We start from the raw sequence: 115343 nt of genomic DNA on the forward strand, positions 1-115343 counted from the left end.
GCTTACGTGCTTTTGAAGTCTGTTTTTCTGGAACATTCTGTTGTAATTTTCTAATTTGATCTTCATAGAAACGATCAAGATTAACTATTACAAAAAAACTGTACCATAATTTCAATATATCATTTTTTACTGAAAACATATTTTCAGAATCATCAACAAAATAATCCAAACCATCATCAAAAACATACTCTTCATTTAAATACTTATTAATCGTTTTAGGAGAAAAAATTATATTGTTTTTAACAGTATTTTTCCAATTATAATTCTTGTTTAAATGACCACCAGTGTATTCCTTATAAGAAAAATGATCTTTCACTTTTAACAAGTTTTTCTTTCGTTTTTTTAAACAATATTTTATTTTTTTATCATTCTCAAAATGAGCATTTAAATAGTGTTTTTCAATTTCTATCTCATTTTCAACACCCCATTCAACTGATAAATTGTTATTTTTTTCCATTATTGGATATTCTAAAACTTCAACTTCTCTTTTAAGAATATTATAAATATCTTCAAAAATGATATCATTAAATTTATATTCTTTTCTATTGAAGTAAATGCTTCTACCAAATACTTTGTTTTCAAAATCATAGTCAAAATCTTCAATTAAAAGTTGAATTACATTAGCTTTTAATAAAGCCTCAACTAACTCATTATTTAAAATAGTTATGTCTATACCATTCATTATACCTCTAAACATTGTGATATCTTTCATTCGTACTCTTTTTTCCAATTATTGTTTATAACCTCTATGTGTTGTTCTTGAGTTGCTTTAACGTATTGCGAAAACTGTTTTTCAGATTTATGTCCAGTTGCAGCCATAATTAGCCTTATTTGCACACCATCTAAATATAAATTAGTAGCCATGCTTCTTCTCCCTGTATGACTGGTTATAAGCTCCCACTTTTCGTAAATACCTTCCTTTTTTCGTTTTGTTTTTTCGTCTATTTTAGAGCCAAAAACCCTTTTTTTAATCCCCACATCTTTAACCACATCCTTTATGTATTTATTAAATTTTTGATCTGAAATAGTTTTTGGCAATTCTCCAGATCGTTTAGCTAAAATTTTAGTAATATTTTCATGTATTGGGATATGTAAATTTTGATTGGTCTTAGTAGTGGTAATATTAATCGATTTCTCTAAAAAGTTTTCTTTTGATAATTTAGAAATATCTGAAACTCTTAATCCAGTTCTTAGAGCTATTATAAATAAATCCCTAACGTTATTTAGTTTTTCATTGTCGCTAAAATCGTGTTTCAATATTTTCTCTATTTCTATGTTACTTAGATAAACATCATGAGTTTCATTTTTAGGCGCACTAAATCTCTTGTGCTTGTAAATTGGATTTATTGGTAAATTTTCAAATTCAATATTTTTACAAAATGTTTTAATCCTAGAGATCAAGACACCTGTAGAATTATTATTTAAATTTTCAACCGTTTTACAATAGTGAATAAAATCACGATGAAAGTCTAAATTAATATCCTCATGTCTATATCTTAACTTTTGATGTTTTTCAAATGCTTCAATCTTATTTTCAGCAGATTTGTAATTTTTAATCGTATTTTTTGATAGAGGAGATCCGTTATGCAATTGTTTATGCAACTGCTTTACATATTGTTTTATCCAGTCTAAAAAATAAGTTTTATGAGTTTCCTCAATAGTAGCTCTATTAAAAAAGGAATTAACAGCCTCTTTAAGCCACTTATCGTTTATTGAAGTGTTACTATTATAATCTCTATTATATCTATCAATAATATACAACTCTAGCTTTTCTAGCTTGTTATTAATAAAATCAACGTTGTTTGTTGTTGCTGTAATTTTTAAGCGTTGTTTAGCTTTAGACCAATCACTAAATACCACAGAAAAACCTGTTGTAGTTTTTTGATCTATACGTTTACTATCCCAAAAACGGACATAAATACTTGAGTGCTTTTTCTTACCTTTGATTATAAAGTATTTAACGTTCATATATTTTGCCGATATTTTGCCGAAAACAGTTAATTATTGTTAATTTATCTTAATCAAAATTAACTAAATTATTTTAATAATTAGCTTTAAAGCATTAAAAACAAAGGGATAGAGCCTATTTTAGTGATTTAACTGAAAAGCACAAATTAAGGCAAGCTACTTCCACTTTGAGTACCACAGAAAAGCATCAACTTAAAAGTTGATGCTTTTCTCTTTTTATTATATATTTACGTCTCCCTAAATATCATTTACAATGCTTCAAGAATTATGGTTTAACATACAGTACGGAATCAATCACGTACTAGACATTAATGCTTACGATCACGTATTATTTTTAATCGTTTTAACCGTGCCTTATTTATTTAAAGATTGGAAACGCATTTTCATGCTAGTCACAATTTTTACAATAGGCCATACTTTATCACTTATTCTGTCTACTTACGGAGCAGTTAAGATCTCTGGAAACCTTGTAGAATTTTTAATTCCTATTACTATATTAATTGTAGCTCTTTTTAATGTCTTCACTTCTGGTAAAGGTGCTCAGAAAGAAAAAATTGGCATACTTTTTATTTCAACGTTGTTTTTTGGGCTTGTACATGGATTAGGCTTTGCTAGAGAGTTTAAATTACTAGTTGGCGGAGAAGACAACAAGCTCCTAACGCTTCTTGAATTTGCTTTAGGCATAGAAATAGCCCAAGTAATAATAGTATTTATTATTCTATTTTTAGGCTACATTACGCAAACAGTTTTCAGATTTAACAAACGCGATTGGATAATGGTTGTTTCGGCAATTGTTGTTGGTTTAGTAATACCGATGTTATTAAATAGCCCTTATATAAAGTAGGATACGATAAAGTTTTCATAAATCTTCATTAATTGAATTGTAATTAAAATACTAACACGCTATCTTCGTTGTTATTAGTGAAATATGCACTATAAATTCTCAATATTTAAGATTTACTCAAATAATTTTTGGGTGCTTTGATATACGTAAGACAAGAAAGACATAAAGTTAATATGCCAGAAAACAAACAGTATAAATACGATAAAGCTTATTTAAGAATTGCAAAAGAGTGGGGAAAACTATCTCATTGCGAGCGCAAACAAGTTGGAGCTGTAATTGTAAAAGGACGCATGATTATTAGCGATGGTTTTAATGGAACTCCTACAGGATTTGAAAACTATTGCGAAGACGACGAAGGTTACACAAAATGGTATGTTTTACATGCAGAAGCAAATGCTATTTTAAAAGTTGCATCATCTACACAATCTTGCAAAGGAGCCACATTATACATAACACTATCACCTTGTAAGGAATGTAGTAAACTAATACACCAAGCAGGTATAGTTCGTGTAGTTTATCAAGATGGATATAAAGACGATTCTGGTCTTCGTTTTTTAGAAAAAGCAGGCATTGAAATTGTTCAAATTGAAAATCTAACAGCTTAAAAAATTTTATACAAATGAAATTGAAAAGAAAATACCTACCTCTACTTCTAGGCGCTGCTATTGCGGTTGGTATTTTTATAGGCGGTTCTCTAGATTTTAATGATAAATCTGATAGTCTTTTTACATCAAATAGCAAAAAGGACAAACTTAACAGACTTATAGATTATATAGACCATGATTATGTTGAAGATGTAAATACCGATAGCATTGTAGACGTTACTGTTAATGGTATTTTAGAAAATCTAGATCCACATTCTGTATACATTCCAAAAGAAGACATGCAAAGTGTTACCGAAAATATGAAAGGTGATTTTGTAGGCATAGGCATTAGTTTTTATACACACCACGACACTATTACAGTAATTAAAACTATAGAAAACGGACCTAGTGAACGTGCAGGACTAAGAGGTGGAGACAGAATAATTACCGCAGATGGCGATTCTATATTTGGACGAGACTTAACAAATGGCGACTTAGCCAAAAAGCTGAAAGGTAAAAAAAACACAGATGTCACTTTAAAAGTTATTAGAAAAGGAGAAGAAAACCCATTAGAGTTTAAAATAACTAGAGATAACATTCCAATTGTAAGTGTTGATGCCGCTTACATGCTATCCGAAAATTTAGGCTATATAAAAATTAATCGTTTTGCAGAATCTACTTATAAAGAATTTAAAAAAGCATTAACAAAACTTGAAAAGGAAGGAGCCACAGAAATGGTTTTAGACCTTAGAGGAAATCCTGGTGGCTTTTTAGGTATAGCAGAACGTATTGTTGATGAGTTTCTTGAAGATGACAAACTCATCCTTTTTACAAAAAACAAAAGAGGTAAGATTGAAAAAAACTTTGCAACCGGAAAAGGCTCTTTTGAAGATGGACATGTTTATGTTTTAATAGACGAAAACTCAGCATCGGCAAGTGAAATTGTTGCAGGAGCACTACAAGACAATGACAAAGGAACCATTGTTGGTCGTCGTTCTTACGGAAAAGGACTTGTACAACGCGAAATGCAATTGGGAGATGGAAGCGCAGTAAGACTTACGGTTTCTCGTTATTACACTCCAACTGGTCGCTCTATCCAGCGCGCTTACGATAAAGGAAACAGAGATTATTTTGACGATTACTACTCTAGAATAGATAGTGGCGAATTATTAGATCCTGAAAAGATTGAAATAGCAGATTCTTTAAAATTTACTACTCCAAAAGGAAAAGTGGTTTATGGTGGTGGTGGCATAATACCAGATGTTTTTGTACCACTAGACGAAGGCATGCAAAATGAGACTATAACATTTTTAGACCGCAGAGGTTTTATAAGAAGTTTCGTTTTCGAACAGTTAGAAAAAGACCGAACCATCTACAAAGACATCTCTAAAGAAGACTTTTTAATTAATTTTGAAATTACAGATGAAGTGGTTGAAGATTTTCAAGATTATTTAAATGAAAAACGAAACACTAACATTGTTTTTATTGTTTACAAGGCAGAAATGAAACAATATCTTAAAGCAGCATTTGCAGATCAACTTTTTGGAAATGGCACATACGAAGAAGTCATTAACCAAAAGGATATTATGATAAACGAAGTTATAAACTTGAGTTTAAATAAAGATTTTACAGAAGATTAGTTTTATTCCTTTGTAAGCACACAAGAATACTTAGTGCTTATCGTGAACTTTAGTCTGTTTACCGTTATTCCAAAGTGTTAGAATATCTGTAGCAACATGCGCTCCACTACCAGAAGCTATTGCAAATTGACTACGCCAACCAGCCAAAGTACCAGCTACATATAAATTATCATCAATTAAATGATCTGTATTTTCTAACCAAATTCTATCCTTTTCTATTGCTGCTCTTGGGTGTGGTTTTATATAATCTTCTAAACCATCAATATTAAGTAAATTAGTGTAACCAACCGCAACAACAACACGCTTAGTATTGTATACTTTTTTATTAGTCGTAACTAAAAAACCTTCTGTTGTTTTAGAAATCCCATTTACTTTTTCATTTTCAATTTGAAGTACTTCAGGATACAATTGTGTTAATTGCTGTACACCTTCAATTAAAATGTCCTTACCCAATGTACCAGGTTTTAATCCTAACACATTATTAAACAAAGCATTTTGTAAATGAGAGCTTTTTTGATGCGTAATAATAGCTACCTTCCTACCTTCAGCAAATGGCTTTTTTAAACCAGAACCCAAAACTAAAGCACAAGACAAACCTGCCGCACCACCACCAATAATGAGAGTATCTAGCATTAGCCTTTGCTTTTTTCTTCAATTTTTTTAGAAATTCTTAAAACCTGAAGCAATAAGATTGCACAAAGTGCAGCTACAATAGTAATTACAGCAATCATGCTTTCATCTTTAAAAAACCCTTGAAAATCTAGTTTTGTAGCATTGTAAATTATTAATCCTACTGCAACAATATTAAGTATAAGTGTAAATATTTTCATAATACAAATCTAAGCAAAAAGAATCTTAACGTTATGAGCAAATAGCTTAATTGAAATAGCCAATAATATAACTCCAAATACTTTTCTAATAATACTTATTCCGTTTTGTCCTATAAAACGCTCTATTCTACTAGATGTTTTTAAAACAATATAAATTAAAAGAACATTCAATAATACTGCAATAATAATATTACTTATTTCGTATTCTGCTCTAAGCGATAATAGCGTTGTTAAACTTCCAGGACCGGCAATTAATGGAAAAGCTAACGGAAATACAGAGGCCGTCATTGGGTTAGTATCTTCTTCCTTATATAAGGTAATACCTAAAATCATTTCTAAGGCAATAAAAAACAAAATAAAAGATCCAGCAACCGCAAAAGAGCTAACATCTATACCAATTAAATTTAATATGCTTTTTCCTAAAAATAAAAATGCAATTAATATTACTCCAGCAATAATTGAAGCCTTTTCACTTTGTATGTGACCCGCTTTTTTACGTAAGTCTATAATAATAGGAATGTTACCTACAACATCTATTACAGCAAACAGTACCATAAATACTGTAAATATTTCTTTAAAATCCAAACTCATAACTAAATTTCTTAAATTTTCGGCAAAAGTACTCCTTAATAAAAGAATTTCAAGATTAAATTAATGTTAAATTATAGTTGGAATTTAATATCTTAAAATTGAAGAATTTCGTCTTATCTTTGTATTCCATTCGAGTTTAAATTAAGTATGTTTCAAATAGGAAAAACAATAGTATCAGAGTCTATTATAGAAAACGATTTTGTTTGTAATTTATCAGCATGTAAAGGTGCTTGTTGTATTGATGGCGACGCTGGAGCGCCTTTAACAGAAGAAGAAGCGGGAATTCTTGAAGATATCTACCCAAAAGTAAAACCATTTTTAAGACAAGAAGGAATTGATGCTATCGAAGCACAAGGCACTTCTATTGTAGCCGATTTTGGAGAACTAGAAACGCCCTTAATTAACGGAGCAGATTGTGCATACGTTATTTTCGATGAGAAAAAGACTGCATTATGTGCTATAGAAGAAGCCTACAATCAAGGAGAAATAACATGGAAAAAACCCGTCTCTTGCCACTTATACCCTATTAGAATAAAAGAATACACAGAGTTTTCTGCTGTTAATTACGATAAATGGGAAATCTGCGACGACGCTTGCAGCCTAGGTAAAGAACTTCAAGTACCAGTTTACAAATTTGTAAAAGAAGCATTGGTTAGAAAATTTGGTGAAGATTGGTACACCGAATTAGAAAAAGTTGCAGAAACAATGAAATAGTTACTTTACTATTTTAATACTACACTAACCTTTAGTTGTTCTTTTTAATAACGCCTTAATCAATTACCTCCTTTTATTAAAATTTCTGAAGCATTAAACTAAAGATTCCTGATTTACTCTCGACTTTTTAGTTTATAAATAATCTTGTTATATATACTTTTTCTAATATTCAAAATAGACTTGTATTATCCAATTCTATAACTAAAATAAATACTTTATTCTTTAAGTAATTAAAATTTAAATCTTAAATAAGATAGTAAAGATTTGCTTAGTGAATTTTAAAATAAAATCAATAAATAATCTCACTTTTTTTCAAAAAATTAAAACATTTTACATCACTATTTTTTTTATTAAAAACAGGCGTTTTATTTATTTTTGTTTTTTCAAAAAACCCTTATTTCATTGCTTGTAGGCCGATATTCGTGTTTTTAAATTTCTATTAATCAGTTAATTATGTAAGCGATCTGTAATTCGCTGAAAAACAAGGCAGACACTACGTTGTTAAAAACTTGTTGACAACGTTTACAAGATAGTCTTTCATTTTCGGGTACAATTGTCAATCTTTGTTGAGTACAAAATGAAGTCGATTTTTTGTTGTCTTAAACTCTTTAAAAAGAGAAACAATAAATCCTTTTTTTTTTAAAACACAAGTCCTTTTTGTTACCTAAATATAAGAGGAGAAAAATATAACACGTTTTTACAGTTTTACTAAATATTTTTTGGATGATGTACATCCAATAAACAACTAGCTATTTGATTGAAATTTATGGAAATTACACAAATTATAAAAAGAGATTACGAAACAACTCCTTTTGTTTTAAATAAAATCTCTAACGCTATAGAAAAAGCAATGCTTTCTGTAGGCAATGGAACTAAAGAAGATGCTCATGAGATTTCTTCTAACGTTTTAAAAGCATTAATAAGCAGAAAGGAAGAGGATAGTAAATACTTGCCAACTGTAGAACAGGTACAAGATCTTGTTGAAGATAAATTAATGGAGAGCGCATTTCACGATGTGGCTAAAGCCTATATTTTATATAGAGATGAGCAAACAAGAAATAGAAAGACAAATATTTTTGAAAAAAGAATAAACTTAAAGCCTTACGAATATCCAGCTCTTAACGAGTATGTAGATGCTATTAGACACTCTTACTGGATTCATTCTGAATTTAACTTTACAAGTGATATTCAAGATTTTAAAACAAAACTTACTATAGTAGAACAAAACGCTATTAAAAACACAATGCTTGCAATTTCTCAAATAGAAGTTGCAGTAAAAAGTTTTTGGGGCGACTTGTATAACAAAATGCCTAAACCAGAAATAGGATCTGTAGGTGCTACTTTCGCCGAAAGTGAAGTTAGGCATCATGATGCTTATTCGCATTTGTTAGAGATTTTAGGACTAAACAACGAATTTAAAAACCTAAAAAAGAAACCGGTAATAATGCGTCGTGTTCAATATTTAGAAACAGCATTAAAAAACGCGAAAAGCGAAGACAATAAAGAATTTTCAGAATCTATTTTGTTATTCTCTCTATTTATAGAGCACGTGTCTTTATTTTCTCAGTTTTTAATAATCATGGCTTTCAACAAGCATAAAAACATGCTTAAAGGTGTATCTAATGTTGTTGAGGCAACATCTAAAGAAGAACAGATTCACGGTGATTTTGGAATCGATATTCTTAAAATAATAAAAGAAGAAAACCCAACATGGTTTGATGCAGAACATGCAGCTCAAGTACAAGAACTATGTAAAGAAGCATTCGAATCTGAAAGTAATATTGTAGACTGGATTTTCGAAGCTGGAGAATTAGATTTCTTACCAAAAGATGTTATTAACGAGTTCCTTAAAAATCGTTTTAATAATTCTTTAGAAAGTATTGGAATTGGAAAAGTATTTGAAGTAGATGAAACATTAATTGCAAAAACCGAATGGTTTGATGACGAGATAATTGGAACTAAACATGGAGATTTCTTTGTTAAGCGATCAATAAACTATAGTAAAAGAACAAAAAGTATAACTAGCGACGACCTATTTTAATATGAGCAACGAAACGAAACAAAATACAGAGGCAAATTTAGGCCAAGACACAAAATCATCAAATTATGATGAATTAATTAACGCTAGAAAAGAAACTATAAAAGAAGCTACTAAACAACCTGAGATTAAATGGTTGACAGAAAATAGCCGTAAATTCCTAGCTTCAGGATATTTAACAGGTGACACAACACCAGAAGAACGTATTAGAGAAATTGCAGAAAATGCAGAGTCTATTTTAAAAATAGATGGTTTTGCCGATAAGTTTTATGGCTATATGGCAGAAGGCTATTACTCATTAGCATCACCAGTTTGGTCTAACTTTGGAAAAAGAAGAGGTTTACCAATTAGTTGCTTTGGTTCGCATATAGACGATGACATGGGAGATATTCTATACACACAGTCTGAAGTAGGTATGATGTCTAAATTAGGAGGTGGTACTTCTGGTTACTTTGGTAAATTACGTCATAGAGGTGCTCCTGTAAAAAATAACGGAGAATCTTCTGGAGCTGTACATATTATGCAACTGTTTGAAAAAATGGTAGATGTGGTAAGCCAAGGTTCTGTAAGAAGAGGTCGTTTTTCACCATACTTACCAATAGAACATGCAGATATTCACGAGTTTTTAGAAATAGGAACAGAAGGAAACCCAATACAAGAGTTAACACATGGTGTAACTGTTGGAAACGATTGGATGCAAGAAATGATCGATGGTGATCAAGATAAAAGAGCCATTTGGGCAAAAGTATTACAACGTAGAGGAGAGATAGGTTATCCTTATATTTTCTTTAGAGATAATGCTAACAATACAGCACCAGATGTGTATCAAGATAAGAATCATGAAATCTACGCAAGTAATTTATGTTCGGAAATCATGTTACCAACAAACGACAGATGGTCTTTTGTATGTGTATTATCTTCAATAAACGTATTACACTACGATAAGTGGAAAGATACAGATGCAGTAGAAACTATGGTACAGTTTTTAGATGCCGTTTTAGAAGAGTTTATTACTAAGTTAGAAGATTATAGAGATTCGGATAGTAGAGACGATAGGCAAACATTCATGTTCATGGAAAAAGCTTATAACTTCTCTAAAGAAAATAGAGCTTTAGGTTTAGGTGCTTTAGGATGGCACTCTCTATTACAGTCTAAAATGTTGCCTTTTGACAGTCAAGAAGCATTTAATTTAAATAGTGAAATATTTAAAACCATTGAAGAGAAATCTAACAAAGCATCTCAAGAGTTAGCTAAGTTATTTGGTGAGCCAGAAGTATTAAAAGGATACGGAAGACGTAATACTACATTAAATGCTGTAGCACCAACAACATCTTCTGCTTTTATTTTAGGACAAGTATCTCAAGGTATCGAGCCAATTTGGTCTAACTGTTATGTAAAAGATATTGCAAAAATTAAAACGACTATTAAAAATCCATTTTTAGTAGAGCTTTTAAAAGAAAAAGGATTAAATACTGTAGATACTTGGAAGAGTATTCGTGATTATGATGGTTCTGTACAGCATTTAGAAGGACTTACAGATCAAGAAAAAGATGTATTTAAAACCTATTCTGAAATAGATCAAATGACATTAATCTATCAAGCTGCAAATAGACAAAACCATATAGATCAAGGACAATCCTTAAACATAATGGTACATCCAGATATGCCAGTTAAAGAGATTAACAATATTTATGTTACAGCATGGAAATTAGGAGTTAAATCTCTGTATTATCAACACAGTATGAATGCAGCTCAGAAATTCAAGCAAAAGAAAGAGTGTGCTAGTTGTGAAGGATAATTAGTAAGATTTTTATTGAAATTAAATATAGAAGTGCCTTGATAAAGATTTTTCAAGGCACTTTTTTTTGCGTTTAAACTGAATTAAAAAAGCATCCTAATAAGGGTGCTTTTTTATATGTAATAACAACAAGACTACAAACCATAATCCAACGGTAAAACATCTCCAATTCTTTGGTTAGCCATAAAACCGCCAAACAATACTTTTTCTATTGGCGAGTGATTGCCATATGCATCTACAAAAAAGTGCCTTATTTCGCTTTTAATAGCAGATTGCCTGCCTTTGCATAGAATGTTAAGCTCTTTAGAGATAGTAACCTCAGTAAGCTTTAAACTGTCGTTTTTATAAGCTTTAATGTGCAATGAAGGTACAACCTGATAGCTACCTTTAAATATTTTAAATTTTTCTTCCTTAAGCCTATCATTTACGATAGCTCTCATAAAATGCAATGCAGAACCTATATATGCTTTTTGCCTATTTTTTAATGCGCGTTTATGTTTTTTTGAGTCAATATTTTCGAAAAAAGTAGTTCCGGAGTAAGCGACAGAAGCCACGGTTTTAAACGCTCTTTCTAAGTCTAGATTCGACTCCAAATCTATATTGTAGTTAATATAGAAGTCTTTAATATCGTATTTAACAATATAATCTAAAGCTTCATTTTTTACTATTATTGGAGCTTTAGCAGAAGCAACTAATTGTTTAGTATCTCTTTCAAAAATTAAAACAAGAGCATCTTCATTTAAAATAGTACATTTATCTGCAAATTCAGATCTTCCTAAAAACTCTCTTCTAAATTGCTTAAGCTTAAATTCTCGAGACCACTCGTCTTTACTGTCTAAAAGAACTTCCTCTAGAGTATTTACATCTTCTTTTAACTTGAATGTTTTTTTAGTTTCGAAATTTTCTATTGAGACAATCTTTGTTTCATATCCAACAAAAGACACTACTAATGGCGCATTTATAGGCTGTTTTAAATCAATAAAAAACTCACCATCGAAGTTTGTAATAGTACCTATAGAAGTATTATCGAAATAAACAGAAGCTCCAATTATTGGATCGTTGGTTTTTTCGCTTAAAACTACACCGCTTAATTCTTGTGCAAATGAAGATAAGAAAGACAGAAAAAATATTAAAAAGGAAATATTTTTCATAGACATAAAGTTATTAATCCTCTACAATAGTACCAGTAAATTTACTTTCCAACTCCGCTTGAAACTCTTCCATTACTGGTCGTACGGTACTCTCTGGTAAATCGGATATTTTAATATACATTAAACCATCTACCGCATTGTTAAATAACGGATCGACATTAAAACCTATAAGCCTACAGTTTTGTTTAATATACTTTTTTAGAAGTACAGGCAGCCTTAAAGCTCCTGGTTCTATTTCGTCTATTATTTTATCGAATTTATTCAAATCTGCTTCTGTAGCATCGAAAACAAAATCTTTATCTGCATCATTAAGTTTTACCTTAAATTCCTTTTTAGGATGAACGTATTGCGCCACATATGGATCGTAATAATGAGATTTCATAAACTCAATCATTAACGATTTAGAGAAATTTGAAAACTGATTACTAATACTAACTCCACCTATTAGGTATTTATGCTCTGGATAACGTAATGTGGTATGCACAATACCTTTCCAAAGTAAAAATAAAGGCATTGGTTTTTGTTGGTATTCTTTTATAATAAAAGCACGTCCTAACTCTAAAGACTCGCTCATCATTTTATACAACTCTGGCTCAAAACGGAATAAATCTTGAAGATAAAAACCATCGATACCATGCGCTTTAAAAATCTGAGAACCTAAGCCCATTCTATAGGCACCAGCTAATACTTTAGCTTCATTATCCCATAAAAACATGTGGTGATAGTAAGTATCAAAATCGTCTAAATCTATAGCCTCATTTGTTCCTTCTCCTACTGCTCTAAATGTAATTTCCCTAAGCCTTCCTATTTCTCTAAGTATGTTAGGAATATCTTGAGCTGGCGCTAAATACACCTCATAATTTTTACTTACAAGTAGGCGTTTATCATTATTAAGTAAATTCTCTACCTCCTTAATCATTGTAGCAGAATCGACAGGAGTTACAATCTTTTTAGGTGTTTTTGGCACTTTTAAACTAGACGAAATACTACTTATTCTATTTTCTTTTGGCTCGAAAGCATTAGACAACATGTAAGTTTTACGTCTAATAAAATCTGTAAATTCTCCTAGTGTTTTATGTTCGTCTTGAGCTTTAACAGTAATTGGTTTTCCTACTCTTACTTTTATTGTACGGTGCTTTTGTGTTAGTAACTCCGAAGGCAGTTTTGCTGTTCTAAAGATGTCACTAATTTTAGATAACTTATAAAATAACTTACTATTTTGAGCATGAAAATAAATAGGAACAATAGGAACATTAGCTTTTTGGGCTAATTTCATGGCCGCTTCTTCCCATGGCTTATCTACCATTAATTTTCCATCTTTATAAGTAGAAACTTCTCCAGCAGGAAATATTCCTAATGGATGACCTTCTCTTAAATGCATGATTGCATTTTTAAAACCAGCAATGCTTGACTTTACATCCTTACGATCCTCAAAAGGATTAACGGGCATTATATATGGCTTCATCGGCTCTATACGATGTAATAAAAAGTTCGCTATTATTTTAAAATCGGCTCTTTGTTCTAGCATTAATTTTAATAATAATATACCATCTATTCCTCCTAGCGGGTGATTAGAAACTGTAATGTATGCACCATCTTTTGGAAGTCTTTTTAAATCTTCTTCAGGAATTTCAAATTTAATTTGAAACTCACCTAAAATAGCATCTAAAAACTTTATACCGCTTAAATGCTTGTTACGATTGTAGATTCTATTAAGTGTAGATATTTTTAAAACTTTCATCAATAGCCAGCCTATAAACGTTCCAAATACTCCGTATTTTTCTAAGTTTATAGCTTTTGAAACTTCTTTTGCAGAGACTAAAGACATAGTTGTTTTTTCTGTTTTTTTAGCTTACAAATGTAAGCAATAGATTATTGAGTTACAATTTGTACTGTTTCTTGAAACAACTGCTTCAATAACACGGTTTTATCTTGCTCTAAATTTTTTATTGCTGCTTCGTTGTAATGCCTAATGGTATATAATGAAACATTTTCATGACACTCGACCTTAAATTTAGCTTTTAAGTGTAACAGCAGTTTTTCTAAATTATCGTAAGTGTTTTCAAAACACACCGAAAAACTAATTGCCGAATTCTGAATCACATCTACCTTCATTTTATAAAGCGCTAGTAAGTTAAAAATCTCGCTTATATTTTCTTCAACTACATAAGAGAAATCTAAAGTAGATAAAGATAATAATACTTGTTTTTGTTTTAAAATAAAACACGGCACTTTAGGCTCAATACCTTGAGATTTATTAACCGTTGTTCCAGCATTTTCTGGATTTAAAAAAGATTTTACATGTAAAGGAATCTCCTTACGCTGCAATGGCTGTAATGTTTTTGGATGAATAACAGATGCGCCATAAAAAGCAAGTTCTATAGCCTCTGTATATGAGATAGTATTTAATAATTGTGTATTATTAAAATGACGTGGATCTCCATTTAAAACTCCAGGAACGTCTTTCCATATTGTAACACTTTGTGCATTTAAACAATATGCAAAAATAGCGGCCGTATAATCACTACCTTCTCTACCTAATGTGGTTGTAAAGTTATTACTATCGCTAGCTATAAAACCTTGGGTAATATATAAAGTAGACTCTTTAACTTTACTAATAATATTATGTTGTGTGGTTTCCCAATTTACATTTGCACGACGATAATAATCGTCTGTTTTAATACATTGCCTAACATCTAGCCATGTATTATTTAGGTGTAAACTATTTAAATAATGACTAATAATAGTTGTAGAAACTAATTCGCCATAACCAATAACTTGATCGTATATAAAATTATAATTTGGAGACTTATTACTTTTAAAAAACTGTATTAATTCATTAAAAAGGGCATCAACCGTAACAAAAACTTGATGTTGTTGGTTGTTAAACAAATCCATCATAATAGTTTGATGGTAGTTTTTTACGGTATCTAATTCTGCTATAAAAGTATTTTTTTCGTTTAAATATTTATCTATTACAACTTCTAGAGCGTTTGTAGTTTTGCCCATTGCAGAAACTACAATAAGCGTGTTTTCATGACCTACTTTTTCAAGTACTTTTACTACATTTTTTACGCCATTAGCATCTTTTACAGAAGCTCCACCAAACTTAAATACTTGCACTATATATTGATTAAATAATTTTTAATTCCATTTTCATTTAAATGTACAACATCCCAATCTCTCATAACATTTGCTCCCTTTTTTTCGTAGAAAGTAATTGCAGGTTCGTTCCAATCTATAACTTCCCAACTTATGCGCTTAACACCCATTGCATTACCATGTTTTACAACCTCATTTAAAAGTTCGGTTCCTAAACCACTACCTCTCATGCTTTTTCTTACAATTAAATCTTCAAGATGTAAAACTTCTCCTTTCCAAGTAGAATAACGCTTATAAACTAGTGCCGCGCCAACTATTTCATTCTCGTTTTCGGCAACAAAACAAGTAAATTTTGGCTCTTTCCCATAACCATCTTCTTCAAGATTACCTACTGTAACTTCAACAGCATCAGGTTCTTTTTCAAAAATAGCGAGTTCTACGATTAGGTCGTGAACATTTTTCATATCATTTTTAGTTGCTAGACGTATTGAGCTCTTCATATTAAAACAATTTGGAAACCAAATATAGTTTAAAGTTAAATAAGGTAAGATATTAAGTTTTACGAAAACGCAATAGTTTGCTAAAAAAAACGATATTTGCAAAAGCGAAAGTCTAAAACTATGTCTAGAAAAAACCAAACGTTAGGAGAATTTATTATCGAAAACCAATCGTCTTTTAAATACACTTCTGGTGAATTATCAAGATTAATAAACTCTATTCGTCTAGCTGCGAAAGTGGTAAACCACGAAGTAAATAAAGCTGGTTTAGTAGACATAATTGGAGCTGCCGGAGACACTAACATTCAAGGTGAGGACCAACAAAAATTAGACGTATACGCTAACGAGAAATTTATTCAAACCTTAACAAATAGAAATATCGTTTGTGGTATTGCTAGTGAGGAAGAAGATGATTTTATCTCAATAAATAGTCAAGACGAAAATAACCAAAACAAATATGTAGTATTAATAGATCCTTTAGATGGTTCTAGTAATATTGATGTTAATGTTTCTGTAGGTACTATTTTCTCAATTTATAGGCGTGTTACACCTGTTGGAACACCTGTAACTATAGAGGATTTTCTTCAAAAAGGAAATCAGCAAGTAGCAGCTGGTTATGTTGTTTATGGAACTTCTACAATGTTAGTTTATACAACTGGAGATGGCGTAAACGGATTTACATTAAATCCAGCTTTAGGAACACTTTATTTATCGCATCCAAACATGCAATTCCCAGAAGATGGAAACATCTACTCTATTAACGAAGGTAATTACAACCATTTTCCACAAGGCGTTAAAGATTATTTAAAGTATTGCCAAAAAGAAGAAGATAACAGACCATACACCTCAAGATATATTGGTTCTTTAGTTTCAGATTTTCATAGAAATATGATAAAAGGTGGTATCTACATCTACCCAAAAAGTTCTAAAAATGCAGCTGGTAAACTACGTTTACTTTACGAATGTAACCCTATGGCTTACATTGCAGAACAAGCTAATGGTAAAGCTAGTGATGGTTTTACAAGAATTCTAGATATAGAGCCAACAGAGCTGCACCAACGAGTTCCTTTTTTCTGCGGAAGTAAAAATATGGTAGAAAAAGCCGAGGACTTTATGCAAAATGCTCAAGAAGCATAGTATTCTAATAAATTTTGCTATTTTTACCGTAGTTTATTAAACTAAATGGCAATGGCAAAGAACGACAATAGCACAAATAACAACGTAAACGATTCTACTTCTAAAATTGATGCGATAAAGCAGCTTATTTTTGGTGAAAACATCCAAGAATATAATCATGAATTTGAAGCTGTAAAACTAGACATCCTTAAAAAGAAAAAAGAACTAGAAAGCTTACTTGATGATGTTAAGGCGGAATTACTTCAAAATATTGATAACTTAAGTACAGATATTAATATAAGAATTACCGAATTAGAAAACACCTTAGAAGACAAGGCAGATGCTCTTGAAGAGAAAAAATTAGACCGCAAACTTTTTGGCGATTTACTAATTAAACTTGGCGAGAAAATAAGTAACTAATTTGATTCTCACGCCATGAATCAAGACGAAAAACTTTCTATTTTAAAAGACATCTTACTAACAGATGAGCGTGAGTATGCAAAAAAAGTAGAAGAAAAGCTTAAAGTTGTTGAAGACATTATAAACAAACAGAAGCAATTGTCTGAGCGTGTAGATCCAATAATAGATCAAAAACTCGATGATTTTGTTTCACAAATACCAAAAACTTTAGGACCTGTAATTACAGAAGCATTAAAAAGTGAAATTAAAAACTCTCAAGATGCTGTTGTAGAAGCTTTATTTCCAATTATTGGGAAAATGATAAAAAAGTATGTACAGCAGGAGATGCAAATTCTATCTGAACAGATAAACGCAAAAATGAATAGTGCGTTTTCTTTTGAAGGTTTAAAACGTAAGTTTAAATCTAAAAGAACGGGCGTAAGCGAAGCAGATTTAATGTTACAAGAACTAGCTCAACCTGTTATAGAACAAATTATGGTTATTGAGAAAGGTTCTGGAATAATCATTTCAGAATATTCTAAAACACAAGCTATAGACGAAGACATGGTCTCTGGTATGCTTACTGCAATTAAAAGTTTTGCAGAAGATGCATTTGAGAAAGAAAACCAAGAATTAAACTATATAGAATACGACAGTTTCCATATACACCTTCAAAATTTCTCAGAATATTACATTGCAGTAATTATTTCTGGCCCTTATAATGTTGTTTTTAAAAGTAAACTTGAAGACAAATTATTAGATTTTGCGCAAAATTATATTAATAAAGAGGATATTAATGATCACGATTTATTTTCTAAAAAATTGAAATCGTTTTTCGAGTAACTATTTCTATATATAAGTAATTATACTATATCCTTTTCTTATTTTTGCCCAGCTATATCTATAGCACTTTTTTAATTAAAAAATTAAAGTTATATTTCTAAAATGAAAATTTCTAAAAAAATAGTTTTATTAGGTCATTTTGGTGTTGGTAAATCTTCACTTATTAGACGTTTTGTAGAAAACACATTTTCTGAAGATTATAAAGTAACTATTGGTGTACACATTTTTAAGAAAAATGTAACTATTCCAGAAAAAGGAACAGACGTTTCTTTAGTTATTTGGGATTTAGAAGGAAACGATGATATAAGTAACACTAGGCTATCTTATCTTTTAGGTACACATGCCTTTATTTATGTGTACGATGTAACAAGACCTGCAACATACGAGAAGTTAGAAAGCGAACTAAATTTCCTTAAAGAAAAGCAAAAAAACACACCTATTACTGTTGTTGGTAACAAAGAAGATTTGGTTACCAAAGCATATATAAAGCAGAACAGCGATAATTTTGGTCGTTTAACAGATTTTTATGTCAGTGCAAAGACAGGAGATAAAGTTGACTTTCTTTTTTCTAATTTAGCTGAATCGCTTATTAAATAAGCAAAAAACAGCTTTACAATGTTAGAAGTTTACAAGAAAAAGTATATAAAACCAGTTCTACAATATTCAATATTAGATTTCGAAGGAAACATAATAGAATCTGATAACGCACTATTTTTAAATTTTAAGAATCAGTACGTAGGAGATATTCATCCTTTTTTTGAAACAATAACCTCTCTTTTAACTGCAGAGGAAAATGAAACTGTTTTTTCTTGTATTCATTTAAATATTGAAGGCAAAGCAATTACTGCAGATATAATTTTACAAACCTTTGGTGATGCTAAAAACCCGTTATTAATCATTCACGATTTAACGTCTCACTATAATAACTATCAAACTACTGCACAGGTTAGAAATGAGTCTGTTATCAACTCTCAAATTTTAGAGTTAAAAAACACATATTTAAAAGAAAAAGAAGTTTTTAAAAACAGTTTTATCGCAAACTTTAGTCATGAGTTGCGAGATCCACTAACTGGTATTTTAACGTTTACAGATATATTAAGCAAAACCAATTTAGACTTAAAGCAGAAAGATTATATTCAAATATTAAACTCTTCATCAAATTTTTTAAAGAAAATGATTGATGATATTCTAGACATTTCTAAAATTGAATCTGGAAACTTAGAACTCTCTATAGAACCTTTTTATCTTTTAGATTTATTAAATGAAATTAAGTTTAATTATAAGCTTAAAGCTGAACAAAAAGGATTAGAGTTTAGCTTTAATTTTGATGATAAATTACCAGAGATTGTAGGTGGCGATGCTAAAAGATTACAACAAGTTTTAACAAACTTATTAGATAACGCATTAAAATTCACAGATAGTGGTAGCATAAGCTTTAACGCATCTTTAAACCAGCTTAGAGCGCAAAAAGCAAGTATTCACTTTGAAATAGTTGATACTGGGATAGGTATAAAAGAGGAAAACTTTGAAACTATTTTTTCAAGTTTCTCTCAAGTAAGCAACAACCACTCGTACAAAGGCACAGGACTTGGACTTGCTATTGTAAAGTATTTAGTAGAATTAACCAATAGTAAAATAAGTGTTTCTTCTAACTATGGAAAAGGCTCTATTTTTTCTACAAATATTAATTTTGTAGCAAACTCAACGTTAGTTGTTAATAAGCCAAAAAATAAAAAAGAAATAAAATTTGACGTTTCAAGAAAATACAACATTTTACTAGTTGAAGATTCTGAAATCACACAACTCTCTGTTTTAAAAATCTTAGCATCACAAGGTCATTTTTTCCTAGATATTGTTACTAAACCAGACGATGTACTTGCAAGAATATCGAATATAGACAGTGAGATTGATTTGGTACTAATGGATATAAAGTTGAAAGAATTTCGTGGAGACGAAATTGCAAAACAAATAAGAAAACTTCCAGAACGTCACCAGAAAAAAGTGCCAATTGTAGCTATGACGGCTAAAATTTTTAAAGAAGACTTAAAACGTTATAAAAAAGCGGGAATAAACGATGTTTTAAAAAAACCGTTTAACGAAAGTCAGCTATTAGAAATAATTGCAAATAACCTGAAATAAGCAAAAGAACTCCGCTTATTCGTGTTTTAAAATACTGTATCTTTATATTTAATAAAATTATTGCCAATAATTATACATGCTCGAGAATTACACTATTCCTTATAACGAAACCACAAATCAAATATTACTTATTAGTGATGATGGAGTTATTATAGATGCTGAATCTATACTTTTTAAAAATTGTATCGGTAAATCTATAGACAAACTACATCCTTTTTTCTATAGTATATTCGCTTTATTAACTCAAAATAATAAAACCTTCAATTTTGAATGTGTCAATCTAGATTTAGATGGCACTAACTATACTATTGATGCGACTTTACACATTAACAACGAAAACGAACCTTCTGTTTTTGTATTTCAAGAACTAACAAAACAATATGTTTTGCTACAAAAAGCGGCTCAAAAAAGAAATGTTGCCGAAATAAAATCTCAGCTATTAAGTTTCAACAATACTATTCTACAGGAAAAAGAAGCATTTAAAAATACATTTATAGCAAATTTTAGCAACGAAATAAAAACACCTGTTAATACTATAAATGGTTTTGTTTCTCTTCTAGAAAATACAAATCTAGAACAAAGTCAGCGTTATAATCTTGATGTTATTAAAAACACTAACGACAAGTTAAAAACAATGATTAGCGATATTATAGATATTTCTAAAATTGAGGCAGACTATTTCCCAATACGCCCAATACGTTATAACCTTCTCGAAGAATTAAACCTAATTACTCAAATATTTACTCAAAAATGTAAAGAGAAAGGCTTAACATTAAAATATAGTATTGATCCAGAATGTCCTAAATATGTTATTGCAGACAAGTACAGGTTAGCACAAATTGTAAACAATATTATTGGTAATGCTATTAAATTTACTCCATCTGGAAGCATCGAATTAACAACCGAATGCGTTAAAAAAACCGAAGATTCTGCTACATTATTATTTAAAGTAAAAGATACTGGAGTTGGTATTGAAAAAAAGGAAATCGATTCTATTTTTAATAGTTTTCATCAAATCACAAATAGCTTAGTTAATAATGGTGTTGGATTAGGACTTTCCATAACAAAAAAGCTTATTCATGCTTTAAAAGGTACAATAACATTAAAAAGTGAAGTTGGAGTAGGCTCTACCTTTTGCATAGCATTAGATTTTAAAATAGCTCCAGACCAAAAGGACGACGTTATTATAACTAAAACCTCGAAAACGACTTCTAAAAACGATTTTAAAATTTTACTTGCAGATCCTTTACGCGATAATCAAGAAAAACTTTTAAATATTATTAGTAAACTAAAAAACTGTGATGTTGTTGTTATAGAAGATGGAGACCAAGTTATAGAGGAGCTTTACAAGACTACTTTCGATCTTGTAATACTAAACCTTAAACTACCAACTACAGATGGCTTAGATACTACGCGCTATATAAGGCACTCAGAATATAAAGACATTAATAAAATTCCTATTGTTGTAATAAGCGAAAATCCTTCTAAAGAAGAAGAGGCCTATTGCAAACAAAGAAGAGTAAATAGTTATATTGGGAAACCTTTTGTTAAGGCCGAAATACTAAGAAAACTAAAATATATTATACAAAAAAAGCAAGCTTAATAGCTTGCTTTTTTAATCATGTAAAAGAAGGAATTATCTATTCATTCCTTTTATTTCTTCTGTAAAAGTATCTAAATCCACACCATTACTTACTAAAGTTAATGCTTTATCTATTACGTACTTTACGTTCTCTGGATTAAAACCTAAACCAACAGCAATTTTACGTAATAAAACCTCTTCGTGATCTCCCTTAATATGATCTACATAAACCATACGAGATAAATCGAATAAACGCTCTAAACGACTATCGTAAGATGTTGGAGGATTAATTGGGTGCGATTGGTAATCCTTTAATATAGTTTTATAATCGTTTTCACCAATGTCTAAATTACGAGCTAAACGATCTAAGAATGTTTTTTCTTCATCGCTAATAATTCCGTCGTCCATTGCCACTCTTACAATAGATGCAAAATGGTCTTCGTTACGCTTCTTAAATCCGCTATCAAATAAATCTGAAAATGACATATATTTTATATTTTTTAGAGCGTCAAAGATAGTTAAACTTCAAATCTTTTGAAATGAAATCTTTCTTTTTTTAGACTTTCATTTTACGCTTTTTAACTTAAAGTAAAATACCATACTTCAACGATTAGTTTACATCTTAAAAACGTTATAAAACAAAACGTTTATTGATAATTATAATTTCATAATTACCAATTCAAAAATCTATCTCTTATATTTGTTGTCCAATACTTTTATACGTGAGCAAATCTCTAATCTCGCAAACTTATGCACAGTCTTTGCAAATGCAAAAACTGAACTCTGCTATTGCCAAAACTCAAGAAAAAACAAATAAAACGCATATAAAAGGCCTTATTGGCTCTGCACTTTCATTTGTTATAAACGAAAGCTTTAAAACAGCCGAAAAACCTTTTCTTTTAATTTTTAACGACAAGGAAGAAGCCGCTTTTTATCTTAACGATTTAGAACAACTTATAAATGGTAAAGATGTTTTATTCTATCCTGGAAGCTATAGGAGACCTTATCAAATTGAAGAAACAGACAATGCAAATATACTTTTACGTGCAGAGGTTTTAAACCGAATTAATTCACGTAAAAAACCTGCTATAATTGTTACTTATCCAGATGCCCTTTTCGAAAAAGTAGTAACTAGAAAAGAACTAGATCGAAATACTTTAAAAATTAATGTAGGAGACGATCTTAATATCGACTTTGTAAATGAAGTACTTTTTGAATACAAATTTAAACGTGTAGATTTCGTTACAGAACCTGGCGAATTTTCTGTTAGAGGTGGTATTGTAGATGTATTCTCGTTTTCACACGATGAACCATACAGGATTGAGTTTTTTGGAGACGAAGTAGATAGTATTAGAACCTTCGATGTAGAGACACAACTCTCTAATCAACAGATTAAAAAAATTGGCATTATTCCAAATGTCGAAAAAAAGTTTTTAAACGAGACTCGTGAGAGTTTCTTAAAATACATAGCCTCTAAAACAGTTGTTTTTACTAAAAACGTAGAGGTTCTTTTTTCAAGAATAGACGAATTTTATACAAAGGCTGAAGATGCTTTTAAAACCCTTTCAACCGAAGTACAACATTCTGAACCCGAAGAACTCTTTTGTAATTCTTCATTATTAAAACGTCAACTATTAGATTTCAATGTCGTAGAATTTGGTACAGATTCTTGGTTAAAACCTCAAGAAGAAATAGTATTTAATACTACGCCACAACCTGCGTTTAATAAACAGTTCGATTTACTTATCGATAACTTAAACAAAAGCCATAACAATGGTTTTACAAATTATATTGCTTGTGTTAGCGAACAACAAGCAAAGCGTTTTCACGACATTTTTAACGATGTAGAGCAAGATGTAAAATACCAAACCATTACATTATCGCTTTTTCAAGGTTTTGTAGACCATGAAAACAAAATGGTGGTTTACACAGATCATCAAATTTTTGAACGTTACCATAAGTTTCATCTTAAAAATGGTTACGCCAAAAAGCAAGCCATTACCTTAAAAGAGATTACTAATCTTGATATTGGAGATTATGTAACACATATAGATCACGGTATTGGAAAATTTGGTGGCCTTAAAAAAATAGATGTCGAAGGTAAATTGCAAGAAGCTATAAAATTAGTTTATGGCGAACGCGATATTTTATATTTAAGTATCCATTCTTTACATAAAATTACCAAATTTAATGGTAAAGATGGTAAACCGCCAAAGGTTTACAAATTAGGTAGCAAAGCATGGAAAGTACTTAAAGAGAAAACCAAATCTAGAGTTAAACATGTTGCCTTTAATTTAATAAAACTATACGCTAAACGTAAACTTGAAAAAGGTTACCAATACAAACAGGATAGTTATTTACAACACGAACTAGAAGCGTCTTTTATTTACGAAGACACGCCAGACCAAATTACTGCAACTGCAGATATTAAAGCAGATATGGAAAGCGAGCGACCAATGGATCGTTTAATTTGTGGAGATGTAGGTTTTGGTAAAACAGAGGTTGCTATACGTGCCGCTTTTAAGGCCGTAGATAATGGCAAACAAGTAGCCGTTTTAGTACCAACAACTATATTAGCATTCCAACACCATAAAACCTTTACAGAACGTTTAAAGGAGTTTCCTGTAACTGTAGATTATGTTAATCGTTTTCGTACTGCAAAACAAAAACGCGAGACTTTAGAGAGGTTAGAAAAAGGGCATGTAGATATTATTATTGGCACACACCAGCTAGTAAATAAAAAGGTGAAATTTAAAGATTTAGGTCTATTAATTGTAGATGAAGAACAAAAATTTGGTGTTGCTGTAAAAGAAAAATTAAAAACCTTAAAAGACAATGTAGATGTCTTGACTTTAACTGCCACTCCTATTCCAAGGACGCTTCAGTTTAGTTTAATGGCTGCACGAGATTTATCGGTAATTACCACTGCTCCACCTAATCGTTATCCTATAGAAAGTAATGTTATTCGCTTTAGCGAAGATGCTATTAGAGATGCGGTGAGTTATGAGATACAACGTGGCGGACAAATATTTTTTATCCACAATCGTATAGAGAATATTAAAGAAGTTGCCGGTATGATTCAACGTTTAGTCCCAGACGCAAAAGTTGGTATTGGACATGGACAAATGGATGGTAAAAAGCTAGAAGAGCTTATGCTTGCCTTTATGGATGGTGCTTTCGATGTTCTGGTAAGTACAACCATTATAGAAAGCGGACTAGATGTACCAAATGCAAACACCATATTTATTAATAACGCTAATAATTTTGGATTAAGCGATTTACACCAAATGCGTGGTCGTGTAGGACGTAGCAATAAGAAAGCATTCTGTTATTTTATTACACCAGAGTATTCTGCAATGACAGACGATGCCAGAAAACGTATTCAAGCCTTAGAGCAATTTACCGCTTTAGGAAGTGGTTTTAATATTGCTATGAAGGATTTAGAAATTAGAGGTGCAGGAGATTTATTGGGTGGTGAGCAAAGTGGTTTTATAAATGAAATTGGCTTCGACACCTACCAGAAAATACTTAATGAAGCTATTGAAGAGCTTAAAGAAAATGAATTCAAGGATTTATATGACGAAGATCCCGAAGGCAAAGAATACGTAAAAGACATGACTATTGATAGTGATTTAGAGTTACTATTTCCAGATGATTATATTAATAATATAGCCGAAAGACTAAGCCTTTACACACAGCTTAATAATTTTAAAACTGAAGAAGAATTAGCCAAATTTGAAACTGAACTAATAGATAGATTTGGAGAACTGCCAACACAAGTAGTAGATTTATTAGACAGTGTAAGATTAAAATGGATTGCTATTAAATTAGGAATCGAAAAGGTTATTATGAAAAATGGTAAACTTACAGGTTACTTTATTAACGATCAACAAAGTCGCTTTTACCAAAGTACAAACTTTAATAAATTATTAAAATATGTACAACAAAACCCTAGAGCTGGAAAAATGAAAGAAAAACAAACCAGAAAAGGATTGCGTTTATTACTTACCTTTGAAAATATTAAAACGGTAGAACAAGCGTTAGCAGTACTTAAACCCATATTAAATTAAAAAATTATCTTTGGCAAAGTTTTTGCCTTACATGATATAAAACCATTAACAATGACTAGAAAAATACTTTTTTTACTCGCTATATTACCTTCGGTATTATTCGCACAACATACCATTAAAGGCACTTTTACTCCTGCCGAAGATTTTAAATTTGCATTCCTATATCGTGTTACAGCAGAAACTTCATTATTTGTTGCAAATGCAGATGTGGCAGAAGATGGTACTTTCGAAATAGCACTAGATAAAGCGACTATTCCAGGAACTTATCGTTTGGTTTATTCGCAACCTCAAGATCAATTTAATTTCGATTTTATTGTAAACAACAAAGAAGATATTGTTTTAAAGTTTGACTTACAAGAAGGTTTATCTTTCGATAAATCTACAGAAAACAAACTATACAACTCTTATAATAGAAGCATGGCTTTGGTAAACAAAAGCATCCGTAACTATTATGGAGCTGGAAAAGAAGACAAAAGTGGTTATTCTAAGATTTTTAATATTCTAAAAAATACGCAAGAAGAGTTTGAAAAAGCTTCAAAAGGTATGATTGCTAATAACTTTATAAAAGCTTGTAGTCCATACATACCAAACGAATTAGAAGATGTTTCTACATTTTCTAAAAACATAAAAACTAATTATTTTTCAAATATCGATTTTGGAAATAAAATGCTTCAAGACTCTAACTTCTTAATTAAAACTACAATAGATTATGTTATTGGTTTTATAAACAGAAAAAATCCTGATGCTTCATATATAGAAAACATAGATACGGTTGTAAAAGCGATTGGAGACAATCCGAAAATTAAAGGAATTCTTTTAGAGATATTATGGAATCAGTTTTCAGTAGAAAATAACGAAGTAGTGGCCAACTACATTGGTTCTAAATATTTATTAGACATCGCTCGCGCTAATAACGATAACGAATTAGCTAATAGTATTATCTATTTTAAAAACGCATCTATAGGAAATATAGGTCCAGATTTTAATATTGAAATAAAAGGTGAAAACGATAAAACAGAAGTTTCAAAACTTAGCAAATTAGAAGGCTCTAGCAACTATTTATTATTCTTTTGGAGTACAACATGTTCTCATTGTTTAGACGAAATACCAGTGCTAAAAGAGTACATACAATCTAAAACAAAAGAAAATATAAAGGTTGTTGCCATAGCTTTAGACAACGATCTATACCGTTGGAAAGATATGACTTACGAATATCCAGATTTTTTACACGTTTTTGGAGAAGGCAAATGGGAGAACCCAATTGGAGACCAATACAATGTAACAGGAACACCTAGTTATTTTGTACTAGATAAAGACAAAAAAATTATTGCTAAGCCTGATGACATTAACGCTTTTAAGAAATACTTTGATGGTTTAATTAAAGCTAAAAAAGAGTAGTTTCTATAACTAAAATATATAACATAAAAAATGCGAAGCAGGTGCTTCGCATTTTTTATTTAAAGTATACTCTATAATTTAATTACAATACTATTGCTTTAACCAAGAGTCTCTGTTTTTTAAAAGCTCTTTGTTTTTATCTTCCGAAATACTAATAGTATATCTTGGATTAGCAACTAAAGTTAACGTTGTTGTTTTTGTTTCCTTATTTCTAATAAACTCAATAGTTATTGTTTTCTTTTCTGAAGTATTAATTATTGACTCAACCGTATTTGTTTCAGCTATTTTAAGACCATTTACACTTACTAGCTCATCTCCTTTCTCTAATCCTGAAAGATAAGCTGGAGAGCCAATTTTAGCACTCCTAGACACTATATTATTATTTAACGAAAGACCAGAGAAATTACTTTTAGAATCCTGTTCAATTTTTAATCCTACCGTTTTAAATAATGCATTATAATCTGGCATGTTACTCTTATAAATATAATTATTGAAGAAGTTGTTTCCAAAATCTTCACCAGCGTAAGCATTTAATAAGTCGTTAAGATTTTGAATAGTATATGGTGTTTCAGTTTTTCCGTACGTACTCCAAACCATCTTCATATAATCATCTAAATTCAAGTATTTTTCGCGTAAAGACAAGTCTAAAGCCAAGCCTAAAACACTTCCGTAAGAATAATAAGAGATAAATGTATTGTCTCTATTTACAGGATCTATTGACGATGCAGCATCTACAAATGGTGCTTGATAGCTCATTTCAATAGGATTAAAGAACTGTCTTGCAGGAGAGTTCCATACGTAATTAAAAGTACCGTTTAATCCATTTACATAATCTTCTGGAGTAATAACTCCTGCCCTACACAAAATAAGATTGGTGTAGTAACTTGTAAAACCTTCTGCAAACCAAAGTTCTCCACTCATGTTTGCTTCTTCAAAATTAAAAGGCTCTAAAGATTGTGGACGAATACGCTCTACATTCCATGCATGGAAAAACTCATGAGAAACAGTACCTATGTTTCCTTTCATTCCGCCTTCGGCTAAACCTTCTTTATCTGTTAAAATAGTAGAGTTTCTATGTTCCATACCATCTCCACTTACATTACCAATATAGCAAGCTAAAAACGTGTATTTTCCATAATCGAAACTTGGCAATTCGCCATAAACAGCTTCTTCGGCTAAAACAACTTTCTTAACTTTTTCGAAGTAAGTGTCTAAATCTTCTTCCGATCCTTTGTGGTGTAATACAAATTCAATGTCTTGATTCTTAACTTTAAAACTCCTTTTACTATAATTACTTATCTCTGTTGGACTATCCATAAAATACTGCAAGTTTGGCGCAGTATAAGTTGTTCCAATTTTTAAAGGTAATTGCGTAGCCACTTTCCAGTTTAAATCTGTTCTTGGCTTAAAGGTAATTTCTATTGGGTTATCACTTAAACTTGGCGCATACATAAATGTAGCAGGAATATTAAGGTGTGCATGCGTCTCGTCTACTTGACTGTAAGTTCCATCTGCTCTATTGGCAAATAAAGTATAAGAAATATGTACGGTTTTATCATGATTTAAAACTTCCCAAGCTTGTGGGCTTAATCGTTTTATTTCTAAAACTTCACCTTTACTATTAAATGCTTTTACATTATACACATTTTTAGCAAAATCATGAATAGCATAACGTCCTGGCGAAGTACGACTCATTTGTACTAAAAGAGAATTTCCTTTTAAGTTTTTATATGAAATATCAATACTCGCTTCGTGATGCACTGCATTCTCGAAACCTATGGAGTAGCTTATATTTTGAGCGAAAATTACTGTTGTAAAAAAAAGGGCAAGAATAGAAAAAACTGATTTCATTTTTAAAGTAATATAGACGTTAGAATAGTAATTAAGTTATACCTTTTTAATTACATTAGTTACAATACCCCAAATTAGGAAGTTGTTATCTTCGGTAATATTTATAATAGGATAATCTGGATTTTCTGGCTGTAACCAAACCTCATCTTTAGAAACTCTTAGACGTTTTACAGTAAACTCGCCATCTAGAAAGCAAACAGCAATTTTGTTGTTTTGTGGCTCTAAGCTTCTATCTATTACCAATAAATCGTTATCATCTAGTCCAGCACCAATCATAGATTGTCCGCTTACTCTAGCATAAAAGGTTGCTTCTTTATTTTTTACAAGCTCTTCATCTAAAGACAAACGGTGTTCTTTAAAATCTTCTGCTGGCGATGGAAATCCTGCCGAAATACCTGTATCGAAAAACTGACCTGCAGTTCCGTCTATTGTTTCTGGTGTAAAGAAGGTTAAGCTTCCTTGTTTGTGCGCTATCATAGGCTGTATATTTATTATTTCCGCGGAAGCGAAAAAACCTTTAGTTTTATTTCTTTATAAATTTAGTGCTTTTCGCGAGATTTTTCACGGTACACTAAGTAACATTTATTTAACCACTATAATATCGTTAATATTCGTGGTGTATTTTGGCGATAAACGCTCTTGACGCATTTTCCAAGTGCGTTTTAAATCTTGACTTCCTAATTTTATTTTATTGCCTTTAAACTTAGCATTTAAAAAATCTATAGACTGCATTAATGGTTGATGTTTTGGGTTTTGCGTATCGAATAAATTTAGCTGAAAACTATCCTCTGAAACCAAACCTGTAACCACAACTCCTGCGCGTTTGTATTTTATACCTTCCTTAAAAATTGACTTAACAGCACTAACTGCGCAGCTACTTATAATTAAAGATGAATTTGTTGGACTCGATAAATTAACACTCACACTTGCACTATGTTGCTCCACACCTGCTTTGTGCCTGTCGCTACTTATACTTACAACAATAACATGGCAACTGGAGCCTTGTTTGCGCAATTTTTCGGCACAACTGGTTGCAAAAGTCGATACGCGCTCTTTTATATTATCGATATCGGAATACGTATACTCGAAACTTCGTGTGGTAGCAATTGCTTTTTTTACGGTATCGTACTCGTCTAACTTAAGTGTTGGAATACCTTCTAAATCTCGTTTTAATCGGGATTCTATAATAGAAAAATTACTTTTCACCCAAGCATCTGGTAATTGAGTAAAATCGTAAGCAGTATTACAGCCTTTTGCTTTTAAACGTTTGCTTAAACGACGTCCAATACCCCAAACAGCATCTATTTTAATCCATTTAAGCGCTTTAATTCTTTTCTCGTCAGAATCTATAACATAAACGCCATTGGTCTCTTTTGGGAATTTTCTAGCAACCTTATTTGCTACTTTACAAAGCGCTTTTGTTGGCGCAACACCAACACAGGTTGGAATACCTGTCCATTTTAAAATGCGCTTTCGCATTTGGTTTCCGTAATCGTTAAAATCGTAATTATCGAAGCCTTTAAATTCTAAAAAAGATTCGTCTATACTATACACCTCGATGTCTGGCGTAAACTGTTTTAATATCTCCATAACACGACTGCTCATGTCTCCATACAAGGGATAATTTGAGGATAAAACATGGACACCATTAGCCTTACAAAAGCTTTCCCATTTAAAAATAGGTGCTCCCATTGGCAGGTTTAAGTCTTTGGCTTCGTCACTTCGTGCGATAACACAACCGTCGTTATTACTTAAAATAGCAACTGGTTTACCTTGTAAATTAGGGTTAAAAACACGTTCGCAAGAAGCATAGAAATTATTACAATCTACAAGTGCAAACATAGACTGCAAAGGTATAGCAAAAGTGATTTGTGTTTTGGTTGGAAAAAAAATCTTATTAACTAAAAGCTTTTTACCACTTACAATATGGATTTTTACTTAATTGTGAATTATAATATTTAGTATCTCCTGTTACTTCTTCTCCTAACCATTGTGGCTTGGTAAAGGTTTCTGTTTCATTGTTTAATTCTACCTCAGCAACAATTAATCCTACGTTTTTACCAAAAAATTCATCGACTTCGAACATATGCTTATCGACTTTAACCTCATATCGTATTTTATCGATCATGCCTTTTTTACATAGCTTTAAAAGTGATTCTGCTTCGGTTTTAGGAATTTCTTTTTCCCATTCAAAACGAGACAATCCGTTTTTAGAAGATTCGCCTTTTATTGTTAAAAAACCTATGTCACCTTTTAGTCTTACACGAACTGTTCGTTTTTTATCTGTGCTTAAAAAACCTTGCACAATTCTAGTTTGTTTAAACGCTTCACTTTTAAAAGCATTAGATTGGACTAAAAATTTACGTTCTATTTCTATCATATTTATTTAAACTCATTAGGTATTAGAGATTCCTGCGTGCTCAGGAATTAGTAAATTTACAGCATGCTAAACGATTTACCAATAAGAAAGATAATTCATGTAGATATGGATGCGTTTTACGCATCTGTAGAGCAATTGGATAATCCAGAACTTATAGGCAAACCATTGGCTGTTGGTGGTAGTGGAACACGAGGTGTTGTTAGTGCTGCTAGTTACGAAGCTCGAAAATTTGGAGTACGCAGTGCAATAAGTGGTGTAAAAGCAAGGCGTTTATGCCCAGAATTAATATTTGTACCACCAAGATTTGATCGTTACAAAGAAATTTCTAAAAAAATTAGAGCCATCTTTTTAGACTATACCGATCTTGTAGAACCTTTATCGCTTGATGAAGCTTATTTAGATGTTACCGAAAACAAAAAAGGAAATCCTAGTGCTTCGCTTATTGCCGAAGAAATAAGAACTCGTATTTTTAATGAGGTTGGTTTAACTGCATCTGCGGGAATTTCTGTAAATAAATTTGTTGCCAAAATTGCTAGTGATTACAATAAACCTAATGGACAAAAAACAGTAAATCCCGAAGAAGTTCTAGACTTTTTAGAAGCACTCGATATTAGAAAATTTTATGGTATTGGTAAAGTTACTGCAGAAAAAATGTACCAAAAAGGTGTGTATACAGGTCTCGATTTAAAGAATAAATCTTTAGAGTTTCTAGAGAAAAACTTCGGAAAATCTGGCACACACTATTATTACATTGTTCGTGGTATACATAATAGCGAGGTTAGACCAAATAGAATAAGAAAGAGCTTAGCTGCCGAGCGTACTTTTAATAAAAATTTATCTTCGGAAGTATTTATGCTCGAAAAACTAGAGCATATTGCCGAAGAAGTTTCTAAGCGTTTAACTAGAAGTAAAGTTGCTGGAAAAACAGTAACACTAAAAATTAAATACAGTGATTTTACATTACAAACACGTAGTAAAACATTGCCTTACTTTATTAGCGATAAAAGTGTGGTTTTAGAAACTGCTAAAGAATTACTCTATCAAGAAAAACTAAACAACTCTGTTCGGCTTTTGGGTATTTCGTTATCGAATTTAAATACCGAGAAAAAGACTAAAAAGGTGGAACAAAAAAGTATTAGTGCTCAGTTAAAGATTAACTTTTAGAATATTCTAAAATATCACTTGGCTGGCATTCTAAAGCTTCGCAAATGGCTTCTAAAGTAGAAAATCTTACCGCTTTTGCCTTACCCGATTTTAATATGGATAGATTCGCTGTTGTTATACCTATAATGGCTGCCAAGTCCTTGCTTTTCATCTTGCGTTTAGCAAGCATAACGTCTAAGTTTACTATTATTGGCATAGTTATATAGTTAAGTCGTTTTCTTGTTGGATTTGTCTGCCTTTATTTAGAGCTTTCGAAAAGATAATTAAAAATAGTCCTAAAATCATAAGTAAAATATATAAAGGTTTTGAATCTATATTTAAATAGTCTTGACCATAAACGTCTTTTAAAATCACAAAATTAATTAACTCAAAAATTGATGTAATAAATCCAATTATCCCTGATATTAAAAAAACCCTTCCCGATTGTAGGAAACAATTAATTAGTTTAAGATTGAAAAAATCTCTTTTTATTAAAAGTCCTAGTTTTCTTATTAAAATAAAAATAGCAGAAATAAAAATTAATAATGCAATTGCTTTAAAAATAAATAATAATTTAATGTTTAAAGATACTCCAACTGCAGAAGGCAGCATTGCGCTAGAAACATCTTGATTAAAGAATAAACCAAGTGTACACAAAATAATGTCACCAATATTAAATATTGCAAGAGATATAAAAAGTACTGTTATTATTGTTCTAGTTGTTTTCATAATTATATAGTTAAGTCGTTTTCTTGTTTTGCAGTCTTTGCTATTTTAAATATCTCACTTAACACCATAAAGAATAAACCCAAACACACAATAAATACATAAGGAGTCAAGCCTAAATGGATTTCGAATCTTGATTCGAATATTAATTTAATTACAAAAAACAAAACTGTAGCTACAATACCAGTTGCTACTAATAAGTTTCCCATTTTATGATACGTAGCAATTACATAATCGTGAAAAGGTTTTCGTTGTTGAAAATAACGCAGTGTTTTTCTAAAAAGATAAAAACAGTAAATACCTATTAATAATACAGTCGCCAAAACAAGAGTAGTTATAATTACTGAAGCACTAGAATTTGCAACTTCAGATGTATCCACATTTAAAACAGCTTCTGTAATTGACGAGTCTATAAACACAAATACTGAAACAAATAAGAGTAATAGAATTAAAGGAATACAAGTAAAAATCCAGATAAAATCTACCAATGATTTTAGAATATTTAGTTTTTTCATTTTTATATAATTATTGTTTAACGATAACAAATATATAAAAATTATTGATAAACAATAATAAATTATTAAAAAACATAAAATCCTTATTACAAAAGCTTTATTTATATTTGAACAATGGACAAAAAACACATTATCGTTTCTGAAAGTCCTAGACCTTTTTGGAAACTAATAATTGCATCTTTAATATTTACTGCCGCAATTGGAATAATTATTTATTTAACTATTAATAATTTGTGGAAAGTTGAATTAACAAAAGGTAACAAATCAGGAATAATTAATATCATTTATTTAATAGGGATTGGTATTCTTTTATGTCTTCATAAAAAAGTACATATAGATTTAGAACTTTCAAGATTTAAACCAACAATAGAAGTTGGTTCTATTAAAATAGGGAAATGGAAAAAAATTAACAACTACGAATATGTTTCTGTTTTTTTCGACCCTTCTAAAAGCAAAGCAGAAATTTTTGAAGTGAATTTATGGTACGATAGGAACAAGCATTTCGAATTATACACAAGAAATAATTTTGAAGATGCTGTTTCTGTTGGGTTTGATATTTCTGAAGCATTAAACATCGACTTATTAGATGCAACAATTCCAAATGATTTTAAATGGATAGATAAAGAAAACCTAAAACAAAACAAATCTGAAATAAAAAAAAGACTAACTTTAATTAAACATAAGCTTCCTGTTTTCAAGACAACCAAAATGAGCGATACTTTTAAAACCATAGCAAGATTTCAATATTCTACTGAAGCTCAAATAATAAAAGGTCGTTTGGAAGCCGATGGTATTCAAGTATTTTTAAGCGATAATTTCACTATAGATACAGATCCATTAGTTAGTAATGCGATAGGTGGTGTAAAATTAAAAGTATTAGCAAAGGATGCTATGGAAGCGCAACATATATTGGAATCTATTTCTAAGTACTCTATAGACGACGATGGCAATACCATACATTGTCCAAACTGTAATGGCGAGAAAATAGAATTATTCTCAACCATAAAAGACTTTAAATCTTTCTTCGGCTTTATTTTTGGAGTACTATTTGGCACCTTACCAATAAGCGCAAAACACAAGTACAAATGTGAAACCTGTAAAACTGAATTTGAAATTAAATAGTATATTATTAATTCATATTTAAAATCGCATTTTTGCAATACTATTAATTATCGTATAATTCCGGATAAACTGGATCTAGTAAATTAATAATCTCTGTACTTGAATCTTCTAAAAAATAAAGTTGACTATACTGCCATTCTTCATCTACTTTTTCTGCATTAACAACAATTACACCTTCTCCATTAGGTCCTTTAATAGGTATATTTAATTCTGCAATGCTATATCCGTTTTTATAGCTGTAATTTGTACTTCCCATACCATCACTCTCGATTGGTTCACCTAAAAAGCCAATAACTTCTTCGTTTTCTATAGCTTGAGAAAAGGCATAAGTATAAGGTTCAGATCCTGAAATAGAATCTGATATTTTATAAAACGCTCCAACAATTACTAATATTACAACAACAATTATAGATAAGCAACCACCACCAAGTAACCATCCCCAATTTCTACTAAACCAACTTCTTTGTTCTGTATTTTCCATATTAATTTCTATTAAAAGTGCTTCCGAATGTATCAGAATTAATAATTACAATCTTCAATATAAGTATTCATTTTTAAGATTTTGTTACAGGAATAAGAATAAATTTCTAAACACTGGGAAACATATTTTGTTATAGCCTATTAATCATTCCTAATAAAGGGAAAAATCTAGAATCTGTAAAAAGTAGATTCAAGCCTTCGCAGGAATGATAGAAAATATTTTGTAACAAAACACCTACATTAACTACATATAAATAGAGTGCGGATAAAACGCTCTTTACTTTTCAAAAAGTAGTATATTTCATTTTTTAACTAACAACGCTTTATTATGACAGATTGGTTCTTTAGCCTAGAATTATTTCCAAAAATATATTGGAGTATAGCATTATTAGGTTCAGTTATTTTCATTTTTACAACAATTTCTACTTTTATTGGTGGTGATGCAGAAGATTTTGGTGATGTAGATTCAGACATTGAAGCAGATACTGGTATTGGTTTTCAGTTTATAACTTTTAGAAACTTGGTTGGCTTTTTTACGCTTTTTGGATGGAGTGGTATTGCTTGTATAGACGCTGGTTTCTCAAAACCATTAACAATAATTATCTCTTTAATTTGCGGATTAATTATGATGACTATAATGGCTGCCATGTTTTTTTACATGAACAAACTTAGCGATAGTGGAACCATGAAATTTAAAAATGCTATAAATGAAGTTGGCGAAGTATATTTAACTGTTGGAGCAAAACGCTCTTCTATAGGAAAAGCACACGTTAAAATTCAAGGTGCACTAAGAGAATTAGAAGCCTTAACAGATGCTGAAACCGATTTAAAATCTGGCACAGTAATTAAAGTAAAAAGCATTACCGATAACGGAATACTAATAATAGAAAAACTTAACTAAAAACCATAAACCTATGTTTCTAATCACTCAAGATGCCTTTAATTTTGGCTTCCCAATTGCAATTATTTTTGCAATATTATTTGTTTTTGTCTTTTTAATTGTACTTGTTAAACGCTACAAACGTTGTCCATCGGACAGAATTCTAGTTGTTTATGGTAAAGTAGGTGGCGGACAATCTGCCAAATGTATCCATGGTGGAGCAGCCTTTATTTATCCTGTAATTCAAGATTACCAATTTCTAGATTTAACGCCAATTTCTATTGAGGTAAATTTAGTAAATGCCTTATCTAAGCAAAACATTCGTGTTAATGTACCATCGCGTTTTACTATTGGTGTCTCTACAGAACCTGGTATTATGCAAAATGCTGCCGAAAGACTTTTAGGTCTTAACCAAAGCGACATTCAAGAATTAGCACAAGAAATTATTTTTGGTCAGTTACGTTTGGTTGTTGCTTCTATGGATATTGAAGAAATTAACAACGATAGAGATAAGTTTTTAACTAACATCTCTCAAAGTGTAGAATCTGAACTTAAAAAAGTAGGTTTAAAACTAATTAACGTAAACATTACAGATATTGTAGATGAGTCTGGATACATTGAAGCTTTAGGTAAGGAAGCAGCAGCACATGCAATAAATGCGGCTCGTAAATCGGTTGCCGAAAAAACTAGAGATGGATCTATTGGTGAAGCAAACGCTGTTCAAGATGAAAGAACCCAAGTTGCCGCAGCAAATGCACAAGCAGTAGAAGGAGAAAATGCCGCTAAAATTTCGGTAGCAAATTCAGATTCTTTACGTCGTCAACGTGAAGCTGAAGCGGAACGTGTAGCAATAGCATCAGAAAAAGTACAAACAGCAAAAGCTTTACAAGAGTCTTATGCTGCAGAAAAAGAAGCAGAAACGGCAAGAGCAGATAGAGAACGTTCTTCTCAAGAAGCAGATATTATTGTACCTGCAGAAATTGATAAACGAAAAGTAGAAATTGATGCTGAAGCTGAAGCTGAACAAATAAGAAGACGTGCAAAAGGTGAAGCAGATGCAATATTATTTAAAGCGCAAGCCGAAGCACAAGGTCAGTTTGAAATTTTAACTAAGCAAGCAGCTGGTATGGAACAAATTGTTAAAGCAGCTGGTAACAACTCTAAAGATGCGGTGTTATTATTAATTGCAGATAAATTACCAGAGTTAGTAAAAATGCAATCTGATGCCATTAAAAATATTAAAATCGATAAAGTTACTGTTTGGGAAAATGGTGGTGGAAAAGACGGAAAATCGTCTACTGCCAACTTCCTTTCTGGAATGTACAAATCGGTTCCACCTTTACAAGAAATGTTTAACATGGCAGGAATGGAATTGCCAGAATATTTAAAAGGTAAAAATGTAAAAAGTGATGCAGAAGCAGAGGTTATAGAAGATAACAAGCCTAATGCATAACATATAGTGAGTAAACACTTTGTTTACCCATTAATTAAAATAAAAAATGCTTCGATTTTCATCGAAGCATTTTTTTTATGAAACAGGATAAACTTATTTACAGTTTCCTGACATTTCTAATTTTTAAAATCCTACAATAAAAGCAGTTGCAGATACTGTAGTAGTAATATTTGTTACACCATTAGTACATTTACCGTTTAATTCTGTCATAGCAGTTTTTGCCTCTTGTTGAGTATCCATTGGCGTCAAACCAAAAATGTTAGTTGATTTTTTCACAACTTTTACTTCTTTTCCTGCAGACACATACTCTGAAGGTGTTGAAACTAAACCTGCAACTCCACAACTTGACATCATAACTGCAATGGCCATTAATCCTAATACTTTTTTTATTTTAAAAATTTTGATTTGTTAATATTGATGATCAACATAATTCTTTTCTGTTAAATAAATGAGTAAAAATAAATGTTATTAATTGGTTTATTTTCACACTAAATAACAAACCGACTACACTACCTCATCAAAAGCCATTTTTAGAATTTTAACAACACTTTCTATTTCATCTTCATTTAAATGTCCAAATCCTAACCTAATAGCACACAAATCTTTATTTTGATACAGTATGGTTTTAGGTAAAAACAAATCGTGTGCTTTAGCCTTTTCTGCTAATTTTATAAGCGATATTCTAGGTTCAAAATTTAACCAAACTGCTAAACCTCCTGTTGGTACTTGCCAAGTGGCATAGTCTTTAAAATAAACACTTAAACAAGCGCATAAATAATCGCGTCTTTGCTTATAAATAGTAATGTTCTTTTTAATTAATCGGTGTATTTCACCTTCACTAATAAGTTCGGTTAGTATTTGCTTCTGAATTAAATCGCCTTGCTTATCTAATATTTGCAAATAGTTTTTGGCTTCATTAATAATGTTTTCTGGAGCGACTACAAATCCTATTTGAAAACTAGGAAAAAACGACTGCCCTAATCGTCCTAAATAAATAACCACACCTTGACCATCTGCACTTGCCATAGGCACCATCGCAGAACCACTAAACTGAAAATCGTAATCAAAATCGTCCTCTATAATAGCAAACTTATAAGCCTTTGCGAGCTGCAATAATTTCAAACGCCTTTCCGCTGTAAGCGTTACCGTTGTTGGATATTGTCTATGTGCGCAAACATACACACAACGAATACTGTTTTTCGTGAAGTTTTTTTCAATAAAATCAACATCAATACCATGCGCATCTACAGGAATCGTTATAATATTAGCTCCTGCTTGCTGAAAAATCATGTTAGATTTATAATGACTTAAATTACCAACAAGCACAACATCATTTTCCTGTACTAAAAGTTGAGAGACAATATATAAGCTCATTTCGGTACTACGCGTACTTACAATGTTGCTTGGTTTTATATGAAATCCTCTCGTGGCATTTAAATAATTACATAACTGTTTACTAAAGGTAGTATTAGACTGCGCTTGTGTTTGATTCCATTTCGAAATTAACGATGCACGTTTCATAGACGCACTATACCATTTAGAAAACTGATGTGTAGGATGTAATCTTAAATCGGGCTTCCCATCATTAATTACATATTTACGTATCGAAAATTCTTCGGTAGAAGCTAAATTAAAAGACGATTGAAACGGAAATCCAGCTATTTCTGGATACGCTTTTAGTTTTTCTAAGCCTTGAACCACAGCTTTTATAGCAACTGTTTTTTTTTCTGGCATTAAAACAAACGTTCCTTTATTAGCAACAATATCTACCCAACCTTGCGATGCCAACTCATCGTACACAGCAACTGCAGTATTTCTATTAATAGACATCAACGTACTAAATTTCCTAGTTCCTGGCAGCGCAGTTCCTTCTGGTAAATAGCCACGTTGTATGGCATTAATAATTTCTTGAGCTATTTGAATATAGATTGAGGTATTCGGAGATTTTTCGAAATGAATTAAAGATTTTAATATGTCGTCAACCGGACTACTCATTGTTTTAAAACTGGACTACTTTAATGATCCGGAAAGTTACGAATTTTGCAGCGTTAAAAAACACCTATATATTTTATTATGAAATTAAACCCTTTTTTTATTTTACTTGCCATGTTCGCTATTACAACGCAAGCACAAGAATTCCAAAATCAAAAACTAGATTCTGTAATTATTACCTCTACAAGAATAGATTTACCATTCTCTGAAAATTCTAGAACCATAACAGTAATTAACCAAGAAGACATTAAAAAAAGCGCAACAACTAACGTTGCCGATTTATTACAACAAGTTGCAGGAGTAGACGTAAGACGTCGTGGCACTTCTGGTATGCAAGCAGATTTATACATTCGTGGTGGTGGTTTTGACCAGACATTATTATTAGTAGATGGTATAAAGGTTGAAGATTCTCAAACAGGACATCATACCATGAATATGGCTTTACCTATTGAAGTTATCGAACGTATAGAAATTATTAAAGGTCCAGCAGCAAGAGTATTTGGGCAAAATGCATTTACAGGAGCTGTTAACATAGTAACCAAAAAAAATATTGGAGATTTAGTTTCTTTAGGTGTACAGTCAGGATCTTATGGACAACTTAATGGTTCTGTTATGGTTGGAAGTCAATTAGAAAAATCTTCACATATAATTCAAGTTTCTAGAAATACTTCTCAAGGTTATAGACATAATACAGATTATGATAATCAGAATTATTTTCTAAAAAGCTCATTCGATACAAACAAAGCACCTATAAATGTAATTGCTTCGTTTCAAGAAAGAAAATTTGGTGCAAATGGATTTTATGCTAGTCCAACAGCAATTAACCAATACGAAGAAACACAAGCTAGTTTAATAGGTGTTACCACCGAAATTAAAAAAGAAAACTTAACTCTTAAACCAAAATTATATTGGAAACGTAACCAAGACATGTATGTTTTTATAAGAGATAATCCTTCAGTTTACAGAAACTTGCATATTACTAATAAAGTTGGAGCTGCGTTAGATGCTTCTTACAAGTCTAACCTTGGTGTAACAGGTTTTGGAGTAGATGTTGCAAAAGTATACTTATCTAGTAACAATTTAGGATCTAGAAATAGATTTATGACAACCTTATTTTTAGAACACCGTTTTAAATTAGCTGATGATAAATTAGATATCACTCCAGGTGTTGCTGTAAATTATTTTTCAGATTTCAAATTTCATGCTTTTCCAGGTTTAGACATTGGTTATAAAATAAACGATGAGATAAAAATTTACGGAAACATTGGTTACACGTATAGAATACCTACATATACCGATTTGTTTTATAGCGACCCAACAACATTAGGTGACGAAAACTTAGATCCAGAAGAAGCTATTGCTCAAGAATTAGGTATAAAGTACAATAATGGAAACTTTAATGCTTCTCTTGCTGCTTTTAATAGAGATTCTAAAAAACTGATAGATTTTGTAAAAGAAAACGAATCAGATTTATGGCAAGCAACCAACATTAGAGATTTAAACACAAAAGGAATTGAAGTAAATGCATCCTACGGTTTTAAGCTTGCTGGCTATAATCAAGCAATAAAAACAGGATATACTTTTTTAGAAGATGATTTAAAAGCAGTACCGAGTAACTTTTCTAGATACTCTATCAATTCTTTAAAACATCATGCAACAACTAGTTTACAAACACAATTTTTAAAAAACCTTTCTCAAAATATTATTTACAAATATGCAGAAAGAACTTCTGGAGAGAGCTATGCTGTTGTAGATGCTAGTGTAAATTATAATTTAAAAGCTTTTGAAATTTCTGTAATTGCAAATAACATTTTCAATACAGAATACACAGAAACCAATTTGGTACCAATGCCAAAAGGAAACTTATTATTTGGTTTAAAATATAACCTTAAATAAAGGGCACACTATAAATTAATTAAACCACTTTAAGCCCTATCGTTTTAAAAACTATAGGGCTTATTTTTTTTCATATAGGAACAAAACCTTAAAATTATTTTATTTCCAATGAGTAAGATTCGACACAACTGGACAACAGCTCAAATTTTAGATATTTACAACAAACCAATGATGGAATTGCTTTATGAAGCGGCAACTGTACACCGACTGCATCACGATCCAAATACAGTCCAAGTTAGTACTTTAATATCTATTAAAACCGGTGGTTGTTCAGAAGATTGTGGTTACTGCCCACAAGCAGCGAGATATCATACAGATGTAGAAGGAAACGACTTAATGACAATACAGCAAGTTAAGGCACAAGCCTTACGAGCTAAGTCTGGAGGAAGCTCTCGAGTATGCATGGGTGCTGCTTGGAGAAATATTAAAGACGGACCGGAATTTGATCAGGTTTTAGAAATGGTTCGGACTATTAACAAACTAGATATGGAGGTTTGCTGTACCTTAGGGATGGTTACTGAAAATCAAGCTAAAAGACTAGCCGAATCAGGTTTATATGCTTACAACCATAATTTAGATTCTTCTGAGGAATACTATAAAGAAGTTATTTCAACTCGTGGTTTTGAAGACCGTTTAAAAACAATAGATAACGTTAGAAAAACAAATGTAACAGTATGTTCTGGCGGAATTATTGGCATGGGAGAAAAAACCGAAGACCGTGCAGGAATGCTAGTCGCACTTTCTACATTAAACCCTCAACCAGAATCTACTCCAATAAATGCATTAGTAGCCGTAGAAGGAACACCACTAGAAAACCAAAAACCTATCGAAATTTGGGATATGGTTAGAATGGTAGCTACCACTAGAATTGTTCTGCCAGAAACGCAAGTACGCTTAAGCGCAGGAAGAACACAAATGTCTAGAGAAGGACAGGCAATGTGCTTTTTTGCTGGAGCGAATTCTATCTTTGCAGGTGATAAATTACTAACAACTCCTAATCCTGAAATTGAAGGAGATATGGAACTGTTTAAAACTCTAGGTTTAAAACCGCAAAAACCATTTACAAAAAAAGAACAACCACAAACTATTGAAGCAAAGGATTCTAAATTTGAAGCCTTGGGTGAAAAACCAAAATGGACCAGACCAGACCACATAATAGAACGTAATGAATTGGCTAAACAAAATAGAAAACCCTTAAAATAGTTAAAGTGCTGTAATAGACTTTTAGTTTTGTTAACTTTGTAGGCTAAATTAACAATACTTTAAACTTGAATCTTAAGAATATACCACGTGTAAAAACTATTTCTAAAGACGACTTTATACGTCTTTATTTTAAACCACAGAAACCTGTGGTAATAGAACGTTGTATAGAAGATTGGCCTGCTTTTACTAAATGGAATTTAGACTACATGAAGCAAGTTGCGGGAGATAAAACCGTACCACTTTATGATGATAGACCTGTCGATTATAAAGATGGATTTAATGAACCACATGCTAAAATGAAAATGAAAGATTATGTAGACTTGCTTAAAAGCGAGCCTACAAAATTTCGAATTTTTTTGTGGAACATTCTAAAAGAAGTACCTCAGCTTCAACAAGACTTTAAATTCCCTGATTTTGGTTTACGCTTAATGAAAGGTTTGCCCATGTTATTTTTTGGTGGAACAAACTCTCATACCTTTATGCATTATGATATTGATTTAGCTAATATTTTTCATTTTCATTTTGAAGGAAAAAAACAAGTTATTCTATTCGATCAAGAGCAAAGCAAACATTTATACAAAATACCGCATTCATTAATTGTTAGAGAAGATATCGATTTTTCTAATCCCGATTTTAAAAAATGGCCGGCCTTACAAAAGGCTAAAGGTTGGGAATGCGAACTTAAGCATGGAGAAACCTTATACATGCCAGAAGGTTATTGGCACTACATGAGATATATAACACCCGGATTCTCAATGAGTTTACGAGCTATTGCAAGGCGTCCAAAAAACTTAACAAAAGCCATTTATAATATAATTGTAATGCGTAATTTTGACAACTTAATGCGAAGTCTAAAAGGTCAAAAATGGATTGACTGGAAAAACAGACAAGCAGTAAAAAATACTAAATAAATTAAAAATGAAAAAAGTACTATTTGTATTAGCGATATTGAGTGTTTCGCTAATTAACGCACAAGTGTTTGAAGGTAAAGGAGATCAGAAATTTCAAATTGGTGCTAACCTTCAGGATTATGCCTCTGGATTAAATATTAGTTACGACTATGGCCTTGGAGAAAACATTTCGGTAGGTGTATCTACAACATATGCTTTAAATGTTAAAAACAACAACATTATTGATGCCGATTTTGGAGATCGTTTTGATATTAAAGCACGTTTTAATGCTAATTTAGGTAACGTTATTAATATTGATGATAACTTTGATGTATATCCAGGTTTAAGTTTAAGTACTAAAAACTTTGGTGGACACTTAGGTTTCCGTTACTTATTTACTAATGGATTTGGAGTCTACACAGAGTTTAATACACCATTAGCAAAATATAAAGAAACGCCTATTGGTGCAGAAAATATTCACAACCAATTTACAGTAAATTTAGGAGCTGTTTTTAACCTATAAAACAGACTTTATTTCTACAAAAAAGCCTTTCAGTTTTAATTCTGAAAGGCTTTTTTATGCTCTATTTCACCAACTCGTTTGCCTTTTGGTAAACCAAATGCGACTCCCACCCTCTATACAATAAGTAGTCAATTAGCTTCTTCTTTTTTTTCAATTTATTGGTTTCCAATATCATATTCGCTCTTTTTTCGGCTAAATCATTAAAAACACCGATGTACTCATCATCTGAAATTTCTCTAAGCGCAGCATTTATATTAATTTTGGAAATGTCCTTTCTCTTGAGTTCTTGAGTTAAACGAAAGCGTCCCCATTTTTTAATGTGGAACTTTCCTCGAACAAAGATTTTGGCAAAACGTTCCTCGTTTAAAAAGTTGTGCTCCAAAAGATGAACTATGATAATATCCATTGCTTCTGGTATCATATTTAAATCTTTTAATTTTTGCCTAACTTCTTTATGACAACGTTCTTGATAAGCACAGTAATGTTCTAGCTTTTTTTGAGCTTCGGCAACTGTATATGATTTAAGTTTTTGGTGCATGCATCAAAAATACGCTATTAATTAATAATCCAAAATGCCCTCTATTATGAAACAACTAAACTCCCTCTTAATTCTACTATTTGTATGTAGTTTTGGTTTTAGCCAAACTACTATTTATAGCGAAGATTTTTCTGGCCAATTAAACAAAGGAGCTTATTACAACAACACCACTAACTCAACAGAAATAAATCTTACAGGAGTAAACTGGACTGTTGATGTATCTGCAACAACCTTTCAAAGTGGTGATAGACTTCAAGTAGTTAATGCTGCACGTTTTCTTGAAGCTAGAGATTTAGATGGTCCCGGAATATGGTACTCTCCAATAATTAACATAAGTGCTTTTACAGATATACAATTCTCTCTAGATGCTACTGAAGGCTCTCCTGTAGGTGACAATCTTGAAGATGCAGATACTCTTACAACAGAATATCGCTTAGATGGTGGTGCATGGGTACAAGCTGGAAATAATGGTTTTATTCAAAATGATTACTTAAACACTGTAGTATCTCACAATGCTTTATTAAACGGCTCGACATTAGAGTTAAGAGTTACTTTTGTAAATAATGGAGATGGTGAGCGTATGCGAATAGATAATATTTTAGTTGAAGGTATTGCTCCAACATCACCAACAATTACAATCAACCCTAACTCTAACATTATTTCTCCATTAAGTGTGGTTGAAAACAATGTTTCTTTAACTGCTGAAACATTTACCGTACAAGGTTCTGCATTAACTAATAATATTGTTTTAACATCTTCTGCAGATTTTGTTATTTCTACAACATTAGCTGGTCCATACTCTAATTCTATTACACTAACGCAAACCGGAGGAACAATAAATTCTACCACAATATATACACAACTCATCTTTGGTCTAGCTATTAATACTTATAGCGGAAACATAGCAGTTAGTAGCACTGGAGCAACAACTGTAAATGTAGCAGCATCAGGAACCGTAATTGCGCACACACCTGTTGCAAATTGTAGCGAATTATTTATTTCGGAATATCATGAAGGTATTCTTGGCTCCGCAAACGAACGCTATATTGAGCTTTACAACCCTACAAGTAATGCTATAAATCTATCGAACTATAGAATTGCTAGATTTAGAAACGGTAGAGTTAACCAACGTCCAGACTTAAGAACGATACCTGCTGGACAAGGAACAATAGCACCATACTCTACTTTTTTAATTTCTAAAAGCAATTCTACTTTATGTACAAGCGGCGTAGCTGATTATTGTACTGCAAGTGCAGCAATGAGCTTTGATGGTAACGATGTTGTTGCTTTACAGAACTCTAGTAATGTAAATATAGATATAATTGGAGAATTAAACACTAATAATTCATTTGGTCAAGATATAGATTTAACTAGAAACCCGGACATACAAGCACCTACAGCTACATACAATGCTGTAGATTGGGCATCAACAGCTGCAAATAACACAGTAATGTTAGGGTGGCACAATAATGAATGCCTATGTACATCGACTACAACTTGGGAAACTACAGGTTGGAGTAACGGCGCTCCTAACGCATCTACAGCCGCTATCATAAATGCATCTTATAACTCTTTTAATGATGGAAGTATAACAGCATGCTCACTAACTGTTAATACTAACGCTATTTTAACTGTTCAAGATCTTTCTTTTATAGATATAGAAACTAACATTATTGTATACGATAATGGAAAAATTCTTGTTCAAAAAAATGGTTCTGTTGTACAAAATAATCCTAATGGAAAAACGGTGATTATAGATCCTACATTAGGAGAAATTAGTGTTACAAAAGAAACGGCACCAATTAATAACTGGTACGAATACACATATTGGTCTTCACCTGTGCAAGGTGCAATAGTACAAGATGTGTTTTTTCAAACAAATGCTAATAGACGTTTTTGGTATGATGCAAATAATTTTCAAGACTCTACAATGGAAACAGGAAACAACAATGGAACCGCTCCAGGACAAGACGATGTAGATGATAATGGAGATGTTTGGCAAATTGCTACAGGTACCGATGTTTTGTTGCCTGGTGTAGGTTATGCAGCAACACTATCTCCTACGAGCTTTAATGCCGTTCCTGGCAGTCAATACTCTCATATTTTTGAAGGTCCTTTTAATACTGGAACTATTAACGTTCCTGTAGTTAGAAATGATACAGAACTAAACGATTTTAATAACAACTTTATTGGTAATCCATATCCTTCTGCGGTAGATGCAGATCTGTTTTTTGCAGAGAATGTAACATCAACAGGCATTTTAGAAGGTCCTATTTATTTATGGTCGCAAAACACAACTCCTTCTGGAACTACTAATGGAAACTCTAATCTAAATTTTGATACTTCAGATTATGCTGAAATTAATGGAACAGCAGAAATAGCGGGTGGAGATGGCGTTACACCAAGTCGATTTATACCTTCTGGACAAGGCTTCTTTGCAAATTTTTCTGACACTTACCCAACGACTTCCGGTAACGTTGTTTTTAATAATAGCATGCGTGTAACTGGTAATAACGACCAATTCTTTAAAACTTCTAGCAGTCAAAATCCAAATACTAGAGACGTAATATGGCTTGATTTAACATCGGACAATGGTGTAAGAAACCAAATTTCTATTGGTTACCTAGATGGAGCTACTGCTGGTTTTGATGGAACTTTTTACGATTCTGTTAAAAGAACACCTATTGGTTTATATGCTGTTTTATATTCTATAATCCCTAGTGATACTAAAAAAATATCTATACAAGGTAAAGCTAGTAGCGACTTAAATTTAGATGAAGAAATCCCAATTGGAATAAGTACAAGTATAGATGTTCCAACAATATACTCTATTTCTATTCCTCAATTAGAAGGCGATTTCTTTAATAACAACACCATTTATTTAGAAGATTCGTTAATGAATACTGTACACGATTTATCTAACAGTACTTATACTTTTACATCTACTCCAGGAGAGTTTAATGATCGTTTTAAAATTGTTTTTACAAACAATACACTTTCAACAGTTGATTTAGAATCTAATCCTGAAAACTTCTCTATTGTTGAGCTTCAAAATAATAATGTAAAGTTCTCTATAAACTCAAATAACTTAACTATTAAAAGCGTTGAAATATTAGATCTATTAGGTCGCAAGGTTTATAATTTCCGCGGAAGCGAAAACACAGAAACTTACAACTTATCAAACTTAAGCAGTTCGGTTTATATTGCTAAAATTGAATTATCTAATGGTACAGTAATAACTAAGAAGGCTGTAAAGAAATAACAAATACAATGCATATAAAAAAAAGCTCCTTAATTGGAGCTTTTTTTTATATGCTATATTTTAATGCCACTATTAAATTTCTACCAGAGGCTGAAATTCCCGAAGAATATGGCCTGTAACGTTGGTCTGTAATATTCTCAAGGCTTGCACTTACACTTGTAGATTTGTTAAGTTGGTATTGTGTTCTAAAATTTAAAGTGTACCAAGAAGGTGAATATGGATTACCGTCACCATCTAAAGCATATAAATAATCTTTTTCCTGCTCTGAAGGCGCTAACTGATTAAACGATAATGTATTATTATAATTAACAAAAGCATCTGCTTTTAAGGCCTTGTTTTGCCATACTAAATGTGTATTCCCAAAGTTAGGAGACACATGCCTTACAGGCACTTCTACTCCATCGGTCTCTTCTGTTCCTCCAATAACATTGTATTGAGAAGTTAGTTTAAATGTGTCGCTAAAATTAACTTTGGCTCCAATTTCAAAACCATAAATCCAAGATTTTGATGCATTTTGAATAGACTGCACATTACTCAATTCTCCATTGTAAAAAATCTCTGTCTCACCATTTAAGTCTCCATCTCTGCGTACTAAAGCATTATCTAAATAGGTATAATATGTTGCAGTATCTAAAATGAAAACATTACCGAAATTTAAGGTTAAACCTAATTCTCCACCATAGGCATATTCCGGATTTAAATTATTATTTGGTACAACAACAGAACCTGGCTCAGAATCGAATACTTTACCAATATCGTCTATGTTTGGTGCTCTAAATGCTGAAGAAAAATTAAGTTTCCATTGCAAAGTCTTGTTAGGAGACCAACTTACACCTGCGGTACTTGTTAAAGCACTTGAGTTATTATTTGCTTCGGTAAATGGTAGGTTAAGAAATACATTGTTTTTAGTAAAATCTGCATTTGAGGTTACGTTGTTATAACGCAAACCTGTTTGAAATACAACTTTAGTATTTGGCTTATACTTTAAACTAGCATACACAGCTGCAGATTGCCATGTTGAACCATCTGGATAACGCGTAACCGTTGGCTGAGTAGTATTGTTTACGATATTTTCTTCGACTGCGACAGAATTAACAGTATTATGAATATACTCTAAACCATAGAAAAGTGCAGTTTTATCTGTTAAACGTTTTTCTAAATCTAGATTAAATGAAAAGGCATCTACAGCTTCTTCCTTTACGTTTCTAGTATCTGATTGAAAATCTCTATCTACCCTACTTTCTTGAAAATTTTGATAAGCTACTGTTGCTTTAATTTTATCGTAAAGATTAGAGTTACTGCTTAATTTTGTTACATTTAAATTTGTCATGAACCATTTTTGAGGTCCATAATACCACTCTGCAGAACGTAAATTCTCATCCCTGTAACGAATTAACCTATCATATCGTGGTGTATTTGAAGTCTCTGTATAGAAAAGCCCCAGATCGAAAGTTAAATTTTCTTGAGCTTCGTACCTTGCTTTTTGCATGATATTAAACTGGCTATAACCTGAAAATTTTTGAATGTTAGGATTACTATTTTCTACAATAACATCTTCATTATTACTTGTAACAACATATTCTGGTCTTAAATAATCTTCTGGACCATGACTTCCCATTCTTAAATCTCCAAAGTCTGTATAACTTCCACTGGTTACAAATGCCCATTTTTTAAAACCATAGTTAACATCTAAATGTGCAGTTTTTTCTTCGCTGGCAGAGGCGTATCTTAATACTGCATTCGTTTTAATATATGTAGAATCTGTAAAAGATACTTTTGGTGTCTTAGTATAAAAACTCATAACACCTCCAATAGCATCACTACCATATATTACGTTTCCGGCACCTAAAGAAACTTCAGTAGATTGAATAGAAAATGGATCGATAGATATAACGTTTTGTATGTTTCCGCCTCTAAAAATAGCATTATTCATTCTAACACCATCTACTGTTATGAGTAGTCTATTGGTAGAAAAACCTCTAATCATTGGACTACCACCACCCAATTGACTTTTTTGAATATAAACCTGACCTGTAGATTTTAAAAGATCGGCACTAGTTTGCGGGTTTGCGAAAGCAATTTCCGAAGCACTAACACTAGATATTTTTTTAGGAATATCTCTTTTGCTTTCTTTAAATTTAGATGCTGAAATTACAATTTCTTCTAATCCCTGAGCAGTAGGATTTAGTGAAACTTTAGCGTTAGCAATTAATATCTTTTTAACAGAAAATAGTTTAAACGATAAATGTTTAAAATAGACAACTTCTGAAGCCTTGAAGGCATCTAAATTAGCTTTTCCATCAAAATCTGTAACAACACTTTTGGACTTTGTTTTGTTATAAATTGCAACTCCTATAATTGGTTCTTGTGTTTGCTTGTTTACAACTGTAATATCTTGTGCTAAGGCTAAGGAACTAATGCAGAAAGCAATAAAAGAAACTAATAAATACTTATTATTTTTAACTAAATACGTCATTAAATATTTGTAGTGATTTTGGCTTTTTAAAACTACCCAAATGTAATTCAAAATATACTAAGATGAGGTTTAAAAAAGATTGTCTTTGTTTGGCGTTTATTTTTACTTTTTCTAAAGCATCAAATGTTGTGCCTAACAACTGTTTTAGGAGTGTTAAATTTTCGTTTGAAATGGAATATTTATTCTGTTGCTCATCTTCAAATTTGCCTGCTTCTAAATTAAAATATGGTGCTTCAATTTTTGAAATGTCGGGATAAAAACCTAGATGTTTTGTAAGATTTAATAAGAATAATAAATGAAAATTAGAAAAATGTTCTTGCTCATCTAGCCATTGTAATGTGGCTTCTAAATAATTAAACAAAGTATCGTTTTGTTCTTCTTCTTGAAGTGAGCTCGAAAGCACCTCGGCTAGAAACATAACGATTGCGCTTTTTAAAACATTTGTATGTAAACTGGAATAGAGATGATTAACTTTTACTTCCTTTATATATTGAAGTCCTCTTGATGGTTTAAAATCTGTTTCTAATTTTAGTTGTGTTAATAATTGATAATACGCAACTTTAGAACCTTTTTTAGATTTTAAAACACCTCTTAATAAATAACTTACTATACCTTCTTTTTGGGTATAGCATTTAATTATTAAATCGTTATCGCTATACTTAATTTTTGAAAGTACAATTGCATTTGTAGATAACAGCATTATCTCACAATCATTAGTTTAAGCACTTTTGTTTCGAATGAATCTAAATCTGAAAGCATTACTAAATATACTCCAGTTGCTACCGTTCTACCAGACATGTTTTTTCCATTCCAAAGTGCAGTACCTCCATCTATTTCAAGATTGTAACCACGAAATTTTGTATTGGTTCTAGTCTCTGCTTCGGTTACTAAATTGCCTTCAATATCTGTAATTTTTATATTTACGTTACCTGTGATTCCCTTAATTTTAATTTTTTTGTCGTTAATATTAAAGTTTGGTCTAACTGGATTTGGATAAACATAAGCTTCTTCAAGAGTACTATCTGGAACAGAAGTTTCACTATTAAAAGCTACCATACCTTGATCTGTTGCCAGATAAACTAAACCATTAATATCGTCAATCTCTATATCTAAAACATCGTTGGTAGGTAGTGGAGAATTATCTTTTGTAAAGTGATAAATTGTTTCTTGACCATCACTAGACATATAATAAGCTCCTGTATCTAATGTAGCTACCCATTTATTATTAGCGCCATCAACTTCAATATCTGTTACATATTGTTGAAAAAACAGCTCTCTAGGTGTACCATCGTCTAAAATAATAATCTCTGAAGGCTCATAATCTGGATCTTCAAAAAACTCCTCTGTATTATAAATTACTCTAACACCTTTATATGTACCAAACCAAAGTTGGTTTTGCTTATCTAAAACAACAGAAGTAATACCTGTAGATGGTACATTAGCTTCTTCTCTAAAAATATTTTTTACTATTGGATTACCATTGTTTTCTTTAAAACCTATTAAACCATAGTTATGACTCCCTATAAATACATTATTATCAGGATCGAATTCTATCGAAGAGAATCCCAAATTACTTGTTGCAGGATCGATAACATCTAGTAAACTGTAGGAACTCCAAACGTCATTAGAAAACTTATTTAAAGCAAAATTTGTTCTACCATTCATTACCCATAAATCTCCAAAAGGATCGTAATTACTAGCTAATGCAAGATGGAAACTCCCTGCAAAAGGTACTATTGTACTGTTGTTTTGATTATACAATGTCAATGCTTCTGATGTTCTTTCTATAAGCCCTGAATAGTAAGAACTAAAATAAACTTCTTCTGAATTAAAAGGATTAATAGATAAATAAGATAAATACCATGGTCTTGTACTGATAGTCGTAAGCGAATCGTAAGAAATATTTTTCCATTCATTTTCAACTAAATGACTAACACCACTTCTGCTCGTACCTCCACTTAAATTATAAGTTATGGAGTGTCCTCCATGTACAGCCCAAAGCTGATTAGATTGGTAGCCAATTTGAAAAAACTTATTAGAAAGTGGGCTTTCAGGATGAATTTCTTGAAAAGATTCTATATTACTAATTTCTGTTTTAAGAATACCGAAACCGGATTTACCAAGACTTGCTTGATTTTTAGTTCCGATAAATATTTCATCTTCTAAAGAAACTACGGCTGAAGAAAATTTGGTGCTAAATTCATCATTAGGAACCGATAAAGCTATTTCAACAAATTGATCTACACTATAAACATGAACCTCATCTAATGTAGTAACCACTAATCTACCTTCTGAATCCCTAATATCTTGAATTAATGCACTATAATTTTCAAGTAACGTTGGGTTATCTGCAACAATTTCATACAATACAGTATTATTATTAGCGACAAAAAGTTTATTGTTTGAAGATTGAATGCCTACCCAATTTCCATTTGAAAAAGAAGACCATTGTTGATAATCTATTAAGTTTGCGTTGTCTACATCTGCTTTAAAAATAGCCATTTCTGTCGCGGCATAAATATCACCTTCAAAAATTGTTGTTTGATTTACTATAATTTGAGAACCATTTGCTCCAATAAAATAAGTATCTCCAAATTCTAAATTATTTATATCGTATAAAGAAATACCGTAATTAGTAGAAATATATGCGTAACCATTATGAATATTAAAGTGGTTTATCCTCTTGTTAACCGAAGGAATAGTTGGTTTTTCTAAAATATCTACAACAGTTTTAACCTCTTGGCTAGACTCTATATATATTTGGATTAATCCATTTTCGAAACCAATAAGTAACAATCCTGTTTCTTCTACATAGTGAATATTTGAAATTGTCTCACCAGACAAGCCATTAACAGTAGACAGTTTTTGTATTTCATTAGATTGCTTATCGTAAATAAAAATAGCATTTTCTGCAGCACCAAAAACCTTAAAACTTCCTTGAGATACATCTTTAATATCTAAATAAGAAAAATGTCCAACCCAAGACTCTACAAAGTCTTGCCCAATTACCAATTGAGAAAGCACTAGAAATATTAATGTTATAATTAATTTAATTTGGCGCATTTAAAGAAACTTTGTGAGTAGTAATAATAAAAACCAAAAATACTATATTTTATTGTATTTTGGGCCTTGTTAATTTTTATGATGCTCGATGCTATTTAGTAGTCCAATTTTTTTATTTGTTTTTCTACCGCTATGCTTATTTGTTTATTATTTATCTCCCAAAAAGTTTAAAAACTTTATATTACTATTCTTTAGTCTCTCTTTCTATACTTGGGGAGAACAAGAATTAGTTCTTTTAATATTAATCTCTGCAATTATAGATTATTCGTGCGGAATTATAATAAGTAAAGGCCTGAGAAAATTAGGGTTGACACTATCTATTATATTTAATTTATCTATTCTTTTCTATTTTAAATACTCGAATTTTGTTTACACTAATCTTACATCTTTATTTGAGATATATGATGTAACCTCAAAAAACGCTCAATACTTTTCCAATATTATTTTGCCAATAGGTATTAGTTTTTATACTTTCCAAACAATGTCTTATACCATAGACGTTTACAAAGGAAATGTAAAGGCTAACAAAAATTTTATAAATTTTGTAACCTACGTTACTTTGTTTCCACAATTAATAGCCGGCCCAATTGTAAGGTACTCACAAATTGAAAAAGAATTAAATCACAGAAAAACTTCTATTAATCAGTTTTCTGAAGGTATAGAACGTTTTATTATAGGTTTAGCAAAAAAAGTAATAATTGCAAACAACACTGCTTTTTTAGTAGATGGTATTTTTAGCTTACCTGTTTCAGAAATGTCCTCTTTACTAGGATGGATTGGTGTTTTTGCATTTGGAATTCAAATTTATTATGATTTTTCCGGATATTCAGATATGGCAATTGGTTTAGGGAAAATGTTTGGTTTTAACTTTCCAGAAAACTTTAAGTACCCTTATACAGCACAATCTATTCAAGAGTTCTGGAAAAGATGGCATATTACTTTATCTACCTGGTTTAGAGATTATATTTATATTCCTTTAGGCTTAAAAAGCAGTTCTAAATTCTACCGAATGCTTATACTAATGTTTGTATTCTTTTTAACAGGATTCTGGCATGGTGCTAATTGGAATTTCATAGTTTGGGGATTAATACACGGTCTGTTTATAATTTTCGAACGTTTTGGTTTAATAAAAGCGTTAAAGAAAGTACATATATCACTTACACATGTCTATGCCATGTTTGTAATTTTTGTTACTTTTCCTTTCTTTCGATGCTCTAATATTACAGAGGCATCTAAGTATATAATGAATCTATTTACTTTCTCTACTCCTACTAATTTTAACTATTTAAGTTTTTATCTGTCTAAAGAAATTATTGCTTGCCTATTTATAGGGTTTATATTTTTCTTTCCTGTATATCACAAAGTAGGAGCTTATTTAAAACCTTTTAATAATCAATACAAGCTAAGTTATTTCAAGGTTATTGGATTATTTAGCATCTATATATTATGTTTCATATACATATCGAAAGGCAATTATAGCCCATTTATTTATTTCAATTTCTAATTATGAAACAAAAAAATATCAAAAATAAGAACATTGTAATATTTACAATTATTGGCTTTTTAGTGCTTACATTAATTCCAAATGTTTTGATGTTTTCTGGCTTAGAAAAAAAATCTAAATTCTCTAGAAATATTCTCTATCCTGAAATAAATATAAAAGCACCTGCAAGAACAATTTCCAAAATAAAATCTTATTATTTAGACAACTATGGTCTTAAAAATACATTTATAAATACTTACATCAATTTTAAAAAAAACACACTACATGAAGACCCAATTCCTTACAGGGTTGTAGAAGGTGATGAACAATGGTTCTTTTTAGGCAACTTTAATAATAAGGTTTTAGATAATTCTTTTGGAATGAATAAATATTCTGATATCGATTTACACCAGATGAAACAAAATATTTTAGATTTAAAAACCTACTTAAAAAGTATAGGTGTAGATTTCTACTGTGTTGTGGTTCCAGATAAGAGTACAATTTACAGAGATAAACTGCCTTACAAACTAACAGATAGAAAAACACCGCTTTCTCAGTTTTTATCAATTATAAAACCAAAAGACAGCCTAAACATGGTCGACTTAAGGCAAACATTAGCGAAAGCCAAAGACTCAACAATACTCTACCACAAAACTGATACACATTGGAATCATACTGGTGCTTATTTAGCCTATTTAGATGTCATTAAGCATTTAAAGAAAACAGATAGACAAATAGAAGCAATACCTTTAAATCGCCTTAAAAAAAGAGAAGATTCTATACATGGAGATATTATAAGAATGTTAAATACTAATGCTAAAGAAAAAATGACTCGATATGAAAAAAGTGAGTCTTCATTAGTAGAGAACATAGAAACCAATGATGCCTCAATCCATTTTATTAATAGTAAGAAAGAACTAAAATTATTAATGTATAGAGACTCTTATTCTAATTATTGGTTAGATTATTTTAATGAAAGTTTTAATGAAACTGTTTACTATAGATATAATAGTGGTGCAATTAAAAAAAGAGATCTTATTAAAGCACAAACAGATGTTTTTATTCTAGAAGTTGGCGAACGCCATTTTGATATATTATTAAAAAACCTGAAACTAATTAATTAGCTTCAGGTTTTTAATTTATCTTTTGTAAAACAATAACTACACTACACCTTGTGCTAACATAGCATCTGCTACCTTAACAAAACCTGCAATATTTGCACCTTTTACGTAATCGACACTCCCGTCTTTTGCTGTTCCGTATTTAACACAAGATTCATGAATATCATTCATAATTTGGTTAAGCTTAGCATCTACCTCTTCTCTTGTCCAATTATATCTCAAAGAGTTTTGGCTCATTTCTAAACCAGAAGTTGCAACACCACCAGCATTAGATGCTTTTCCTGGTGCAAATAACACTTTTGCTTTTTGTAAAACTTCAATAGCTTCTGGCGTTGTAGGCATATTAGCTCCTTCTGCAACAGCAATAACATTATTTTTAACTAAAGCTTCCGCTTCTTCTTTATTTAGTTCGTTTTGTGTAGCACATGGCATAGCCACATCACAATTAACACTCCAAGGTCTTTCACCTGCAAAGAATTTAGCTGAAGAATATGTATCTACATACTCGCTTATTCTTCCACGTTTTTCGTTTTTCAATTCCATAATAAATGCTAATTTTTCAGCATCTATTCCGTTTTCATCATATATATATCCGGATGAATCAGACATTGTAACAACTTTACCACCTAATTCTGTTGCTTTTTCACATGCATACTGAGCAACATTTCCAGATCCAGAAATAACTACAGTTTTACCTTTAAAAGAATCGTTTTTAGTTGCAAGCATATTTTTTGCAAAATATACACAACCGTATCCTGTTGCTTCTGGTCTAATTAAAGAACCTCCATAACTTATTCCTTTCCCAGTTAATATTCCTGTAAATTCGTTTGCTAATCGTTTGTATTGTCCAAACATGTAACCAATTTCACGACCTCCAACACCTATATCACCAGCTGGAACATCTGTATTTGCTCCAATATGGCGAAATAACTCAGACATGAATGATTGGCAAAAACGCATTACTTCGTTATCACTTTTTCCTTTAGGGTTGAAATCACTTCCTCCTTTTCCTCCACCCATAGGTAAAGTTGTTAGAGAGTTTTTAAACACTTGTTCGAAACCTAAAAACTTAAGAATACTTAAGTTTACAGAAGGGTGAAAACGTAAACCTCCTTTATATGGTCCTATTGCAGAGTTAAACTCTACTCTAAAAGCTCTGTTTACTTGCACATCTCCTTTATCATCGATCCAAGGCACTCTAAATATTATAGTGCGCTCAGGTTCTACCATACGCTCTAGTAACATTTTTCCTTGATACTTAGGATTCTCTTCAATAAATGGGATTACAGTTTCTGCAACCTCATGAACAGCTTGTAAAAATTCTGGCTCTTGACCATTTTTTTCTTTTACTAAATCTAAAAATGCTTGAATTTTATTTTCCATCTAACTGGCTAATTATGTTTTTAATAATAGAGATACTTGATTTATAAGACAAAGATACATTATCTTTAAAAAAGATGCTTATTTTTTTTCTTTTTCGCAACCTATAAATATCTTCTTATCTTTTTTTACCGCATTTTATCTATAATTGTTGTTTGTTTATCGGCTTTTCATATATTTGTTCGTTTAATGCCTCTAAATCTTGGACATAACCATGCTTAATTCAAAACATTTAGCGAAGCTAATTATCATTATCCTTACTGCTCAAGTTTCTTTTGCGCAGCTAGGTTTCTCTCATGAAATAGGTGTAATCACTGGACCCGTAGCCTTTAAATCGGATTATGGATTAAGAAGTGAATTTGAAACAAATGCTGGAAACACAGGATTTGGTATTGGAATAGTACACTACATAAATTTTGCCTATCAAGCAAGTTGTAATTGTTATACAACAGACAATTATTTTAACGACCACTTTAAATTAAGGACCGAAATTTCTTACAATAAAACAAAACTTAAACATTTTGGAGAATTTGTAGACCCAGCAAGAACTAGTTTGAATGCCCAAAGATTGAGAGGTCATGAAGGTGAAGCAAACAATTTTGATATTGGAATGCAAATTGAATACTTTCCTTTAAGTATTCGTTCTTTCCAGGCTTTCGCTTACAAACTAGCGCCTTTTGTTAGTTTTGGTGCTCACTATGTATCTTTTAACCCTAAAGTTAGTTCTACTTATACTGGCCCAGGAAGTACTTATTACGCACCATGGTTTGTAAATCGCGACTCGGAACCCATAGATGTTAGCGGTGGTAGCACATGGTCTGTAGTTTCTAGTATTGGAGCACGTTACAAACTAAGTACATCATCAGATTTAATGATAGACCTTAGAGGTCAATATTATTTTAACGATTTAATTGATGGTTTAGATCATGATTTAGTTTACAACAAAAATAACGATTGGCTAGTATGGCTTAACTTCGGATATATATATTATTTAGATTAACCTCTAATAAAATTTTATAAAAAAGCTCAAGTTTTAAACTTGAGCTTTTTTTTATGCGTTAAATTAAATATTATCCTAACGCCTGCTTTAAGTCATTTATTAAATCTTCTTCATCCTCAATACCAACACTTAATCTAATTAAAGAATCTACAACACCTATTTTCTCGCGCTCTTCTTTCGGAATACTTGCATGCGTCATACTTGCAGGATGTCCGGCTAACGACTCTACTCCTCCTAATGATTCGGCTAATGTGAAAATTTTTAAACTCTTAACCACTTTTATAGCTTCTTCATAATTATTTCCTTTTGTATTAAACGATAACATACCTCCAAAATCTTTCATCTGGGCTTTTGCTATATCGTAATTAGGGTGGCTTTTAAAACCTGGCCAGTATACGCTTTCAACTTTTGGGTGAGATGCTAAATATTCTGCTATGGCTCTTCCATTTTCACAATGGCGCTGCATTCTAACGTGTAGTGTTTTTATTCCGCGTAGCGCTAAAAAAGAATCTTGTGGACCACAAATAGCACCACTTGCATTTTGTATAAAATATAATCTATCTGCTAAATTTTTATCCTTCACTATTAAAGCACCCATTACCAAATCGCTATGTCCGCCAATATATTTTGTTGCAGAATGCATAACAATATCTGCACCCAAATCTAAAGGCTGCTGTAAATAAGGCGTTGCAAAAGTATTATCGACAGCCAACAAGACATTGTGCTTTTTTGCAATTGAAGCAGCAACTTTAATATCAATAATATTTAACATTGGGTTCGTGGGTGTTTCTACCCAAATTAGTTTTGTATTGCTATTTATATAATTTTCAATATTTACAGCATTTTCCATGCCTACAAAATGAAACCTAATGCCAAAACCTTCAAAAATTGAAGTAAACAAACGGTAAGTACCACCATACAAATCGTTAGTAGAAATAACCTCATCTCCAGGTTTTAATAATTTCATTACAGCATCTATAGCTGCTAAACCAGAACCAAAAGCCAAACCAAACTCTCCATTCTCTATACTTGCAAAAGCATTTTCCAAAGCATGCCTTGTAGGATTATGAGATCTAGAATACGCATAACCTTTATGTCCTCCAGGTGTTGTTTGTGCATAGGTAGAGGTTTGATAAATTGGTGGCATTACTGCTCCATAAGCTTTATCTGGATGCTGTTTACCGTGAATGGTTTTTGTATTGAATTTCATGTGTTTGATCTTTTTCATTTTTAAATTGTGTTAACCTTAATTATTAAAATATTAATAGGGTTAATTGATAATAACGGATTTTACTTCATCTAAAAACAACTTTCAGTTTTCTTTTGATTACAACAAAAATAGCCTTTAATTCGTTGTATATAAATTGCATTAAAACCTTTTATCAATGTTTAACAATTCTTCCTTCAGATTAATAAAAATTTTTAGCTTAATCATTATTACAAGCATTTGTTTTTCTTGTAAAGATGATGTTGCACTTAATTTTACTGATACTTCTATTATAGACGAAGGAGAAACAACCATAGAAATAAACATTCCAAAAGCCGATGGTAAAACTGAAGCTGCAAAACAAATTAACACAACCCTTACAAAATTTGTAACTGCAGCATTAAATATTGAAGCTGTTTCTGAAACAAAAACAACTACTCTAGAAAGTATTGTAGGTTTTAAAAAAGCATACACCGATTTTAAAACACAAATAGGAAAAACACTATATACTAATTTACCACCTTGGGAAGTGTTAGTAGACGGTGAAATAATTTACCAAAGTGAAACATTAATATCTATAGCCATGAACTCTAGCATTAATACTGGTGGAGCGCATAGTAATCTAATCTTTAAATTTTACAATTTTGATGCAAAAACAGGACTAGAATTAAAAACTAAAGATTTAATAAATGATGTACCTTCATTTACATTATTAGCAAAAAAATATTACGACAAAGAGTTGCTTTCTGCAAACAACGATCGTATTGAAGCTTTTGAAAATGGCACTTTTAACCTGCCAGAAAATTTAGGTTTTAGCGAAGATGGTGTAATTGTTTTTTACGACACCTTTAATTCTTCTTCTAATAATGTAATAGAATTTACAATTCCTTATACTGTTGCAAACAACTATTTAAACTTTTAAAGCACGTAGCATTGCTAAAATATAACCAGCATGCATACCTTCGTGAATAAGAGCAAACTGTATCGCTTGGTTTACATTTGTTAGTGTATTTCCTGTGGTAGACAATGTGTATTCATTAAAGGTACTAAAGACTTTAGAACTAAAATCTGCCTTTGTATGTTCTATTGTAGAAAACGCTAAAGCTTTTAACTCATCAACCTCTTCTTGTGTTGCTTTTCCGTCTGGTGTAGTTCCTTTTTTATATTTTTCAATTAGTGCTTCGCTTACATTAGGTTTTAACCCAGAAAGTTTATAAACTAAAATCTGCTCAGTTACTATACTGTGTCCAATATTCCAGATAATATTATTATTAAATCCATTTGGTATAGCATTAAGTTGCGCTAGCGACAACTCTTCTAAATAGGCTTTAAAAAAACCTCTTGTTTTTGCAAATACATCGAAAGTAAAATCCATAGTTCAAATTTTTTATAAATATAGTAGAATCTACTTTAAATGATTTTAATTTGTACTACTAAAATTTTTGAGATGACCAATAAAGTTTATTATTTAAAATCTTGCAGCACTTGTATTCGCATACTAAAAGAGCTTGATTTACCAGAAAACGTAGTGCTTCAAAATATAAAAACCGAAGCTATTACCGAGGTTCAAATAGAAGAGATGAAAGACCTTGCTGGTAGTTACGAAGCCTTCTTTAGCAAAAGAGCAACACTTTACAAGCAACGCGATTTAAAAAACAAAAACTTAACCGAAACAGATTACAAAAATCTAATTCTAGAACATTATACTTTTTTAAGCCGACCTGTTTTTATTTTAAATAACAAGATTTACATAGGTAACTCTAAGCAAAATGTTGAGGCTGTAAAAAACGCTTTAAATAATTAAATTAACATGTGACCATTAATAAACAAAACACATGAAAACTAGATATTGGGCATTAATTGCCGCATTTATAGTTCAGTTACTTTATGGTTTAAACTTCACGTTTGCCAAAGATGTTATAGCTGGTGGTTATATGAAACCTTTTGGTTTTATATTAGTTCGTATTACTGGAGCAACTATTTTATTTTGGTTGTTTAGTTTTTTAGGTCCTAAAGAAAAAATTGATCGTAAAGATTACCTAACCTTCTTCTGTGCTGCTATTTTTGGTGTTGCAATAAACATGCTTACCTTTTTTAAAGGGCTAGAGTTTACAACACCTATTCACGCTTCGGTAATAATGATAACTACGCCAATAATTGTATTGGTATTATCTACTTTTTACCTAAAAGAGCGCCTAACTATTTTAAAAATTATGGGAGTAATATTGGGTTTCTCTGGAGCTTTAGTATTAAGCCTATATGGAAAATCGAACTTAGAAGGTGATAACGTGTTACTTGGTAATTTACTCGTTTTTATTAATGCTGTTTCTTATAGTATCTATATTATAATTATAAAAAAACTAACCTATAAATACCATCCATTTACCTTTATTCGTTGGTTGTTTTTGTTTGGATTAATTATGGTAATTCCGTTTGGATACAGCGAATTAGTTGCTACACAATTCTCAACCTTTACACCTTATATTATATTCTCGGTACTATTTGTAGTTGTTGGTGCAACATTTGGAACTTACTTATTAAATCCTTTAGCACTAAAACACTTAAAAGCATCTACCGTAAGTACATTTATATACATACAGCCGGTAATAGCCGGTATTTTTGCAATTACAATGGGAAGTGACAGTGTAACCTCTGTAAAACTAATAGCCTCCGCATTAATATTTGGAGGCGTATATTTAGTAACTAAAAAACCAAAAGAAAAACTAGAGCGCTAAGTTTTTTGGCGCTCTTCCATTTACTCTTGTATCTTCTTTAGTTAAAACTTTATAATCTTTAGATTTTGGAAACTCATCTGCTAAATCCATAAGAACTTGTGGCAAATTGGTCATTTTTCTTGCTTTTAAATCTATCCAAGCACCAAACATTTCGCAAAATGCAATGTTCTCACCTTTATGATTATAAAAATTATGATCAAATTTAAAGAACGTACCGTCTTCGCTCAATCCAGAAACCTCTAAAGAAACCGTAATAGGCTGTCCCATAAATGCTTCTTTAAAATAATGCATATGCTCGTAAAAAACGACTGGTCCAATATTATGCATGGCAAGTTCTTTCATGGTAAAACCATGCTCCATTAAAAAAGCCATTCTAGTATGACTCATAAAATTTGTGTAGGCAGAATTTGCTAAATGCCTATTAGCATCAACATCACTCCAACGTATTTCGAACTGTTTTTTGTACATATTTTTATAGATTTTGAAATACAAAAATACTATTTTCTAAGGATTCTGTTTTCATTACCTTTGCACATCTTTATAAATTATTTTATGATACATTCAATGACAGGTTATGGTAAATCTGTATTACAATTACCAACAAAAAAAATTACAATTGAGCTAAAATCGCTTAATAGCAAAAATCTAGATTTGAATGCTAGAATGCCCTCTATTTATAGAGAAAAAGAGCTTTACTTACGTAAGTTAATGGCTAAAGAGTTAGATCGTGGAAAAATAGATTTCTCTATTTATGTTGAAGCTACTGCTGAAGACACCTCTACTAAAATTAACACTCCAGTTGTAAAACAATACATCCAGCAACTTAAAAATGTAGTTGATGGTAATGAGATTGAACTTCTTAAAATGGCTGTTCGTTTTCCAGATGCTTTAAACACAGAGCGCGAAGAGATAGACAATACCGAATGGGCAAAAATTGAAACTGAAATTAAAGTAGCAATTGCTTCTATTAAAGAGTACCGTTTAAATGAAGGTGAAGTTCTAGAAAGCGATTTTAAAAACCGCGTAGCAACTATAGAAAATTTATTAGACCAAGTAATCGCTATAGACCCAGAACGTGTTGAAGGTGTTCGTGAGCGTTTAAAGAAAGGTGTTGAAGACCTTAGAGAAAAATACGACGAAAACCGTTTTGAACAAGAATTGGTTTACTACATAGAAAAATTCGATATTACAGAAGAGAAAGTACGTTTAAAAAACCATTTAAGCTATTTTATTGAAACGCTTAATTCTAATGATTCTAACGGAAAAAAATTAGCTTTTATTGGTCAAGAAATGGGAAGAGAAATCAATACCATTGGCTCTAAAAGCAATTATGCTCCAATGCAGCAGTTAGTTGTACAAATGAAAGACGAATTAGAGAAAATTAAAGAACAATTATTAAACGTTTTATAGTCAATATAATTGACCTTTAATTTTATCGTTTGGTCGCGCTTAGTCAAGACCTTTTTTTAATATTTTAAGAATACCGAAGTGAATAAAGACACAACTAAACAAGGCAAACTAATTGTATTTTCTGCGCCTTCTGGCTCTGGAAAAACAACCATTGTTAGACATTTACTAAAGCAAGAAGCATTAAATTTAGCATTTTCTATTTCTGCTACCTCTCGCGAAAAACGAGGTACAGAAGTGCACGCAGAAGACTACTACTTCTTATCTGCAAACGATTTTAAACAACATATTAAAGACGACGATTTTCTAGAATGGGAAGAAGTCTACAGAGATAATTTTTATGGTACTTTAAAAACAGAGGTTGAACGCCTGTGGGCTTTAGGTAAAAATGTTATTTTCGATATTGATGTTTCTGGTGGCTTACGTATTAAACGAAAGTTTCCAGATCAAACTTTAGCTGTTTTTGTAAAACCGCCAAGTATAGACGAGTTAAAAATTAGGCTTAAAAAAAGAAAAACGGAAAGCGACGACAAAATAAACATGCGTGTAGCCAAAGCTAGTGCAGAACTTGCTACTGCTCCTCTTTTTGATGTTATTATTGAAAACGACCATTTAGAAAAAGCATTACAAGATGCCGAAAATATTGTTGGGCATTTTTTAATAACTGAAAACAAAAACTAAATATCACTTAGAGTAATTTTTAAGGAACGAGAAAATTGTATCGAGAAGTAATTAAAAAAACCTCGGTAAAAAATTAATTTCTCTCGAACTGACAAATAACATTAAATTGAAATGAATATAGGTCTCTATTTTGGCTCTTTTAATCCAATCCATATTGGACACTTAATTATTGCAAATCAATTAGTAGAGAATAGCGATTTAGACCAAATTTGGTTTGTTGTTACACCACATAATCCTTTTAAAAAGAAAAGTTCTTTATTAGATAATTTTCAGCGTTTGGAAATGGTACATCTTGCTACTAAAGATTATGATAAATTAAAGGAAAGTAATATTGAATTTAATTTACCACAGCCAAATTACACTATAAATACGCTTACCTATTTACAAGAAAAACATCCAAACCATGAGTTTTCTTTAATTATGGGAGAAGATAATTTAAAGAGTTTCCATAAATGGAAAAACTACGAAATTATCTTAGAAAACCATAACATCTATGTGTATCCAAGAATTTCTAAAGGCGCTGTAGATAATCAGTTTACTGGGCATGAAAAAATTAATAAAGTGGATGCTCCTATCATGGAGATTTCTTCAACCTTAATTAGAAATGCAATTAAAGAAGGTAAAAACATTAAACCATTACTACCAAAAAACGTTTGGGAATATTTAGACTTGATGAATTTTTACAAATAATTACCCACTTCAGCTTATAATTATACTATAATCGTTTTTTTAAAAGGTAAATTCCCTTTAAAAATCGATATAAATTCCTACAAGCATAAAAAATTACGGTTTTTACCGTAACACAAATAGACTAAAAAGCTGTTTTTTCGATGAAATGCACAAAAACACAAAAAATAATTTTGTGAGCACTCTTTCTTTATTCTAATTTTGAAATAGAATTAGACATAACATCTACTGTTTTATCCCTTTTTTAGATGTTTAATAACAAAAATAAAACACTTTAATAATTAGGCATTTCTAATCTATTTAAAGTATAGCCATAACAAATAATTTTTAGGTATTATTTGTTATTTTGATTAATAGCGTAAAAAGCCAACTCTCTCGAGTTGGCTTTTTTATTTAATATATCTAATCAATAATATGCTAAAACAAAAAAACCAAAGAAGACAACTTCTCTGGTTTAATTTAATTTTATAAAATCTGTCAATCCGTTTTCAGGATTGTTTGTCTTATATATTTCTAGTCTAAAGTTGGGATACGTAACACTTGTCCTGGATAAATTTTATCTGGGTGCTCTAACATTGGCTTATTAGCTTCAAAAATTACAGGATATTTCATGGCATTACCATAAAATTTCTTAGCAATCTTACCTAAAGTATCTCCGCTCACAACTGTATGAAACTGTGCTTCTGGCTCTACGTGCTCTACAGTCATTTTATCATCTACAGTAGCAATACCATTACTATTACCAACTACTAATATCGCTTTTTCACGAGTAGCTTGATCATAAGCTAATCCAGATATAGTTGCAGCATCATCATCAATATGGACACTTAGTCCTTCTACCTTTAAATCTAAATCTCTAATTGTTTCTTCTAATTTTCTTGCAGCAGCCTCTTCTACTTTTAATTCTGCAGCTACAGCTTCAGCAGCTTCTTCAGCATCAGTTTTTCCTATACCAAATACTTTAGCTCCTGCGTTTTTAATAAATGAAAATAATCCCATAATTTGTTTTGTTTTTAATTGTTATTGGTTAATTCTACTATTGTAAAGTTGGACAAAATCTAAATCAATCACAACTTACGCATATTAATATAATTATAAAACTCGATATAAAGTTAAAAAAACTGCTTAATGTGTGCTTTTTAAGCAGTTTATCTTCTTACTTCTCTAGTTATTACACTTGCTTTCGTGTATTCTCTCTAATGTTTTCTTTTTTTACACTATGCTGCTTACGTTTCTTTTGTGCTGAAGTTTTAGACTTATTTAACGTCGTTCCTTCTTTTAAATATTCTATATAACCTCTGCCAGTAAACTCGTAAACAGTTCCAGATCCTGTGTGATATAATTCAATTCTTTGATCATTAATAACACTAAGCTCAAAAGTTTCATTACTAAAATAATCGTAATCTAGAACTAAAGACTTTAAGTACATATTACCACTTATGTTACCTACGTAATAATTACCTGTAAAATCCCAATACAAATTGTTAGGGTTAGCACCATACTGGTCTTGAGAGCTTCTAAAAGTATCATCATTACCACCAGATAAAAACTGCAAGAAGTTTTCATTATCAAACTCATTTAATGCACCATATTGGCTTGTATACGTTTTTTCCCAAGCTTCGTATTCTTGCATAAAATATTGAATATTATCGTAAAAAACATAATCATAATCAAAGTTAGAGCGTTGGTATCCATTTAAAAAATACGATGTATCATTAAAAGGGTTGTATAATTCTATAGTGTTATTATCTACTTGATACACATCAAAACTATCATAACCATCTATATCATGGTCAACATCTAAAATCATATTATAAGCATTGTAATTACCAATTGGAATACCATAACCGTTTCCTTGGCTACCAATACCAACTAGATTATTGTTTGCATATAAAGTTCCATTTCTAAAAGAGACTGTAAATGCAATTTGCAAAAATGGAGATTCTCCATAACCTATAGTTTCATTAATATCCACATACCACAAATCGTAAGAATTAAGTAATTGATTTACCGATATGGCTGGAGCTGTATTATTTACATAATCGTCTTCTACAAGAACTTCTGTGTAGCAAGAGGTTAATAAAGTTGCCATTAAGGCAAATACCGAAAGTAGTTTTAATGTCTTCATAATCATTTCGTTTTATGGATTGATACTAAACTAATTTCAAAAGCTGTGCCAAAATATTTATTTCTATAGTTCTCAGTGTTTTACTAACAACTTATAATTGCGTAATTTTGTTTTATAATCGTACTGTTTATTTATGAGTCAACAATTAAAATACGCTGTTTTTGGATCTGGAAGTTGGGCAACTGCAATTGTAAAAATGCTTTGCGAAAACTTAGACGAAGTAGGCTGGTATATGCGTAGCGTTTATACTAAAGAACACTTACTAAAAGAACAACACAATCCTGCATATTTAAGCTCTGTAGAGTTTCACTTAGAACAACTAAAACTAAGTAACGATATTAACGAAATGGCTGAGTATGCCGATGTACTTATTTTTGTAGTACCATCTGCCTTTATCCATTCCGAATTACAAAAGCTTACCGTAGACATTACCAACAAAACAGTTGTCTCTGCAGTAAAAGGTATTATACCAGAAACCGGAAAATTATTAGGCGAACATTTTCATGATAATTACAATATCCCTTTCGAGAATATTGGCGTTATCGCAGGACCATGTCATGCCGAAGAGGTTGCTTTAGAGCGTTTATCGTACCTAACAATATCATGTGCCGATCAAGACAAAGCGCAATCAATTGCAGATATGTTATCGAGCGATTACATAAAAACAAAAATTAGCGACGACGTTATTGGTACAGAGTACGCCGTAATGCTTAAAAACATTTACGCTATTGCAGCAGGTATTGCACACGGCTTAGGCTATGGAGACAATTTCCAAAGTGTTTTAATGAGTAATGCTATTCGCGAAATGAAGCGTTTCATCAAAAAAATGCACAAAATGAAACGTAACATCAATAACTCTGCTTATTTAGGCGATTTATTAGTTACCGGATACTCTACATTTTCCAGAAACCGCATGTTTGGCAACATGATTGGTAAAGGTTACACCGTAAAATCTGCACAAATGGAAATGAGCATGGTAGCCGAAGGTTATTACGCCACAAAAAGTGCACATTTACTAAACAAGAAAAATAAAAAGAAAACACGTTTACCAATAGTAGATGCTGTTTACGATGTGTTATACGAAGGTAAGGATGCTAAAAAAGTATTTAAAAAACTAACCGATAAATTAGACTAATTAAATCCCTTTGAAAAAAGGGATTTCTTTGTTTTTGGCGTTACCTAAAGGTCGGGCTTTACACTATATCTTTTTTATCGTGCCTCAAAAAAAGGATGCCGTTTCAATCCCTAACGCGAGCGAAACTGTAACAAACATGTTATATCGTTATCCTTATTAAAAGCCATTACTTAACGCTTACATAAGAAACGTAATTATCATGAAACTTAAAGCAATCCTATTATTCCTTATAGTAACCACTTTTAGCTGTAAATCTAACACAGAAAAGCAAGTAGACACCTTTAAAGAAATCACCAAGCTTGTCGATATTTATGCCAACCAAACCTTAGAGAAAAACAATATTAACTCCTTAGCGTTTGCTATTTATAAAGACGGAAAAGTCTATAAAAATTATTATGGTGAAATTGATAAAGGAGCCAACAACACTCCAGACGATAATACTTTATACGAAATAGCATCTATAACCAAAGTATTTGCAGGATCCTTAGCTGCTAAAGCAGTTTTAGAAAACAAGATTACTCTTAACGACGATATTAGAAAATACGTAAAAGGAGACTACGCTAATTTAGAATTTGAAGGCACACCAATAACCATTAAAAATCTGCTTACACACACCATAGGCTTAAAAAACAAAACACCAAAAAGACTTCAAGAAGTAACAGATAGTGTAAACAACGGTTATTTTGAAAACAAGCCATTTACCTACACCATTAAACATTTACTAGAAGAACTTAAAACCGTAACTATAAATAAAAAACCAGGAACTGTTTATGCGTACAACTCTGTTGGACCAGAATTAGTGGCTTATATTTTAGAACAAGTTTACCAAAAACCTTATCATCTTTTACTACAAAATTTTCTAGATGAATTAAACATGAAGAACACCTATTTATTAGGTTCTAATTTTGATGACAGCCGAGTAGCAAACAGTTATAAAAATGGCAAATTAGCACCATTAGATAAAAACCCTTTACTTGGCGGAGCTGCTGGAATGATTACAACACTTCCTGATTTAATTACATTTATGAAATTTCAACTAGAAAGCGATAATCCTATAGTAAAAGAATCTGTTAAACAGCTTTTTGAAGACAATGACGACAATCTTGTTGGTTACCTATGGGAAGGCTTAGGTGTTGGTGAAGAAGAAGGTTTTTACTACTCTAAAACAGGAACATCAAGTGGTGTACAAAGCGGACTTTTGTTATGTCCTGATAGTGATTACGGATTAATTTTAATTATGAATAGCAATTCTGATGCAGCCTTAAATAATTGGCAAAATTTATTTTACGGTACAGAAAACGAACTCATTAAATACCCTAAATTAAACAGTGCTGCCTTTCTAGAAAATACATTATTGCATGATACCGATAATGGCATTAAAAACTTAAGGCAACAGATTAAAGATACCCCTAATTATTATACAAATAATGATAATCTAAATGCCATAGCATACCAACTTCTTAATAATAAAAAAACCGAAGAGGCTCTAAAAATATTCAATCTACAATTAGAGTTGTTTCCAAATCATTTTAATTCTTATGATAGCTTGGGTGAATTCTATTTTACAACTAAAGATTACGATAAAGCCTTATTTAATTATAAAAAATCTTTAGAATTTAATCCGGAAAATGAAAACGCAAAAATATTTATTCAAAAAATAGAAGAAATTACCGCTAAATAAATAATCTACTTTACTAAAACACCACGTGCTTCCATTAAAGGAAGCTCTTGTAAAGCTTGAAGATTAACAGTGTTTTTTCTAAAGGTATATGTTTTGTCGAACATCTTATTATCCTGAAAGAAAGTGACCTTAAATTGATTATTAAGTGCAAATAAATCTTCTTGCATCAATTCTATTTTAGCGTAACTTTTTTTAGGAAGCAAATCTACTTTCTTTCTAAAAATAGAAGTCATTTTTTTTTCTGAATAACCACTAGTTACTATTAACACCATTTCTAAATCAACATCTTTATCGTTAATTATATAAGCGTTCCAATCTTGAGTTTTATAAATATCGTTGTACTCGTTTACAATTGCAACGTAAACGCCTTCAACTTTTGGAATGTCAATGTCTTTTTTCATATTGCAAAAATAGTAAACTATTCAAAATAAGAATTAGAATAGTTACTTGTAATTATTCCTTTTAAATTATAAACCACTAAATGATTAAAAAGTTCTTCTTCTGGATATGTTTCGAATAAATTATTCTTCTTAAAAATCAGTTTATCAATTCGTAAAAAATAAATACTAACTATCAATTCTAAATTAACGGCTTCTTTAATATCGCCAGCTTCTTGAGCCTGTTTAAGTAAATTGTAAACAATATTATTACTTAGTTCTTCAACAAAATTATTAAAAACAGTACTTGCTTTAGGATAGTATTTTTCTAACCCAAAAAGAAAAGAGGGTTTAAAGTATTTTAAATACTCAAACCCTCTCTGGTAAATTAATATAACACACAAAATAGGATTTTTACCATTGCTATTAACAATCCCATTTATATCTTCTTTATACTCGTTTAATAAATTTTCAACGCTAGCCGCAACTAGATCTTCTTTATTATCAAAAAACGTATAAATTGTTTTTTTAGAAATCCCAAGCGAACCTGCTATATCGTCTAAAGTTACATGCTTACTTCCGCATTGCGTAAACTTTGCAATAGAGCACTTTAACAATTCGGCTTTGGTTATCATCTTAGTTTATTTTATCTCCATCCACCACCAAGTGCTTCATATAAATCTACAATAGAAACCAATTGTTGTAATTTGCTATCAATTATATTAAGCTCTGCACTTAATGCGCTTTGTCTTGCTGTTAATAAATCTAAGTAGTTAGCATATCCGTTTTTAAGTAAAATATCAGAGTTGCTTTCAGCTTGACGTAAAGCTTCAACTTCATTCTTTCTAAATTCGAATTTTTTAGTTTCAGATTCATAAGAAAATAAAGCATTAGACACTTCGATTCCAGCAATTAACAACGTCTTTTTAAACTGAAGTAAAGACTGTTCTTGTTGTGCAATAGCTACCTCTTTTTGTGTTTTTAAAGCACGTTTATTAAATAACGGCTGCGTTAAGCCACCAACTATATTTGCGAATAAAGAGTTTGCACTAAACAGTTTGTCTATCTCTAAACTCTGTAATCCTCCCGAAGCTGTTAATTTTAAAGATGGATATAAGTTACTTTTAGCAACGTTAGTTAACTCAAAAGATTGAATTAAATTATACTCTGCCGCCATAACATCTGGCCTATTACTAAGTAATGTTGCCGCTACCCCTAGCTTAAGATCTTCCTCTATTTTCTGAATATCTAAACTACTTCTTTCAAAATGTTGAGCAGATTTACCTAACAAAATACTAAGTGTATTTTCAGTTTTAAAAATAGCAGTTTCAATATCTACCTCTAATGCTTTTGCACTATTAAATTGTGCCACATTTTGATCTACAGCAACCTGTGTTACTTGTCCAGCATCCTTTAAAGCTTTAATAGTTTCTACACTACTTTCTCTGGTTGCAATGGTTTGCTTTGTTATTTCTAATTGCGCATCTAAAGCCAATAAACTGTAATACGTATTAGCAATACTTGAGATTAGTTGCGTTTTTACGGCTTGATGTCCTGCGACACTTTGTAAATAAGCTGCTTGAGTTGCTCTTTTATTACTACGAATTTTTCCCCAAATATCTGCTTCCCAAGATAGGTTTGCTGTTACATCAAACTGATCTGTAGAAGTATCACTTAAAAACGCTCCAAATTGAGTGTTTTTAGACAGTTCTTGGTGTGTCCAGTTTGTACCAACACTTACAGATGGTAAGTAACCTGCTTTGCCTTGTTTAGCATAAGCCTCTGCTGCTACCATTTGCTGTATTGCAATACGAACATCCATGTTATTTTGCAGACCTTCTTCTATATATTGTTGAAGATACTGGTCTGTAAATAAGTTTTTCCAAGATACATCTGCAATAGATACGCTGTCAGTTGGCAGGTTATCTGTTCTATAAAGTGTATCTTCAATTGGTAACTCTGGTCTTACATAATCTTGTGCAACAAAACAACTTTGTAATGTTAACGCAACAACCAAAATTAGTGCTCCTTTACTAAAATTTCTATGTTTTATAATTGGTTTCATATTCTTATGCTTCAATAGTTTGTACTGCTGGTTTACTAGACATTTTTTCTTGTAACCACTGAAATAATATAAACAGGATAGGAATAACGAATACTCCCAAAATGGTTCCTATAAGCAATCCTCCCACTGCACCTGTACCAATAGATCTATTTCCTTCGGAACCTACACCTTTAGCTAATACCAATGGCATTAAACCTAGAATAAAGGCAAATGAAGTCATCAATATTGGACGTAAACGTGACTTTGCTCCATCTATAGCAGCCTCGACAATGCTTTCTCCTTTTCGTCGTTTCTGCAATGCTATTTCCACAATAAGTATGGCATTCTTGGCTAATAAACCAATAAGCATAATTAGAGAGATTTGGAAATAAATGTTGTTTTCTAATCCTAAAAACTTAGTACTTATATAAGCCCCAAAGACTCCAAACGGTAATGATAAGATTACTGCAAATGGTAATAAGTAACTTTCATACTGCGCACTTAATAAGAAATACACAAATAGAATACTTAATCCAAAAATGAAGATAGTTTGGTTACCTGCACTTACTTCTTCTCTTGTTAAACCAGAATAAGCAACCGTATAATTATTAGGTAATTTTGCAACTTCCTCTTCAATAACTCTAATAGCATCACCTGTACTAAACCCATCGTTTGTAGCACCAGTTATAGATGTAGAATTAAATAAGTTAAAACGTGTTACCGATTGTGGACCATATACACGCTCTAATTTTACGAACTGTGTAATTGGCGTCATCTCACCAGAATCTGTACGAACGTACATGCTATTTAAATCGTCTACATCTGCTCTGTCATCTGGTAAAGCTTGAATATATACTCTAAATTGTTTCCCGAATCGAGAGAAATCTGAAGCGTAAATTCCACCAATATAACCTTGTAAAGTTGAGAAAATACTGTTAATAGGTACTCCTTTTTCTTTTGCTAATGGTACATTAACTTCCATTTCGTATTGTGGATAGTTTGTACTAAAAGATGATTGTGCATATTTTACTTCTGGATGCGACATTAAAGCCATTGCGAAATCTTTATTCGCTTGATCTAAATCTTTAAACTCGCCACCAAATTTATCTAATAAATTCACCTCGAAACCAGCTGAGTTACCAAAACCACGAATACTTGGTGGTGAAAAGAAGATAATATTTGCTTCTTTTATACCTGCGGCAACACCAAATAACTTACCAGTAATTGATTGTACAGAGGTTGCAACATCTTCACGATCTGCCCAATCTGCAAGTTTTATAATACCAAAACCATAGTTACTACCAGTACCATTAATTAAACTTCTACCTTTAATAAAGTTTACTGCAACAATACCATCGATATCTTTTATTTTGCCATATAAATCTCTAGAAACAGCATCTGTTCTATCTAAAGATGACCCTTCTGGTAATGCTATGTTTGCAAAAATAATTCCTCTATCTTCATTTGGTACAAATCCTGTAGGTGTTGTACTAGATGCCCAGTAAATTCCAGCAAAAGCTAAAATTAATAATAAAGGAGAAATCCATTTTACTTTGTATAAAAAATGAAGTGATTTTCCGTAACGCTCTATTGTTGCATTAAATCCGCGATTAAAAAGTTTATAAAAACGCTTTAATGGACTCTTACCTTTTAACTCTTCGTCATCTTTATGAGGCTTTAATAATAACGCACATAATGCCGGGCTTAAAGTCAATGCATTTACTGCTGAAATTAAAATAGCAATAATTAAAGTGACACCAAATTGCTCGTAGAATACACCTGTAGGTCCTGTTACAAACGTTACCGGAATAAATACCGCTGCCATTACTAAAGTAATAGATATAATAGCTCCAGATATTTCATTCATGGCAGTAAGTGTCGCCTTTTTAGGATCCTTTTCGCCTTCATCTAATTTAGCATGTACGGCTTCTACAACCACAATAGCATCATCCACCACAATACCAATGGCGAGGACTAACGCAAATAGCGTCAACAGGTTAATTGAGTATCCAAAAACATTTAAGAAAAAGAACGTACCAATAATAGAAACCGGAACCGCAATTGCCGGAATTAAAGTAGATCTAAAATCTTGCAAAAAGAGGAATACCACTAAGAATACTAATAAGAAGGCTTCTAACAACGTACTAATTACCTTTTCTATAGAGGCATTTAAAAACAAACTTGTATCGTAAGGCACAAAAACATCTAATCCTTCTGGAAGGTCTTTTTTAACCGACTCTAAAGTCACTTTAATGTTTTCAATAATTTCTCTTGCATTAGATCCTTTGGTTTGGAAAATACCCATAAAAACCGCTGGATTACCCATACTCATGGCGTTAGCAGCATAAGACTGTGCATCTAATTCTATAGTTGCTACATCGTTTAGACGTAGAAACTCTCCATTTCCTAAAGCTTTAATAACAATATCTGCATATTGCTGCTCATGTTTAAAACGACCACTATATGTTAATGTATATGAAAATGCTTCACCATTATTCTGACCTAAAGAACCTGCAGCTGCTTCCAAGTTTTGCTCAGCTAAAGCTGCTGTAATATCTGAAGGTATTAAACCATAGGTTGCTAATTTTTCTGGTTTTAACCAAATACGCATCGCATAATCTTGTTGAGAGAATAAACTAACATCTCCAACACCACTAATACGTTGCATTGCAGGTACTACGTTTATTTTTAAGTAATTCTGAATAAAAGTAGCATCGTAACTCTCATTTTCAGAATACATAGAAATAAACATTAAAGCACTTGTTTCTTGCTTTTGTGTTATTACTCCTGTCTGAAGCACCTCTTGAGGCAATAATGCACTTGCTCTTGATACACGGTTTTGAACGTTAACCGCTGCAATATCTGCATCTACATCTTGATCAAAATAAACTGTGATTTCTGCTGTACCTGTATTAGATGCTGTAGAAGTGATATAACTCATCCCTTCAACACCATTAATTTGTTCCTCTATAGGAATAATTACACTCTCTAAAACAGTTTCTGCATTGGCTCCAGCATAAGATGCTGTTACCTTAATGGTTGGCGGTGCAATATCTGGATACTCTTCTATGGGTAGACTTGATATACTAATAAAACCAAGTACAACTATGATAATAGAAATTACCGTTGAAAGAACGGGTCTTTCAATAAATGTTTTTAACATGACTAATATTTTTGTTAGTTACTAGTTTTTAAATAATACAGCTACAGGCTTAATAGCCTCCTCAAAAGGTGTGTCTTTTGGAGCAATAGCCATTCCTGTTCTTAATTTTCCTACTCCAGATACAATAAGTTTATCACCTACCTTAAGTCCAGATTCTACAACATATAAGTTCCCAACAGTACCTTGTACTTTTATAATAGTCGCTTTTGCTTTATTCTCTTTATCAACAGTAAAAACCATAATATCTTTTTGTTGTTCGAACGTTGCAGATTGTGGTACTACAATAGCATCTTTATATTCTATTGGCAATCTAATTTTACCACTGTTTCCATTGGTTAAAATTTCGTTTGGATTATCAAAAGCAGCTCTAATTTTTATAGTTCCAGTACTTTCGTTAATTTGACCTGTACTTGTTTGAATACGTCCAGTTTCAGAATATACTTTCCCATTAGCTAATACCAAGCTAACATCTGGTGAGTTTTTAATACGTTCGGCTTTGTTTTGTCCTTCGTACCTTTGTAAGTGATCTATGTATTGCGCTTCGTTAAAACTGAAAAAAGCATATACTTCACTAATATCACTAACAGTAGTTAATGGATTGCTATCGTTAGGGCTAATTAAAGCACCTTCTCTAAAATTAATAGCACCAACATAACCATCTACAGGACTTTTAATAGTAGCATAACCAATATTAGCAGAAACACCACTTAAGTTTGCTTTCGCTTGTGCTAGATTAGCTTTCGCTGTCTCTAATTGCACACCACTAATAATGTTTTTTTCTACTAAAGGAATCAATTTATCTACCTCAACCTGTGCTACATTAACACGTGCTCTTGCAGCTCCGGCGTCTTGACTTAACGATTGTGTTTCTAATTTAAATAAAGTTTGTCCTTTACGTACTTTTTGACCTTCGTCTACTAATACGTTTTGAATGTACCCAGAAACCTTAGCTCTTACGTCACTATTTACAACGCCTTCTATATTTGTTGGGTATTCTTGGTAGCCTGTTACCGTTTTTGTTTGCATACTTACTACAGGAAAAGATGCTGGAGGTGCTGCTGCTGGTGCAGCTGTTTGTTTTTCACTGTTACCACAACTTAAAACGACTAAGAATATGCTTAGTGATAATAATGTATATAATTTATTGCTTTTCATTTTTAATTGTATTTAAAGGTCGAATTTATTGTCTATTATTTTTGTTCTTAATTCTTCAATTGAAGAGGATGCTCCATCTATATATTTGATATAATCTTCATGAAAAACTAGATCAAACTTATCTTCTTCATTCTCGATTTTATTATTATTAATGGCTTCTTTATAATCTTTAATTTCTTCATGTATTTTACGCTCTTCTTTCCAGTGATCCACCATTTTATCAATATGCTGAATAATGATGTCTTTTTTAATTACAAAATATTTTTTGCGATCTCCTGTCTTTGTGAAATACTGAATTTTATTTAAGTCCTGTAAATGATTTAAATGCGTTGAAATAGTACTTTTACTTGCACAAAGAATACTTACCATATCTTCGAAAGTTGCTCCTTTTTTACCTGTAAGTATTATATAAGATAATATACGAGCAGCAACAGGAGCCAATTGCTCTCTGTTTTCCAAATGCACTCCTAGTTTTTCGACCAAGCCCATTTTTTCTTTACAAACGTCATCTTTCATTCTAAAAAAATTATCACTGCTTTTAGAATAAGATATTCCTAACACAGTAAATTCTTGGCAAAAATATTAAAGGTTCGGAACAAACCGAACCAAACGAAGTTAAAAGATTGTTAAATAAAAAAAGCCCGAAGGCTTTCTTTAAATTATAACATAAAACAGACTATACTTATGATTCTTTACTAGAACCTATACGAAGTATAATATAGCCGATTATAGCTGAAATAAAAGACCCAATAAGTATCCCTATTTTAGCTGAATCAATAAATTCTGGTGTGGAAGCAAATGCCAAACTACCTATAAATATGGCCATTGTAAAACCAATACCGGCTAAAAAAGCAACTCCTATAATTTGTTTGAAACTAATATCACTAGGCACTTCTATCCATTTTAATTTTTGAGCAATAAATACTATAAGGGTAATCCCAATACCTTTTCCTAAAATTAAACATACGATGATGTTAATGACTAAGGCAATATCTAGATTTTCGGAACCTGATATTAAAACACCTGCATTTGCAAGCGCAAAAATAGGAATGATAAAATATGCCACCCAACCATGTAAATTATGCTCTAAGTGTTGCAATGGTGACTGAAATTTAGCCGACCAGTCGTTTAAATTGTCTACATGCTCAATTTGCTCATGCGAAAGAATGGGCTTTTTAAGAACACTCGCGGCCTTAATATTACTGTATACGTTCTCTAATTCTACTAAGAATTTAGAAGTCTCAATTTTTTGTCTAATAGGCACCGAAAAAGCTAATAATATACCAGCTATAGTTGGATGAATACCGGATTTTAAGAATAGAAACCAAATAATAATTCCGAAGATGAACATTATAAACTTTGAATAAATTCCTTTATAAGACAAGAAATATAAAACAGCAAGCAAAACTAACGCAATTAACAGTAATGTAATATTAATACTCCCACTGTAGAAAATAGCGATTACTAAAACGGCTCCTATATCATCTACAATAGCAAATGCAGTTAGAAATATTTTAAGACTTAAAGGCACTCGTTTACCAAGGACATTTAAAATGGCTAAAGAAAAGGCAATATCTGTTGCCATTGGGATTCCCCAACCTTGTGCAGTATCAGGGTTTTGATTTAAAACTAAAAAGAAAATTACAGGTACTAACATACCTCCTAAAGCACCAACCAACGGAAAGGCAATTTTTTTTGGTGTATTCAATTCGCCAATTAATAACTCTCGCTTTATCTCCAACCCAATAAGGAAGAAGAATATAGCCATTAAGCCATCGTTAATCCATAAAATTAAAGGCTTCTTAAACTCAAAAGTTTCTGTTACAATTCCTAAATCGTATTGCCAAAGTTCTCTATAACTATCTCCATAAGGAGAATTTGCCCAAACCAATGCTAGAATGGTAGCTAACATAAGTAGAATGCCACTAAAACTTTCAATTTTTACAAATTTTTGGAATGGTGTAAGGAAAACTCTTTTAAGCATATAAATGGTATTTTTTCAAAATTAGGTTAACTTCAAATATAGGGATTCACGCAGAAAATAGAAGAACCGAATATTGACTTTAAAGAATATTTAACATTGAAAAACAACTAATTACGATTTTTTACAACTTAAATAGCGCCAAGAGTATCACATGTTATTTACAAGAGAATACACCTAAATATTTAAACTATTTCAAGAAAAAAATTAACAAAAAAAAGCCGACTGTTGTTTACAGTCGGCCTTTAAAATATATTTTATTGTAATTTATAGTGCGCTTTTAAATTGCTCTAAAAATCTAACATCATTTTCGCTTAATAATCTAATATCTCCAATTTGGTGTAATAACATGGCAATACGATCTATACCAACACCAAAGGCAAAGCCTGAATATTCGTTAGCATCTATTCCACAATTTGTTAATACGTTTGGATCTACCATACCACAACCTCCAATTTCTAACCAACCCGTTCCTTTTGTGATTTTATAATCGGTTTCAGTCTCTAGTCCCCAATACACATCTATCTCGGCACTTGGCTCTGTAAATGGAAAGTATGATGGACGTAATCTTATTTTAGATTTTCCAAAAAGCTCTGTTGTAAAGTATTGTAATGTTTGCTTTAAGTCTGCAAAACTTACATCCTTATCTATATATAATCCTTCTAACTGGTGGAAAAAGCAGTGTGAACGTGCAGATATTGCTTCGTTTCTATATACTCTTCCAGGAGAAATGGTTCTAATAGGTGGTTGATTGTTTTCCATATAACGCACTTGCACAGAACTTGTGTGCGTACGTAAAAGGATATCTGGATCTGTTTGAATAAAAAACGTATCCTGCATGTCTCTTGCCGGATGGTATTCTGGCAAGTTTAATGCTGTAAAGTTATGCCAATCGTCTTCTATTTCTGGACCTTCGCTTACGTTAAATCCAATACGAGAAAAGATATCTATAATATCGTTTTTTACAATAGAAATAGGATGTCTTGCTCCAAGTGATACTGGTTCTCCTGGACGCGATAAATCTCCAGATGCACTAACGTCTTCGGTTGCACCTTCTAACTCTTCTTTTAAAGTGTTAACTTTATCTTGAGCGGTATTTTTAAGTTGGTTAATTACTTGACCAAATTCTTTTTTGTGCTCGTTTGCAACATTTTTAAACTCAGCAAAATAATCGTTAAGTAAACCTTTTTTACCTAAATACTTTATTCTAAAAGTTTCTACCTCTTCTTTCGATTGGGCTTTAAAACTTTCTGCTTCTGCAATGAGTTCTTTTATCTTATCTATCATGATATCGTTTAAATAGATGGCAAATTTAATTAAAAATATCGTGATTTCGAGAAGGAAACAACGAAGTAATCTTTAAAAGATCAAGAGATTGTTATAACAAATAGAAAAGGTTTGTTTTACAATGGCTTAATCTAGTCGTGGATTGCGTTAAGGATTGAACGGTTTGTTTGAGCTCCTCGAAGAGAGCGAGTAGTGAAAGCCTGACCCTTGTGGTAACGCCCAAATAATTATATATATTCTGTTTCTAGAAAGTAATTTACAATAGCTTCTTTCATTAAAACACTTTGCTCGCCTGCTTTTAAAGTTGGCAATTCTTCTTTTATATGGTAATGTGGCCAACCGTCTTCGTCTACGAAATCTAACTCGTAATAACCGTAAGGCACCAGTAATTTACATATGGCAATGTGCATTAAATCTAGCTTATGGTCTTTTTTAAACTTACGGTCTAATTGTCCTAATTCTTGAATACCAATTAGGTAAATTATAGCATCTAAATCTAGTTGATCTCCATCTGCAAATTGATTGGATAGCTTACTAACTACCAACTCCCAACGTTCTTTTAATTCTATATCTCTAGACATAATTTTTTTCCATTATAATGGAAATCTCATTTTAGTTAAACTAATAGTTAGCAAAGTTAATTTATATTTGTCTAAAATCTATTATTATGGCTGTTATTGATATTGTTTTAGGCGCTTTGCTTCTTTTTGGGCTTGTTCGTGGTTTTATGAAAGGCCTTTTTGTTGAAGTCGCTTCTTTGGTGGCCTTAGTTGCTGGAGTTTATGGCGCTATTCATTTTAGTTATTTTGTTGCAGATTTTTTACAAAGTAGAACAGAATGGGCAGAAAAAACGATAAACATTACAGCTTTCGCGATTACGTTTGTTATTATAATTTTAATTATCTCTCTAGCTGGAAAAGCATTTACTAAGCTTGCAGATTTTGCGTCTCTTGGTATTTTAAATAAATTACTTGGTGGTGTTTTTGGCGCTCTTAAAATAGGATTAATTTTAAGTGTATTACTTATTGTTTTTAACAAAATGAATAACACAATTACCTTTGTAGACGAAGAGCATATTAAAGATTCTATACTTTATAAGCCTGTAAAATCTATTGCACCAATAATCTTCCCAAATATTATAAAATCTGACACTGAAGAGGAGGAAACTCCAGAAACAGAGGCTTAATTTTAATTTAAAATTAGTGTGTAGTTTATATCGTCTAGATCTATATAGTTATCGAAAACATGCTTTTTACTATAGAAAAGTGCTTTTAACTCTTCTATTTCCTGCCTATTAAACATTAAAACTAGATTGGGTTGTAAAGATGGTATTGGTATTTTACGTTTAACTTTCGAGTGTGCATATTTTGTTTCCCAATAGTTTGTTTCTATATTTAAAAGGTAGTTTTTAAATTTTTCATACTGCTCTACATTAAACTCAAAACATATATTATTAAACTCTAAATGGTATATTTCGCAGTTTTCACATATTGATAATTCGCCACTACTAACTTTTGATATTGTCTTTATATTATGGCACATAAGTTTATGTTTTAGATTAGTAACAATCTGTTTTTATTTGATTTTTTTCTATAAACTTGCTTAACGGAAGGTTTAAATTTTCTGTTGTAATGGTATTTAGGGTAGCCAATACATCGTTTTGCATGGCTAACGATCCGCAAAGCATAATCACACCTTTATTTTTTAAGGTTTCTGCAATAAACAAAGCGTCTTGCTTTAAGACGTCTTGCACGTAAGTTTTAGGTTCTTCTCTAGAAAACGCTAACTTTAATTTGGTAAGATTTTTACTATTATAATTTTCTTTAATAGCATCGCGATATAAGTTAAATGAAGCATTTTGCCTTAAACCATAATAAAAATGTGTTTCTGTATTTTTAGTGTTTTGGTCTATCATTCCTAAAAAAGGAGCGATACCAGTTCCGTTGGCAATTAATATTACTTTTGAGGCTTTTTTAGGAAAATGAAACGCCTTATTTTTAATAATTCGCGCCTTAAAATGAGCGCCTATTTCTAATGTATTTAAAAAGCCTGAGCCTAATCCGTTTTCGTGAAGCTTTACACTTAATTGAACATTACCATTTACTTTACCAATGGAATATAAACGCTCTCTATAATCATTTTCTGGATAGATGGCGAGCAAATCTCCAGAAGTGAATGTATTGGTATTCGGTTTTAAGGTGATTAAAAATGTGTTGTCTGCATGGTCTTCTGCTATGGTTTTGTCTACAACCGTAAATGTGTTGTTTAACCTAGGTTTTATGGCTAGTTTTTCTTTTGAAATTGTAATTTGAAGCTCACGCTTCTTATTCCAAAGGTTTATCCATTCTTGAAACGATTCTACCGATTTATCGTTAATTGTAAAAACAGGTAATTCTTGCTTAAACTGAAGCTTCATCTCGGCATCGACATCGAAAGCAAATTTGCAAAAATCGGGATAAGCTAATGATCCAAAACCAACAACCGAATAACTTATTTCTTGCTCTTGTTTTATAGACTTTAAGCGCTGTAAAAATGCACTTGCGTTTGTTGGCGCTTCACCTTCACCATAAGTAGAAGTCATTATTATAAAATGCTCTGCTTTACTAAATGTGTTATAATTATTAAGCTCTGCGGTGTAAGCTATTTCTCCCGCTTTTATTAATTGTTGTTGCAATTGGTTTGCAAAAGGCATGGTGTTTCCGTTTTCCGAACCTACTAAAATCACATACTTGCAAGCGTCCTTTTTATACTTGTTTTTTAGTTTAGATTTCCTTCGTTTTAGCGTCATTACAAAACCAGAATAGATAAAAAACAGAATATTTGCGGTTGCAATTGCTAAAATAAGAGACCATAAAACACTACCTTTTCCTGTGTGTAAATTGAGACTTAATGTAGAAAAAACGGTTACTAATGGTGTTTCTATTTCGCTTAAAACAGCTCCATTAAATTGATTGACTACTATTTCTCTGTCTTTAAGTGAAATGGTAAAATAGTCTTCGACATCATTAGAAAAAGGAAACTCAATACTTTTTACTTCGGAAAGCTTTGTGCTTTTAAAAACTGGAAACGCTTTAATATCTATTTTTGGTATTTCCGATAAGGTTTCAAAATCTATTTGATGGGAGCTTGTGTTTTTTGGAAGGACATCGAATTTTTCTAACGATAAATAAACACCTGTAATAGTAATGATAATAATTGGAATTAAAGACAAACGTCCTAAAACCACATGCCAATATTGATTAAAATTCTCGTTAACTATTTTAGAGAAAAACTTTTTAAAACCACCTTGTCTTTTTAAAATTAATACGGTTCCTGAAACTGCAATTAAAAATAATAGGAACGAACATAAACCAACAAAAAAACGACCAATACTCTTTAAAAATAGCGATCTATGAAAATTAGTAACCCAATTAAAAAACTTGGACACTTCTATTTTGTCTCCTAGAAACTGTCCTGTTCTCGGGTTTATATAACCATTTAAACTTTCGCCATCGTTAGTAATTACTGAGGCTAAAACAAACTGATTTGCATCAATTTGAAGATCTAAAACTTCGGGATATTCTGTTTTTAAATTCGAAAGTGTTTCGGCAAGTGTTATGCTTTCAAAATCTGAAACCTTATACGGTTCCATTTGTTCCGAGATTGGCTGAAAAGCCAAGATGATTCCAGTTATAGAAGCTAATAAAATAAAGACAAAAGAAGATACAGCTAGTGTAAGATGGCTGTATCTCCAAATTGAAATGGTCATATTTTTTTATTTTGAAACTTCTCGCAGATCACTTGAAGTAACATGATAGAATTAATTAGGCATTAAACGTACATAACGAATAAAACCAGAACCTTCTTTTTTGCTTTTTACACTTTCTGATGTTAAAGGAAATTCCACATCCTTTGTGTAATATTCTTGATCTTCTACAGCAGTTTCAAAACGAATACTGTAACCAGTATCAATTTTAGAATCTTCAATATCTATTACACTAATACTTCTTGCACCTCCTGCAATTGTAGCTCCTGTAATAGCATCAATTTCTGTTCGTTTTTTACCGTAGAATTTCCACCATTCTGAAATGTCGTGATACCACTCTTCATCATCACCTTGTACGTATAACGTTTTTTCGTATTCGCCTTCAGGATTAATAAGTGAAATAACGACGTAAGCGCTTTCACCAGAATAATTAATCATTTGAATCATGCATTTATACGATGTCGATTCTGTTACTGTTGTAAATGATAGCGTTGAAATTGCTAAAACTCCAAGTACTAAAAGTGTTTTTAATGTTTTCATTAATAATTTTGTTTTTATTAATCTGAATGTATTTCAGATTCTGAATTTAAATTAATTATAATTTTCATGAGTTCCTGAATCAAATTCAGAATAACAAAGTCATTATTTTAAAAAATCTAAATTGGTTTTCTGTGCTTTTAAAATTTCGTTTTCAGAAGCTAAATCGTAAGGTGTCTCTCCAAAATCTGTAGTCGCTTCTTTTTTAGCTCCGATAGAAATTAAATACTTTAAGATTTCTGTGTTTTTTGCTTGTAGAGCAGCAAGGTGTAAAGCGGTATTTCCTTCTTTATTTTTAGCATTTACATCTATATTAAATTGCTTGATAAGCTTTAAAATATTGCTGTTGTTTTTTGGTAAAGCTAAATGGTACAAGGTATTTCCGTTTTCTTGTATTTTAGTGATATCTAGTCCGTTTTTTGTTAAAACATCTAGTTTTTGCTTAAAAACATCTTCTTTTTTAGTTGAAAACGATGCTATTAAATAAGCCGTTAAATTGTTTTTATTAGCATCTAAAACCGAAACATCTGCTTTATTATCAATTAAAAAACGAACAACCTCTGGTGAATTATTTGCCACAGCTAAAGCTAGTGCAGACTCTCCTTTTTTATTAACCTGGTTTATATTTTTTAAATCCTTAGATAATAGTCCAACAGTTTCCGCAGTATTTCTACTAGCAGCGTTTATAAAAGGTGTATTTCCGTTATCATCTACTGCATTTACATCTAATCCCTTATTAACTAAGTAGCTAATAAGTTCTAAATCTTTACTTCTAGACGCTAAGATATGTAGTGGTGTTTCTCCTTTTATTGAAGCCTTATTAAGATTTAAATCTACACTTTCTAAATACTCATAAAAATCTAGTGTGTTTGTTTTTCCTCTTGTTCCATAGGCTGCAAAAACAAAAGCGTTATCTGTACCTTTTACTCCTTTTTCTATTAGCTTATTTAACAACTCTATATTACCTGTTTTGGCAACATAATTAAATATGCCATTTCCATCTCTATCTACACTATTAATATCTACTCCTTTTGAGGTGAAATAGCTAATTAGTTTAAAACCTTTATCGTAAGGTGCAGCAAGTAATAACGCATTAGCACCATTTGGTGTTAAATCCGTTTTTACATTAGCGCCATTTGCAATACAAAGGTCGTAGACTTTGGTATTTTGCTGACCAGAACCCGCAGCGAAATTTAAGATTGTACTTCCTTTATCGTCTGTAATATCTGTTTTTGCTCCTTTGTTTAAAAGATATTCCATAAAAGCAATATTGCCTTTATAGGCAGCCCAGAAAATATAGGTTCTACCATCGTGCGTTAACTTATTGACATCGTTTCCTTTTTTAGATTGAATGTGCTTTAAGGTTTCTAATGGTGCATCTTGTAAAATAGCATATACAACCGCATCAAAATTATTGCTATTGGCTTCTGCTATATTATTAACTTCTTTTATTTTAGTTTCTACAGTTTTAACTGTTGGGTTTGTATTCCAAAAATCTCTGTCTAAAAACACATTCTCTTGTGCAAATATTTGAGTAGTTAAAAACAGTACTGCAAGGGTTATTATATTTTTTAAAAATTTCATTTAAATTATTTTTGTGCTTTAATATTGGGTTTTAACGTATCAAATTTTAAGCCAAGAATTATATAGATTCTTTTTTCTCTTTAGTTAATTCTAATTAGAATTTTAAGTCTACAAATTTACAATCTCTAAGCTTATTTTTTAACAAACGATTCAATTAATGGATTAATTTCCTCAGATGTTTTATACTTTTCTTTATCGAATAAATACTTAAACAATACTTTATTATCTACTTTTTCTTCTAAGAATAAATCTTTATTTCTAGCAAAAACTTCATCCCATTTTGCACGTACTAAAGCCCATTTATCTTTTTCTTTTGCCCAATAGTCTTGTGCAGCAACACATTCGCTATCCTCAACTCTTTTGTACACATTAAGTCCTTTTTCTTCGGCTATAAGTTGATAAACACCTTCTTCACTTAAAATTTTCTGATTGTCTTGATCGTGTATCCAACCTGTTGTAGTTAATTCATGTCTATTTGTTCTACCAGTAACATTATAATCGCTACGTTGTGTGTATTCACGTCTTGGTAAAGGTGCAGTTGTAGTATTCTCCCAATAGTGCTTACCGTCTAAATGAATCCAAGTTGCAGAACCTTCGTAACGTGGGCTATCGTCTACCTGAAATACTTTTTGAGACCATTGTCCTTCTACTTGTCTTTTATTTAGTTTTGTGTATTTCCATTCGTTATTTCTAAAATACTCATACAAGTCTGTATTCTCATACTCCCAATCTTGTCTCCAATGCTTTACAATATATGGTTGCTCTTTAGAACCAACAATTAATAAATGTTGCATCGATATTTTATCTTTTTCATCCTCTACAAGTTGTACCCATTCTAAGCCTTTATCGTGTTTTGTTTTAGAAGCAACATATGTTGAATCATCTGAATACTGAAAAGTTTCAGCAAAATTAAAGCTTACTTCATAACAACCACACATGCTTTTAATGGCTTTTTGATCTTGTTTTTTCTTGCTTTGAGCATTTATACTAAACGGTATCGAAAGAATAATTGCTACTAATACTACTAAATGTTTCATTTTTAAGCTATTTGGTTATGGTATTAAAAAAATATTGAAAATTTACTATTCTTATTTAGATTGAATTAAAATAAGATATATATTTGCAGCAAATATAAAATAGAATGATTCTAAATAAAAATAAAATCACCATTTATTTTTCACTTTTTTTAAGCTGTATTTCTTTTGCTCAAGTAAAAAAAGACTCTGTAAAAACTCAATCTCTTGAAGAGGTAGTTATTACAGGTCAATACAATGCACAGTCTATAAAAAAGTCTATACATAACGTTACTGTAATTAATAGAAAGCAAATTGAAAGTCAGGCTGCAAATAATTTAGCCGATTTATTAAATTTCAATCTAAATCTTACGGTTACTCCTAATGCACAATCTGGAAAATCTACAGTTTCATTTTTTGGATTAGACTCTCAATACTTTAATATTTTAATAGATAACATTCCGTTGGTGAGTGATAATGGCTTAGGAAACAATATCGATTTAACCCAAATAAATCTTGACGATATTGAACGTATAGAAATCGTGGAAGGTGCAATGGGCGTAGAGTATGGTGCAAATGCTGTTTCGGGTGTTATTAATATAATTACAAAGAAAACCATTAGTAGCGATTGGAAAATTCAAGCTTTTGTACAAGAAGAAACCATTAGCGATGAATACGAATGGTTTGATGAAGGAAGACATATACAATCTCTTAGTATTGGACATAATATAAACGAAAAATTGTTTGCTAGAGTTGGCTTTAATAGAAATCAATTTGCTGGATTCTATAATGGCAGACAAGGACAAAACCACTATATAAACGATAGTTTACGTGGTCATGATTGGTTACCTAAAACTCAATTTAACACCAATGCTTTACTAAATTATAATACTAACAAGTTTAAGTTAGTATACAAATCGGAATATTTTAATGAGGTTATAAATAACTACGGTGTTACCGTTAGGGCTAATATTGATACCGATAATCAAACAAGTAATCCAACATCAACCGATAAAATTTTTACAACAAACAGGTTTGTAAACAATTTAAATTTAAGCGGAAGTTTAAATTCTGGTGCAAATTATAATGCTTCATTTTCTTATCAAACTCAGAAAAAAGATTTAAACGAGTTTACTTACTACATACTTACTAAAGATAAAACCGATGAAATTGATGAAACCTACCAATCGAGTCATGTGTTTTATTCTAAAGGAGATATAAACAACCTTGTTAAAAGTGATTTTTTCAACTTTCAGTTAGGTTACGAAACCCGTTTTATAAAAGGTTTCGATACGCAAGCTTCGGGAGATATTACCCAAAAAGACAAAACAAGAAAACAAGATAATGTTGCGTTGTTTGGTTCTTCAGAATTAAAACTGACTAATAAATTTTCGATAAGACCTGGTGTGCGTTATGAGTATAATTCCTTATTCGATTCTAAACTGTTAGCTTCATTAAGCACACGCTATTTAATGCCTAAAGGTTTCGAGTTACGCGCAAACGTTGGTACTTCTTACAGAACACCAAATTTTGAAGAGTTATACTACTACTTTGTCGATTCTAACCACGATGTACAAGGAAATGAAAACTTAAATCCTGAAAAAGGATATTCGGCATTTTTAACCTTAAAAAAGAGAAGTTGGTTTAACGATACTTCTTTACAAAACACAATAAAACTTAGCTATATAGACTTAAAAGATAAAATAGATCTTGCTATTGTAAACACTGCACCTTTACAATACGAGTATATAAATATTGATACTTATAAGCTTTGGGGAATTACACAGGAGAACAGTATAAAACGAGATAACTGGGCTTTTAATTTAGGTGGAACATTACAAGGTATTTCTAGAGTTGCAAGTAATGAAGTTAATATAGATAATGACTTTTTATATTCTTACCAATTAAACACAAGTGCTACTTATAACGTTAAAAAATGGAATACTGCTTTTACATTGCTATTAAAGCATAATGGGAAGCAAAAGGACTATGTGTCTAGCGGAACAGATGGTAATGGCAATTCTGTATTCGAAAAAACCACAACTGATGCTTATAGCTGGTTAGATGGTTCTATAAAAAAATCTTTTTTAAACAATAAAATTCAAGCAACAATTGGCGGTCGAAACCTATTAGATGTTACTAATGTAAATGTTAGTAATAATTCTACAAATGGTGTGCATTCCTCTAGTAATAGTGCATTACTGTTGGGTTACGGACGCTCTTATTACTTAAAACTATTATATAATTTAAACTTTTAAAACCAATTACAATGATTAACAAATTTTTTACCTCAATTTTATGCGCCTCTGTATTACTGTTCACAAGCTGTAGTAGCGATGACGACTCAACACCTACACAACCAATACAAGTTGTAATAGAAGGTGCTGCCATATCTCCATTAGTTGGAGGTCCAAACGAGCAAAATCAAGTTTATGTAGACTTAAGTACAAACACAAGTACAGCTGTGCAGCGTGATTCTTGGGATTTAGGTTTTTATTCTGGATCAGAATTTAGAGTTACTATAAATGGATCTATAGCTATGGCTGCAGCCCAATTAACAACAACAGATATTGATGCCGTTACTTCTACTAATCAAGAAGTAATAGATTTACAACCAATGGTGAAAACTAATACTTATAATGAAGTAAGTATGCAATATATAGATACTCCAAATGGAGATTTAAGTGGTACTGCTTTTTCAGAAATTTCTGCAACAGATGCTAATAACCATGTTTACCTTGTAAATTTAGGCTATGAAGTAGGAACAGAAACACCTGCAACAGGAAGTGTTGACACTACAGATGACCTAAGAGGTTGGAAAAAAGTAAGAGTATTACAAGATGGATCTAACTATATTTTACAATATGCAGATTTAGACGATACAACTCATCAAGAAGTGACCATCTCAAAAAACTCTAGTTATACCTATAATTTTTTTAGTTTTAATACTAATAGTGAAATTAATATAGAGCCAGCTAAAGAAAAATGGGATTTAAACTTTACAACATTTACAGATGAAGTGTTTATTGGTGCTGATAGTTATGGCCCTTATTTTTATTCAGATTTTGTTGTTACCAATACAAAATCTAATACAACTGTATACATGATAGATACAGAAGTAGACACATTTACATATGACGACTTTACACTTGAAGATGTTATAGATACAAATTTTTCAAACGACCAACGTGCAATTGGAAGCAGCTGGAGAAATGGTGGTGGACCAGGAACATTACCTTCTTTAAAAGAAAACGTGTTTTACATAGTAAATGATACCGATGGTAATTTGTATAAGCTTAAGTTTTTAGCTTTAACAGATGCTTCCGGAGAAAGAGGTTACCCTGAATTTGTTTATAGTTTATTACAATAGTCTAAATAAACACAATTAAAAAAAGAGTAGTTCGCTGCTCTTTTTTTTAACTCAAAACTCAATATTTAGAATCATTATAAATAATAAAAATATAATATTATGAAAAAACTCAACTTAATAATACTCTTACTCATTCTTGTGCAATATTCCTATTCACAACAGTTTACAGAAAACACAGCTATAGGATTACAAGGCATTATTTATGGAGAAAACGCATGGTTAAACATAGACAATAATGGTAAGGACGAGTTGCTAGTATCGGGCTATGATAGCGATTACAATAATACCTCAGGATTATATTCTTATCAGTCAGAAAATATAGGATTAACAACAACAAATATTGAAGCCTTTTCTAATGCTAATATTTCTACTTTAGATTATAATAGTGACGGTTATATGGATTTTATAATTAATGGTTACAACTCTAACGACGAGGAAGATGTTATTTTATATATAAACGATACTAATGGATCTTTTGTAGAACAAAATCTTTCAATTCCTGGTACTTCTGCTGGTAAAATGCAAACTGCAGATTTAAATAACGACGGCCTAAGTGATGTAATTATTACTGGTGTAGATGCTAACTATAACTATATTGCTAAATTGTACTTACAGAATAATGATGGTGATTTTATTGAAACTACTGCTCCTTTTTTTGGAAACTCTTATGGTAGTATTTTAACCTTCGACGCCAATAACGATGGCAATTTAGATGTATTACTTACTGGTTTTAGTAATAATTATGAACCAGAAACCAAACTATATATAAATAATGGTAATGCTGTTTTTACAGAAAAAACAAATACAGGAATTGCCAACATATATTTCTCTTCTTTAAGTGCAGCAGATTATGATAATGATGGTGATGAAGATGTATTAATCTCTGGATTTAATTCGTCTTACATACCATACACCGCTTTATATAATAATGATGGTGATCAAGGTTTCATTTTAAATACTGAAATTAACCTAATGCAATTGTATTGGGGATCTACAAGTTTTGTTGATTATGATAATGATGGAGATTTAGATGTTTTTATCTCGGGAGCAGACGTAAACACTTTACCATTCGCTAAGTTTTACAAAAATGAGAATGAAGAATTTATAGAAGATTTAGAAGCTGAAATAGGCATTATTGGAACATATATTAGTTCTGCTAATTGGTCTGATTACGATAATGATGGCGATTTAGACTTTGTATTAAGTGGACTTGATGGCAATAATGACGCTATAACAAAGGTTTACGATAACCAACAAGAAAGTTTAAGCGTTCAAGACTTTACTTCTAATATAGAATTTGGCATTTACCCAAACCCAACAACAAACAAGATTGTTAATTTAGTTTTTGATGAAAGTAAATTACTAGCATTAAGTAAGGTTAGTATATATTCAACCATCGGACAAAAAGTATTTGAAACAGATTTAAATAACAACACCTCTAATAAAGCTCTTTATTTAAATACTTTAAATGAAGGCATCTATTTATTAAAGATAAGTTCTGGAGATTTTACTACAACTAAAAAAATTATTTTAAAGTAGTTTTAATGATATAAATAAAAGAGCCACTATTTTCATAGTAGCTCTTTTATTATTTTATTTAATCTAAATGATATATTTCTCTGATGCTTTCGAGAATATTTTCGAAATCAATTTTTAAATCTATTAGTTTTCCTGTATGAATATCGAAAACCCAACCATGTACTATTAAACCTCTTCCTCGAGCTGCTTTTTGTATAGCTGCTGTTTTAATTAAGTTTACACATTGCTCTTGTACATTTAACTCGACTAGGCGCTCATACTTTTTTTCTTCATCTTCAATTGTGTTAAGCTCTGTATTGTGTATCCTGTAAACGTCGCGAATATTACGTAACCAAGGATTTAGTATTCCTAGATCTGCAGATTGCATTGCGGCTTTAACTCCACCACAACCATAGTGTCCGCAAACAACAACGTGATTCACTTTTAAATGTTCTACGGCATATTCTACAACAGACATAGCGTTTAGGTCTGTACCTATAACCATATTTGCAATGTTACGGTGTACAAACGCGTCTCCTGGTCCTAAGCCCATTAATTCTTCGGCTGTAACTCTACTGTCTGAACAACCTATAAATAGAAGTTCCGGATTTTGACCTTCACCTAATTTATCGAAATATTTTTCGTCTTCTTTAAGTTTAGAATTAATCCAATCTTTATTGTTTTCGAATACTTTATCTAGATTCATGCTTTTATTCTGTATCCTTTACATTATTTCTCACCCATTTTAAACACGTTTTAAAATCTTTAAAAATGTGCTCGTTAGGTATAAAATCTGGGATAATACCAATACGTTCCATCATGTATCTAGGCTGTTTTAGTAAGCCTACAAAAAGAACTTCAATATCCTTTTTCTTTAAATCTAGGAGCATATCCTCCATAGCATACAAACCAGATTGATCCATATATTGCATACGCCCTAATCTTAAAATAACAGTTTTTGCAGTATCTGGTATTTGTAATGTTAGTGCTTGAAAATCACTTGTCGAACCAAAAAATAATGGTCCTTTTAAGTGCTTAATAAATACTTCTTCTTTTAATTGCTTTGGAAAGTCCGTTTCATCATCCCAAGCTTCTTCTCTTAAAGATTTAACATCTGAACGTTCTGCTGTTAAGTCTCCAATTTTTTTCATGAACATTAATGATGCAATAATAAGACCAATACCTACGGCATAAATTAGATCCCAAAAAGTAGATAATAGCAATACAATAATCATTATTAATACTTCCGAACTCAATTTTAATGGTCCAAATTTAATATCTCTTGGTAAACTTGGTATTGCTTTAAGTCCTTTATAATCCATAACACCAATACCTACTGTTATTAAAATACCTGCTAAAACAGCCGCAGGAATTTTAGAGGCTACAGGTCCTAATGCTAGCATAACTACTAGTAACATAATACCAGCAATCATTCCAGAAAGTTTTGTTTTACCACCAGCATTAATATTTACTACAGTTCTAATTGTTGCTCCCGCTCCAGGAATACCACCAAAAATAGCTGCAATACTATTTCCAATACCTTGACCTATTAGTTCTTTATTAGGCTTGTGCTTTGTTTTAGTCATATTATCTGCAACAACACTTGTTAATAAAGAATCTATTGCGCCTAATAAAGATAAAGTAAGTGCCGTAAAAATATATGGAGTAATACTACCCAAACTAAAGGATGTAAACATTTCTAATTTTGGAATAGGAATACCTCCCGGTATCTCCGATATTGGTCTGTAACCTAGATTAAAGCCATAGGCAATACCAGACATAACAATTAATGCAACCAATGTGCTTGGTATTGCTGTTGTTATGCGCTTAAAACCATAGATAATAAATATGGTTCCTAATGCTAAAATAAGTTCTAACCAATTAATGTTTTTTAAAGCTCTAGGTAATACTTTTAACGCGCCTACTGTACCAGAAGCTTCTTTTGCTGCTAGTGTTTGCGATTCGTTTAAAATTTGCTCTGGAGTAATTTGTTCTGCACGTGTAATGGTTTCTTTAAAGTTTTCTAAAACAAGAATACCTTCACCTGCTTCATCTTTTAAAATGTTTTCAAGAATAACTTCTTCGGCTTGTGGTTTAAATTGCGCTACAAATTCCACATCTTCTTTTGGATAATAACCAATAGAAGGTAATATTTGAGTAAGTAATATTATAACTCCAATAGCCGTCATGAAACCAGAAACAACTGGATACGGTATGTATCTTATATATTTACCTAAGCCTAAAAAACCAAGACCTACCTGTATTAATCCAGCTAATAAAAAGACGGTTAAAATCGCTGGCAAAGCTTTTTCTACACTTCCATCGTTAGCAGCAACAATTCCTGCTATAATAACCATAGAAACAGCCGTCATTGGTGCCGTTGGACCAGATATTTGTGTTGCTGTACCACCAAAAAGTGCAGCGAAAAAACTAATAAATATAGCACCATATAAACCTGCTTCTGGTCCTAACCCTGAAGACACACCAAATGCCAATGCCAATGGTAGCGCTACAATTCCTGCCGTGATACCACCAAAGGCATCTCCCTTAAAATTGGAAAAAAAGTTTTTCATATATCTGGTTTTTATTCTTGCCTTATTAGTACTTCTTAAAAATTAAAGAATGTAATAATATTTAATTGATCTCTGTTACTTGTTTCAAAAAACTGATTCATATAACCAATTTCTATTTTTAATGATTTATTAAACTTGTAACCTAAACCTCCATACATTCTATTTCTATCGAAAACTGAAGATTCCGTATTTAAAAAGATCTCATTATACCCTGAAAGATAATACTTGTTATCTTCTTTTCCGGTTAACGGTATATTAAAACCTAAAAAATAACGAAAACGCATTTTAAAATCGGCCTCTACAAAACGTTGCTCAAAACGATAACGATGACTTAATGCTACGCTACCAATTTTTTGCTTGGTTGTAAATTGCTGAAATATACGGTGTTCGTTTACATCAATCTTATCGTCTATTCCTTCAGTATAATTCTGAGATAAAATATAACCATATCCTAGCAAAATATTGTTATTATTTTCTGATAAATTATAACCAATACCTGTTCTAAGTAATAATTGCTCTAAATCGTCTATTGCATTATAGCTTCGATATTGGACTTCATTATGGATATTCCATTTGCTATCAAGTTTCTTATTCCCGATATATACTAACCAATTTCCAAAATCACTTTCTTGTGCATCTATAAAATTAGGCAGCACTAACAATAATGTTAGTGCTGCCATAGTTATTCTCTTTTTCATTTTATTTTTAGATATTCTTCTATTCATAAAATTTTACTTCACCTGTATTCACATCATACATGGCTCCAATAATTTTAATCTCACCTGCTTTTTCCATTTCGGTAAGTATTGGGCTTTCTGCATGAATTCTATCTATCATTAATTCTACATTAATGTGTGATACTTCATCAACAAAATCTAAGTTTTTAGAAGTTCTTAAACTTTCGTCTTTAGGCTCAACAACTGCATTAACTGCTGGCGTTATTTTTTGAACTAACTTAGTTAAGTTACCCATTTCTGCATGATCACAAGCTCCTTTTACTGCTCCACAACTAGTGTGACCTAAAACAACAATAAGTTCTGTTCCTGCTAATTTACAAGCAAATTCCATACTACCTAAAATATCTTCGTTTACAATATTACCTGCAACACGTACACTAAAAATATCTCCTAAACCTTGATCGAACACCAATTCTGCTGATACTCTAGAATCTATACAGCTTAAGATAGTAGCGAAAGGAAATTGCCCTTCACTAGTATCGTTTACTTGCTCTAAAAGGTTTCTATTTGCTTTTAAGTTGTTTTGAAATCTTTGATTTCCTTCTTTTAAATATTGTAATGACTTTTCAGGTGTCATTGTTGCTTGTGTTTCTTTTGTATGTGCTTTCATAATGTCTTATTTTTTTAATTTAAAATTATTTTTTATTATGCTTCAGAAACTAATAATGAAACATTTACCTGACTTATCACTTTATTTAATGAAGTTTCAGTTGTGTTTTTGGTTTTATCTTCGGCTCTATCAACACACAATAAGTTAATATTATTTTTTAATAGATATGAAGAAAGTGTATTCATAGCATTAGCATTTTGCTCGAAAACAAACTCCTCCATTTTTTCTTCGTTTTCTACAGAAGCACTATTTGTTTCCTGTTGACTATTAACGATTTTAAAAGATTTTAAAGGCGCTTTAGTATGCGTTATTAAATCTTTAGAAAACTTTGTACTAAAAATTTTATTAGAGCCGTTAAAAACACCTAAAGTCATTTGTTCGTTGGGCACTAATGCGTTCTCATTACCCGAAATCATTACAACACCTTTAAATTCTTTTAAAACAAAACGAGTAATACTATCTCCAATTAATTGAAGCGGACTAGAATCGCGTTGTCCTAAAACAATAATATCTGGATTAGAAGCTTTAATACAATTACGGATCTCTTCTTTTACTTTTCCAAAAGCATAACTTCCACTAACTTTTAAATTATAATCTTTTGAAATAGAATCTACTATTCTATTAATAGTGTTTTTAGTGTTATTATGTTCTTCATTTAAACTTCTAATAGCAGAAAACTGATTATCTCTTTCTACTATATCTGTATGTTTTTTAACATGAAATAATGCTATTTCTGCATCTATCATTTTTGCCAAACTAACACCATTATTTATAGTGTTTTCGGCTGTGTCTTTTAAGTCTGAAAGCACTAAAATTTTACATTTATTGTTTTTCATACCTTTCTAACTTAAACTAATTTTAGATTTAGGTCTTAACTGAAAGAACTCAATAAAACTTGGTGGATTCTCTACAACACCACGTTTAGAAATTAATTTAATATCGATATTTCTTTCTTTTGCTTTAAAGGCAAAATCTTCTAGAATCTCAACAATATCATAATCCAAATATCTTGTTTTAGTAACATCGAACTCTAAATAAGTATCTCTTGGTAAACTATCTAACTCTTTTAAAATTGCTCCTTTATTAAAGAAAGTAACTTCTTCTGCAAGTTCCATCTTAATTTTGTGTTTACCGTTACTATTATCTTTAATATGAAGAAAATGAGAGTTTTGGTAACTTTTTAATAAAATTACAACAATACCAACCATTAATCCTAAACCGATACCTACTAATAAATCGGTAAAAACAATACCTATTACAGTTACAAAAAATGGTACAGATTGTTTCCATCCTAATTTATACATTTTAACAAACAATGCTGGTTTTGCTAACTTATAACCTACAATTAATAAAATAGCCGCTAATACAGATAATGGAATTTTATTTAATACTGCTGGTATTAATATTACAGAAATTAATAATAAGAAACCATGAAGAATTGCAGACATTTTACTTTTTCCTCCAGATTGAATATTAGCAGAACTTCTTACAATTACCTGTGTTATTGGTAAACCTCCAACTAAACCAGACAATATATTCCCAGCTCCTTGTGCCAATAACTCTCTGTTTGTAGGTGTTACATTTTTATTAGGATCTATTTTATCTGATGCTTCTACACATAATAAAGTTTCTAAACTAGCTACTAAAGCTATAGTAAAAGCAACTACCCATACTTCTGGATTTGTTATTGCTGAAAAATTAGGAAAACTAAATTGACCAATAAAAGAATCTAAACTATCTGGCACTGGTACACTTACTAAGTGCGAAGATGCTATTGCTAAACTATCGTTAGACTGTGTTACTAAGTAAAATACAATACCTACAACTACAGCAACTAATGGACCTTGAATAATATGAAAAATCTTTCCTTTTTTAGATAATACATTACTCCACAATAATAAAATACCTAAGGCTATAAACCCAACAACCATAGAGCCAATAATTAAATTATCGAAAATATTAAATATTGCCGAAAAGGTATTCTCTCCTGATGTTTCTATAAAACTATCTGCGCCTTCTGGCTCCGCGTCGTAACCAAAAAAGTGAGGGATTTGTTTTAAAATTATTATAATTCCTATCCCTGTTAACATTCCTTTTATAACAGAAGAAGGGAAGTAATATCCAATAATTCCAGCTTTTAATAAGCCGAAAATTAACTGAATTACACCTCCTAAAACTACAGCAACTAGAAAGTTTTCGTAACCTCCTAAAGTACCAATTGCTGTTAATACAATAGCAGCAAGACCTGCTGCGGGTCCACTAACTCCAATTTTAGAACCACTTAAGGCTCCTACTACAATTCCTCCAATAATACCGGCTATTAATCCTGAAAAAAGAGGTGCTCCACTAGCTAAAGCAATACCTAAACATAATGGTAATGCAACGAAAAATACAACGACACTTGCAGGCAAGTCGCTTTTTAATGTTTTAAACATTTATAATTTGATTTTATACTATTGAATAGTCATCAATAGTTGTTTTTAATATTTTTTGGGGACAAGAAATGTCCAAACGATAAAATATTAAATAAAATCAGGTGGTGGAGAAATGAGGTTTAAGTGAGGTTTTGAATAGTTTTTAAAAAAATAACATAAGTTATTCGTTTTTAAAACACTTCTTAAATAATCTAAATCTTCTTCGTTATCAGAAAAAAGCAATTTTGCATGCTTGATTTCTTCTTCTTCCTCAGAAAGGCTGTAAAAAACAGATATATCTACAGTATCATCTAAAATCATAATTATAGATGGCGCAGTAATTATGGCCAAAAATAATATGGTAAAGAATATAGATATGTGTTTTTTTAGCATATTTAAGTTATAATTCAAGATGCAAATATAATGTTAAAGAAACATTATAGATGTTAAATAATATCTAAATATTATTTAATAATTTCAAATCTTCACCTTGTATCCAACCTGTTTTACCATCACTAAGTTTAATTTTTTTCCAACTTTTTACAGTGTCTAAAACCTGTACCTTAGTACCTTCATGTAAAACAAAAGCCTCGTCACTACGCAAATTCGGTTCACTTTTTACTTTAGACTCTTTTGCAAAAATAATTGCTGGATTATTTTTTTGTGCTAAACTGTAGCTATAAAAAGTAAACACCAATGCCACTAGTGCTAATACAACTGAGAGTGTACTAGTAACAAAATAAAAACGTTTTTTTCCTGTACCAAAAGTAAAATAATACAATAAATAAAACAATACAAACATTACAACTAAACCAATAGAAAGCTTTGCCCAACCATCGAAAGACAGAGTATTGGTTGCCTTTTTTACAAACCTAGTTAAACCTACTTCTGGTAAATTATCTATAGCATCTATTCGCATATTGTTAGCAAATGCTAGATTGCCTTGTATGTCCTTATCTTTTGGTTTTAATGCCAATGCTTTTTCATAATAATAAACTGAAGGTGCTATATTATTAAGTTTATAATGTGCGTTTGCAATATTAAAATACAGTTCTGCAGAGTGCTTATCTGTATTTAAAATCACTTCGTATCTATCTATAGCTTCAGCGTATTTACCTTCGTTATAAAGCGCGTTAGCTTGATCGAAGATTTTCTCGTTTTGAGCCGAAAGACTTCCTATAAAAAATAAGAGTATGTAGAGTATGTTTTTCATTGTTTAAGTATTCCTATATCAATAGAAATAAAAAATATTTTATCTAATCTGTTTATCTATTTGGTTAATTGTACTAGCCGATTTTTCATAATCCTGTTGCATTGTAACCGTTGTAATTGGTGTATACCTTGCTAATTCACAATTTTCTAAAATGTTTTCAAAATCTGTTACAACAGTGTTTTCTACTTTGCGTTCTAACAAGAGCACTTTAATTTTATCTTTACTTAAATCGCTAGTTTCTATATTTAATTTCGCCTTTAAATAATTATGCAATGCTTTTTCTAAAGCTACATAAAACGCTTCTTTTTGCCCTAAAGCTTTTTTAGCTTCTCCTAAATACTTCTTCGCTAATTTATCTGCTTTTCGCAATCTATTACCAACTAAATCTCCTGCACGCTCTTCTTTTTTACGTCTAAAAATAATAGCTAAAGGAATTAGTAATAATGGAGATAATAAACTCGCCCAAAATACTTTTGACTTAAAGAAATACGTTTCGGTTTTTGAAATTAAATTAGCTTCTGTTTTAATAAACGCAAACTGATTGTTATTTAAAATAACATTTTGTTTTTCGGCACCTTCAACAGTTAATGTATTATCCGAAGCACCGTAAACAGGACCTTCAAGTACATTAACAATAGTTTTGTTAGACGATATACGCTTATAAGTTTCGGTATCTAAATCGAAATAAGAAAATGAAATTGTTGGTATTGGATATTTGCCTTTATACTGCGGTACAATAGTATAACTATCGGATACCTCACCTTGCATACCTCCTAAGTTTGTACGTACGCTTTCACTATGCTCTGGCTCGTATACCTCAAGAGAATTAGGCAAAGTAAGTTTTGGCAAGGATAATAACTTTAAATTTCCTTTTCCAGAAACTGTTACTTTAGCTTGCATAGACTCATTAGCATTAAGCTCGCTCTTAGAAGTGCTTAAATTAAATTTAAAGTCTCCAACTGCTCCAGAAAAATCTAACGGCTTTCCTACTTCTGGCAATGGCTTTACATCTATTGTTCGTCTTCCCGCAGATACCGGAACGTTAACTTTACTCATTAAACGTTGTCCAAAAATATCACGTCTTTTAGTTGGTATATCTGCAGTAACATCAAGCTTTAAAGGCTCGATAATTAATTTTCCTGTTTTTTGAGGATATAAAACGGTTCTACGTAAAACTACATATTGATAGTCTTCTCCGTTGTACTGCCCTTTTTCTATTTTTAAGCCTTTTGGATTAATATGCTGACTCCAAAAATCGTCGTACTCAGGATTATCTGTCTCTCTCCAATTACTAACGCCAGTATTTGGTGCAACATATAATTTGTAGACTACAGTAATAGCTTCGTTTAAATAAGGATTAGCCTTAGAGACCTCAGCTACCAAATGAATATTCTCACTGGCAACAGCCGTACTTGGGTCTTTTGGTTTCTGTATTTCTTTAGTAACTTTAATTACAATAGCATTGGTTTTGTAGGTTTGACCGTCAATTTCTATACTGGCAGACGCTATCATTAAATTTCCTTTTCTTTTAGGCGACAAAAAATAGCTGTATGTTTTCTCGAACGAACGCTTTCCGTTTATCCAGGAATTACTTACAGATTGGTTTGGGCCACCAACAACATCGAAACCATCGAAACCCGGAGGATTAAAATTATCTCCGTCTTTATTCATAGAAAAATCTACACGTAAACGCTCGTTTAAGCCTAAAGTTTTTTTACTTACTCTAGTTTGAAACTGCACCTGTGCTCCTGCTATACTTGTAAAAAGTATAAAGAGTAAAATTGCTATGTGTTTTTTTAATTTCATTACTAATTTATTCTGGATTCCTATTCTCAAAATTTTAGGACAATATAAATATTCGAAGCTCTAATTAGAAGCTTCTTTCTTTTATCTACCAGTCTTTTTCTGTTTGTATTTTAGCACCTTTTGCTTTTTCGGCATTCATTTTGTCTTGTACTTTCTGCTCTTGATTATCCATTGCTTCCAATAGATTTTTTATTTGCTGAGGCGATAATTTTCCTGGTTGCTGTTGTGGCTTTGGTTGCTCCTTTTTCTGATCGTCTCCTTTACCGTCTTTATCTTTTTCTTCCTCTGGCTTACCTTCATCTTCCTTATCTTCGCCTTCTTTTTTATCGTCGTCTCCTTTGTCTTGGCTATCTTCTTTATTATCTCCTTCGTCTTCCTTTTTATCTTGGTCTTGCTGGTCTTCGTTTTCTTTTTTATCCTTGTCTTTATCGTCTTTGCTATCTTCTTCTTGAGGTGGCTCTTGATTTTTAGCACACTCCTTAGCTAAAGCATAATTATAACGCGTTTCTTCGTCTAAAGGATTATTTCTTAATGCATTTTTAAAAGCTTCTGCAGCTTCACTACACTTCTTTTCCTGCATTAAAATGTTACCTATGTTATGAAAAGCGCTGTGCTTTTCTAATTTATCTGTTGCATATTTTGCAGCTTGTTGATTACGAAACAAGGCTTCTTCAAAATTCCCTTTTTTATAATATGAATGTCCTAAGTTATAAGTTCCTGCAACACTTGTTGGTTTTCCAGAGATCGCTTTTCTGTATTCCATTTCTGCTGAAACAAATGCATCGCTACTAGCTAAATCATTAGCATCACTAATTAAATTATTAGTTTTCTCATTTAACTTTTGAAGCATTTCTTCAGCATCCTCTTGCTGAGCAAAACCAAAAGAAACAGTTAAAATTAATATGTAGGTTATTATGTTTTTCATTTTTACTTTCCTTAAAATTGGAAACTCTTTTCTAATATTATTAAGCCTCTAAATATATGAAAGACCTGATTTTGTTTGTGTTAATGAATTTATAAAGTTATTTAGTGTCTTCTATAAATTTTCATTAAATAAATTCAATTTCTTTAACCAAGCTGTTTTTCGTTCTAATAAAAAGATATCGATAAATAAAAGTAATATTCCAAAACCTAAAAACCATTGAAATTGAGACTCGTAAGCTGCAAATTGCTTAGACTCAAATTCGGTTTTATCCATTTTATTTAAAATACCTCTTATTTCCTCTACAACTTTTCCTGTATTACTTCCATTAATGTAAACACCATTTGCAGCTTTAGCAATGTTTTTAAGCGTCTCTTCGTTTAGTTTTGTAATAACGGTTTCGCCTTGTCTGTCTTTTTTATAATTTAAAATAACTCCATTACGCTTAATAGGAATTGGACCTCCTTTTTCGCTACCAACACCAATAGTAAAAATTCTAATACCAGCTTCACTAGCTTCTTCGGCTACTCTTGCAGCTGCTTCGCTATGGTCTTCTCCATCTGAGATAATAACCAAAATACGATTGGTTTGCTGGTCGTCATCATAATATGTTTTTGCTAATTCTATTGCTTCATTGATTGCCGTTCCTTGAGAAGACATCATATCTGTATTCATGTTTTGAAGAAACATTTTTGCAGATCCATAATCTGTTGTAATTGGCAATTGCGGGAAAGCTTTACCAGCATATGCTATAATTCCAACACGATCACTAGCTAAATTATTTATAATTTGAGTAACTAATTGCTTAGATTTATCTATCCTATTTGGCGCTATATCTTCTGCCAGCATACTTTTAGAAACATCCACTGCAAAAACAATATCAACACCTTCACGTTTTACTGTTTCTAATTTTGATCCAATTTTAGGATTTACTAAAGCCATTGTTAAACTTGCAAAAGCCAAACATAAAACCACAATCTTTAATATCGATTTAAAGAGCGACTTATTAGGGCTTAATCGTTTTAAAATAGCCTGATTTGCAAACTTATTCTGCGTTTTACGTTTCCATAGTTGAAGCACTAAAAATAGTACCAAAATTATTGGAATAATTAGCAATGCCCAAAACCATATTTTCTCTTCTAATTGCATCTAATTTTTAATTTGTGCTTTTATAATTTATTAAACAAAACTTCTAAAAACAGTAATTCTCAACAGTAATTCAAACAACAATAAAATACCTGCTACCCAAACAAACCATCTAAATTTTTCTTCATAATTATAAAACTTAAACTCTTCAATCTCCGTTTTTTCAAGCTTATTAATTTCGTCGTATATTTCTGCTAATTTTTTATTATTTGTTGCTCTAAAGTATTTTCCTCCTGTAACTTGTGCTATTTCTTTTAGTAATTCCTCATCAATTTCAACTTTAACTCTTCCGTATTGAAATTGTCCATTTGGCTTAATAGAAATTGGAGCCAAAGTCATTCCGTTTGTTCCTAACCCAATAGTATATGTTTTAATACCAAACTCTACAGCTAGTTCACTCGCTATTTTTGGGTTTATAGATCCAGAATTATTTACTCCATCTGTTAGTAAAATAATAACTTTACTTTTTGCTTTACTGTCTTTTAAACGATTTACAGATGTTGCTAAACCCATACCAATAGCTGTTCCTCCTTCTATAATAGTATTATAATGAATATCGTTAAGCGACCTCAACACAATACTTTTATCGCTTGTTATTGGTGTTTTTGTATAACTCTCTCCAGCGTATTCTACAATACCTATTCGATCGTTAGGACGTCCTTTTATAAACTGTGATGCTACTTCTTTTAAAGCATCAAGTCTATTAGGTTTTAAATCTTTTGCCAACATACTCGCCGAAACATCTATTGCCATAACAATATCTATTCCTCGTGTTGTTTTTGTTTTTGTAGAAACATCAACTGTTCTTGGTCGTGCTAAAGCAATTATTAAAAAAGTTAGCGCAACCAATCTTAAAGCAAATAATAAGTGTTTTAGTTTTGGCAACCACGAATTAGTAACCTTAAAACCTTTTAAGCTTGAAATATTAAGCGCTGCTGTTTGCTGCTTATTCTTAAAAAAATACCACAACAAAGCTAATGGTAGCAATAATAGCAACCAGAAAAACTCTTTGTTTAAAAATTCTATGCCTTCAAACATTATTCAGTTTTTGGATTTAGTTCTATTGAATTTAATATGCGTTCTACCATTTCGTCTGCATAAGCATCGTCTTCTGGAGATATAACAATAACCTGCTGCAATACATTTTCTGCTGTAAAAAGCACAAAAACAAATTTAGCTTCTCTTAATTTATCGCTTCCTAAAGATGGTATATTCATGGTACCGTAAGTTTTTAAACCTTCGGCTCCATTTACTGTTTTAAATTTAGATTTTAACGCTACAATATTTTTAGCACCCTTAGATTCTATTTCTTGTAGTGCTTTCTCCGATATCTCTACTAAGTCAACCTCTGGAGCATTAGCTTGTTCTTGCGTTGCTGCTTCTCGCATTTGCTTAGGAAACTGTAACGTATTTACAGAGACATGAAAAACATCTAACATTGTACCGTAAGAAAAGCTAGTAGATTTAGGTGCATCTTCCTGGCCATCTACAACAGGTGTTTCTATACGTTTCAAGACTTTAGGAGTTGCTATTATTACAGGCGGAACACCATAAGCACTAGTTATCCATTCTCCTTCTAACAACTCTTTATTTTCGTGACCTAAAATAGTATCCTTAACGTAACCAAAACCGTACTTATAACCAAAACCTACCAATGTACCCAATAATAGAAAAGCAACAATACCTACGGTTAACACTACTTTTTTAGTTTTCTTTCTACGTTCTTGATCTTCTTTATATTGCTTATCTAAAAGCTTTTCTTCTTCAGTAGGCTCAGGCAATGCTTCCTTTACATTGTCTATTTCTAGGTCTATAGTATTTCTATCTATCTCTGCCAAAGCAATGTCTGGAGTCCCTTTTGCAAACTTTACCAAATCGGCACGTTTTAAAATGGTTTCTATATTTCTAATATCGTTTTTACTCAACTCTATTTGATTACCATCTTTTAGTAGATTTAATCTAGAAACTAACTCATCTGTAGTGCTTTCTAATGCACGATCGTATACTTTCTCGTCTAAATATTTTCTAATAATAAACGTTAAGTCTGAATAATAACCTTTTAAGTTTTCGTTTTGAAGGTAACTACTTTCATCCAACTGTCTTAGTGCTAATTTTGCACGATCGTAAGGTGGCAACAACGCAATTTCTTCTTCTTCACTTAATGGTTTAACTCTCCAAATAAACCACCATAATAGGAAACCTACTAAGGCAACAATTAATAATACTAACAATAGATATTTCCACCAATCTCCAATACTTTTTTCAACTTGTATTATTGGCTTAATATCGTACAAACCTTGTTTTGTTGTATCTACAACAATTTCTCTAATTTCAACTTTTAAAGAATCTGAATAAAACTCTTTAGAGCCAATTAATATTTTTTGCTTCGGAATAGTATAAACTCCAGAATCGAATTGCGTTAATCCGTATTTTTTAATCAGGTTATATCTATCGTTCTTTTTTGTAGTATCTATAGTGTAAGACTCAATCATTTCCATAGGAGAAAACGCTTGACCTTCAGGAAAAATAACCAACGACGTTGTATCTACATCAACTTCTATTTTATAAGTAACTTGCGCACCAATTTTAATTGAAGTAGAGTCTATAGTTGCTTTAACTTGACCAAATGAGAACAGAGAAAAAAGAGCAAAGAAAGAAAACAAAACAATTGTTATGTTCTGTTTTATTTCATTTTTAATATTTGATTGTATTATTTTCATTTTTATAATTAAAGTCTCGACTGTGCTCGACTAAGCATTCAACTTATCTTCTTTTAAAATATCCTAATAACTTTTTAACGTAGCTTTCATCTACACGACAATCTATAGTTCCTGCTCCAGATTTAGCAAAACTATCTTTATAATACTCAACCTTATCGTTATAGAATTTACTATAATTCTGTCTTACTTTTTTAGAACCTGTATTTACCAACATAAGCTCACCAGATTCTGTGTCCTGCATTTGCACCATCCCTAAATTTGGGATAGCTTCTTCACTCTTGTCGTAAATACGAATTCCGGTAATATCATGCTTTCCGGCTGCAATTTTTAATGTTTGCTTATAATCGTCTGCAATAAAATCGCTCAACACAAAAACAATGGCTTTTTTCTTCATGACGTTTCTCATGAATTTTAAAGCCTCGGCAACGTTTGTGCCTTTACTTTTAGGTTTAAGCTCAATTAACTCTCGAATAATACGCAATACATGAGAACGTCCTTTTTTAGGCGGAATATACAATTCGATTTCATCTGAAAACAAAATCAATCCTATTTTATCGTTATTTTGGGTTGCTGAAAATGCTAATGTTGCAGAAATTTCTGTTATAATTTCGTTTTTAAATTGCTGGTCTGTACCAAACAATTCTGAACCCGAAATATCAACCATAAGAAGCATTGTAAGCTCTCTTTCTTCTTCAAAAACCTTAATGTGTGGCAGATTGGTTCTTGCCGTTACATTCCAATCTATATTTCTAACATCATCTCCATATTGGTACTGGCGAACTTCGGAAAAAGTCATACCACGACCTTTGAAAGTCGAATGGTATTCGCCTCCAAAAATATGATCAGACAAACGGCGTGTCTTAATCTCGATTTTACGTACTTTTTTTAGTAATTCTTTAGTATCCATTTTCTTTTAATATGCAGTCATCAGCATGTAGTATGCAGTCCAAAAATGCGAAATCGCTATCTTTTATCTTATGTTAATTTATTGTAATAAACCATGATTCGAGCAAGCAAGCGCCAGCTGAACACTGTTTACTGAAGATTCATTTATGGCACCTCAACTACATTAACAATCTTATTAATTATGTCTTCGCTCGTTATGTTTTCGGCTTCAGCCTCATAAGTAATTCCAATTCTGTGACGTAATACATCGTGTACCACTGCTCGCACATCTTCTGGTATTACATAACCACGACGCTTAATAAAGGCGTAACATTTTGCTGCTGTAGCAAGATTAATACTTCCACGAGGAGAAGCACCAAAAGAGATTAATGGTTTTAAATCTTCTAATTTATATTGCTCTGGATAACGTGTTGCGAAAATAATATCCAAGATATATCTCTCGATTTTATCATCCATATACACTTCTCTAACAGCTTCTTGAGCTCTTAATATTTGCGAGACAGAAACTACAGGATTTACTTTCTCCCAAGACCCTTTTAAGTTGGCTCTCATAATTAACTGCTCATCATCCTTTTTAGGATAATCGATTACAGTTTTAAGCATAAATCTATCTACCTGTGCTTCTGGCAAAGGATAAGTACCTTCTTGCTCTACAGGATTCATTGTAGCCATTACTAAAAACGGCTTATCTAAAACAAAAGTTTCATCACCAATAGTAACTTGCTTTTCTTGCATTGCTTCTAATAAAGCAGATTGCACTTTTGCTGGCGCCCTGTTTATCTCATCGGCAAGTACAAAATTTGCGAAAATTGGTCCTTTTTTAATAGAGAAATCATTCTCCTTCATGTTGTATATAAGTGTACCCACAACATCTGAAGGTAATAAATCTGGAGTAAATTGAATACGACTAAAACTACCATCTACAGCTTTAGACAAGGTATTAATGGCTAATGTTTTTGCTAAACCAGGAACTCCTTCAAGTAAAATATGTCCTTGACCCAAAAGGCCAATTAATAAACGCTCGATCATGTGTGTTTGACCAACGATTACTTTGTTCATTTCGTAGACTAGTAAATCGACAAAAGCACTTTCTTTTTCAATTTTTTCGTTAATTGATTTTATATCAATTGCACCTGTTTCTTCCATCTTTTAATAAATTTTAAATGTCCAATATAGTATCGAATATTAAGACCTGCAAATTGTTAATAATTTATTTGCAATCGTGTTAATAATTGGTTAAAAATTCAAGCATTTAAAGGAAGTTATAGCGATTTCTTTGGTATTTTTAAGGTTTTATTAGTATTTCACAAAATAATTTCTGCTTAAGCAGAAAAGAAAATTAAATTTTAATGACAAAAAGTAACTACTCACAAATTATTGCTGGCACTATGACTTGGGGAATTTGGGGAGCCTCACTTTCTAAATCAGAAATTGCAAAACGCATACATCATTGTATTGAAAATGGCATCACCACTTTCGATCATGCAGATATCTATGGAGGATACACCACAGAAAAAGATTTTGGTGATGCTTTTTTAGAAAGCGGTATCGATAGAAATAATATAGAATTCATCTCGAAATGCGGCATCCAGCTTCAAGATAAATCTCGACCAAAAAACAAGGTAAAGCATTATAATTATAGTAAAGAATATATTATCGCTTCCGCTGAAAAATCCCTTCAAAACCTAAAAACAGAGTATCTTGATCTACTTTTACTACACAGACCTAGTCCATTAATGGAACCTGAAATTATAGCTGAAGCTTTTAAAACTCTTCGCGATAGCGGAAAAGTAAAACGTTTTGGTGTTTCTAACTTTACAGCATCGCAAATAGAACTAGTTTCAAAACATACAGAAGTTTCTGTAAACCAGATTGAATTTTCTTTAACACAAAATTCAGCGCTGCATAACGACACATTAAACTATATGAAAACCAATTCTATTACAGCAATGTCTTGGTCACCTTTAGGCTCTGTATTTAGAGAAGATAACGAACAATCAAGACGCATACACAAACAATTAGGAGCGTTAACAGAAAAATATAACGCAACCGAAGACCAACTACTTTTAGCCTGGATTTTAAAGCATCCTTTAAATATTCATCCTGTAATTGGCACTACCAATTTAAAAAGAATGACAAATGCCGTTAAAGCAACAAACCTAAATTTAGATTTAGAAGATTGGTTTTTAATACTAGAAGCTAGCCAAGGACATAAGGTAGCATAACAACTTTTTTTTACAACATAGATTAAGCAAATAGATAACATTAATAAGATTCCTACTTTCTAAGGAAATAAATATGAAAAAAACAGCATTAATTACAGGAGCAACAAGTGGAATAGGAAGAGCAACAGCTCACGAATTTGCCAAGCAAGGTATTAGATTAATAATTTGTGGTAGACGCCAAGAAAGATTAGAAACCATACAAAAAGGATTGAGCAAACTTACAGATGTACACATATTAAACTTTGATGTACGCGATAAAAACGCTGTGTTTTCTGCTATCGAGTCACTTCCTGATAATTTTAAAAATATAGATATTTTAATTAACAATGCAGGAAATGCACACGGCTTAGACCCAATACAAAAAGGTAGTCTGGAAGATTGGGATGCCATGATGGATATTAACGTAAAAGGATTACTATATGTCAGCAAAGCTATAATACCACAGATGACGGAAAGACAATCTGGACACATAATTAACATTGGATCTTCTGCCGGAAAAGAAGTCTACCCAAAAGGAAACGTGTATTGCGCAAGTAAACATGCTGTAGTTGCCGTAACCGAAGGCATGCGAATGGACTTAAATCCTTTTGGAATAAAAGTAGCTGCCATAAACCCAGGCTTAGTAGAAACTGAATTTTCTCAAGTACGTTTTAAAGGAGAAGCAATTGCCGATAATGTTTATAAAGGATACAAAGCCTTACAACCAGAAGATGTTGCAGATGTTATTTATTTTGCAATTTCAAGACCAGCTCATGTTAATATTGCGGACGTTTTAATGTTTTGCACTGCACAAGCTAGTAGTACTATTGTAAAAAAAGAGATATGATAAACTGGTTAAAAACCGAGTGGCAAAACTTAGCTTCTAAATATTGTAATAATACTTTAGCCGAAGAACTTTGGGCTGAAATTGAAACTAATTACACTCAAAAAACCAGACATTACCATAATTTGGCGCACATTCATAATATGTTGCTGCAAGCCGAAACTTATAAAACAGAAATTAAAGACTTTGAAGCTTTACAATTCGCTATTTGGTATCATGATATTATCTATAAATCTTCAAAAAAGGACAATGAAGATAAAAGCGCTCTTTTTGCTGAAAAACGATTAAAATCAATCAATTTCGATTCAAAAAGAATAGAAAATATTGAAAAACTGATTATCTCAACTAAAAAACACGAATTAGCTATAGATAAAAACAGAGACAACGCATACCTTTTAGACATAGATCTATCCATTTTAGGTTCAGATTGGGACACCTACCAAACATACATTAGCAACATTAGAAAAGAATACATAATCTATCCAGATTTTATATACAAACCTGGCCGAAAGAAAGTATTAAAACACTTTTTAGACAGAAAAACGTTGTACTTTACAGATGTATTTAGAAATAAACACGAAACTCAAGCAAGAGAAAACTTGAAAAAAGAAATAGAGTTATTATGAGATTAAGAATCGTTGTGTTTATTATGACTATTTGTTTTACTGCTCTTTCTTGCAAAACAAAAACCGAGAATACACTTGCAATTTCTAACACTTCTGTTACAAAAACAAAAGATGCTCCTATTCTAAGTTATATAATAAATCCAAAAAAGACGTCTTTAAAATTCTATTGGAAAAACGAAAAAGATAGTATTATTAAAACCTTTAAAAATCTTAAAAAAGAAGTTGAAACTAATAATCAAGAACTCCTTTTCGCAATGAATGGAGGCATGTTTAAAAAAGACTATTCACCACAAGGTTTATATGTACAAAAAGGAAAAACACTATCTAAATTAGATACTATTAATAAAGGTTTTGGGAATTTTTACCTACAACCAAATGGCGTCTTTTTAATTACCGAAAATGGCATACCAATAATTACTAAAACACAAGATTTAAAAATCTATAAAGATATTTATTATGCAACCCAATCTGGGCCAATGTTGGTTATTAATGGAACGTTACATCCAAAATTCAACAAAGGCTCTTTTAATTTAAATATTAGAAATGGAGTTGGAGTCTTACCAAATGGAGATCTCCTATTTGCGATGTCTACAGAGAAAATTAATTTTTATGACTTTGCCACTTTCTTTAAAAACAAAGGCTGTGAAAATGCACTATATTTAGATGGTTTTGTCTCTAAAACCTACTTACCTTCAAAACAATACAAACAACTAGAAGGTGAATTTGGAGTTATTATTGCCGAAACCAGACTAATAAACGACAATTAATAAAATTCTGTTTTAGCAGAAATAAGCATGATTAATAAACGTCTTTTAATTAAAAACTTACTAGCTCACAACGATGAGAATAGTTTTTATGATAAAAAACGAAAAATAAATATTGGACAAAAAGAAGGCAAAGCTAAGTTTTTAAAGCACGTTTGCGCACTTTCTAATAGCAATCCTAAAAATAATTCCTTTATTGTTATTGGCGTTGAAGACGAAGACAATACTATTGTTGGTGTTGATTTTTTTGACGATTCAAAAATTCAAAACTTAATAAATGCCTACCTCAGCAATCCTCCAATTGTGCAATACGAAAACATTCCGTTTCCACATTTACCAGACCATAAAGTGATTGGCCTAGTTACTATTCGGGCTATTGATGGCTTAACTTCTTTAAGAAAAAATATTTGGAAATATTATGGAGGTACTGTCTTTTTTAGAGATGGAAGCATAAGCATGCCCAAGACTTTTAAAAGCGAGATTAAAGATGTAAATTCTAAAATTGTTGAAGCCATTGAAAACAACTCACACAATAATATAGAACATACACTTGATAGTGTTTTCAATTTCATGAATAAGCGAAAAGACTACAATCCACAATACAAAGTCTTTAAAGAATATTTTGTTTTGTGCTGGGCTGGGCAGAAAAAAGAAGTTAAAAATGAGGTATTTTTCTCTCGCGTAGACATAGAACTTATTAACGAGCAGGTACGTTTATTTTATTCAGCCTTAGACGAGGTTTCAATACTAATTGACGGTGATAGTTTTAAAATTACAGAATACGTCTCTTTAGGGCTTCAAAACAATAATAAATATTATCCTTTAGAAGAAACGGTTATTCAATTTCATGATAATGCTAGCTATACTATTGAATCTACTTTGGTTTTTCAGCCTCCAAAATTCAACACAAAAACACTACACCATATTTACAATGCTAATAATGCATTGCTAGACGCTTTAAAAAAAGGAAAGCCACTCACTGTATTACAAGAAAAGGATATTAACAATTTACCCGCCACATTTCTTCTTTGCTATTTAAATGGTTTTAGCGAAGCCATAAATAAACTAATCGACGCAAAACCTTACCTAAAAAAACATAGCAACACCACTTATACACATTATAAAGAATCACTTAGAATTTTACGCAAAGTAAAATACAATTAACAACATTGAAATAAAATTATATAAAAAAAAACCGCCACTTGTTTTAAAGCAGCGGTTTTGAGTTTTAAGATACTAAATAGTCTTTATTTTCCACCATCTAAAACATCTTGCCATGCTTTTAATTTTTGCCATTGCCCTAAAGCAGCCATTTTAGCCTGCTCTGGCCAAGTACCTGGCTTATGTATCTCGAAGCGCTTTCCTCCACTACTTAAAATCTCTTGGCATTTCTCTACAGTACAATCTGCTAATCCAGCCCAAGTAGTTACATCGTGATTGTGAAATAATTCCTTAATTTTTGGACCAATACCTTCAACAACGGTTAAATCATCTTGATTTACTTTTTTTCCAATTACAGCTTTTGCTGCTGCTGCATCGAAAGCAACTGCAGTTACTCCGTTAGAATTCACAGAAACAGCTCCTGCAGCAAAACTTGATACTGCTTTATTATCTATTGGTGCTCCAGCTACTTCTCTAGAAGAATTACCTCCTGAAAATGTGGATTTTTTACTAGACTTACAAGCCTCTAAATCTGCTTCTAATTTTGCTATTCTATTTTTGTAAACATCTACGTCTATTTGCTTTGTAGTCTCATCACTACCACCACCTAAAAGTCGACCCAATAGATAGCCTAAAATTCCACAAATTACTCCTACTAGTAATGGTATTAACCAGCATGGTATGTTTGATATTAATAAAGTCATAATTATATACGTTTTTAATTGTTAGTTTAATGTTACTACTACTCTTCTATTTTTTGCCTGACCTTCGTCTGTACTATTATCTGCAATTGGCTCGTCTGGTCCTTTAGAAGAAGAATTAATATTACTTGAAGAGATTCCGTTTCTTACTAAATAACTTTTAGCAAATTCTGCCCTATCTAAGCCTAATCTCACGTTATTATCTCGATTTCCAGTATTATCCGTATGACCTATTGTTTTTATAGAAGCATTATCTGCCTTATCTATATATTTTACCATTTTAGATACTTTTTCACGCTGCTCTGCATTAAGATTTATTGATGCCGAAGCGGTATCAAAATACAACACTAAAGGATTTGCAACTATAGCATCATGAAGCTCTTTTAATTCATCGACTTGACTGGTATCGTTAGCATCTCTAGTTTTAATAGTATAAGATAAAGGCCCAAAATAAGTATTTGTAGTATCTGGCACTAAACTAACATCTAGCTCACCATATGTGTTTATTACTTTTGAAGACATACCATGAGCCACAAAATAATTTTTAACAGCATTTGCTCTTGCTAATCCTAGATTAGGAAATGCAGATGTATTATTTTCATCACTAGTATAATGTCCTGTAATATCAATACTTTTAGTAGGATTATCCTTTAAGTAGGTTGACATCCTTTCTAATTGCGCTTTTAAACCTTCAGACACTGGTTCTAAAATAGAAAAATCAGAACCTTTAAAATTAAAGTTCTCGTTAGCATCAAATTTTAAACTACTTTTCGAATCTATTACTGAAAAAGCGTTTTTTGTTGCGGCTTTTACTTCTGGTTCTGCAACATTATTCTCGATTTCCGCCTCTTTATTTGAAGCTTCCAAACATGGCTTGCAACAAAAGAAATAGTACAGAATAGTACCAAGAATAATGGTTAGCAAAATACCAAGAAGATAACTGGTTTTTTTACTCATTATAATTTTGATTTAAGTTAGTAAGCCTCAAGTTATTAAAAAACCATTAAATTTTAACAGTTTTTTTAATAAATTAAAAATCAAGGTGTTAAAAATCGATTAAATCAATATTATTTAGGGTAAAATAACAAATATCATCAAAATAGAAGTCGTGATTATTTACTTTAAAAGTTAGAAATAATAGCTTCTTTTCCAAATTGAAAATTTACACCTAGACCGATTATAGCAAATTGAGCACGATCGAAACGTGATTGTAAGTTTGGAGAAGTATTAATTTTAGTTTTATCGTTTCGGTAAGCATAATATAGGTTAATAGAGAAATTTGGAGCAATAAAGTAATCCAAACTAACTTCAAAAGCCCTTATTTTTGCTTTATCTATCTGGTACGCCTCATTACCAGCATTATATTCATTTTTATGCCTAGCTTCTCCAAAAAGACTAGCATTAACATTAAAGGCTAGTTTTTCTATAGGACGGTATTCATATCCTAAAAATAAATAATGACTACCAACACGTGTTTTATCGTAATTACCTGTTATTTCAATATTAGTATTTTCGAAATAAGAAAATCCGGAGGAACCGCCCAAAAAGAAACCATCATAAACAAACAGCTTAAATTTTAAAGCATAGCCTCCTTTTCCTTTATAAGCCAAGCCAAAATACTTATCACCAGATGGATTAACAACGTTATAAGCAACACCAAAAGACCCCTTAACTCCATAGTCAAGCATAGAACTATTTTCATGCTCTTCATCATCTTTAGATTCTACTTCTTGACACCATAATGAAAGTGTAAACATAGAAAACATTAAAACGAATACAAATTTAATAACTGAAGTTGATGTCATAATTTTCTTGATTAATTATATAAGTTTCTATTGTTTCTGCACCACCATTAATACTATAACCAAACTCAATTGTTC

At 31.4% G+C, this 115343-nt stretch carries 106 protein-coding genes (2 of these 106 running past the window's edge); 43 read left to right on the forward strand and 63 right to left on the reverse strand.

The window, feature by feature from the left end; all coding sequences use genetic code 11:
- Positions 1–712 carry the 5' portion of a hypothetical protein gene (locus tag Q0935_RS03965; RefSeq protein ID WP_299382578.1) on the reverse strand. It extends 239 nt beyond the left edge of the window, so only the first 712 of its 951 coding nucleotides appear in the window; its start codon is at positions 710–712; its stop codon lies beyond the left edge, outside the window.
- On the reverse strand, positions 709–1968 hold the full coding sequence (locus Q0935_RS03970; RefSeq protein ID WP_299382580.1) for a site-specific integrase: 1260 nt from the start codon (positions 1966–1968) through the stop codon (positions 709–711). Before Q0935_RS03970 ends, Q0935_RS03965 begins: the two co-directional genes overlap by 4 nt.
- Positions 1969–2221: 253 nt before the next feature.
- On the opposite strand from Q0935_RS03970, the gene Q0935_RS03975 reads away from it, so the two are divergent.
- From Q0935_RS03975 to Q0935_RS03985, 3 genes are all read left to right on the forward strand, one after another.
- Complete coding sequence (locus Q0935_RS03975; protein WP_299382582.1) at positions 2222–2812, forward strand: HupE/UreJ family protein; 591 nt, start codon at positions 2222–2224, stop codon at positions 2810–2812.
- Between the two features lie 173 nt (positions 2813–2985).
- Positions 2986–3417 (forward strand): dCMP deaminase family protein, encoded by a 432-nt coding sequence (locus Q0935_RS03980; protein WP_299249362.1) that lies wholly within the window; start codon positions 2986–2988, stop codon positions 3415–3417.
- 14 nt (positions 3418–3431) lie between these two features.
- On the forward strand, positions 3432–5036 hold the full coding sequence (locus Q0935_RS03985; RefSeq protein WP_299382584.1) for a S41 family peptidase: 1605 nt from the start codon (positions 3432–3434) through the stop codon (positions 5034–5036).
- Positions 5037–5066: 30 nt separating this feature from the next.
- Here the strand turns inward: Q0935_RS03985 and Q0935_RS03990 are convergent, their stop codons facing one another.
- Genes Q0935_RS03990 through Q0935_RS04000 form a run of 3 tightly spaced genes read right to left on the reverse strand, consistent with a single transcriptional unit; the run spans position 5067 to position 6457 of the window.
- Positions 5067–5669, reverse strand: coding sequence for an FAD-dependent oxidoreductase (locus tag Q0935_RS03990; RefSeq protein WP_299249356.1), 603 nt, complete (start codon positions 5667–5669; stop codon positions 5067–5069).
- On the reverse strand, positions 5669–5866 hold the full coding sequence (locus Q0935_RS03995) for a hypothetical protein (protein ID WP_299249353.1): 198 nt from the start codon (positions 5864–5866) through the stop codon (positions 5669–5671). The genes Q0935_RS03990 and Q0935_RS03995 overlap by 1 nt, the downstream gene beginning before the upstream one ends.
- Before the next feature lie 9 nt (positions 5867–5875).
- A complete protein-coding gene (locus Q0935_RS04000; RefSeq protein WP_299249351.1) occupies positions 5876–6457 on the reverse strand; it encodes a MarC family protein in 582 nt (193 codons plus the stop codon).
- Between the two features lie 147 nt (positions 6458–6604).
- On the opposite strand from Q0935_RS04000, the gene Q0935_RS04005 reads away from it, so the two are divergent.
- From Q0935_RS04005 to Q0935_RS04015, 3 genes are all read left to right on the forward strand, one after another.
- Positions 6605–7171: a DUF3109 family protein gene (locus Q0935_RS04005; protein WP_299249348.1), complete on the forward strand. Its 567-nt coding sequence runs from the start codon at positions 6605–6607 to the stop codon at positions 7169–7171.
- 766 nt (positions 7172–7937) lie between these two features.
- Positions 7938–9212 (forward strand): ribonucleotide-diphosphate reductase subunit beta, encoded by a 1275-nt coding sequence (locus Q0935_RS04010; protein WP_299249346.1) that lies wholly within the window; start codon positions 7938–7940, stop codon positions 9210–9212.
- Between the two features lies 1 nt (position 9213).
- On the forward strand, positions 9214–11007 hold the full coding sequence (locus tag Q0935_RS04015; RefSeq protein ID WP_299382587.1) for a ribonucleoside-diphosphate reductase subunit alpha: 1794 nt from the start codon (positions 9214–9216) through the stop codon (positions 11005–11007).
- 134 nt (positions 11008–11141) lie between these two features.
- On the opposite strand, the gene Q0935_RS04020 is transcribed toward Q0935_RS04015, so the two are convergent.
- From Q0935_RS04020 to Q0935_RS04035, 4 genes are read right to left on the reverse strand one after another with little or no spacing between them, the layout of a single operon-like run.
- Positions 11142–12158, reverse strand: coding sequence for a carboxypeptidase-like regulatory domain-containing protein (locus Q0935_RS04020; protein ID WP_299382590.1), 1017 nt, complete (start codon positions 12156–12158; stop codon positions 11142–11144).
- Between the two features lie 13 nt (positions 12159–12171).
- Positions 12172–13986: a lysophospholipid acyltransferase family protein gene (locus Q0935_RS04025; protein ID WP_299249337.1), complete on the reverse strand. Its 1815-nt coding sequence runs from the start codon at positions 13984–13986 to the stop codon at positions 12172–12174.
- A gap of 44 nt (positions 13987–14030) precedes the next feature.
- Positions 14031–15281 carry an aspartate kinase gene (locus Q0935_RS04030; RefSeq protein WP_299249334.1) on the reverse strand — a complete coding sequence of 417 codons (1251 nt, stop codon included), beginning with the start codon at positions 15279–15281 and terminating at the stop codon, positions 14031–14033.
- Positions 15281–15760: a GNAT family N-acetyltransferase gene (locus Q0935_RS04035; protein WP_299382593.1), complete on the reverse strand. Its 480-nt coding sequence runs from the start codon at positions 15758–15760 to the stop codon at positions 15281–15283. Before Q0935_RS04035 ends, Q0935_RS04030 begins: the two co-directional genes overlap by 1 nt.
- A gap of 120 nt (positions 15761–15880) precedes the next feature.
- On the opposite strand from Q0935_RS04035, the gene fbp reads away from it, so the two are divergent.
- The 6 genes from fbp (at position 15881) to Q0935_RS04065 (ending at position 21857) form a co-directional block, all read left to right on the forward strand.
- The gene (gene fbp, locus Q0935_RS04040; RefSeq protein WP_299382595.1) at positions 15881–16894 is read left to right on the forward strand and encodes a class 1 fructose-bisphosphatase; all 1014 of its coding nucleotides are present in this window, start codon (positions 15881–15883) and stop codon (positions 16892–16894) included.
- 51 nt (positions 16895–16945) lie between these two features.
- On the forward strand, positions 16946–17293 hold the full coding sequence (locus tag Q0935_RS04045) for a fructose 1,6-bisphosphatase (protein WP_299382597.1): 348 nt from the start codon (positions 16946–16948) through the stop codon (positions 17291–17293).
- 15 nt (positions 17294–17308) lie between these two features.
- Positions 17309–18115, forward strand: a complete 807-nt coding sequence (locus Q0935_RS04050; RefSeq protein WP_299249323.1) for a cell envelope biogenesis protein OmpA — start codon at positions 17309–17311, stop codon at positions 18113–18115.
- Between the two features lie 102 nt (positions 18116–18217).
- Entirely contained in the window at positions 18218–18712 is a 495-nt protein-coding gene (locus tag Q0935_RS04055; RefSeq protein ID WP_299249321.1) for a Rab family GTPase, read from the forward strand.
- Between the two features lie 18 nt (positions 18713–18730).
- Entirely contained in the window at positions 18731–20254 is a 1524-nt protein-coding gene (locus Q0935_RS04060) for an ATP-binding protein (protein WP_299382600.1), read from the forward strand.
- Between the two features lie 76 nt (positions 20255–20330).
- Positions 20331–21857, forward strand: a complete 1527-nt coding sequence (locus Q0935_RS04065) for an ATP-binding protein (protein ID WP_299382601.1) — start codon at positions 20331–20333, stop codon at positions 21855–21857.
- Positions 21858–21890: 33 nt separating this feature from the next.
- On the opposite strand, the gene Q0935_RS04070 is transcribed toward Q0935_RS04065, so the two are convergent.
- Entirely contained in the window at positions 21891–22322 is a 432-nt protein-coding gene (locus Q0935_RS04070) for a TerB family tellurite resistance protein (protein WP_055436045.1), read from the reverse strand.
- Positions 22323–22558: 236 nt separating this feature from the next.
- Here Q0935_RS04070 and mfd point away from each other — a divergent pair, with 236 nt between their 5' ends.
- Both mfd and Q0935_RS04080 read left to right on the forward strand, forming a co-directional pair.
- Positions 22559–25906: a transcription-repair coupling factor gene (mfd, locus tag Q0935_RS04075; protein ID WP_299382604.1), complete on the forward strand. Its 3348-nt coding sequence runs from the start codon at positions 22559–22561 to the stop codon at positions 25904–25906.
- Between the two features lie 51 nt (positions 25907–25957).
- Complete coding sequence (locus tag Q0935_RS04080; RefSeq protein WP_299382606.1) at positions 25958–27304, forward strand: TlpA disulfide reductase family protein; 1347 nt, start codon at positions 25958–25960, stop codon at positions 27302–27304.
- A 90-nt stretch (positions 27305–27394) separates the two neighbouring features.
- Here the strand turns inward: Q0935_RS04080 and Q0935_RS04085 are convergent, their stop codons facing one another.
- The 4 genes from Q0935_RS04085 to Q0935_RS04100 all read right to left on the reverse strand — a co-directional run bounded on the left by Q0935_RS04085 (position 27395) and on the right by Q0935_RS04100 (position 31535).
- Positions 27395–29155 (reverse strand): M61 family metallopeptidase, encoded by a 1761-nt coding sequence (locus Q0935_RS04085; protein WP_299382608.1) that lies wholly within the window; start codon positions 29153–29155, stop codon positions 27395–27397.
- A gap of 36 nt (positions 29156–29191) precedes the next feature.
- Complete coding sequence (locus tag Q0935_RS04090) at positions 29192–29632, reverse strand: LexA family transcriptional regulator (RefSeq protein WP_055436053.1); 441 nt, start codon at positions 29630–29632, stop codon at positions 29192–29194.
- A gap of 105 nt (positions 29633–29737) precedes the next feature.
- A complete protein-coding gene (locus Q0935_RS04095; protein WP_299382611.1) occupies positions 29738–30997 on the reverse strand; it encodes a Y-family DNA polymerase in 1260 nt (419 codons plus the stop codon).
- Between the two features lie 70 nt (positions 30998–31067).
- Complete coding sequence (locus Q0935_RS04100) at positions 31068–31535, reverse strand: CYTH domain-containing protein (protein WP_299382613.1); 468 nt, start codon at positions 31533–31535, stop codon at positions 31068–31070.
- 63 nt (positions 31536–31598) lie between these two features.
- Between Q0935_RS04100 and dinB the strand changes: the two genes are divergently transcribed.
- Entirely contained in the window at positions 31599–32699 is a 1101-nt protein-coding gene (gene dinB, locus Q0935_RS04105; RefSeq protein WP_299382615.1) for a DNA polymerase IV, read from the forward strand.
- Here the strand turns inward: dinB and Q0935_RS04110 are convergent.
- The 3 genes from Q0935_RS04110 to Q0935_RS04120 are packed head-to-tail and all read right to left on the reverse strand — an operon-like array spanning position 32689 to position 33919.
- Positions 32689–32895, reverse strand: coding sequence for a helix-turn-helix transcriptional regulator (locus Q0935_RS04110; protein ID WP_299249289.1), 207 nt, complete (start codon positions 32893–32895; stop codon positions 32689–32691). The two genes, dinB and Q0935_RS04110, sit on opposite strands and share 11 nt — an antisense overlap.
- A 2-nt stretch (positions 32896–32897) precedes the next feature.
- Complete coding sequence (locus tag Q0935_RS04115) at positions 32898–33407, reverse strand: DUF2975 domain-containing protein (RefSeq protein ID WP_299382618.1); 510 nt, start codon at positions 33405–33407, stop codon at positions 32898–32900.
- A gap of 2 nt (positions 33408–33409) precedes the next feature.
- Entirely contained in the window at positions 33410–33919 is a 510-nt protein-coding gene (locus tag Q0935_RS04120; protein ID WP_299382620.1) for a DUF2975 domain-containing protein, read from the reverse strand.
- Between the two features lie 114 nt (positions 33920–34033).
- Here Q0935_RS04120 and Q0935_RS15900 point away from each other — a divergent pair, with 114 nt between their 5' ends.
- Positions 34034–35041 carry a DUF2007 domain-containing protein gene (locus Q0935_RS15900; protein WP_367275007.1) on the forward strand — a complete coding sequence of 336 codons (1008 nt, stop codon included), beginning with the start codon at positions 34034–34036 and terminating at the stop codon, positions 35039–35041.
- A 43-nt stretch (positions 35042–35084) separates the two neighbouring features.
- Here the strand turns inward: Q0935_RS15900 and Q0935_RS04130 are convergent, their stop codons facing one another.
- Positions 35085–35522, reverse strand: coding sequence for a cytochrome c oxidase assembly factor Coa1 family protein (locus tag Q0935_RS04130; protein ID WP_299382623.1), 438 nt, complete (start codon positions 35520–35522; stop codon positions 35085–35087).
- A 327-nt stretch (positions 35523–35849) separates the two neighbouring features.
- On the opposite strand from Q0935_RS04130, the gene Q0935_RS04135 reads away from it, so the two are divergent.
- Together Q0935_RS04135 and Q0935_RS04140 are read left to right on the forward strand one after the other, a co-directional pair.
- On the forward strand, positions 35850–36422 hold the full coding sequence (locus Q0935_RS04135) for a hypothetical protein (protein WP_299249274.1): 573 nt from the start codon (positions 35850–35852) through the stop codon (positions 36420–36422).
- Between the two features lie 13 nt (positions 36423–36435).
- Complete coding sequence (locus tag Q0935_RS04140) at positions 36436–37854, forward strand: flotillin family protein (protein WP_299249271.1); 1419 nt, start codon at positions 36436–36438, stop codon at positions 37852–37854.
- A 123-nt stretch (positions 37855–37977) separates the two neighbouring features.
- Here Q0935_RS04140 and Q0935_RS04145 read toward each other — a convergent pair whose 3' ends face one another.
- Both Q0935_RS04145 and Q0935_RS04150 read right to left on the reverse strand, forming a co-directional pair.
- Positions 37978–38223, reverse strand: a complete 246-nt coding sequence (locus tag Q0935_RS04145; protein WP_299249268.1) for a hypothetical protein — start codon at positions 38221–38223, stop codon at positions 37978–37980.
- Between the two features lie 135 nt (positions 38224–38358).
- The gene (locus Q0935_RS04150) at positions 38359–39849 is read right to left on the reverse strand and encodes a PLP-dependent aminotransferase family protein (protein WP_299382626.1); all 1491 of its coding nucleotides are present in this window, start codon (positions 39847–39849) and stop codon (positions 38359–38361) included.
- A 78-nt stretch (positions 39850–39927) separates the two neighbouring features.
- Between Q0935_RS04150 and Q0935_RS04155 the strand changes: the two genes are divergently transcribed.
- The 4 genes from Q0935_RS04155 (at position 39928) to Q0935_RS04170 (ending at position 44358) form a co-directional block, all read left to right on the forward strand.
- A complete protein-coding gene (locus Q0935_RS04155; RefSeq protein ID WP_299382628.1) occupies positions 39928–41742 on the forward strand; it encodes a TonB-dependent siderophore receptor in 1815 nt (604 codons plus the stop codon).
- Between the two features lie 108 nt (positions 41743–41850).
- The gene (gene bioB / locus Q0935_RS04160) at positions 41851–42945 is read left to right on the forward strand and encodes a biotin synthase BioB (protein WP_299382631.1); all 1095 of its coding nucleotides are present in this window, start codon (positions 41851–41853) and stop codon (positions 42943–42945) included.
- A gap of 65 nt (positions 42946–43010) precedes the next feature.
- Positions 43011–43856 carry a cupin-like domain-containing protein gene (locus Q0935_RS04165; RefSeq protein ID WP_299382633.1) on the forward strand — a complete coding sequence of 282 codons (846 nt, stop codon included), beginning with the start codon at positions 43011–43013 and terminating at the stop codon, positions 43854–43856.
- A 7-nt stretch (positions 43857–43863) separates the two neighbouring features.
- Positions 43864–44358 carry a DUF6646 family protein gene (locus Q0935_RS04170; protein WP_299249253.1) on the forward strand — a complete coding sequence of 165 codons (495 nt, stop codon included), beginning with the start codon at positions 43864–43866 and terminating at the stop codon, positions 44356–44358.
- A 61-nt stretch (positions 44359–44419) separates the two neighbouring features.
- Here Q0935_RS04170 and Q0935_RS04175 read toward each other — a convergent pair whose 3' ends face one another.
- Positions 44420–44896, reverse strand: a complete 477-nt coding sequence (locus tag Q0935_RS04175; RefSeq protein WP_299382635.1) for a regulatory protein RecX — start codon at positions 44894–44896, stop codon at positions 44420–44422.
- 46 nt (positions 44897–44942) lie between these two features.
- Here Q0935_RS04175 and Q0935_RS04180 point away from each other — a divergent pair, with 46 nt between their 5' ends.
- Positions 44943–48158 carry a lamin tail domain-containing protein gene (locus Q0935_RS04180; RefSeq protein ID WP_299382637.1) on the forward strand — a complete coding sequence of 1072 codons (3216 nt, stop codon included), beginning with the start codon at positions 44943–44945 and terminating at the stop codon, positions 48156–48158.
- Between the two features lie 46 nt (positions 48159–48204).
- Here the strand turns inward: Q0935_RS04180 and Q0935_RS04185 are convergent, their stop codons facing one another.
- The 3 genes from Q0935_RS04185 to Q0935_RS04195 are packed head-to-tail and all read right to left on the reverse strand — an operon-like array spanning position 48205 to position 53697.
- Entirely contained in the window at positions 48205–50634 is a 2430-nt protein-coding gene (locus Q0935_RS04185) for a TonB-dependent receptor (protein WP_299382639.1), read from the reverse strand.
- Positions 50618–51334, reverse strand: coding sequence for a DNA repair protein RecO (recO, locus tag Q0935_RS04190; RefSeq protein WP_299382642.1), 717 nt, complete (start codon positions 51332–51334; stop codon positions 50618–50620). The genes Q0935_RS04185 and recO overlap by 17 nt, the downstream gene beginning before the upstream one ends.
- Complete coding sequence (locus tag Q0935_RS04195; protein ID WP_299382644.1) at positions 51334–53697, reverse strand: two-component regulator propeller domain-containing protein; 2364 nt, start codon at positions 53695–53697, stop codon at positions 51334–51336. The genes recO and Q0935_RS04195 overlap by 1 nt, the downstream gene beginning before the upstream one ends.
- 88 nt (positions 53698–53785) lie before the next feature.
- Here Q0935_RS04195 and Q0935_RS04200 point away from each other — a divergent pair, with 88 nt between their 5' ends.
- Positions 53786–55201, forward strand: a complete 1416-nt coding sequence (locus tag Q0935_RS04200; RefSeq protein ID WP_299382647.1) for an MBOAT family protein — start codon at positions 53786–53788, stop codon at positions 55199–55201.
- Positions 55202–55203: 2 nt separating this feature from the next.
- The gene (locus tag Q0935_RS04205) at positions 55204–56304 is read left to right on the forward strand and encodes a hypothetical protein (RefSeq protein WP_299382649.1); all 1101 of its coding nucleotides are present in this window, start codon (positions 55204–55206) and stop codon (positions 56302–56304) included.
- Positions 56305–56340: 36 nt separating this feature from the next.
- On the opposite strand, the gene gdhA is transcribed toward Q0935_RS04205, so the two are convergent.
- Positions 56341–57684, reverse strand: a complete 1344-nt coding sequence (gene gdhA, locus Q0935_RS04210) for an NADP-specific glutamate dehydrogenase (RefSeq protein ID WP_299249230.1) — start codon at positions 57682–57684, stop codon at positions 56341–56343.
- Between the two features lie 211 nt (positions 57685–57895).
- On the opposite strand from gdhA, the gene Q0935_RS04215 reads away from it, so the two are divergent.
- On the forward strand, positions 57896–58681 hold the full coding sequence (locus tag Q0935_RS04215; protein ID WP_299249227.1) for a glutamate dehydrogenase: 786 nt from the start codon (positions 57896–57898) through the stop codon (positions 58679–58681).
- 70 nt (positions 58682–58751) lie between these two features.
- On the opposite strand, the gene Q0935_RS04220 is transcribed toward Q0935_RS04215, so the two are convergent.
- Complete coding sequence (locus tag Q0935_RS04220; protein WP_299249224.1) at positions 58752–59909, reverse strand: cystathionine gamma-synthase; 1158 nt, start codon at positions 59907–59909, stop codon at positions 58752–58754.
- Between the two features lie 157 nt (positions 59910–60066).
- On the opposite strand from Q0935_RS04220, the gene Q0935_RS04225 reads away from it, so the two are divergent.
- Entirely contained in the window at positions 60067–60810 is a 744-nt protein-coding gene (locus Q0935_RS04225) for a DUF4163 domain-containing protein (protein ID WP_299382655.1), read from the forward strand.
- Here the strand turns inward: Q0935_RS04225 and Q0935_RS04230 are convergent.
- Entirely contained in the window at positions 60799–61263 is a 465-nt protein-coding gene (locus tag Q0935_RS04230; protein ID WP_299249219.1) for a DinB family protein, read from the reverse strand. The two genes, Q0935_RS04225 and Q0935_RS04230, sit on opposite strands and share 12 nt — an antisense overlap.
- A 72-nt stretch (positions 61264–61335) precedes the next feature.
- Between Q0935_RS04230 and Q0935_RS04235 the strand changes: the two genes are divergently transcribed.
- Both Q0935_RS04235 and Q0935_RS04240 read left to right on the forward strand, forming a co-directional pair.
- On the forward strand, positions 61336–61692 hold the full coding sequence (locus Q0935_RS04235) for an arsenate reductase family protein (RefSeq protein ID WP_299249216.1): 357 nt from the start codon (positions 61336–61338) through the stop codon (positions 61690–61692).
- Positions 61693–61723: 31 nt separating this feature from the next.
- Positions 61724–62623, forward strand: coding sequence for a DMT family transporter (locus Q0935_RS04240; protein WP_299249213.1), 900 nt, complete (start codon positions 61724–61726; stop codon positions 62621–62623).
- Here the strand turns inward: Q0935_RS04240 and Q0935_RS04245 are convergent.
- Entirely contained in the window at positions 62612–63091 is a 480-nt protein-coding gene (locus tag Q0935_RS04245) for a thioesterase family protein (RefSeq protein WP_299249210.1), read from the reverse strand. The genes Q0935_RS04240 and Q0935_RS04245 overlap by 12 nt on opposite strands.
- Before the next feature lie 84 nt (positions 63092–63175).
- Here Q0935_RS04245 and Q0935_RS04250 point away from each other — a divergent pair, with 84 nt between their 5' ends.
- The 3 genes from Q0935_RS04250 (at position 63176) to nadD (ending at position 65401) form a co-directional block, all read left to right on the forward strand.
- Positions 63176–64033, forward strand: coding sequence for a YicC/YloC family endoribonuclease (locus Q0935_RS04250; protein WP_299249207.1), 858 nt, complete (start codon positions 63176–63178; stop codon positions 64031–64033).
- Between the two features lie 78 nt (positions 64034–64111).
- Positions 64112–64711: a guanylate kinase gene (gene gmk, locus Q0935_RS04255; RefSeq protein WP_299249204.1), complete on the forward strand. Its 600-nt coding sequence runs from the start codon at positions 64112–64114 to the stop codon at positions 64709–64711.
- A 111-nt stretch (positions 64712–64822) separates the two neighbouring features.
- The gene (gene nadD / locus Q0935_RS04260; protein ID WP_299382658.1) at positions 64823–65401 is read left to right on the forward strand and encodes a nicotinate (nicotinamide) nucleotide adenylyltransferase; all 579 of its coding nucleotides are present in this window, start codon (positions 64823–64825) and stop codon (positions 65399–65401) included.
- Between the two features lie 510 nt (positions 65402–65911).
- Here nadD and lysM read toward each other — a convergent pair.
- Both lysM and Q0935_RS04270 read right to left on the reverse strand, forming a co-directional pair.
- Complete coding sequence (gene lysM, locus Q0935_RS04265) at positions 65912–66397, reverse strand: peptidoglycan-binding protein LysM (RefSeq protein WP_299382660.1); 486 nt, start codon at positions 66395–66397, stop codon at positions 65912–65914.
- Between the two features lie 172 nt (positions 66398–66569).
- Positions 66570–67526 carry a nicotinic acid mononucleotide adenyltransferase gene (locus tag Q0935_RS04270; protein WP_299382663.1) on the reverse strand — a complete coding sequence of 319 codons (957 nt, stop codon included), beginning with the start codon at positions 67524–67526 and terminating at the stop codon, positions 66570–66572.
- Between the two features lie 133 nt (positions 67527–67659).
- Between Q0935_RS04270 and Q0935_RS04275 the strand changes: the two genes are divergently transcribed.
- Positions 67660–68661 (forward strand): NAD(P)H-dependent glycerol-3-phosphate dehydrogenase, encoded by a 1002-nt coding sequence (locus Q0935_RS04275; protein WP_299249193.1) that lies wholly within the window; start codon positions 67660–67662, stop codon positions 68659–68661.
- Between the two features lie 199 nt (positions 68662–68860).
- Positions 68861–70342: a serine hydrolase gene (locus tag Q0935_RS04280; protein WP_299382665.1), complete on the forward strand. Its 1482-nt coding sequence runs from the start codon at positions 68861–68863 to the stop codon at positions 70340–70342.
- Positions 70343–70347: 5 nt separating this feature from the next.
- Here the strand turns inward: Q0935_RS04280 and Q0935_RS04285 are convergent, their stop codons facing one another.
- The 9 genes from Q0935_RS04285 to Q0935_RS04325 form a co-directional block, all read right to left on the reverse strand.
- Positions 70348–70743: a hypothetical protein gene (locus tag Q0935_RS04285; protein WP_299382668.1), complete on the reverse strand. Its 396-nt coding sequence runs from the start codon at positions 70741–70743 to the stop codon at positions 70348–70350.
- A gap of 17 nt (positions 70744–70760) precedes the next feature.
- Complete coding sequence (locus Q0935_RS04290) at positions 70761–71354, reverse strand: TetR/AcrR family transcriptional regulator (protein WP_299382670.1); 594 nt, start codon at positions 71352–71354, stop codon at positions 70761–70763.
- A gap of 11 nt (positions 71355–71365) precedes the next feature.
- Entirely contained in the window at positions 71366–72784 is a 1419-nt protein-coding gene (locus tag Q0935_RS04295) for an efflux transporter outer membrane subunit (protein WP_299382672.1), read from the reverse strand.
- 4 nt (positions 72785–72788) lie between these two features.
- On the reverse strand, positions 72789–75926 hold the full coding sequence (locus Q0935_RS04300; protein ID WP_299382674.1) for an efflux RND transporter permease subunit: 3138 nt from the start codon (positions 75924–75926) through the stop codon (positions 72789–72791).
- Between the two features lie 21 nt (positions 75927–75947).
- On the reverse strand, positions 75948–77081 hold the full coding sequence (locus tag Q0935_RS04305; RefSeq protein ID WP_299382676.1) for an efflux RND transporter periplasmic adaptor subunit: 1134 nt from the start codon (positions 77079–77081) through the stop codon (positions 75948–75950).
- A 12-nt stretch (positions 77082–77093) separates the two neighbouring features.
- A complete protein-coding gene (locus Q0935_RS04310) occupies positions 77094–77597 on the reverse strand; it encodes a GbsR/MarR family transcriptional regulator (protein ID WP_055436102.1) in 504 nt (167 codons plus the stop codon).
- 166 nt (positions 77598–77763) lie between these two features.
- Positions 77764–79065 (reverse strand): Na+/H+ antiporter NhaA, encoded by a 1302-nt coding sequence (gene nhaA, locus Q0935_RS04315; RefSeq protein WP_299382679.1) that lies wholly within the window; start codon positions 79063–79065, stop codon positions 77764–77766.
- A gap of 264 nt (positions 79066–79329) precedes the next feature.
- Positions 79330–80349, reverse strand: a complete 1020-nt coding sequence (gene pheS, locus Q0935_RS04320; RefSeq protein WP_299382682.1) for a phenylalanine--tRNA ligase subunit alpha — start codon at positions 80347–80349, stop codon at positions 79330–79332.
- 227 nt (positions 80350–80576) lie between these two features.
- Complete coding sequence (locus Q0935_RS04325; protein WP_299382685.1) at positions 80577–80930, reverse strand: hypothetical protein; 354 nt, start codon at positions 80928–80930, stop codon at positions 80577–80579.
- 86 nt (positions 80931–81016) lie between these two features.
- On the opposite strand from Q0935_RS04325, the gene Q0935_RS04330 reads away from it, so the two are divergent.
- Positions 81017–81535, forward strand: a complete 519-nt coding sequence (locus tag Q0935_RS04330; RefSeq protein ID WP_299382687.1) for a CvpA family protein — start codon at positions 81017–81019, stop codon at positions 81533–81535.
- 2 nt (positions 81536–81537) lie between these two features.
- Here Q0935_RS04330 and Q0935_RS04335 read toward each other — a convergent pair whose 3' ends face one another.
- The 5 genes from Q0935_RS04335 to Q0935_RS04355 form a co-directional block, all read right to left on the reverse strand.
- Positions 81538–81891 (reverse strand): DUF6686 family protein, encoded by a 354-nt coding sequence (locus Q0935_RS04335; RefSeq protein WP_299249157.1) that lies wholly within the window; start codon positions 81889–81891, stop codon positions 81538–81540.
- Positions 81892–81907: 16 nt separating this feature from the next.
- Complete coding sequence (locus Q0935_RS04340; RefSeq protein ID WP_299382690.1) at positions 81908–84097, reverse strand: PepSY domain-containing protein; 2190 nt, start codon at positions 84095–84097, stop codon at positions 81908–81910.
- Between the two features lie 51 nt (positions 84098–84148).
- Complete coding sequence (locus Q0935_RS04345; RefSeq protein WP_299382692.1) at positions 84149–84634, reverse strand: DUF2271 domain-containing protein; 486 nt, start codon at positions 84632–84634, stop codon at positions 84149–84151.
- Between the two features lie 102 nt (positions 84635–84736).
- Positions 84737–86215, reverse strand: a complete 1479-nt coding sequence (locus Q0935_RS04350) for an ankyrin repeat domain-containing protein (RefSeq protein WP_299382694.1) — start codon at positions 86213–86215, stop codon at positions 84737–84739.
- A gap of 131 nt (positions 86216–86346) precedes the next feature.
- Positions 86347–87252, reverse strand: coding sequence for a DUF6607 family protein (locus Q0935_RS04355; protein ID WP_299382697.1), 906 nt, complete (start codon positions 87250–87252; stop codon positions 86347–86349).
- 104 nt (positions 87253–87356) lie between these two features.
- Between Q0935_RS04355 and Q0935_RS04360 the strand changes: the two genes are divergently transcribed.
- The 3 genes from Q0935_RS04360 (at position 87357) to Q0935_RS04370 (ending at position 92137) form a co-directional block, all read left to right on the forward strand.
- The gene (locus Q0935_RS04360; RefSeq protein ID WP_299382699.1) at positions 87357–89486 is read left to right on the forward strand and encodes a TonB-dependent siderophore receptor; all 2130 of its coding nucleotides are present in this window, start codon (positions 87357–87359) and stop codon (positions 89484–89486) included.
- Positions 89487–89497: 11 nt separating this feature from the next.
- Positions 89498–90598, forward strand: coding sequence for an HmuY family protein (locus Q0935_RS04365; protein ID WP_299382701.1), 1101 nt, complete (start codon positions 89498–89500; stop codon positions 90596–90598).
- A gap of 99 nt (positions 90599–90697) precedes the next feature.
- Positions 90698–92137, forward strand: coding sequence for a T9SS type A sorting domain-containing protein (locus tag Q0935_RS04370; protein ID WP_299382704.1), 1440 nt, complete (start codon positions 90698–90700; stop codon positions 92135–92137).
- A gap of 58 nt (positions 92138–92195) precedes the next feature.
- On the opposite strand, the gene Q0935_RS04375 is transcribed toward Q0935_RS04370, so the two are convergent.
- The 15 genes from Q0935_RS04375 to Q0935_RS04445 form a co-directional block, all read right to left on the reverse strand.
- Complete coding sequence (locus Q0935_RS04375) at positions 92196–92822, reverse strand: carbonic anhydrase (RefSeq protein ID WP_299249131.1); 627 nt, start codon at positions 92820–92822, stop codon at positions 92196–92198.
- Positions 92823–92826: 4 nt separating this feature from the next.
- Positions 92827–94689 carry a SulP family inorganic anion transporter gene (locus Q0935_RS04380; protein ID WP_299382706.1) on the reverse strand — a complete coding sequence of 621 codons (1863 nt, stop codon included), beginning with the start codon at positions 94687–94689 and terminating at the stop codon, positions 92827–92829.
- 35 nt (positions 94690–94724) lie between these two features.
- A complete protein-coding gene (locus Q0935_RS04385; RefSeq protein WP_299249125.1) occupies positions 94725–95387 on the reverse strand; it encodes a DUF2490 domain-containing protein in 663 nt (220 codons plus the stop codon).
- Between the two features lie 19 nt (positions 95388–95406).
- Positions 95407–96036 carry a carbonic anhydrase family protein gene (locus Q0935_RS04390; RefSeq protein ID WP_299249122.1) on the reverse strand — a complete coding sequence of 210 codons (630 nt, stop codon included), beginning with the start codon at positions 96034–96036 and terminating at the stop codon, positions 95407–95409.
- A 35-nt stretch (positions 96037–96071) separates the two neighbouring features.
- Complete coding sequence (locus tag Q0935_RS04395; RefSeq protein ID WP_299382709.1) at positions 96072–96872, reverse strand: universal stress protein; 801 nt, start codon at positions 96870–96872, stop codon at positions 96072–96074.
- Positions 96873–96878: 6 nt separating this feature from the next.
- On the reverse strand, positions 96879–98471 hold the full coding sequence (locus tag Q0935_RS04400; RefSeq protein ID WP_299249115.1) for a SulP family inorganic anion transporter: 1593 nt from the start codon (positions 98469–98471) through the stop codon (positions 96879–96881).
- An 87-nt stretch (positions 98472–98558) separates the two neighbouring features.
- Entirely contained in the window at positions 98559–98843 is a 285-nt protein-coding gene (locus tag Q0935_RS04405) for a hypothetical protein (protein WP_299382710.1), read from the reverse strand.
- 64 nt (positions 98844–98907) lie between these two features.
- A complete protein-coding gene (locus tag Q0935_RS04410) occupies positions 98908–99663 on the reverse strand; it encodes a tetratricopeptide repeat protein (protein WP_299382713.1) in 756 nt (251 codons plus the stop codon).
- A 39-nt stretch (positions 99664–99702) separates the two neighbouring features.
- A complete protein-coding gene (locus tag Q0935_RS04415) occupies positions 99703–101469 on the reverse strand; it encodes a BatD family protein (protein WP_299382718.1) in 1767 nt (588 codons plus the stop codon).
- A gap of 85 nt (positions 101470–101554) precedes the next feature.
- On the reverse strand, positions 101555–102394 hold the full coding sequence (locus Q0935_RS04420) for a tetratricopeptide repeat protein (protein WP_299382721.1): 840 nt from the start codon (positions 102392–102394) through the stop codon (positions 101555–101557).
- 111 nt (positions 102395–102505) lie between these two features.
- Positions 102506–103540, reverse strand: a complete 1035-nt coding sequence (locus Q0935_RS04425; RefSeq protein ID WP_299249100.1) for a VWA domain-containing protein — start codon at positions 103538–103540, stop codon at positions 102506–102508.
- A gap of 30 nt (positions 103541–103570) precedes the next feature.
- Positions 103571–104575: a VWA domain-containing protein gene (locus Q0935_RS04430; protein ID WP_299382724.1), complete on the reverse strand. Its 1005-nt coding sequence runs from the start codon at positions 104573–104575 to the stop codon at positions 103571–103573.
- Entirely contained in the window at positions 104575–106257 is a 1683-nt protein-coding gene (locus Q0935_RS04435) for a hypothetical protein (protein ID WP_299382726.1), read from the reverse strand. The genes Q0935_RS04430 and Q0935_RS04435 overlap by 1 nt, the downstream gene beginning before the upstream one ends.
- A gap of 43 nt (positions 106258–106300) precedes the next feature.
- Entirely contained in the window at positions 106301–107164 is an 864-nt protein-coding gene (locus Q0935_RS04440; RefSeq protein ID WP_055436125.1) for a DUF58 domain-containing protein, read from the reverse strand.
- A 143-nt stretch (positions 107165–107307) separates the two neighbouring features.
- The gene (locus Q0935_RS04445) at positions 107308–108309 is read right to left on the reverse strand and encodes a MoxR family ATPase (protein WP_299382730.1); all 1002 of its coding nucleotides are present in this window, start codon (positions 108307–108309) and stop codon (positions 107308–107310) included.
- A 203-nt stretch (positions 108310–108512) separates the two neighbouring features.
- Here Q0935_RS04445 and Q0935_RS04450 point away from each other — a divergent pair, with 203 nt between their 5' ends.
- The 5 genes from Q0935_RS04450 (at position 108513) to Q0935_RS04470 (ending at position 112765) form a co-directional block, all read left to right on the forward strand.
- A complete protein-coding gene (locus Q0935_RS04450) occupies positions 108513–109388 on the forward strand; it encodes an aldo/keto reductase family oxidoreductase (protein WP_299249087.1) in 876 nt (291 codons plus the stop codon).
- A gap of 73 nt (positions 109389–109461) precedes the next feature.
- A complete protein-coding gene (locus Q0935_RS04455; protein WP_299249084.1) occupies positions 109462–110214 on the forward strand; it encodes an SDR family NAD(P)-dependent oxidoreductase in 753 nt (250 codons plus the stop codon).
- Positions 110211–110837 (forward strand): hypothetical protein, encoded by a 627-nt coding sequence (locus Q0935_RS04460; RefSeq protein WP_299382733.1) that lies wholly within the window; start codon positions 110211–110213, stop codon positions 110835–110837. The genes Q0935_RS04455 and Q0935_RS04460 overlap by 4 nt, the downstream gene beginning before the upstream one ends.
- Positions 110834–111604 carry a phosphodiester glycosidase family protein gene (locus Q0935_RS04465; protein ID WP_299382736.1) on the forward strand — a complete coding sequence of 257 codons (771 nt, stop codon included), beginning with the start codon at positions 110834–110836 and terminating at the stop codon, positions 111602–111604. Before Q0935_RS04460 ends, Q0935_RS04465 begins: the two co-directional genes overlap by 4 nt.
- 27 nt (positions 111605–111631) lie before the next feature.
- Positions 111632–112765: an ATP-binding protein gene (locus tag Q0935_RS04470; protein WP_299382739.1), complete on the forward strand. Its 1134-nt coding sequence runs from the start codon at positions 111632–111634 to the stop codon at positions 112763–112765.
- 83 nt (positions 112766–112848) lie between these two features.
- On the opposite strand, the gene Q0935_RS04475 is transcribed toward Q0935_RS04470, so the two are convergent.
- The 4 genes from Q0935_RS04475 to Q0935_RS04490 form a co-directional block, all read right to left on the reverse strand.
- The gene (locus Q0935_RS04475; RefSeq protein WP_299382741.1) at positions 112849–113466 is read right to left on the reverse strand and encodes a hypothetical protein; all 618 of its coding nucleotides are present in this window, start codon (positions 113464–113466) and stop codon (positions 112849–112851) included.
- Positions 113467–113487: 21 nt separating this feature from the next.
- Positions 113488–114420, reverse strand: a complete 933-nt coding sequence (locus Q0935_RS04480) for an OmpA family protein (protein ID WP_299382744.1) — start codon at positions 114418–114420, stop codon at positions 113488–113490.
- 164 nt (positions 114421–114584) lie between these two features.
- On the reverse strand, positions 114585–115268 hold the full coding sequence (locus Q0935_RS04485; RefSeq protein WP_299382746.1) for a hypothetical protein: 684 nt from the start codon (positions 115266–115268) through the stop codon (positions 114585–114587).
- Positions 115246–115343 carry the final stretch of a hypothetical protein gene (locus Q0935_RS04490; protein ID WP_299382749.1) on the reverse strand. Its footprint extends 610 nt past the window's final position, so only the last 98 of its 708 coding nucleotides appear in the window; its start codon lies off the right edge, out of view; it ends in the stop codon at positions 115246–115248. The genes Q0935_RS04485 and Q0935_RS04490 overlap by 23 nt, the downstream gene beginning before the upstream one ends.

It is taken from the genome of uncultured Lacinutrix sp. (genome assembly GCF_947500605.1).
In the GTDB taxonomy this organism is placed as follows: Bacteria; Bacteroidota; Bacteroidia; order Flavobacteriales; family Flavobacteriaceae; genus Lacinutrix.

What these genes read in the sequence shown, in the direction of transcription:
- Q0935_RS03970 (WP_299382580.1), bottom strand. Translation starts at nt 1,968, where the DNA reads ATGAACGTTAAATACTTTATAATCAAAGGTAAGAAAAAGCACTCAAGT.
- Q0935_RS03975 (WP_299382582.1), top strand. Translation starts at nt 2,222, where the DNA reads ATGCTTCAAGAATTATGGTTTAACATACAGTACGGAATCAATCACGTA.
- Q0935_RS03980 (WP_299249362.1), top strand. Translation starts at nt 2,986, where the DNA reads ATGCCAGAAAACAAACAGTATAAATACGATAAAGCTTATTTAAGAATT.
- Q0935_RS03985 (WP_299382584.1), top strand. Translation starts at nt 3,432, where the DNA reads ATGAAATTGAAAAGAAAATACCTACCTCTACTTCTAGGCGCTGCTATT.
- Q0935_RS03990 (WP_299249356.1), bottom strand. Translation starts at nt 5,669, where the DNA reads ATGCTAGATACTCTCATTATTGGTGGTGGTGCGGCAGGTTTGTCTTGT.
- Q0935_RS03995 (WP_299249353.1), bottom strand. Translation starts at nt 5,866, where the DNA reads ATGAAAATATTTACACTTATACTTAATATTGTTGCAGTAGGATTAATA.
- Q0935_RS04000 (WP_299249351.1), bottom strand. Translation starts at nt 6,457, where the DNA reads ATGAGTTTGGATTTTAAAGAAATATTTACAGTATTTATGGTACTGTTT.
- Q0935_RS04005 (WP_299249348.1), top strand. Translation starts at nt 6,605, where the DNA reads ATGTTTCAAATAGGAAAAACAATAGTATCAGAGTCTATTATAGAAAAC.
- Q0935_RS04010 (WP_299249346.1), top strand. Translation starts at nt 7,938, where the DNA reads ATGGAAATTACACAAATTATAAAAAGAGATTACGAAACAACTCCTTTT.
- Q0935_RS04015 (WP_299382587.1), top strand. Translation starts at nt 9,214, where the DNA reads ATGAGCAACGAAACGAAACAAAATACAGAGGCAAATTTAGGCCAAGAC.
- Q0935_RS04020 (WP_299382590.1), bottom strand. Translation starts at nt 12,158, where the DNA reads ATGAAAAATATTTCCTTTTTAATATTTTTTCTGTCTTTCTTATCTTCA.
- Q0935_RS04025 (WP_299249337.1), bottom strand. Translation starts at nt 13,986, where the DNA reads ATGTCTTTAGTCTCTGCAAAAGAAGTTTCAAAAGCTATAAACTTAGAA.
- Q0935_RS04035 (WP_299382593.1), bottom strand. Translation starts at nt 15,760, where the DNA reads ATGAAGAGCTCAATACGTCTAGCAACTAAAAATGATATGAAAAATGTT.
- fbp (WP_299382595.1), top strand. Translation starts at nt 15,881, where the DNA reads ATGTCTAGAAAAAACCAAACGTTAGGAGAATTTATTATCGAAAACCAA.
- Q0935_RS04045 (WP_299382597.1), top strand. Translation starts at nt 16,946, where the DNA reads ATGGCAAAGAACGACAATAGCACAAATAACAACGTAAACGATTCTACT.
- Q0935_RS04050 (WP_299249323.1), top strand. Translation starts at nt 17,309, where the DNA reads ATGAATCAAGACGAAAAACTTTCTATTTTAAAAGACATCTTACTAACA.
- Q0935_RS04055 (WP_299249321.1), top strand. Translation starts at nt 18,218, where the DNA reads ATGAAAATTTCTAAAAAAATAGTTTTATTAGGTCATTTTGGTGTTGGT.
- Q0935_RS04060 (WP_299382600.1), top strand. Translation starts at nt 18,731, where the DNA reads ATGTTAGAAGTTTACAAGAAAAAGTATATAAAACCAGTTCTACAATAT.
- Q0935_RS04065 (WP_299382601.1), top strand. Translation starts at nt 20,331, where the DNA reads ATGCTCGAGAATTACACTATTCCTTATAACGAAACCACAAATCAAATA.
- Q0935_RS04070 (WP_055436045.1), bottom strand. Translation starts at nt 22,322, where the DNA reads ATGTCATTTTCAGATTTATTTGATAGCGGATTTAAGAAGCGTAACGAA.
- Q0935_RS04080 (WP_299382606.1), top strand. Translation starts at nt 25,958, where the DNA reads ATGACTAGAAAAATACTTTTTTTACTCGCTATATTACCTTCGGTATTA.
- Q0935_RS04085 (WP_299382608.1), bottom strand. Translation starts at nt 29,155, where the DNA reads ATGAAATCAGTTTTTTCTATTCTTGCCCTTTTTTTTACAACAGTAATT.
- Q0935_RS04090 (WP_055436053.1), bottom strand. Translation starts at nt 29,632, where the DNA reads ATGATAGCGCACAAACAAGGAAGCTTAACCTTCTTTACACCAGAAACA.
- Q0935_RS04095 (WP_299382611.1), bottom strand. Translation starts at nt 30,997, where the DNA reads ATGTTTGCACTTGTAGATTGTAATAATTTCTATGCTTCTTGCGAACGT.
- Q0935_RS04100 (WP_299382613.1), bottom strand. Translation starts at nt 31,535, where the DNA reads ATGATAGAAATAGAACGTAAATTTTTAGTCCAATCTAATGCTTTTAAA.
- dinB (WP_299382615.1), top strand. Translation starts at nt 31,599, where the DNA reads ATGCTAAACGATTTACCAATAAGAAAGATAATTCATGTAGATATGGAT.
- Q0935_RS04110 (WP_299249289.1), bottom strand. Translation starts at nt 32,895, where the DNA reads ATGCCAATAATAGTAAACTTAGACGTTATGCTTGCTAAACGCAAGATG.
- Q0935_RS04115 (WP_299382618.1), bottom strand. Translation starts at nt 33,407, where the DNA reads ATGAAAACAACTAGAACAATAATAACAGTACTTTTTATATCTCTTGCA.
- Q0935_RS04120 (WP_299382620.1), bottom strand. Translation starts at nt 33,919, where the DNA reads ATGAAAAAACTAAATATTCTAAAATCATTGGTAGATTTTATCTGGATT.
- Q0935_RS15900 (WP_367275007.1), top strand. Translation starts at nt 34,034, where the DNA reads ATGGACAAAAAACACATTATCGTTTCTGAAAGTCCTAGACCTTTTTGG.
- Q0935_RS04130 (WP_299382623.1), bottom strand. Translation starts at nt 35,522, where the DNA reads ATGGAAAATACAGAACAAAGAAGTTGGTTTAGTAGAAATTGGGGATGG.
- Q0935_RS04135 (WP_299249274.1), top strand. Translation starts at nt 35,850, where the DNA reads ATGACAGATTGGTTCTTTAGCCTAGAATTATTTCCAAAAATATATTGG.
- Q0935_RS04140 (WP_299249271.1), top strand. Translation starts at nt 36,436, where the DNA reads ATGTTTCTAATCACTCAAGATGCCTTTAATTTTGGCTTCCCAATTGCA.
- Q0935_RS04145 (WP_299249268.1), bottom strand. Translation starts at nt 38,223, where the DNA reads ATGGCCATTGCAGTTATGATGTCAAGTTGTGGAGTTGCAGGTTTAGTT.
- Q0935_RS04150 (WP_299382626.1), bottom strand. Translation starts at nt 39,849, where the DNA reads ATGAGTAGTCCGGTTGACGACATATTAAAATCTTTAATTCATTTCGAA.
- Q0935_RS04155 (WP_299382628.1), top strand. Translation starts at nt 39,928, where the DNA reads ATGAAATTAAACCCTTTTTTTATTTTACTTGCCATGTTCGCTATTACA.
- bioB (WP_299382631.1), top strand. Translation starts at nt 41,851, where the DNA reads ATGAGTAAGATTCGACACAACTGGACAACAGCTCAAATTTTAGATATT.
- Q0935_RS04170 (WP_299249253.1), top strand. Translation starts at nt 43,864, where the DNA reads ATGAAAAAAGTACTATTTGTATTAGCGATATTGAGTGTTTCGCTAATT.
- Q0935_RS04175 (WP_299382635.1), bottom strand. Translation starts at nt 44,896, where the DNA reads ATGCACCAAAAACTTAAATCATATACAGTTGCCGAAGCTCAAAAAAAG.
- Q0935_RS04180 (WP_299382637.1), top strand. Translation starts at nt 44,943, where the DNA reads ATGAAACAACTAAACTCCCTCTTAATTCTACTATTTGTATGTAGTTTT.
- Q0935_RS04185 (WP_299382639.1), bottom strand. Translation starts at nt 50,634, where the DNA reads ATGACGTATTTAGTTAAAAATAATAAGTATTTATTAGTTTCTTTTATT.
- recO (WP_299382642.1), bottom strand. Translation starts at nt 51,334, where the DNA reads ATGCTGTTATCTACAAATGCAATTGTACTTTCAAAAATTAAGTATAGC.
- Q0935_RS04195 (WP_299382644.1), bottom strand. Translation starts at nt 53,697, where the DNA reads ATGCGCCAAATTAAATTAATTATAACATTAATATTTCTAGTGCTTTCT.
- Q0935_RS04200 (WP_299382647.1), top strand. Translation starts at nt 53,786, where the DNA reads ATGCTATTTAGTAGTCCAATTTTTTTATTTGTTTTTCTACCGCTATGC.
- Q0935_RS04205 (WP_299382649.1), top strand. Translation starts at nt 55,204, where the DNA reads ATGAAACAAAAAAATATCAAAAATAAGAACATTGTAATATTTACAATT.
- gdhA (WP_299249230.1), bottom strand. Translation starts at nt 57,684, where the DNA reads ATGGAAAATAAAATTCAAGCATTTTTAGATTTAGTAAAAGAAAAAAAT.
- Q0935_RS04215 (WP_299249227.1), top strand. Translation starts at nt 57,896, where the DNA reads ATGCTTAATTCAAAACATTTAGCGAAGCTAATTATCATTATCCTTACT.
- Q0935_RS04220 (WP_299249224.1), bottom strand. Translation starts at nt 59,909, where the DNA reads ATGAAAAAGATCAAACACATGAAATTCAATACAAAAACCATTCACGGT.
- Q0935_RS04225 (WP_299382655.1), top strand. Translation starts at nt 60,067, where the DNA reads ATGTTTAACAATTCTTCCTTCAGATTAATAAAAATTTTTAGCTTAATC.
- Q0935_RS04230 (WP_299249219.1), bottom strand. Translation starts at nt 61,263, where the DNA reads ATGGATTTTACTTTCGATGTATTTGCAAAAACAAGAGGTTTTTTTAAA.
- Q0935_RS04235 (WP_299249216.1), top strand. Translation starts at nt 61,336, where the DNA reads ATGACCAATAAAGTTTATTATTTAAAATCTTGCAGCACTTGTATTCGC.
- Q0935_RS04240 (WP_299249213.1), top strand. Translation starts at nt 61,724, where the DNA reads ATGAAAACTAGATATTGGGCATTAATTGCCGCATTTATAGTTCAGTTA.
- Q0935_RS04245 (WP_299249210.1), bottom strand. Translation starts at nt 63,091, where the DNA reads ATGTACAAAAAACAGTTCGAAATACGTTGGAGTGATGTTGATGCTAAT.
- Q0935_RS04250 (WP_299249207.1), top strand. Translation starts at nt 63,176, where the DNA reads ATGATACATTCAATGACAGGTTATGGTAAATCTGTATTACAATTACCA.
- nadD (WP_299382658.1), top strand. Translation starts at nt 64,823, where the DNA reads ATGAATATAGGTCTCTATTTTGGCTCTTTTAATCCAATCCATATTGGA.
- lysM (WP_299382660.1), bottom strand. Translation starts at nt 66,397, where the DNA reads ATGGGATTATTTTCATTTATTAAAAACGCAGGAGCTAAAGTATTTGGT.
- Q0935_RS04270 (WP_299382663.1), bottom strand. Translation starts at nt 67,526, where the DNA reads ATGAAGACATTAAAACTACTTTCGGTATTTGCCTTAATGGCAACTTTA.
- Q0935_RS04275 (WP_299249193.1), top strand. Translation starts at nt 67,660, where the DNA reads ATGAGTCAACAATTAAAATACGCTGTTTTTGGATCTGGAAGTTGGGCA.
- Q0935_RS04280 (WP_299382665.1), top strand. Translation starts at nt 68,861, where the DNA reads ATGAAACTTAAAGCAATCCTATTATTCCTTATAGTAACCACTTTTAGC.
- Q0935_RS04285 (WP_299382668.1), bottom strand. Translation starts at nt 70,743, where the DNA reads ATGAAAAAAGACATTGACATTCCAAAAGTTGAAGGCGTTTACGTTGCA.
- Q0935_RS04290 (WP_299382670.1), bottom strand. Translation starts at nt 71,354, where the DNA reads ATGATAACCAAAGCCGAATTGTTAAAGTGCTCTATTGCAAAGTTTACG.
- Q0935_RS04295 (WP_299382672.1), bottom strand. Translation starts at nt 72,784, where the DNA reads ATGAAACCAATTATAAAACATAGAAATTTTAGTAAAGGAGCACTAATT.
- Q0935_RS04300 (WP_299382674.1), bottom strand. Translation starts at nt 75,926, where the DNA reads ATGTTAAAAACATTTATTGAAAGACCCGTTCTTTCAACGGTAATTTCT.
- Q0935_RS04305 (WP_299382676.1), bottom strand. Translation starts at nt 77,081, where the DNA reads ATGAAAAGCAATAAATTATATACATTATTATCACTAAGCATATTCTTA.
- Q0935_RS04310 (WP_055436102.1), bottom strand. Translation starts at nt 77,597, where the DNA reads ATGAAAGATGACGTTTGTAAAGAAAAAATGGGCTTGGTCGAAAAACTA.
- nhaA (WP_299382679.1), bottom strand. Translation starts at nt 79,065, where the DNA reads ATGCTTAAAAGAGTTTTCCTTACACCATTCCAAAAATTTGTAAAAATT.
- pheS (WP_299382682.1), bottom strand. Translation starts at nt 80,349, where the DNA reads ATGATAGATAAGATAAAAGAACTCATTGCAGAAGCAGAAAGTTTTAAA.
- Q0935_RS04325 (WP_299382685.1), bottom strand. Translation starts at nt 80,930, where the DNA reads ATGTCTAGAGATATAGAATTAAAAGAACGTTGGGAGTTGGTAGTTAGT.
- Q0935_RS04330 (WP_299382687.1), top strand. Translation starts at nt 81,017, where the DNA reads ATGGCTGTTATTGATATTGTTTTAGGCGCTTTGCTTCTTTTTGGGCTT.
- Q0935_RS04335 (WP_299249157.1), bottom strand. Translation starts at nt 81,891, where the DNA reads ATGTGCCATAATATAAAGACAATATCAAAAGTTAGTAGTGGCGAATTA.
- Q0935_RS04340 (WP_299382690.1), bottom strand. Translation starts at nt 84,097, where the DNA reads ATGACCATTTCAATTTGGAGATACAGCCATCTTACACTAGCTGTATCT.
- Q0935_RS04345 (WP_299382692.1), bottom strand. Translation starts at nt 84,634, where the DNA reads ATGAAAACATTAAAAACACTTTTAGTACTTGGAGTTTTAGCAATTTCA.
- Q0935_RS04350 (WP_299382694.1), bottom strand. Translation starts at nt 86,215, where the DNA reads ATGAAATTTTTAAAAAATATAATAACCCTTGCAGTACTGTTTTTAACT.
- Q0935_RS04355 (WP_299382697.1), bottom strand. Translation starts at nt 87,252, where the DNA reads ATGAAACATTTAGTAGTATTAGTAGCAATTATTCTTTCGATACCGTTT.
- Q0935_RS04360 (WP_299382699.1), top strand. Translation starts at nt 87,357, where the DNA reads ATGATTCTAAATAAAAATAAAATCACCATTTATTTTTCACTTTTTTTA.
- Q0935_RS04365 (WP_299382701.1), top strand. Translation starts at nt 89,498, where the DNA reads ATGATTAACAAATTTTTTACCTCAATTTTATGCGCCTCTGTATTACTG.
- Q0935_RS04370 (WP_299382704.1), top strand. Translation starts at nt 90,698, where the DNA reads ATGAAAAAACTCAACTTAATAATACTCTTACTCATTCTTGTGCAATAT.
- Q0935_RS04375 (WP_299249131.1), bottom strand. Translation starts at nt 92,822, where the DNA reads ATGAATCTAGATAAAGTATTCGAAAACAATAAAGATTGGATTAATTCT.
- Q0935_RS04380 (WP_299382706.1), bottom strand. Translation starts at nt 94,689, where the DNA reads ATGAAAAACTTTTTTTCCAATTTTAAGGGAGATGCCTTTGGTGGTATC.
- Q0935_RS04385 (WP_299249125.1), bottom strand. Translation starts at nt 95,387, where the DNA reads ATGAAAAAGAGAATAACTATGGCAGCACTAACATTATTGTTAGTGCTG.
- Q0935_RS04390 (WP_299249122.1), bottom strand. Translation starts at nt 96,036, where the DNA reads ATGAAAGCACATACAAAAGAAACACAAGCAACAATGACACCTGAAAAG.
- Q0935_RS04395 (WP_299382709.1), bottom strand. Translation starts at nt 96,872, where the DNA reads ATGAAAAACAATAAATGTAAAATTTTAGTGCTTTCAGACTTAAAAGAC.
- Q0935_RS04400 (WP_299249115.1), bottom strand. Translation starts at nt 98,471, where the DNA reads ATGTTTAAAACATTAAAAAGCGACTTGCCTGCAAGTGTCGTTGTATTT.
- Q0935_RS04405 (WP_299382710.1), bottom strand. Translation starts at nt 98,843, where the DNA reads ATGCTAAAAAAACACATATCTATATTCTTTACCATATTATTTTTGGCC.
- Q0935_RS04410 (WP_299382713.1), bottom strand. Translation starts at nt 99,663, where the DNA reads ATGAAAAACATACTCTACATACTCTTATTTTTTATAGGAAGTCTTTCG.
- Q0935_RS04415 (WP_299382718.1), bottom strand. Translation starts at nt 101,469, where the DNA reads ATGAAATTAAAAAAACACATAGCAATTTTACTCTTTATACTTTTTACA.
- Q0935_RS04420 (WP_299382721.1), bottom strand. Translation starts at nt 102,394, where the DNA reads ATGAAAAACATAATAACCTACATATTAATTTTAACTGTTTCTTTTGGT.
- Q0935_RS04425 (WP_299249100.1), bottom strand. Translation starts at nt 103,540, where the DNA reads ATGCAATTAGAAGAGAAAATATGGTTTTGGGCATTGCTAATTATTCCA.
- Q0935_RS04430 (WP_299382724.1), bottom strand. Translation starts at nt 104,575, where the DNA reads ATGTTTGAAGGCATAGAATTTTTAAACAAAGAGTTTTTCTGGTTGCTA.
- Q0935_RS04435 (WP_299382726.1), bottom strand. Translation starts at nt 106,257, where the DNA reads ATGAAAATAATACAATCAAATATTAAAAATGAAATAAAACAGAACATA.
- Q0935_RS04440 (WP_055436125.1), bottom strand. Translation starts at nt 107,164, where the DNA reads ATGGATACTAAAGAATTACTAAAAAAAGTACGTAAAATCGAGATTAAG.
- Q0935_RS04445 (WP_299382730.1), bottom strand. Translation starts at nt 108,309, where the DNA reads ATGGAAGAAACAGGTGCAATTGATATAAAATCAATTAACGAAAAAATT.
- Q0935_RS04450 (WP_299249087.1), top strand. Translation starts at nt 108,513, where the DNA reads ATGACAAAAAGTAACTACTCACAAATTATTGCTGGCACTATGACTTGG.
- Q0935_RS04455 (WP_299249084.1), top strand. Translation starts at nt 109,462, where the DNA reads ATGAAAAAAACAGCATTAATTACAGGAGCAACAAGTGGAATAGGAAGA.
- Q0935_RS04460 (WP_299382733.1), top strand. Translation starts at nt 110,211, where the DNA reads ATGATAAACTGGTTAAAAACCGAGTGGCAAAACTTAGCTTCTAAATAT.
- Q0935_RS04465 (WP_299382736.1), top strand. Translation starts at nt 110,834, where the DNA reads ATGAGATTAAGAATCGTTGTGTTTATTATGACTATTTGTTTTACTGCT.
- Q0935_RS04470 (WP_299382739.1), top strand. Translation starts at nt 111,632, where the DNA reads ATGATTAATAAACGTCTTTTAATTAAAAACTTACTAGCTCACAACGAT.
- Q0935_RS04475 (WP_299382741.1), bottom strand. Translation starts at nt 113,466, where the DNA reads ATGACTTTATTAATATCAAACATACCATGCTGGTTAATACCATTACTA.
- Q0935_RS04480 (WP_299382744.1), bottom strand. Translation starts at nt 114,420, where the DNA reads ATGAGTAAAAAAACCAGTTATCTTCTTGGTATTTTGCTAACCATTATT.
- Q0935_RS04485 (WP_299382746.1), bottom strand. Translation starts at nt 115,268, where the DNA reads ATGACATCAACTTCAGTTATTAAATTTGTATTCGTTTTAATGTTTTCT.